The sequence below is a fragment of the Paenibacillus sp. strain BS8-2 genome (assembly GCF_054483835.1).
The window spans coordinates 6,093,257-6,192,500 of the sequence record NZ_CM137010.1 but is presented as its reverse complement, the minus strand read 5'-3'; the positions used below and the strand labels follow the sequence as shown (position 1 = coordinate 6,192,500).

At 49.7% G+C, this 99,244-nt stretch carries 87 protein-coding genes, 16 tRNA genes, 1 rRNA gene and 1 pseudogene (2 of these 105 cut by a window edge); 84 read left to right on the top strand and 21 right to left on the bottom strand.

Annotation, left to right across the window (positions count from 1 at the left end; all coding sequences use genetic code 11):
• The 17 genes from ACX1C1_RS26880 to ACX1C1_RS26800 form a co-directional block, all read left to right on the top strand.
• Nucleotides 1-1,925: ribosomal RNA gene (locus ACX1C1_RS26880) — 23S ribosomal RNA — on the top strand (it extends 1,006 nt beyond the left edge of the window).
• 101 nt (nucleotides 1,926-2,026) lie between these two features.
• Nucleotides 2,027-2,102: transfer RNA gene (locus tag ACX1C1_RS26875), tRNA-Asn, on the top strand.
• Between the two features lie 3 nt (nucleotides 2,103-2,105).
• Nucleotides 2,106-2,193 (top strand) — tRNA-Ser (locus ACX1C1_RS26870).
• 4 nt (nucleotides 2,194-2,197) lie between these two features.
• A tRNA-Glu gene (locus ACX1C1_RS26865) sits at nucleotides 2,198-2,272 on the top strand.
• 66 nt (nucleotides 2,273-2,338) lie between these two features.
• A tRNA-Val gene (locus tag ACX1C1_RS26860) sits at nucleotides 2,339-2,414 on the top strand.
• A 17-nt stretch (nucleotides 2,415-2,431) separates the two neighbouring features.
• Nucleotides 2,432-2,508 (top strand) — tRNA-Met (locus tag ACX1C1_RS26855).
• Nucleotides 2,509-2,540: 32 nt separating this feature from the next.
• Nucleotides 2,541-2,617 (top strand) — tRNA-Asp (locus ACX1C1_RS26850).
• Nucleotides 2,618-2,631: 14 nt separating this feature from the next.
• Nucleotides 2,632-2,707, top strand: a tRNA-Phe gene (locus ACX1C1_RS26845).
• Nucleotides 2,708-2,719: 12 nt separating this feature from the next.
• Nucleotides 2,720-2,795, top strand: a tRNA-Thr gene (locus tag ACX1C1_RS26840).
• Between the two features lie 8 nt (nucleotides 2,796-2,803).
• Nucleotides 2,804-2,887: transfer RNA gene (locus ACX1C1_RS26835), tRNA-Tyr, on the top strand.
• A 6-nt stretch (nucleotides 2,888-2,893) separates the two neighbouring features.
• A tRNA-Trp gene (locus ACX1C1_RS26830) sits at nucleotides 2,894-2,967 on the top strand.
• Between the two features lie 24 nt (nucleotides 2,968-2,991).
• Nucleotides 2,992-3,067 (top strand) — tRNA-His (locus ACX1C1_RS26825).
• A gap of 24 nt (nucleotides 3,068-3,091) precedes the next feature.
• Nucleotides 3,092-3,166: transfer RNA gene (locus tag ACX1C1_RS26820), tRNA-Gln, on the top strand.
• A 6-nt stretch (nucleotides 3,167-3,172) separates the two neighbouring features.
• Nucleotides 3,173-3,247, top strand: a tRNA-Gly gene (locus ACX1C1_RS26815).
• 10 nt (nucleotides 3,248-3,257) lie between these two features.
• A tRNA-Cys gene (locus ACX1C1_RS26810) sits at nucleotides 3,258-3,331 on the top strand.
• 14 nt (nucleotides 3,332-3,345) lie between these two features.
• Nucleotides 3,346-3,422: transfer RNA gene (locus tag ACX1C1_RS26805), tRNA-Arg, on the top strand.
• A gap of 28 nt (nucleotides 3,423-3,450) precedes the next feature.
• Nucleotides 3,451-3,532: transfer RNA gene (locus ACX1C1_RS26800), tRNA-Leu, on the top strand.
• 46 nt (nucleotides 3,533-3,578) lie between these two features.
• Here the strand turns inward: ACX1C1_RS26800 and ACX1C1_RS26795 are convergent.
• On the bottom strand, nucleotides 3,579-4,424 hold the full coding sequence (locus tag ACX1C1_RS26795; RefSeq protein WP_458955158.1) for a helix-turn-helix domain-containing protein: 846 nt from the start codon (nucleotides 4,422-4,424) through the stop codon (nucleotides 3,579-3,581).
• 225 nt (nucleotides 4,425-4,649) lie between these two features.
• On the opposite strand from ACX1C1_RS26795, the gene ACX1C1_RS26790 reads away from it, so the two are divergent.
• The 9 genes from ACX1C1_RS26790 (at nucleotide 4,650) to ACX1C1_RS26750 (ending at nucleotide 17,037) form a co-directional block, all read left to right on the top strand.
• A complete protein-coding gene (locus ACX1C1_RS26790; RefSeq protein WP_458955157.1) occupies nucleotides 4,650-5,360 on the top strand; it encodes a PIG-L deacetylase family protein in 711 nt (236 codons plus the stop codon).
• 61 nt (nucleotides 5,361-5,421) lie between these two features.
• Nucleotides 5,422-6,372: a 6-phosphogluconolactonase gene (locus tag ACX1C1_RS26785; protein ID WP_458955156.1), complete on the top strand. Its 951-nt coding sequence runs from the start codon at nucleotides 5,422-5,424 to the stop codon at nucleotides 6,370-6,372.
• A gap of 295 nt (nucleotides 6,373-6,667) precedes the next feature.
• Nucleotides 6,668-8,434 carry a sensor histidine kinase gene (locus ACX1C1_RS26780; protein WP_458955155.1) on the top strand — a complete coding sequence of 589 codons (1,767 nt, stop codon included), beginning with the start codon at nucleotides 6,668-6,670 and terminating at the stop codon, nucleotides 8,432-8,434.
• Complete coding sequence (locus ACX1C1_RS26775) at nucleotides 8,427-10,037, top strand: response regulator (RefSeq protein ID WP_458955154.1); 1,611 nt, start codon at nucleotides 8,427-8,429, stop codon at nucleotides 10,035-10,037. Before ACX1C1_RS26780 ends, ACX1C1_RS26775 begins: the two co-directional genes overlap by 8 nt.
• Nucleotides 10,038-10,156: 119 nt before the next feature.
• Nucleotides 10,157-11,062, top strand: a complete 906-nt coding sequence (locus ACX1C1_RS26770; protein WP_458955153.1) for an ABC transporter permease — start codon at nucleotides 10,157-10,159, stop codon at nucleotides 11,060-11,062.
• A gap of 12 nt (nucleotides 11,063-11,074) precedes the next feature.
• The gene (locus ACX1C1_RS26765) at nucleotides 11,075-12,013 is read left to right on the top strand and encodes a carbohydrate ABC transporter permease (protein WP_458955152.1); all 939 of its coding nucleotides are present in this window, start codon (nucleotides 11,075-11,077) and stop codon (nucleotides 12,011-12,013) included.
• A 78-nt stretch (nucleotides 12,014-12,091) separates the two neighbouring features.
• Nucleotides 12,092-13,636 carry an ABC transporter substrate-binding protein gene (locus tag ACX1C1_RS26760; RefSeq protein WP_458955151.1) on the top strand — a complete coding sequence of 515 codons (1,545 nt, stop codon included), beginning with the start codon at nucleotides 12,092-12,094 and terminating at the stop codon, nucleotides 13,634-13,636.
• A gap of 190 nt (nucleotides 13,637-13,826) precedes the next feature.
• A complete protein-coding gene (locus tag ACX1C1_RS26755; protein ID WP_458955150.1) occupies nucleotides 13,827-15,407 on the top strand; it encodes an NHL repeat-containing protein in 1,581 nt (526 codons plus the stop codon).
• Between the two features lie 73 nt (nucleotides 15,408-15,480).
• The gene (locus ACX1C1_RS26750; RefSeq protein ID WP_458955149.1) at nucleotides 15,481-17,037 is read left to right on the top strand and encodes an ABC transporter substrate-binding protein; all 1,557 of its coding nucleotides are present in this window, start codon (nucleotides 15,481-15,483) and stop codon (nucleotides 17,035-17,037) included.
• Between the two features lie 91 nt (nucleotides 17,038-17,128).
• Here ACX1C1_RS26750 and ACX1C1_RS26745 read toward each other — a convergent pair whose 3' ends face one another.
• Entirely contained in the window at nucleotides 17,129-17,704 is a 576-nt protein-coding gene (locus ACX1C1_RS26745; protein WP_458955148.1) for a C40 family peptidase, read from the bottom strand.
• A gap of 272 nt (nucleotides 17,705-17,976) precedes the next feature.
• Between ACX1C1_RS26745 and ACX1C1_RS26740 the strand changes: the two genes are divergently transcribed.
• From ACX1C1_RS26740 to ACX1C1_RS26715, 6 genes are all read left to right on the top strand, one after another.
• Nucleotides 17,977-18,273, top strand: coding sequence for a LiaF transmembrane domain-containing protein (locus ACX1C1_RS26740; RefSeq protein ID WP_458955147.1), 297 nt, complete (start codon nucleotides 17,977-17,979; stop codon nucleotides 18,271-18,273).
• A gap of 63 nt (nucleotides 18,274-18,336) precedes the next feature.
• On the top strand, nucleotides 18,337-19,023 hold the full coding sequence (locus tag ACX1C1_RS26735; protein WP_458955146.1) for a PspA/IM30 family protein: 687 nt from the start codon (nucleotides 18,337-18,339) through the stop codon (nucleotides 19,021-19,023).
• Nucleotides 19,011-19,517 (top strand): PspC domain-containing protein, encoded by a 507-nt coding sequence (locus tag ACX1C1_RS26730; RefSeq protein ID WP_458955145.1) that lies wholly within the window; start codon nucleotides 19,011-19,013, stop codon nucleotides 19,515-19,517. The genes ACX1C1_RS26735 and ACX1C1_RS26730 overlap by 13 nt, the downstream gene beginning before the upstream one ends.
• Nucleotides 19,518-19,521: 4 nt before the next feature.
• Nucleotides 19,522-20,235: a PspA/IM30 family protein gene (locus tag ACX1C1_RS26725; protein ID WP_458955144.1), complete on the top strand. Its 714-nt coding sequence runs from the start codon at nucleotides 19,522-19,524 to the stop codon at nucleotides 20,233-20,235.
• Between the two features lie 119 nt (nucleotides 20,236-20,354).
• Nucleotides 20,355-21,350, top strand: a complete 996-nt coding sequence (locus tag ACX1C1_RS26720; RefSeq protein ID WP_458955143.1) for a sensor histidine kinase — start codon at nucleotides 20,355-20,357, stop codon at nucleotides 21,348-21,350.
• Nucleotides 21,351-21,558: 208 nt separating this feature from the next.
• Nucleotides 21,559-22,209 carry a response regulator gene (locus tag ACX1C1_RS26715; protein WP_458955142.1) on the top strand — a complete coding sequence of 217 codons (651 nt, stop codon included), beginning with the start codon at nucleotides 21,559-21,561 and terminating at the stop codon, nucleotides 22,207-22,209.
• A gap of 12 nt (nucleotides 22,210-22,221) precedes the next feature.
• Here the strand turns inward: ACX1C1_RS26715 and mobB are convergent, their stop codons facing one another.
• Nucleotides 22,222-22,782: a molybdopterin-guanine dinucleotide biosynthesis protein B gene (gene mobB, locus ACX1C1_RS26710; RefSeq protein ID WP_458955141.1), complete on the bottom strand. Its 561-nt coding sequence runs from the start codon at nucleotides 22,780-22,782 to the stop codon at nucleotides 22,222-22,224.
• A 92-nt stretch (nucleotides 22,783-22,874) separates the two neighbouring features.
• On the opposite strand from mobB, the gene ACX1C1_RS26705 reads away from it, so the two are divergent.
• Together ACX1C1_RS26705 and ACX1C1_RS26700 are read left to right on the top strand one after the other, a co-directional pair.
• Nucleotides 22,875-23,009 (top strand): hypothetical protein, encoded by a 135-nt coding sequence (locus ACX1C1_RS26705; RefSeq protein WP_458955140.1) that lies wholly within the window; start codon nucleotides 22,875-22,877, stop codon nucleotides 23,007-23,009.
• Between the two features lie 10 nt (nucleotides 23,010-23,019).
• A complete protein-coding gene (locus ACX1C1_RS26700) occupies nucleotides 23,020-24,489 on the top strand; it encodes a molybdopterin molybdotransferase MoeA (protein ID WP_458955139.1) in 1,470 nt (489 codons plus the stop codon).
• Between the two features lie 300 nt (nucleotides 24,490-24,789).
• On the opposite strand, the gene ACX1C1_RS26695 is transcribed toward ACX1C1_RS26700, so the two are convergent.
• Nucleotides 24,790-25,239: an SRPBCC family protein gene (locus tag ACX1C1_RS26695; RefSeq protein ID WP_458955138.1), complete on the bottom strand. Its 450-nt coding sequence runs from the start codon at nucleotides 25,237-25,239 to the stop codon at nucleotides 24,790-24,792.
• A 286-nt stretch (nucleotides 25,240-25,525) separates the two neighbouring features.
• On the opposite strand from ACX1C1_RS26695, the gene ACX1C1_RS26690 reads away from it, so the two are divergent.
• A complete protein-coding gene (locus tag ACX1C1_RS26690; protein ID WP_458955137.1) occupies nucleotides 25,526-26,260 on the top strand; it encodes a copper homeostasis protein CutC in 735 nt (244 codons plus the stop codon).
• On the top strand, nucleotides 26,257-26,409 hold the full coding sequence (locus ACX1C1_RS26685; protein ID WP_458955136.1) for a hypothetical protein: 153 nt from the start codon (nucleotides 26,257-26,259) through the stop codon (nucleotides 26,407-26,409). The genes ACX1C1_RS26690 and ACX1C1_RS26685 overlap by 4 nt, the downstream gene beginning before the upstream one ends.
• A 265-nt stretch (nucleotides 26,410-26,674) precedes the next feature.
• Here the strand turns inward: ACX1C1_RS26685 and ACX1C1_RS26680 are convergent, their stop codons facing one another.
• A complete protein-coding gene (locus ACX1C1_RS26680; RefSeq protein ID WP_458955135.1) occupies nucleotides 26,675-27,382 on the bottom strand; it encodes a hypothetical protein in 708 nt (235 codons plus the stop codon).
• A gap of 454 nt (nucleotides 27,383-27,836) precedes the next feature.
• Here ACX1C1_RS26680 and ACX1C1_RS26675 point away from each other — a divergent pair, with 454 nt between their 5' ends.
• The 9 genes from ACX1C1_RS26675 to ACX1C1_RS26635 all read left to right on the top strand — a co-directional run bounded on the left by ACX1C1_RS26675 (nucleotide 27,837) and on the right by ACX1C1_RS26635 (nucleotide 39,893).
• Nucleotides 27,837-28,712, top strand: a complete 876-nt coding sequence (locus tag ACX1C1_RS26675; protein WP_458955134.1) for a hypothetical protein — start codon at nucleotides 27,837-27,839, stop codon at nucleotides 28,710-28,712.
• A 146-nt stretch (nucleotides 28,713-28,858) separates the two neighbouring features.
• Entirely contained in the window at nucleotides 28,859-30,415 is a 1,557-nt protein-coding gene (gene zwf, locus ACX1C1_RS26670) for a glucose-6-phosphate dehydrogenase (RefSeq protein WP_458955133.1), read from the top strand.
• A gap of 139 nt (nucleotides 30,416-30,554) precedes the next feature.
• On the top strand, nucleotides 30,555-32,141 hold the full coding sequence (locus ACX1C1_RS26665) for a peptide chain release factor 3 (RefSeq protein WP_458955132.1): 1,587 nt from the start codon (nucleotides 30,555-30,557) through the stop codon (nucleotides 32,139-32,141).
• A 153-nt stretch (nucleotides 32,142-32,294) separates the two neighbouring features.
• The gene (locus ACX1C1_RS26660) at nucleotides 32,295-34,229 is read left to right on the top strand and encodes an FAD-dependent oxidoreductase (protein WP_458955131.1); all 1,935 of its coding nucleotides are present in this window, start codon (nucleotides 32,295-32,297) and stop codon (nucleotides 34,227-34,229) included.
• A 222-nt stretch (nucleotides 34,230-34,451) separates the two neighbouring features.
• Nucleotides 34,452-35,516, top strand: a complete 1,065-nt coding sequence (locus ACX1C1_RS26655) for an undecaprenyldiphospho-muramoylpentapeptide beta-N-acetylglucosaminyltransferase (protein ID WP_458955130.1) — start codon at nucleotides 34,452-34,454, stop codon at nucleotides 35,514-35,516.
• A gap of 251 nt (nucleotides 35,517-35,767) precedes the next feature.
• Nucleotides 35,768-36,784 (top strand): LacI family DNA-binding transcriptional regulator, encoded by a 1,017-nt coding sequence (locus ACX1C1_RS26650; RefSeq protein ID WP_458955129.1) that lies wholly within the window; start codon nucleotides 35,768-35,770, stop codon nucleotides 36,782-36,784.
• 23 nt (nucleotides 36,785-36,807) lie between these two features.
• Nucleotides 36,808-37,968, top strand: coding sequence for a Gfo/Idh/MocA family protein (locus ACX1C1_RS26645; protein ID WP_458955128.1), 1,161 nt, complete (start codon nucleotides 36,808-36,810; stop codon nucleotides 37,966-37,968).
• 36 nt (nucleotides 37,969-38,004) lie between these two features.
• The gene (locus tag ACX1C1_RS26640) at nucleotides 38,005-38,730 is read left to right on the top strand and encodes a ThuA domain-containing protein (protein ID WP_458955127.1); all 726 of its coding nucleotides are present in this window, start codon (nucleotides 38,005-38,007) and stop codon (nucleotides 38,728-38,730) included.
• Between the two features lie 62 nt (nucleotides 38,731-38,792).
• Nucleotides 38,793-39,893, top strand: coding sequence for a Gfo/Idh/MocA family protein (locus tag ACX1C1_RS26635; RefSeq protein WP_458955126.1), 1,101 nt, complete (start codon nucleotides 38,793-38,795; stop codon nucleotides 39,891-39,893).
• Between the two features lie 214 nt (nucleotides 39,894-40,107).
• Here ACX1C1_RS26635 and ACX1C1_RS26630 read toward each other — a convergent pair whose 3' ends face one another.
• Genes ACX1C1_RS26630 through ACX1C1_RS26620 form a run of 3 tightly spaced genes read right to left on the bottom strand, consistent with a single transcriptional unit; the run spans nucleotide 40,108 to nucleotide 43,075 of the window.
• Nucleotides 40,108-41,004, bottom strand: coding sequence for a glycine betaine ABC transporter substrate-binding protein (locus tag ACX1C1_RS26630; RefSeq protein ID WP_458955125.1), 897 nt, complete (start codon nucleotides 41,002-41,004; stop codon nucleotides 40,108-40,110).
• A 30-nt stretch (nucleotides 41,005-41,034) separates the two neighbouring features.
• The gene (locus ACX1C1_RS26625; RefSeq protein ID WP_458955124.1) at nucleotides 41,035-41,868 is read right to left on the bottom strand and encodes an ABC transporter permease; all 834 of its coding nucleotides are present in this window, start codon (nucleotides 41,866-41,868) and stop codon (nucleotides 41,035-41,037) included.
• Nucleotides 41,855-43,075: a quaternary amine ABC transporter ATP-binding protein gene (locus ACX1C1_RS26620; RefSeq protein WP_458955123.1), complete on the bottom strand. Its 1,221-nt coding sequence runs from the start codon at nucleotides 43,073-43,075 to the stop codon at nucleotides 41,855-41,857. The genes ACX1C1_RS26625 and ACX1C1_RS26620 overlap by 14 nt, the downstream gene beginning before the upstream one ends.
• 264 nt (nucleotides 43,076-43,339) lie before the next feature.
• Between ACX1C1_RS26620 and ACX1C1_RS26615 the strand changes: the two genes are divergently transcribed.
• Both ACX1C1_RS26615 and ACX1C1_RS26610 read left to right on the top strand, forming a co-directional pair.
• On the top strand, nucleotides 43,340-43,897 hold the full coding sequence (locus ACX1C1_RS26615; protein ID WP_458955122.1) for a GbsR/MarR family transcriptional regulator: 558 nt from the start codon (nucleotides 43,340-43,342) through the stop codon (nucleotides 43,895-43,897).
• A gap of 996 nt (nucleotides 43,898-44,893) precedes the next feature.
• The gene (locus tag ACX1C1_RS26610) at nucleotides 44,894-46,207 is read left to right on the top strand and encodes an alpha-D-ribose 1-methylphosphonate 5-triphosphate diphosphatase (RefSeq protein WP_458955121.1); all 1,314 of its coding nucleotides are present in this window, start codon (nucleotides 44,894-44,896) and stop codon (nucleotides 46,205-46,207) included.
• 19 nt (nucleotides 46,208-46,226) lie between these two features.
• Here ACX1C1_RS26610 and sspI read toward each other — a convergent pair whose 3' ends face one another.
• Nucleotides 46,227-46,478, bottom strand: coding sequence for a small acid-soluble spore protein SspI (sspI, locus tag ACX1C1_RS26605; RefSeq protein ID WP_458955120.1), 252 nt, complete (start codon nucleotides 46,476-46,478; stop codon nucleotides 46,227-46,229).
• A 169-nt stretch (nucleotides 46,479-46,647) separates the two neighbouring features.
• Here sspI and ACX1C1_RS26600 point away from each other — a divergent pair, with 169 nt between their 5' ends.
• The 9 genes from ACX1C1_RS26600 to ACX1C1_RS26560 all read left to right on the top strand — a co-directional run bounded on the left by ACX1C1_RS26600 (nucleotide 46,648) and on the right by ACX1C1_RS26560 (nucleotide 57,375).
• A complete protein-coding gene (locus tag ACX1C1_RS26600) occupies nucleotides 46,648-47,466 on the top strand; it encodes a TrmH family RNA methyltransferase (protein ID WP_458955119.1) in 819 nt (272 codons plus the stop codon).
• A gap of 101 nt (nucleotides 47,467-47,567) precedes the next feature.
• Nucleotides 47,568-48,341 (top strand): IclR family transcriptional regulator, encoded by a 774-nt coding sequence (locus tag ACX1C1_RS26595; protein ID WP_458955118.1) that lies wholly within the window; start codon nucleotides 47,568-47,570, stop codon nucleotides 48,339-48,341.
• A 129-nt stretch (nucleotides 48,342-48,470) separates the two neighbouring features.
• A complete protein-coding gene (locus ACX1C1_RS26590; protein WP_458955117.1) occupies nucleotides 48,471-49,169 on the top strand; it encodes a type 1 glutamine amidotransferase in 699 nt (232 codons plus the stop codon).
• A gap of 78 nt (nucleotides 49,170-49,247) precedes the next feature.
• Nucleotides 49,248-51,050 (top strand): cache domain-containing sensor histidine kinase, encoded by a 1,803-nt coding sequence (locus tag ACX1C1_RS26585; RefSeq protein ID WP_458955116.1) that lies wholly within the window; start codon nucleotides 49,248-49,250, stop codon nucleotides 51,048-51,050.
• Nucleotides 51,050-51,820 carry a response regulator transcription factor gene (locus ACX1C1_RS26580; RefSeq protein WP_458955115.1) on the top strand — a complete coding sequence of 257 codons (771 nt, stop codon included), beginning with the start codon at nucleotides 51,050-51,052 and terminating at the stop codon, nucleotides 51,818-51,820. Before ACX1C1_RS26585 ends, ACX1C1_RS26580 begins: the two co-directional genes overlap by 1 nt.
• A gap of 95 nt (nucleotides 51,821-51,915) precedes the next feature.
• Entirely contained in the window at nucleotides 51,916-53,235 is a 1,320-nt protein-coding gene (locus tag ACX1C1_RS26575) for an ABC transporter substrate-binding protein (RefSeq protein ID WP_458955114.1), read from the top strand.
• A gap of 140 nt (nucleotides 53,236-53,375) precedes the next feature.
• On the top strand, nucleotides 53,376-54,260 hold the full coding sequence (locus ACX1C1_RS26570) for a carbohydrate ABC transporter permease (protein ID WP_458955113.1): 885 nt from the start codon (nucleotides 53,376-53,378) through the stop codon (nucleotides 54,258-54,260).
• Nucleotides 54,261-54,276: 16 nt separating this feature from the next.
• On the top strand, nucleotides 54,277-55,104 hold the full coding sequence (locus ACX1C1_RS26565) for a carbohydrate ABC transporter permease (RefSeq protein WP_458955112.1): 828 nt from the start codon (nucleotides 54,277-54,279) through the stop codon (nucleotides 55,102-55,104).
• Nucleotides 55,105-55,119: 15 nt separating this feature from the next.
• Nucleotides 55,120-57,375 (top strand): FAD-dependent oxidoreductase, encoded by a 2,256-nt coding sequence (locus tag ACX1C1_RS26560; protein WP_458955111.1) that lies wholly within the window; start codon nucleotides 55,120-55,122, stop codon nucleotides 57,373-57,375.
• A gap of 76 nt (nucleotides 57,376-57,451) precedes the next feature.
• On the opposite strand, the gene ACX1C1_RS26555 is transcribed toward ACX1C1_RS26560, so the two are convergent.
• Nucleotides 57,452-58,294 carry a helix-turn-helix domain-containing protein gene (locus ACX1C1_RS26555; RefSeq protein ID WP_458955110.1) on the bottom strand — a complete coding sequence of 281 codons (843 nt, stop codon included), beginning with the start codon at nucleotides 58,292-58,294 and terminating at the stop codon, nucleotides 57,452-57,454.
• Nucleotides 58,295-58,402: 108 nt separating this feature from the next.
• Between ACX1C1_RS26555 and ACX1C1_RS26550 the strand changes: the two genes are divergently transcribed.
• The 8 genes from ACX1C1_RS26550 to ACX1C1_RS26515 all read left to right on the top strand — a co-directional run bounded on the left by ACX1C1_RS26550 (nucleotide 58,403) and on the right by ACX1C1_RS26515 (nucleotide 71,847).
• Nucleotides 58,403-61,435 (top strand): glycoside hydrolase family 2 TIM barrel-domain containing protein, encoded by a 3,033-nt coding sequence (locus ACX1C1_RS26550; RefSeq protein WP_458955109.1) that lies wholly within the window; start codon nucleotides 58,403-58,405, stop codon nucleotides 61,433-61,435.
• A 255-nt stretch (nucleotides 61,436-61,690) separates the two neighbouring features.
• A complete protein-coding gene (locus tag ACX1C1_RS26545) occupies nucleotides 61,691-63,502 on the top strand; it encodes a cache domain-containing sensor histidine kinase (protein ID WP_458955108.1) in 1,812 nt (603 codons plus the stop codon).
• Nucleotides 63,503-63,529: 27 nt separating this feature from the next.
• Nucleotides 63,530-64,858 (top strand): response regulator transcription factor, encoded by a 1,329-nt coding sequence (locus ACX1C1_RS26540; RefSeq protein ID WP_458955107.1) that lies wholly within the window; start codon nucleotides 63,530-63,532, stop codon nucleotides 64,856-64,858.
• A gap of 161 nt (nucleotides 64,859-65,019) precedes the next feature.
• Nucleotides 65,020-65,910, top strand: a complete 891-nt coding sequence (locus ACX1C1_RS26535; RefSeq protein ID WP_458957811.1) for a carbohydrate ABC transporter permease — start codon at nucleotides 65,020-65,022, stop codon at nucleotides 65,908-65,910.
• The gene (locus ACX1C1_RS26530; RefSeq protein ID WP_458955106.1) at nucleotides 65,907-66,776 is read left to right on the top strand and encodes a carbohydrate ABC transporter permease; all 870 of its coding nucleotides are present in this window, start codon (nucleotides 65,907-65,909) and stop codon (nucleotides 66,774-66,776) included. Before ACX1C1_RS26535 ends, ACX1C1_RS26530 begins: the two co-directional genes overlap by 4 nt.
• Nucleotides 66,777-66,921: 145 nt before the next feature.
• Nucleotides 66,922-68,361 carry an ABC transporter substrate-binding protein gene (locus tag ACX1C1_RS26525; RefSeq protein ID WP_458955105.1) on the top strand — a complete coding sequence of 480 codons (1,440 nt, stop codon included), beginning with the start codon at nucleotides 66,922-66,924 and terminating at the stop codon, nucleotides 68,359-68,361.
• A 9-nt stretch (nucleotides 68,362-68,370) separates the two neighbouring features.
• Complete coding sequence (locus ACX1C1_RS26520) at nucleotides 68,371-71,133, top strand: discoidin domain-containing protein (RefSeq protein ID WP_458955104.1); 2,763 nt, start codon at nucleotides 68,371-68,373, stop codon at nucleotides 71,131-71,133.
• Between the two features lie 204 nt (nucleotides 71,134-71,337).
• Nucleotides 71,338-71,847: a hypothetical protein gene (locus ACX1C1_RS26515; protein ID WP_458955103.1), complete on the top strand. Its 510-nt coding sequence runs from the start codon at nucleotides 71,338-71,340 to the stop codon at nucleotides 71,845-71,847.
• 8 nt (nucleotides 71,848-71,855) lie between these two features.
• Here ACX1C1_RS26515 and ACX1C1_RS26510 read toward each other — a convergent pair whose 3' ends face one another.
• Nucleotides 71,856-72,071, bottom strand: a complete 216-nt coding sequence (locus ACX1C1_RS26510) for a hypothetical protein (RefSeq protein ID WP_458955102.1) — start codon at nucleotides 72,069-72,071, stop codon at nucleotides 71,856-71,858.
• A gap of 244 nt (nucleotides 72,072-72,315) precedes the next feature.
• Here ACX1C1_RS26510 and yunB point away from each other — a divergent pair, with 244 nt between their 5' ends.
• Nucleotides 72,316-73,437, top strand: coding sequence for a sporulation protein YunB (gene yunB / locus ACX1C1_RS26505; RefSeq protein ID WP_458955101.1), 1,122 nt, complete (start codon nucleotides 72,316-72,318; stop codon nucleotides 73,435-73,437).
• Nucleotides 73,438-73,528: 91 nt separating this feature from the next.
• Here yunB and ACX1C1_RS26500 read toward each other — a convergent pair whose 3' ends face one another.
• Nucleotides 73,529-74,644: a M23 family metallopeptidase gene (locus ACX1C1_RS26500; protein ID WP_458957810.1), complete on the bottom strand. Its 1,116-nt coding sequence runs from the start codon at nucleotides 74,642-74,644 to the stop codon at nucleotides 73,529-73,531.
• Nucleotides 74,645-74,856: 212 nt separating this feature from the next.
• Between ACX1C1_RS26500 and lipA the strand changes: the two genes are divergently transcribed.
• Both lipA and ACX1C1_RS26490 read left to right on the top strand, forming a co-directional pair.
• On the top strand, nucleotides 74,857-75,849 hold the full coding sequence (gene lipA, locus ACX1C1_RS26495; RefSeq protein WP_458955100.1) for a lipoyl synthase: 993 nt from the start codon (nucleotides 74,857-74,859) through the stop codon (nucleotides 75,847-75,849).
• A gap of 25 nt (nucleotides 75,850-75,874) precedes the next feature.
• On the top strand, nucleotides 75,875-76,585 hold the full coding sequence (locus tag ACX1C1_RS26490; protein ID WP_458955099.1) for a YutD family protein: 711 nt from the start codon (nucleotides 75,875-75,877) through the stop codon (nucleotides 76,583-76,585).
• A 94-nt stretch (nucleotides 76,586-76,679) separates the two neighbouring features.
• Here ACX1C1_RS26490 and ACX1C1_RS26485 read toward each other — a convergent pair whose 3' ends face one another.
• Both ACX1C1_RS26485 and ylbJ read right to left on the bottom strand, forming a co-directional pair.
• The gene (locus ACX1C1_RS26485) at nucleotides 76,680-77,471 is read right to left on the bottom strand and encodes an NAD kinase (RefSeq protein ID WP_458955098.1); all 792 of its coding nucleotides are present in this window, start codon (nucleotides 77,469-77,471) and stop codon (nucleotides 76,680-76,682) included.
• Between the two features lie 72 nt (nucleotides 77,472-77,543).
• Entirely contained in the window at nucleotides 77,544-78,650 is a 1,107-nt protein-coding gene (ylbJ, locus tag ACX1C1_RS26480; protein WP_458955097.1) for a sporulation integral membrane protein YlbJ, read from the bottom strand.
• Between the two features lie 403 nt (nucleotides 78,651-79,053).
• Here ylbJ and ACX1C1_RS26475 point away from each other — a divergent pair, with 403 nt between their 5' ends.
• Both ACX1C1_RS26475 and ACX1C1_RS26470 read left to right on the top strand, forming a co-directional pair.
• Nucleotides 79,054-79,434: a globin domain-containing protein gene (locus tag ACX1C1_RS26475; RefSeq protein WP_458955096.1), complete on the top strand. Its 381-nt coding sequence runs from the start codon at nucleotides 79,054-79,056 to the stop codon at nucleotides 79,432-79,434.
• A 14-nt stretch (nucleotides 79,435-79,448) separates the two neighbouring features.
• Nucleotides 79,449-80,162 (top strand): DUF2225 domain-containing protein, encoded by a 714-nt coding sequence (locus ACX1C1_RS26470; RefSeq protein WP_458955095.1) that lies wholly within the window; start codon nucleotides 79,449-79,451, stop codon nucleotides 80,160-80,162.
• Between the two features lie 73 nt (nucleotides 80,163-80,235).
• Here ACX1C1_RS26470 and ACX1C1_RS26465 read toward each other — a convergent pair whose 3' ends face one another.
• Together ACX1C1_RS26465 and ACX1C1_RS26460 are read right to left on the bottom strand one after the other, a co-directional pair.
• Nucleotides 80,236-80,472, bottom strand: coding sequence for a hypothetical protein (locus ACX1C1_RS26465; protein ID WP_458957809.1), 237 nt, complete (start codon nucleotides 80,470-80,472; stop codon nucleotides 80,236-80,238).
• The gene (locus ACX1C1_RS26460; protein ID WP_458955094.1) at nucleotides 80,472-80,645 is read right to left on the bottom strand and encodes a YycC family protein; all 174 of its coding nucleotides are present in this window, start codon (nucleotides 80,643-80,645) and stop codon (nucleotides 80,472-80,474) included. The genes ACX1C1_RS26465 and ACX1C1_RS26460 overlap by 1 nt, the downstream gene beginning before the upstream one ends.
• A 125-nt stretch (nucleotides 80,646-80,770) precedes the next feature.
• On the opposite strand from ACX1C1_RS26460, the pseudogene ACX1C1_RS26455 reads away from it, so the two are divergent.
• Nucleotides 80,771-82,552, top strand: a pseudogene (locus ACX1C1_RS26455) (M3 family oligoendopeptidase).
• A 234-nt stretch (nucleotides 82,553-82,786) separates the two neighbouring features.
• Here ACX1C1_RS26455 and ACX1C1_RS26450 read toward each other — a convergent pair.
• Nucleotides 82,787-82,999 carry a hypothetical protein gene (locus tag ACX1C1_RS26450; protein ID WP_458955093.1) on the bottom strand — a complete coding sequence of 71 codons (213 nt, stop codon included), beginning with the start codon at nucleotides 82,997-82,999 and terminating at the stop codon, nucleotides 82,787-82,789.
• Nucleotides 83,000-83,065: 66 nt separating this feature from the next.
• On the bottom strand, nucleotides 83,066-83,290 hold the full coding sequence (locus ACX1C1_RS26445; protein WP_458955092.1) for a hypothetical protein: 225 nt from the start codon (nucleotides 83,288-83,290) through the stop codon (nucleotides 83,066-83,068).
• Nucleotides 83,291-83,668: 378 nt separating this feature from the next.
• On the opposite strand from ACX1C1_RS26445, the gene ACX1C1_RS26440 reads away from it, so the two are divergent.
• The 13 genes from ACX1C1_RS26440 (at nucleotide 83,669) to ACX1C1_RS26380 (ending at nucleotide 96,329) form a co-directional block, all read left to right on the top strand.
• Nucleotides 83,669-84,355: a helix-turn-helix transcriptional regulator gene (locus ACX1C1_RS26440; RefSeq protein WP_458955091.1), complete on the top strand. Its 687-nt coding sequence runs from the start codon at nucleotides 83,669-83,671 to the stop codon at nucleotides 84,353-84,355.
• Entirely contained in the window at nucleotides 84,352-85,152 is an 801-nt protein-coding gene (locus tag ACX1C1_RS26435) for a pyruvate, water dikinase regulatory protein (protein ID WP_458955090.1), read from the top strand. Before ACX1C1_RS26440 ends, ACX1C1_RS26435 begins: the two co-directional genes overlap by 4 nt.
• A 36-nt stretch (nucleotides 85,153-85,188) precedes the next feature.
• Nucleotides 85,189-85,587: a nucleoside-diphosphate kinase gene (gene ndk / locus ACX1C1_RS26430; RefSeq protein WP_458955089.1), complete on the top strand. Its 399-nt coding sequence runs from the start codon at nucleotides 85,189-85,191 to the stop codon at nucleotides 85,585-85,587.
• A 183-nt stretch (nucleotides 85,588-85,770) separates the two neighbouring features.
• On the top strand, nucleotides 85,771-86,940 hold the full coding sequence (locus ACX1C1_RS26425) for a P-loop NTPase family protein (RefSeq protein WP_458955088.1): 1,170 nt from the start codon (nucleotides 85,771-85,773) through the stop codon (nucleotides 86,938-86,940).
• Nucleotides 86,927-88,171 carry a CpaF family protein gene (locus ACX1C1_RS26420; protein WP_458955087.1) on the top strand — a complete coding sequence of 415 codons (1,245 nt, stop codon included), beginning with the start codon at nucleotides 86,927-86,929 and terminating at the stop codon, nucleotides 88,169-88,171. Before ACX1C1_RS26425 ends, ACX1C1_RS26420 begins: the two co-directional genes overlap by 14 nt.
• Complete coding sequence (locus ACX1C1_RS26415) at nucleotides 88,149-89,012, top strand: type II secretion system F family protein (protein WP_458955086.1); 864 nt, start codon at nucleotides 88,149-88,151, stop codon at nucleotides 89,010-89,012. The genes ACX1C1_RS26420 and ACX1C1_RS26415 overlap by 23 nt, the downstream gene beginning before the upstream one ends.
• 10 nt (nucleotides 89,013-89,022) lie before the next feature.
• A complete protein-coding gene (locus ACX1C1_RS26410) occupies nucleotides 89,023-89,901 on the top strand; it encodes a hypothetical protein (RefSeq protein ID WP_458955085.1) in 879 nt (292 codons plus the stop codon).
• A gap of 39 nt (nucleotides 89,902-89,940) precedes the next feature.
• On the top strand, nucleotides 89,941-90,129 hold the full coding sequence (locus ACX1C1_RS26405; protein WP_458955084.1) for a Flp1 family type IVb pilin: 189 nt from the start codon (nucleotides 89,941-89,943) through the stop codon (nucleotides 90,127-90,129).
• A 45-nt stretch (nucleotides 90,130-90,174) separates the two neighbouring features.
• Nucleotides 90,175-90,882, top strand: a complete 708-nt coding sequence (locus tag ACX1C1_RS26400; RefSeq protein WP_458955083.1) for a TadE/TadG family type IV pilus assembly protein — start codon at nucleotides 90,175-90,177, stop codon at nucleotides 90,880-90,882.
• Between the two features lie 37 nt (nucleotides 90,883-90,919).
• Nucleotides 90,920-93,142: a TadE/TadG family type IV pilus assembly protein gene (locus ACX1C1_RS26395; RefSeq protein WP_458955082.1), complete on the top strand. Its 2,223-nt coding sequence runs from the start codon at nucleotides 90,920-90,922 to the stop codon at nucleotides 93,140-93,142.
• The gene (locus ACX1C1_RS26390) at nucleotides 93,099-94,136 is read left to right on the top strand and encodes a TadE/TadG family type IV pilus assembly protein (protein ID WP_458955081.1); all 1,038 of its coding nucleotides are present in this window, start codon (nucleotides 93,099-93,101) and stop codon (nucleotides 94,134-94,136) included. The genes ACX1C1_RS26395 and ACX1C1_RS26390 overlap by 44 nt, the downstream gene beginning before the upstream one ends.
• Nucleotides 94,137-94,169: 33 nt before the next feature.
• Nucleotides 94,170-94,706, top strand: a complete 537-nt coding sequence (locus ACX1C1_RS26385; protein WP_458955080.1) for an A24 family peptidase — start codon at nucleotides 94,170-94,172, stop codon at nucleotides 94,704-94,706.
• Between the two features lie 48 nt (nucleotides 94,707-94,754).
• On the top strand, nucleotides 94,755-96,329 hold the full coding sequence (locus ACX1C1_RS26380) for a DUF6382 domain-containing protein (protein ID WP_458955079.1): 1,575 nt from the start codon (nucleotides 94,755-94,757) through the stop codon (nucleotides 96,327-96,329).
• Between the two features lie 35 nt (nucleotides 96,330-96,364).
• On the opposite strand, the gene ACX1C1_RS26375 is transcribed toward ACX1C1_RS26380, so the two are convergent.
• The 3 genes from ACX1C1_RS26375 to ACX1C1_RS26365 form a co-directional block, all read right to left on the bottom strand.
• Nucleotides 96,365-97,267, bottom strand: coding sequence for a TIGR01777 family oxidoreductase (locus ACX1C1_RS26375; RefSeq protein WP_458955078.1), 903 nt, complete (start codon nucleotides 97,265-97,267; stop codon nucleotides 96,365-96,367).
• A 23-nt stretch (nucleotides 97,268-97,290) separates the two neighbouring features.
• Nucleotides 97,291-97,782, bottom strand: a complete 492-nt coding sequence (locus ACX1C1_RS26370) for a hypothetical protein (RefSeq protein WP_458955077.1) — start codon at nucleotides 97,780-97,782, stop codon at nucleotides 97,291-97,293.
• A 119-nt stretch (nucleotides 97,783-97,901) separates the two neighbouring features.
• A complete protein-coding gene (locus ACX1C1_RS26365; protein WP_458955076.1) occupies nucleotides 97,902-98,339 on the bottom strand; it encodes a DUF2621 domain-containing protein in 438 nt (145 codons plus the stop codon).
• Nucleotides 98,340-98,439: 100 nt separating this feature from the next.
• Between ACX1C1_RS26365 and ACX1C1_RS26360 the strand changes: the two genes are divergently transcribed.
• Nucleotides 98,440-99,244: the 5' portion of a deoxyribonuclease IV gene (locus tag ACX1C1_RS26360; RefSeq protein WP_458955075.1), read on the top strand. Its footprint extends 326 nt past the window's final position; the window shows 805 of its 1,131 coding nt (coding positions 1-805); its start codon is at nucleotides 98,440-98,442; its stop codon lies beyond the right edge, outside the window.

Here is a 99,244-nt window from a genome sequence, read left to right as displayed (position 1 = left end):
CTAAGATCCATTGTCAAGAGGGAAACAGCCCAGATCATCAGCTAAGGTCCCCAAGTGTGTGTTAAGTGGGAAAGGATGTGGAGTTGCACAGACAACCAGGATGTTGGCTTAGAAGCAGCCACCATTTAAAGAGTGCGTAATAGCTCACTGGTCGAGTGACTCTGCGCCGAAAATGTAACGGGGCTAAACACACCACCGAAGCTATGACATTGCAGCTTGCTGCATTGGGTAGGGGAGCGTCGAATATGGGTTGAAGTCAGACCGTAAGGACTGGTGGACTGTATTCGAGTGAGAATGCCGGTATGAGTAACGAAAAGACAAGTGAGAATCTTGTCCGCCGAAAGCCTAAGGGTTCCTGAGGAAGGCTCGTCCGCTCAGGGTAAGTCGGGACCTAACGCGAGGCCGAAAGGCGTAGTGGAAGGACAACAGGTTGATATTCCTGTACCACCGAAGATTGTTTGAGCAATGGGGTGACACAGAAGGGCAGTGACGCCGGCTGATGGAATAGCCGGTCCAAGCAGTGAGGCTAGTTGGTAGGCAAATCCGCCAACTATAAGGCTGGGCTGTGATGGGGAGCGAAAATTGCAGTAGCGAAGGTCATGTACTCCGGCTGTCGAGAAAAGCCTCTAGTTAGATCTAGGTGCCCGTACCGCAAACCGACACAGGTAGGCGAGCAGAGCATGCTAAGGCGCGCGGAAGAACTCTCGTTAAGGAACTCGGCAAAATGACCCCGTAACTTCGGGAGAAGGGGTGCCTCGGTAGGGTGAATAGCCCGAGGGGGCCGCAGTGAAAAGGCCCAAGCGACTGTTTAGCAAAAACACAGGTCTGTGCGAAGCCGTAAGGCGAAGTATACGGGCTGACGCCTGCCCGGTGCTGGAAGGTTAAGGGGAGCGGTTAGGGGTAACCCGAAGCTGTGAACCGAAGCCCCAGTAAACGGCGGCCGTAACTATAACGGTCCTAAGGTAGCGAAATTCCTTGTCAGGTAAATTCTGACCCGCACGAATGGCGTAACGACTTGGGCGCTGTCTCAACGAGAGATCCGGTGAAATTTTAATACCTGTGAAGATGCAGGTTACCCGCGACAAGACGGAAAGACCCCATGGAGCTTTACTGCAGCTTGATATTGGACTTTGGTACGATCTGTACAGGATAGGTGGGAGCCTTTGAAGCCTGAGCGCCAGCTTAGGTGGAGGCGCCGTTGGGATACCACCCTGATCGTATCGGAGTTCTAACCTAGTACCGTGAAACCGGTACGGGGACCGTGTCAGGCGGGCAGTTTGACTGGGGCGGTCGCCTCCTAAAATGTAACGGAGGCGCCCAAAGGTTCCCTCAGAATGGTTGGAAATCATTCGAAGAGTGCAAAGGCATAAGGGAGCTTGACTGCGAGACCTACAAGTCGAGCAGGGACGAAAGTCGGGCTTAGTGATCCGGTGGTACCGAATGGAAGGGCCATCGCTCAACGGATAAAAGCTACCCTGGGGATAACAGGCTTATCTCCCCCAAGAGTCCACATCGACGGGGAGGTTTGGCACCTCGATGTCGGCTCATCGCATCCTGGGGCTGAAGTAGGTCCCAAGGGTTGGGCTGTTCGCCCATTAAAGCGGTACGCGAGCTGGGTTCAGAACGTCGTGAGACAGTTCGGTCCCTATCTGTCGCGGGCGCAGGAAATTTGAGAGGAGCTGTCCTTAGTACGAGAGGACCGGGATGGACGTACCGCTGGTGTACCAGTTGTTCCGCCAGGAGCACCGCTGGGTAGCCAAGTACGGACGGGATAAGCGCTGAAAGCATCTAAGCGTGAAGCCCCCCTCAAGATGAGATTTCCCAGTATGTAAGACCCCTTGAAGACGACGAGGTTGATAGGTTCGGGGTGGAAGCACAGCAATGTGTGGAGCTGACGAATACTAATCGGTCGAGGGCTTATCCTACACGCTTATCTGTTCATACAAACGATAAGCAACAGCTTTAAGGTTCAGCAAACCTTTCGTATCCAGTTTTCAAGGTACAACAACCTTGAAAGTAACCATATTCCCTGATAGCTCAGTTGGTAGAGCACTCGACTGTTAATCGAGTTGTCACAGGTTCGAGTCCTGTTCGGGGAGCCATACAGAGAGGTGTCCGAGTGGTCGAAGGAGCACGATTGGAAATCGTGTATACGGCAACGTATCGAGGGTTCGAATCCCTTCCTCTCTGCCAGTAAGGCCCGTTGGTCAAGGGGTTAAGACACCTCCCTTTCACGGAGGTAACAGGGGTTCGAATCCCCTACGGGTCACCAACTTCTCAAAAAAAAGACTTGCAATCATATAAGAAAACATGATATGATATGAAAGTCGCTCAACATGGAGGATTAGCTCAGCTGGGAGAGCATCTGCCTTACAAGCAGAGGGTCGGCGGTTCGATCCCGTCATCCTCCACCATAATTTTTACTTAACGACGCGGGGTGGAGCAGCTCGGTAGCTCGTCGGGCTCATAACCCGAAGGCCGCAGGTTCAAATCCTGCCCCCGCAACCAATTACCTTCGGAGATATCCGAGAAAATGATGTGGAGCTGTGGTGTAGAGGCCTAACATGCCTGCCTGTCACGCAGGAGACCGCGGGTTCGAATCCCGTCAGCTCCGCCATTATAACATCATCAGGCTCGGTAGCTCAGTTGGTAGAGCAAAGGACTGAAAATCCTTGTGTCGGCGGTTCGATTCCGTCCCGAGCCACCATATTTCAATTATGCCGTTGTAGCTCAACTGGTAGAGCAACTGACTTGTAATCAGTAGGTTGGGGGTTCAAGTCCTCTCGACGGCACCATGTTTTTTGGAGGATTAGCGAAGTGGCCAAACGCGGGAGACTGTAAATCTCTTCCTTCGGGTTCGGTGGTTCGAATCCATCATCCTCCACCAGTTTTTAGGGGCATAGTTTAAAGGTAGAACAAAGGTCTCCAAAACCTTTGGTGTGGGTTCAATTCCTGCTGCCCCTGCCAGATTTACTTAATGTGTGTTTCATGGCGGTCGTGGCGAAGGGGTTAACGCACCAGTCTGTGGCTCTGGCATTCGCGGGTTCGATTCCCGTCGATCGCCCCATATTCACACAATTGAAAAAAATGTTGGGGATTAGCCAAGCGGTAAGGCAACGGACTTTGACTCCGTCATTCTCAGGTTCGATCCCTGAATCCCCAGCCATTCTTTGCGGAAGTGGCTCAGCGGTAGAGCATCGCCTTGCCAAGGCGAGGGTCGCGGGTTCGATTCCCGTCTTCCGCTCCAATATTTATCTGGCGCCATAGCCAAGTGGTAAGGCAGAGCTCTGCAAAAGCTCTACCCCCAGTTCGAGTCTGGGTGGCGCCTCCACAACCCCATAATGTGCGGCCTTAGCTCAGCTGGATAGAGCGTTTGACTACGAATCAAAAGGTCAGGAGTTCGAATCTCTTAGGCCGCGCCATAATTACTCTTTACCAAATGTTTAACTTGCCGGTGTGGCGGAATGGCAGACGCGCGCGACTCAAAATCGTGAGGGAAACCGTGGAGGTTCGAGTCCTCTCACCGGCACCAACCATGAAACAAAGCTCTTGGGATAATAATCCTAAGAGCTTTTTTGTTACATTTTAGCGATCACGGTTCTCGCATATTCCGACGGAGACATACCCGTGAAGGACTTGAAATGTCTCGAAAAAGTATGAACGCTGCTGTAATGAAGAAGATCGGCGATTTCGGTGAAATTATGCCGCTGCTCGCGGATCATTTTTTTGGCTTGTTCGATTTTCAGCTTGCGATAATACTTCATGATTCCTTCTCCGGTTTGCGCTTTGAAGATCGTTAGAGCATGGCTCTTGCTTAAGTTAAAGGTTTTGTACACTTGTTCAAGCCGGATCTCACCGTATAGATGCTGCTCCATATAGACGAGCATCCGGTTAACCAGCTCGGCTTCGCTTCGCTGCTTGGTCGGCGCGGACAGCCGTTGCTCTCGCTTGGTTAGATCATTGGTCTCCCTTAATCGGATGAGAAACATCTCCAGATAGAGTTTGATCAATTGTTCCGAACCGATAGATGCATCGGCGCGTCTCGTAAGTGTATGATTTCGTGGATCGTCGAAGGGAGGATGAAAGGCGGCAAAGCCGTTCTTCATCAATTGAGCCAGCATCTCGCACTCAGAATTATTTAATGTGAATATTTTATTTTCAAAGAAAGCCATTTCCTTGGAGTGGCAAACAAACGATATAATGATGACGTTTGGCGCAATTCTCCTATTGGCCCACACGCCATGAAATTCGTTCGGTTTATGGAAGATGACATCACCCTGATGCAGGCAATAACCTTCCGTATCCGCAAACACTTCAATTTCCCCTTTGTCTACATACACAAACTCCCAGAAGTCATGTTTCTCCCCTTCGAATGCGAAATCCTTGGAAAATTCAAAATAATGAAGGGATATGATGTCCTTCACTGAAAAAGTCTCTTGAAGTCTTGTTCGAACGAACGGATCATCTGCCACTTTATTTGCAACCTCCGTTGATGCTTCATCTATCTTCTATTATATCATGTTCAAGTGTGGACTTATTGCAACTTTTAATGGACTTTTTGCTAAAGAACAATACGATTGCAGAGAGTAAACTGGAGAGGAACAGGCAGGTGCTAGGCGAAACTTGAATCGTAAAATGGGGGAATAGATATGAACATCTTGGCGGTAGGATGTCATCCGGATGATTTGGAGATTGGCTGTGGAGGGACATTGGCAAAGTTGTCTTCTTGTGGTCACAAGGTAACGATGGTTCATGTAGCCAATGGGGATAAGGGGCATAAGATCATTCCTCCAGAAGAGCTTATTCAGATTAGGCGGCTGGAAGCTAAAAAGGCAGGCTCCTTGATCGGAGCCGAGGTGATTAGCTTGAATATACCTGATCTGTTGGTCAAGTCGGACCAGGACGAGCTGATTGCGAAACTAGTTAAATTAATTAGAGAGACGAGGCCGGATTATATCATTACACATCCGCCTGAGGATTATATGAAGGATCACATGGAGGTTTCCAAAGCGGTGTTCGATGCCAGCTTCTCGGCTACGATACCCCATTATAACCTTGATGATGGAATAGATACTCATGACAAAGTAGCACCAATCTATTATATGGACACGTTGGCAGGCGTGGGATTCCATCCGACCGAATATGTGGACATCTCCGATCATATCGGCGTGAAGATCGAGATGAATAACAGCCATCAGAGCCAGATCAAGTGGTTACACGAACATGACGGAATCGACTTTCTGGATTTCGTGCGCACGGTATCCAAGTTTCGCGGGCTTCAGTGCGGCAAGGCTTATGCGGAAGGTTTCACGCAGTGTCAAGCATGGCCAAGGTTGACTACAGCGAGACTGCTTCCCTAGCAGAATCGATCCATTCGATGGGCATATTGGATCAATAAATCAAAGAGGAGTGTGAATGTGCATGAATTTTGCGCTAACGGTCAAAGGATCAATGTTGGAAGGTTTCTACCCTGCGGGATGGGATATGGAGAAAATCGATCGTTGCTGCGATAATTCGCCTGAATCGATCGGGGAGTGCCAGCCATTCTGGAATGATCAATTTCAGCCGATTCCTTGTGAAGAGGTAGCCGAGTTCGATGTGAAGATGGGGCATGAGATCGCATGGCAAATCCGCAAGAGCAAAGAAGAAGGACGCAAGGTTGCTTTTATACTTCCGGCGGGTCCAATGGGCATGTACAAATGGGCGGTTTATTTCCTGAAGGAATGGCAAGTGGATTGCAAACATGTATATGGCTTTAATATGGACGAGTGGAGCGATGAAGCGGGCTGGACGTTGCCGTCCGACAACCCTGGCTCCTTTCAATATGCAATGGAGCATGCCTTTTACGGACCATTGGGAGAATATTCCGTGCCCGTAGAACAACGACACTTTGCAACCGCCAAGACGCTTCCGACTTATGCGGAGAAAATCGCGGCCTTGAAAGCGGAGGGAGCGGAGCTCATCACCGTATTTGGAATTGGGCGCATGATGCATATTGCATTCTGGGAGCCGCACTTTGGCGGCGAATACGCAAGCGATGCGGAATGGAGCAAAGTAACACATCGGATCGGAGCGCAGCTTCATCCGCTTACAATTGAACAAAATGCGATTACTAGCTTTAAGAGTCGGACGACGCTCGTGCCTTGCCGGGCCAACACGATTGGACCAGGCTTGTTCCTACAGTCGGATTACATCATAGGCGGCTGCGACGGGGCACTTGGGAGAGGCATGCAGTGGCAAGGTCTCTCTCTGTGGACGACATTGCGACACGGTCCGGATCGGTGGCTCCCCTCGACGTTTATGCCGACCTTGCCGGGCAAGTTGTTTTTCCTGAAGGAGCTTGCGGGTCCGCTCGGTGCGGATTTGAACTAAGCGGCGTCTATTAGATCTAGTGCCAATATGTGACAAAGTCAGGAATGGCGATGCAGGAGAGAATCTCCATCAGCATCGTCATTTTTCTATTTTTTCTGTTGTTAAATCGTACTGGTGAATCAGCATATTCGTTTCCACTGCATGACGCTTGTCGTTGAGTGCGATACATGATTGAGAACAAAGCTTGGCGTGCCGAGGCAGTCGTATAGCTTCAGCGATCCATTTCATCACACGTAAGGAAGGAATACGCTCTCTCGCGTAGAATGGTATGGTATCGGAGAAGGAGGCTGTCGCATTGAAATTTGTCTATTCGATCCGCACGATCCTGATTGCAGGATTCTTGGCGGTTATGCTGCCGACTCTCTTATTTATGATGATCAATCATTTCTACGCCAGGGATATCGTACGGGACAAAGTCACGGAGACATACCGCAATACGCTAGACATATTTGTAGGGCAGACGGATGATAATCTGGACGAGATTACCAATTATTTGCTTAAGATGTCCATCTTAGATGTGGATGTTGGCATGCTGATGTCGTTTCCGATGAGCGACGATTTGTATACGCTTACAAAGATTCGGATTGATACGAAGTTGAAACGAGACGTTGATATCTATAATGTGATCGACAGTGTGTTCTTATATCACGACAATGATATCATTTTGGGTACAAATAGCGATTACAACAATATGCAAGAAATTATTGAAACACATATGAAGGAACGAGTCGCAGGTATGGCAACTCAATCGGCAGATATGAGCCGAAGCTGGGCAGTGCGTTATGATCAACGAATGCCGGGTGAGTTCTTCTTGATCAATAGTATTGAGGTTACAACGGGGCTGCATATCGGGGCGTTGATCCGGGTGAAGGATATCAACGAGCGGCTGCTCAAACAATGGAGCGATGGCGTTATAGGTAATACGGGCATCTGGCTGCGCGAGGATGAGCAGCTTAAGAAGCTGCTAACGGAGGATGAACCACCGGTAGACACGGCATCGACTCACATCACGGATGCAGCCTATCAGACGCTTAGTAACCAAGACAATAAGAAATCTTATCTCGTGATGAATCGTCCAAGCCGGGTAGTGCCTGTCGCTTATCAGGTAATCGTACCGGAGGCCACGCTTCTCAAGGAGCTTTTTTTCTTCCGAAATGTTTCGTTGTTTGCTCCGATCGGTCTGCTGCTCATGCTGACTTTATACCTTATCTTTATTCGACGTATGCTGTTCAAGCCGATGCAGGAATTGATTTTCGGGATGAGAAAGATTGCGCTCGGGATACTCGATGTACGACTTAAGCGGGGCAAAACAATTGAGTTCGAATTTCTAGGCGATACCTTCAACAAGATGGCGGAGCAGATCAAGACGCTAAAGATCGATGTATACGAGGAGCAGCTTCGCGTCAAACAAGGCGAGTTAAGACAGCTGCAGGGGCAGATTAACCCGCATTTCTATATGAACAGCTTGAATATTATCTATAACTTAGCGGCCCTTAAGGATACGGAATCAGTTAAGAAAATGTCGCTGCACCTGGCGGACTACTTCCGATTCATCATGCGTACGAATTCGGACATGATCACTCTCGGTGAGGAGTTGTCGCATATCGGCAACTATATCACGATTCAACAGATGAGATTTCCCGATAAGCTGGTCTGTACGATGGAAGTCGATGAGCAATCTAAGCAGGCACCGATTGCGGCATTGACGCTCCAGCCCTTTGTGGAGAATGCTATTATTCACGGATTCAAGAACAGGCGCAAGTTATTCGATATTCGGATCACCGCCAAACGCAGTGGTATAGAATCGGAAACGAGCTTCTTGACCCTCACAGTATCGGACAACGGCGCAGGCTTCGGAGAAGATGTGCTTGAGCAGTTGCAGCAAAAAAAGGTTGTGCGACATGATAGCACCGGTGGACTAGGCATCATGAACGTCATAGACCGAATGAACCTCTTATATAGTGAGAAGGCGACCATTACGTTCTCGAACCGTGAAGATGGCGGTGCGCATATTGCGATTACGATTCCATTAGGCAAGCAAAGGGGAGCTGCCGATGTTTAATTTGTTGATTGTCGACGATGAGGATATCGCGATACGGGGTATTAGGCTCGGCATCGATTGGTCCGAGACTGAGATTGCGGAGATACATACTGCTTACGATGCCGAGGAAGCTAAGGAACTGATGCAGCAGCATCGCATCGATATCTTATTGTCCGACATCGATATGCCAGGTGATAACGGCATTGAGCTGCTTCGTTGGGTTAAGGAACATAAGCCGGATACGGTGACCTTGTTCCTGACGGGTCATGCGGATTTCGTTTACGCGCAGCAGGCCGTTCATCTCGATTGTTTTGATTATTTGCTTAAACCGATTGATCACGGACAATTAAAAACATGTATCGAAGCAGCGGCGCAGAAGGTCAAGGAGCAACGGCAACTCGACGTGATCAAGGAGACCTATGCGAACGTAAAGGATCAGTGGCGCAGGCAGCGCCCCGCATTGGTTGAGCGGTTCTGGCAAGACTATCTCCATTACCGTATTTCGGCGAGTGCTAGCCAACTGAATCCGGCGCTCGCGACGTATGAGATCCCTTTGCAATCAGTTAGTCATGTTCGAATGATTGTGTTAAGCATCGAGGAGTGGAGGGAAGAGTGGTCGGCGAGAGATGAAGAAATTATGACATATGCAGTAAAGAAGGCAGCCGAAGAGATTATATTAGAGGATCGGACCGGAACCGTTGTACAGGAGCCCAATGGTATGCTCTATGTAATTGTCTATCATTCAGAATCGGACGATGAAATCAAGCTGGAAGCGCGTTGCCGCCATTTGATCGTACAATGCCGGGAGCTGCTTCATTGTCAGTTATCTTGTTATCCAGGGGATGTTATCACACTGCAGGATGCACGGTCGGAGCTGCAACGGCTGCTGGAGCAGGAGAAACATAATGTTAGTCAGGGCGGCTCCGTGTGGTTCCGAGCTGAACGATCAAATCTTAGACGAGTTGGCTCGGGCGGTCCTTTGGAGTTCCCATTCTCCGATTGGAGCTCGTTACTGTCATTAGGTAAAGCGACGGAGCTGTCTTATCGGATCGATGAGTGCTTCGATCGATTACTGGAGAGGAACGCGGATTACACGGTTCTGTCATCGTTCTACTATGGTTTCATGAATATGTTGTTCAGTTGGCTGAATGAGAGGACGATTCAAGTGTCCGACATATTCCCTGGGAACGAGTGGGAGGATGGTGCGGCATCGCTTAAGTCTATTGCAAAGCTGCGTGCTTGGACACATCGGATCTGCACGATGGCTGCTTCCTATTCGTCAGAACAAGGAAAGTCGGTGTCCATTGCAGTCGAGAAGGTACAGCAGTACATGAAGGAGCATCTCCATGAGGACTTCAGCAGGGAGAAAGCGGCGGAGCTCGTTTATTTGAATGCCGCTTATCTATCGAGGTTGTTCCGCAAGGAAACAGGCTCAACGCTGACCGATTATCTTGTTGAACTCAGGATGGCTAGAGCCAAGACTGAGCTTGCGAATACCAATCATCGGATTAGCGATATTGCCGTTGCGGTGGGTTATACGAACTTCTCGCATTTCTCGCAGGTATACAAGCGAGCCACTGGTTTGACGCCCCAGGAATACAGGAAAAAATATCAGCGCCTTTAGCAAAATCGGATACAGCTGAATAGAAGAAGTCACAACGCCGACAATGCGGTCATTACGCCGACAGCTGTCGGTCTTTTTTTTGCTTACAATTACATTAACAAGAGAGAGGAGGAGAGGCGATGGCGAATCTCCGCAAATACTGGATGTTTTATCTGATGATGCTGCCTGCAGTCGCCATCTTGATTATCAATAACTACATCCCGATGTTCGGCATTCTGATCGCATTCAAGAACATCAATTACACAGATGGTATCTTAGGAAGTCCATGGTCGGGTCTTCGGAATTTCGAGTACTTGTTCAAAACAAAGGATGCTTGGATCATTACCAGGAACACGCTCCTATATAATGGGGGATTCATTGTACTTAATATCATCGTACCGCTGGCATTTGCCATCATGCTTAACGAGATGCGAAACCGCTTTCTCGCAAAGCTGCATCAGACGATTATGTTCCTGCCTTATTTCCTATCGATGGTGGTTATGAGTTACCTGGCGTTCGCTTTCATGAGCGATGAACACGGGTTTCTGAATACAACCGTGCTGCCGATATTGGGGCTTGAGGAAGTAAAATGGTATTTCACCAAAGAGGTATGGCCGTACGTGCTTCCGCTCGTCAACACCTGGAAGTGGGTCGGTTATTATACCGTCATCTATATGGCGGCGATTATCGGAATCGATGAAGAATATTACGAGGCAGCCACGATTGACGGAGCGAGCAAGTGGAAGCAAATGACACGAATAACGATCCCGTTAATTATGCCCGTTATCATCATTATGACGCTGCTTCAGATTGGCCGTATCTTTAACGCCGACTTCGGTCTGTTCTTCCAAGTTCCCCGAGAATCGGGTGTATTGTTCCCGGTTACGAACGTAATCGATACGTATGTGTATCGCACGTTCCTGACAGTTGGCGATATCGGATTATCTTCGGCAGCCGGTCTATTGCAATCCGTTGTCGGATTTACGCTCGTTTTCTTATCCAATTGGGTCGTCAGGCGAATTAACAAAGATAACGCATTATTCTAGGAGGCGGAGAGCATGGAAGCACCGATTATGGAGAAAGCGCCTAGCGCCTCCAATCCCAAGAACCGATTGTCGTTGCCGGCCTCGGCAGGTATACAAGTATTCTTTATCCTATACTCGCTGCTTTGTATCATACCGGTCATCCTGATCATTATGGTATCCATCAGCGATGAATCGACGGTCGTACGGGAAGGCTATCAGTTCTTTCCTACCAAATACGACTGGGGTGCGTACGAGTTCCTGTTTGCGGACGCGACGCAGATCATTCGCTCTTATGGCGTTTCGATATTCGTAACGGTCGTTGGCACTTTATCGAGTCTAATCATTATGGCGTTGTACGCCTATCCCATCTCTCGAAGCGACTTTCCACATGCCAAACATTTTACGTTTTTTGTCTTCTTTACCATGTTATTCGGCGGCGGACTAGTACCTTGGTATTTGGTCTATGTACAGATGCTGGATCTTAAGGATAACATCTGGGCGCTTATTATGCCCTTGGTGATCTCGGCTTTCTTTGTCCTCATTATGCGAACATTCTTTATGACGACGATTCCGACGGCTGTACTGGAGTCAGCCAAAATAGACGGAGCAGGAGAGTTAACCATCTTCCTCCGAATTGTTCTCCCATTATCGCTCCCAGTGCTGGCGACGGTTGCACTGTTCCAGACGCTCACGTATTGGAATGACTGGTTTCTCAGTCTGGTGTTCATCACCAAGGACGCCAATATTACGGTTCAATACTTGATGTATAAGACGATGCTAAACATCCAGTTTCTAGCCAATAACAGCACGGCAGCAGCCGCGATTCAAGCTGCTGGCGGCACCTTCCGCTTTCCGAGCGAAACTGTACGGATGGCGATGGTCATCATCGGGATTGGGCCGATCATATTCGCTTATCCATTCTTTCAGAAGTATTTTGTCAAAGGCTTGACGGTAGGAGCAGTTAAAGGTTGAAGTGGTTGGTTGTTGTTGGCTTGAGCTAGCAAAGCTAGTTAAGCATATAATCATTATTCCGATCGGGAGGTCATTGCGATGACAAAGAAGAACAAAAAAAAATGGGTATCGCTGCTCTTGTTCACCATGATAACGGCCCTCATTGTATCCGCTTGTTCGAGTAATAACAAAGGAACGGAAACGGAAGCAACGAAAGAGCCGGATAAGCCGGCTGCTACGAAAGAAGCTGCGGACAATACAACGGAAGAGCTTAAGCCACATACCTTAACGCTGGTATATCCGGGTACACCGCAAAAGGATGAAGCCGTCGTAGAAGAGGCGCTTAACAAACTTCTGACGGAGAAAATCAATGCGAAGATCGACTTGATGCCGATTGACTGGGGCGCATGGGATAACAAAATCAATCTGATGATCGCGGGACGCGACGTCATCGATATTTACTTTACGGCACAATGGAACGGACACGCCAATAACGTCTCCAAAGGAGCGTTTATCCCCCTTAACGATCTAATCGAACAATACGGCCAAGGGATCAAGGAAACACTGGACCCTGCATTCCTCGAGGGAGCCAAGATCAGTGGTAAGAACTATGGCGTACCGACAAACAAGGAGCTTGCATCTGCAGGCGGTATCGTATACCGCAAGGATGTTACGGATGAGCTTGGCATTGACATGAGTCTCGTTAAAGAACCTAAGGATCTGGACGCGGTATACGCTGTCGTGAAGGAAAAAAGACCGGATCTTGTACCGCTGTATACGACAGGCGCAGTGTTTAATGCCCATTACTTCGGTAACTATGATTTCTTAGGAGATTCTACGATCCCTGGAGCGCTGCTCAAGGACGGAACGGCCACTGCAGTTGCCCCGGTAGAAGATTCGGCAAGGTATCTTGAGTATCTGGAGCTGGCACGAGACTTCTATGTGAAAGGTTATATCAATAGTGATGCGGCGACGACTCAGGTTGCTTCCGCAGACGCTTGGAATGCGGGCAAAGTATTCTCGACGATCGAGCCAATGAAACCAGGTAAGGATGCAGAGATTGCTAGCGCTGCAGGTATTCCGGGCAAAACAGCACAAATCATCATGACGGAGAAGACGGTTGCGACTTCCGAGACGGCTGGTTCCATGCTGGGTATCTCCTCGACCTCGACGAATCCGGAGCGGGCGATGATGTTCATCAACCTGCTGCATACGGACAAAGAGATCAACAACCTGTTGAACTTCGGCATTGAAGGTGTTCATTACACACGCAGCGGAGAAATTATAACGCCTACTGACAAAACAGTAGATTATTCTCCCGGATCTGCTTGGATGTTCGGCAACCAATTCCTCAACTATGTGTGGAATACGGAAGCACCTGATAAATGGGAGCAATTCAAAGCCTTTAACGAAGGCGCAATTTCATCTCCGGCACTCGGCTTCGTCTTCGACAGTGAACCGGTCAAATCCGAGGTCGGTGCGCTTGCGAACGTGATTCGCCAGTTCCAGAAGGCGGTAGAAACAGGCTCCGTCGAGACGGAATCAGGTCTGAAGGATTACCGTCAAGCACTTAAAGATGCGGGTATCGATAAAGTGATCGCCGAGAAGCAGAAGCAATTCGATGCTTTCCTTGCTTCGAAGTAATAAACAAGTTGTGAAAAGCAGGGACTATCCCTCGGTCATTGTGCAGATGACTGAAGGGTGGTCTCTTTTCTTATTCTGGGCAGAAGCTGTATACACGATGTAATTTCTAGTTCTGCTAGGTCGATCCGCAACTTCAGTGGTGATTATTGCGTCAATAGAAGTGACTAATTTTGGAATAGAGGGGATAATCATGAAAAGAATGACCGTTCTCTTAGTTGGAGTTTCGTTATTATTGGCAAGCTGCACAAATACTAACGAATCAATCAATCGCAATACGCAGCAAACAGAGATACCTTCCAAGGCAACGGCTACCTCTCAGGTAACGCCTGTATTGCCAAGCCCTACGATGGCAACAACCCCTGTGCCGACATGGATTGCAGAAGAAGATGAGCCGATCAAGCTTCTTTCCATGGAGGGTGGATTCCAGCTACGACTGGGGGACAATGAACGTGCAGATGAATGGTATACAACAACGATGGAAAACGGTACGGCTTATTCTGTTCATATCGTCACAACAGAAGACCCAGGGAACGGCGAAGGTATCTTTGCCCGCACCGCAATCGTGGTCCACCCGGAGAGCGGAACGTTCCGCTCGTATCCGTTGTTTCGGGCTAATACAGATAACAGCTATGCCCTGCATTCGATAGCCAAGGCATACGGCTTCGTTGATGACCGCAGTCTGATGTACATATCCGTCCATAACGATAATGAGCAGCAAGATACTTATTATTATAGCGCCAATAAACTGGATATTTTGACAGGCGAGGTCACGGAGATCATCCCTCGAATCAAGGAATTCGAAGATATTTCGGATTCTGAGCATTTGGCGAAAGGTTGGATAACAGAGACCGGAGAAACACTAATGTTGAATAGTTACTCAGAAGGTAAACTGTGGGCATTAGATTTTTCGAACGAAGAGTTGTCGCTGCTGCCAATCAGTGCGAAACATCATTGGCCATTCTATATGACATCTGTATCACCGGATGGAGAAAGAATCTGGCACTTTGATAGCGAGAATAATCGATTTGTACTGATAGATAACGATGGAGGGACTCTTACTTCATTACCTATCCGTTCTGACGCAGATCGAGAGCAGGTTGGATGGTTCTTCTGGAGCCCGAATGGCAAATACGCGGTAAACTATCCTTCGTCGACAACCAATAAAAATAACGTAATCCATGAGAATTCTGAATTTGTCACCAAAGCGATGGATCGTATAACCTTCTACGACCGAGAAGGGGGTGGCAAATCTGTGATTTATGACAAAAGCTCCAGTCCCTATGTAGAAGTCGCCGGATGGCTGGGCTCAGAAGACGAATATGCGGTGCTTCGATTTTACGATCTAGAAGGGGATCAAGGAGTACGAGATATCGTAAATGAAAGCTACACACTGTTCGAGGTGGAGAGTGGTCAGAGTATCGGACTTAAAGAAGGAAAAGCTGGAGATGAGATGAACCAGTATGAACCGGTCATATCCTTCCAGAGTCGCTCAGGTATTGAGGAGCCCGTATTGTTGGTGGACCGGGAATCCCAGCAAATTGTTATGCTGAGCGAGCGCGGTGATTGGATCGTTGACAAGGAGCAATCAAGCCGCACGATGGCTTGGATCCGGCAGGACGAGACAGGAGAGAGTGTATTCGTATCGTGGACGAAAGACGGTTCGCTCACAGATATACAAGAACAGCGCATTGAACAAAGCTCGAACAATGGGATTTTGGTGGGAGAATCGTGGGTCGCGTTGCAGGATATGACTTATATAAGAGTGGATTGATGTATTGCTTTTTGACACTGAACCTTTAGAATAGAAGTATATGGTATAAAACGGTTAAAGATGGAGGAGTGGCATGGCGCATCAGCGAATGATACCCGCAATCATATGCAGTAGGAAAATGCTTACGCTTGCCCTCCTTTCTTCTATTGTAATAGTGAACGGATGCGTTGCTTCATCGGAAAATGAAAGCGCTTATCAGGATTCGTCTCTGTCTGAAGCGACTGGCGATACACACGATATATACTCAATTAAGTTTGTATATACGGGAGCAGTCCAGAAGGATGAGCTTGAAGTAGAGGCGGCAATCAACGAATATTTGAGCGGCAGTGGGAAGCTGGATGCTCGAATCGACCTTATGCCAATTGATTGGGGGCAATGGGAGGACCGGGTTAATTTAATGATTGCTTCACGCGAGAAGGTGGATATCATCTTCACGGCGCAGTGGAACAAACATGCGGTCAATGTGGCAAAAGGTGCTTTTATCGAGCTGACGGAGCTGCTGCAGACTTATGGACAAGGCATATTAACTACGCTGGACCCCATTTTCTTGAGCGGCTCCAAGATCAATGGAGGCAATTATGGCGTGCCGACAAACAAAGAGCTGGCTGCGCAAGGCGGCATTATCTACCGCAAGGATATTGCGGAGGAGCTTGGTATCAACATGGATCCCGTTCATACGATTGCGGATTTAGAACCGGTTTTTGCCCAAATTAAGGCGATGAAGCCGGATTTGATTCCTATTTATATGAAGCAGGGAGAGACATTTAACGCTCATTATATCGGCAATTATGATGCGTTAGGCGATACATCGATTCCGGGCATACTGCTCAAGGATGGCGACAGTACGATAGTGAAGCCTAATTTCGAAACGGAACGGTATGTAGAAACGCTGCGAATCACTCGAAATTTTTATCAGAAAGGGTATATTAACAACGACGCTGTTACGAACGGTACGATGAACATGGATGCACTTATGGGAGGCAATGTATTCGCGATTACTTCTTCGCTTAAGCCTGGCAAAGCTGAGGAAATCGCCATTCAGACAGGATTGATCGGCAAGCTTGCACAGAAGGAATTAAACGCCAAGACAATATCGACTTCCGAGACGGCAGGCTCCATGCTGGGCATTTCATCAACTTCGAAGCGACCGGATCTCGCGATGCAATGGATTAATTTGCTTCATACTGACCGCTATCTCAATAATTTGCTCAATTATGGCATCCAAGGTGTGCATTATGAGAACGTTGACGAACATATTATACGGCAGACCGAGCATACGAAGGATTATAATCCATCATCGACCTGGATGTTCGGCAATCAATTTCTTAATGATGTCTGGGACACGGAGGATCCCGTCAAATGGGAGAAGTTCAAGGCGTTTAATATCGGCGCGCATCTCTCTCCCGGATTAGGATTCGTATTTGACAGCACCCCGGTGAAAGCAGAGGTCGCGGCAGTGGTGAACGTCGATCGTCAATACGTGAATGCGCTGGACACAGGAGCCGTTGATATCGATCATGTTCTCCCGCAATATGAGGATAAACTAAAGGCAGCGGGCATCGAAAGGATTATTGCTGAGAAGCAAAGACAGTTCGACGCTTATTTGGCGAAAAACAATGATCAAAGTTAACATAACAAACGCCGCGGAGCGCGAATATATCGCGAACCACGGCGTTTGTTTGCAGCGAATCATGTTAAAATGATAAAGATGATTGCAACTCCTATAGTACGCTGCCACCGAAGATCATGCGGTGTTCCCACTGCGTGCCTTTAACGGTATCCACACGTACGCCGCCGCTTTTGGCGGAATACGTATGAAGGATTTTGCCATTACCCAGGTATAGCCCGACATGTGTTACCTTTTGAGCGGATTTCTTAATGCTTTTGTAGCTGGAAGCGGAAGAGCCTTTATAAGACATAAAGAACACAAGATCTCCACGTTTCAGACTGGACCAGCTTGTTTTGACTGTTGAATTCTTTTTGACCCATGCTGCTTGCGTAGCGGAGGATCCAGGCAACGTAATGCCTGTTGCTTGCTTATAGATATGCTTTACGAAATCGGAGCAGTCAAAGGTCCGCGTTGTGCTGCGGTTCGATCCGAACTCGTAAGGTGTACCCATGTATTTGCCGCCTAACTTAATTGTTGCTTCGATCTTAGAGGATTTAGAAGAGCTTGCTGTAGCGGCATGTGCTTGTCCATCAATCGGAAGCGGGACAACGCCAGTCGTAAGCAATGCAGTTGCAACTACGCTTGCGATTAAGCTTTTCTTGAATATGTTTTGTTTCGTGTTTGTCATAGTAATATGCACCTCCTGGTTGATAGCTATACCGTAACATAGGTCTGAAAGCGATTATAACCTGCAAAAACTGGTCGCGAACCCAATTGCGGATCTCAGGACGGGCTCGGGACTCGACTTAAGTCTAGTTCGGAAACAGCCGAAAGTCTGTTTTACCAAGGCTTTAAACCATCTATACTAAGTACATAAGCAAGAGCAAGAACATGTAAGACAAAAGCGAATATGAAGAATTTCTAATCGGAATTCCATTAGGAAAGGAGAGGGACTTGGAGATGAATGGAAAGAGTGCACTGGGCGTACTGCTCATTATCGTCGGCGGACTTGCCGCTTTGAACTTCCTTAATATCGACTTTGGCCGAATCATCGGTTTTCTGATTCCGTTTGTTCTTATCGGTTTCGGAGTTGTGGGGTGGCTTAATAACAAGAAGGTGATTGGCGGGATTCTGATCGCGCTTGGGGGTATTATGGTTCTTGGCAAGCTGGGCGGATTGTTGATGCTGATCCTCGCGATCGGACTTGTAGTAGCAGGCATATCGTTATTTAAAGGCGGCAAACGGGGAATGAATTAAGAAACAGGCGGACGGGCGGCAAGGAGAGTTGCCGCTTTCGGACCCTTCGAGGAGGATATAGAGATGAGCATCGTAAGACGAATTCGCGATATCACGGTCGCAACGTTAAACGAAAGATTGGAGAAGGCCGAGGATCCGGTTCGGATGATCGACCAATTCCTCTGGTCCACCAGAGAAGATATCATACAAGCAGAGAAGCTTCACCAACAATATACAAGCCATTCGAACCATCTGAGAGCGCAATGGCTGCAGGCAGAATCGCAGAAGGAGCGCAGGGAGCAGCAAGCAATGACTGCTCTCAAGGCCGGAGAAGAAAACATGGCACGATACGCGCTCCACGAGAAAGCGAGCTGCGAGGAACGGGCTGTCCAGTATAAAGAATTGTTCGAGCAGAGCAGGCAGCATACACTTGAGCTCGAGGAACAGCTTCGCGAAATGCGCAGTGAATATCAGACTGTATATGACAAACGTGAGTATTATGCCGCACGTATGGAATCGGTAAGATTGCAGCAACGTTTGAATAGTCGATTCGGCGGCTATGGCGAAACAGGTCCACAGCCTGGTGCAATGTTCCGTCGGATGGAGGATCGTATTACCGATCTGGAGACGGAAGCAAAGAGTATCCGCGATGTACGCCGGATGGGGCACGGAATGGATAATGGGAGTCTCGGCAGTACGATCAAATCGGTGGTTGAACGCGAGCTTGATGAACTCAAACGCAAACTTGAGAAGGAAGGATGGTCTTCTTGAAGAAACTATACCGCTCTAGACGCGACAAGAAGCTGCTCGGATTGTGCGGCGGACTTAGTGAAATGTTGAATGTTGACGCCACCTTAATCAGGATTTTGCTGATTGTCGTTACACTTATCTCGGGTGGAGCTGTAATATTCATTTATCTACTGGCTTTCCTAGTTATTCCGAAGGAACCGCCTATCCACGGCGGATACGGACATGGCGGTTATGGTCCAGGCGGATACGGTGGCGGAAGTTATGGTGGCAGCTTCAATGGCGGCGGATATCAGAACACCAACTATGGTCCTTATAATGGTCAACAAGGACGTCCGTTCCAGACATCGTACGGACAGGCAACACCGCCGCCTCAAGGAAACTGGGACTACAGCAAAGATGAACCAGCCGCTACTCCAGGCTTCGATAGTATGATGGATGATCTCGAGAAAAAGGCGCTAAGACGTGAAATCGAAGAATTAAAATCTAAATTAGCAAAGTACGAGAAGGGAGAATAACAAAATGGGAATCTTCAAAAGAATGAAGGATATGACGAAAGCATCGATGAATGAGGTACTAGATAAAATGGAAGATCCGGTTATCATGCTGAACCAATACCTTCGTGATATGGAATCCGAAATTCATCAAGCGGAAGTAACAGTCGCGAAACAAATGGCGAACGAGCGCCGCATGAAACAACGTCTCGAGGATTCGGTACGTAATGCTGCGGATCGCGAGTCGAAAGCGGAAGCCGCACTTCGTGCAGGTCAAGAGGAACTGACACGTAAGCTGCTGGAAGAGAAGCTGTACTTTGATCAGAAGGTAACGGAATATATTGAGTTGCATGCTCAAGCGAAAGGTCAAGCGGATGAGTTGATGCAGCAGCTGCATGGCATGAAAGAAGAGTTCTACCAGCTTCGCAACAAACGTAATGAGCTTGCATCACGTGCTCAAGTAGCGAAGGCGCAGAAACAAATGGCGCAACTAAGCTCGAACCATTCGATTGACAGCGGCACTGCTTCTCGCGGTTTCTACCGGATGGAAGAAAAAATTATGCAGCTTGAAGCTGAAGCTGATGTATTGCGTACCCCATACGGCTATAGCAGCCAATCCGGCTCCACAAATGTGAGCACGGTTGATCTCGAGAAACGTATGAAGGTTGACGAGCAGCTCGAGGCGCTTAAGAGCAGATTGAACGGGAGCGCCCCGCAATCCGGCAACTCAGCAACTGAATAATAACGGCTAGAGCGAAGCAGCGGACCGGTGACGGTCTGCTCTTTGCTGCTTTGGCGAGATGCTTGGATAGGGCAGGCATATAGGGGGCATTGCGCCAGGCTACATAAGGAGCGTGCAAGATGCAAACAGATCAGGAGCAGCGCGGTCAGGGAACGGAAGGAACAACTGCGGCACGGAAACGTAATGCGGCGGAGACGGTATTATGGCTGCTAATTATCGTAAGTTTGGCGGTTATCGTGTTGCAGGGGCTCGATGTAGTCGAACTGTACACACTAAAAGGGAAATGGGCGGTAATGGGATTGATCGGCGTTGGCTGCGGACTGGCTGCAGCTACCGTTATGAGCTACTTGCAGAACTCCAAGCTTAAAGCAGCAGTTCGCAGGTTGACCGAGCAGCAACGGAAGCGATCGGCTTATGCGGTCACCATCGATTCCGATAATTCCGGAGAGGGTCGTCAGGAAGAAGACGGTGATCCAAGCTGGAAGGAAAAGGTGAGATTCACAGCTGTTATCGAAGAGAGGCAACGCCTCGCGCGAGAGCTTCATGATGCAGTCAGCCAGCAGCTATTCGCGATATCGATGACGGCAACGGCTGTCAGTCGTACAATTGAACGAGACTGGGAGCGGGCTAAGCGGCAGGTTCAGCTTATCGAAGAGATGGCTGCGGTAGCGCAATCCGAGATGCGCGCGTTGCTGCTACATCTTCGTCCTGTGCATCTGGAAGGGAAGAGTCTCGGACAGGCTCTAAAAGCGTTGATTGACGAGCTTCAACAGAAGATCCCAATGGATATTACGCTGGAAGTGGATGAATCAATCACGTTATTGCCAGGAGCGGAGGATCATCTGTTCCGCATTGCGCAAGAAGCGTTATCCAATACGCTTCGACATTCTAAAGCCGACAAGATGCATATTCGGTTGCTTCGATTGGACAACAAAGTGCATATGACGATACAGGACAGCGGCGTCGGATTCGATCTGGAGGCGAAGAAACAAACCTCGTACGGACTGCTTACGATGGAGGAGCGGGTTAACGAGCTAGGCGGCTCGTTGCAGATGATTTCGCAGCCCGGTGAGGGAACTACCATCCATCTGTGGGTACCTGTTGATAACAAATAAGATGAGGCGAAGATGGGATGAAGCTAGAAACTGAGTATCGGAGCATAGCAGAGCTATGTGAGAAACCGCAATGTTTCCAAAGGAAACATACTTCGAAAGCATACGCTTAGGTTCGGCTGAGTTCCATATTCGAAGTCGAATAGGCATCTTGCGGGACATCGTAATGGAAAGCGGATATTTTGAACTACCTATAAGGAGAGATGTGGGGATGGAGGCACCAATTAAAGTATTACTGGTGGACGATCACGAGATGGTGCGGATCGGCTTGGCGGCTGTGCTGGATACAGAGGACGGAATCGAGGTCGTAGGAGAAGCCAGTAATGGATTGGACGGCATTCGTCTGGCAACGTCCTATCGCCCGGATGTTGTTCTTATGGATTTGGTGATGGACGGGATGGATGGCGTGGAGACGACGGCGAAGCTGCTCGAGCAGCATCCAGATTGCAAGGTCATCGTGCTGACCAGCTTCATCGATGATAGCAAGATTTATCCTGTAATCGAAGCGGGGGCGTTCAGTTATTTGCTCAAGACATCCCGTGCTAACGAAATTGCAGAGGCTATTCGGGCTGCTGCGCGAGGACAATCGGTACTGGAATCGCAAGTAGCAGCCAAAATGATGAACCGGTTCAGGCAACCCAAGCAACTGGAAAAAGCACCGCTGCATGACGATTTGACCGAACGCGAGATGGATGTTCTCAAGCTGCTCGCACAAGGAAAGTCCAATCAAGAGATCGCGGATGGATTGTTTATCGGTATCAAGACGGTGAAATTCCATATTACGAATATTTTCAACAAGCTGCATGTGGACGATCGGACGCAGGCGGCGATCTATGCGCACAAACAGGGAATTGCGGAATAACAAACTAAGCTGCTATACATTTAGCGAGTAAATGAAGTCGAGCATTGCCTTGGCATCGTCGATCGGGAAATCGGGGATGTTACCTGTGGCAGCTCGGCGCAACCGCATGGTTTCGGCATAGCTGTCATAAGCTTCCGGCCATAGGGCTACCGCAGCAACTTGACTTAAAGATTCCACTAGCTCCAGATCAGCTTCGGCTTTGATTAATACAATTTTGGGATAGCGCTCATGCTTGTACCCTTCCACCAGAATAAAATCCATGTCCGCCATTAGTCGGATCATCTGGTCCAGTGAAGCTGGATGCCGTGATACCAAGGCTGATCCAGTGGATGAAACAATGGCGGTTATGTCCGCACCGGACTGCTGATGTTTCCAAGTATCGGTACCGGAATGATCCATCTGGAATTCGTGGGCATCATGTTTAATTGTACCGACTCTATATTCGGCTTCTTTGAGAAGCGACGCCAGCCGGCAGACCAACGTGGTTTTGCCGGTATTTTTGTATCCTACAATCTGAAACACGAATGGACGGCGAACGTCTATGTCGGTTCTGTAATCATCTGCTGTGAGCACAATTCTACCTCCTTCTAATATTTCATTCTAACAAAGCAGGGATCAGGCGTCACTTATCGGAGATGGAAAAATGTGCAGGGAGTTACTGTACCATGTTGACGTATGGGAACATCGGCGTTAGTTATGCAGCTTGCGCTGCGTCATCGACCAAATTATTAGTCGTGATACGCTGGTCGGCCGTGGTACAATACATGCAACGAGAGATGGGCTCGGATGGAATAAGGTAGGTGAACGCTTATGTCAAACCATAGGTTGCCATACGAACAGGTCAAGCAGGCAGGGAGCGACGGAAGGTTCAACCGGCGAGCAATCCTGCCGGTAGAAGCGCAGCGGCGAGTCGTCGAAGCCGCCGCCGCAAGACCTGTCGGCAGCGAGCTAACGCCGCTGGCCGAGGGCGGCGGCCGCCGCCTCGCTCAGTCGCTGAGCGCGACGAGCGATTGGCCGCCGTTCCCGCGCGCGGGGCTCGACGGCTACGCCGTGCGCGCGGCGGATACCGCGGGAGCGGCGCCGGAATCCCCGGCGCTGCTCCGCGTGGTTGCTTCGGTCGCGGCGGGAGAGCTCTCCTCCGCGACCCTGATGCCGGGGACGGCCGCGCGAGTCATGACCGGCGCGGCTGTCCCCGAAGGCGCCGACGCGGTCGTCATGCTGGAGCAGACCGCGGAGGCGTCCCTGGCCGGGGGCGCTGCGGCGGTGCTCGTGCGAGCGGCCGCCTTGCCCGGCCAGAACGTGGCGCCACGAGGCGAGGAACTTCGCCTCGGGAGCCTGTTGGCGGAGCCCGGCACGCTGCTGCGGCCGGGCCACGCTGCACTTCTTGGCACGTTCGGCTATGCCAACGTGCCGGTGTACCGGCGCCCCCGCGTGGCGATCTTCGCCACCGGCAGCGAGCTGTTGCCCGTGGCGGCCGAGGCGGCGCCGGGGCGGATCCGCGACAGCAACAGCGCGATGATCGCGTGGATGGTGGAGCAAAGCGGCGCGGAGCCGTGGCTATGCGGGACGCTGCCGGACGAGCTGGAAGCGGTGGAGAGGGCGCTTCGGCATGCGGCAAGCGAGGCGGATCTGATCATCACGACGGGCGGGGTGTCTGTAGGCGATTACGACGTAATGGCTAGTCTGCTGCGGGGGCTGGGAGCAGCTGCTGGAACCAGCGTCAGTGCTAATCCAACTGCAGAACATAACAGGACGAATACCACCGAAGGTGAAGAGCCGTTGCAGTATTCTTGCGAGACGAATATGGATCGGGCAACAGTAGAGGAAGCTAGGCTAGAGGGAGCAGACCAAAGGGAAAGACGCGAGAGTCTGCTGTTGTTCAACAAAGTAGCCATGCGTCCCGGAAGTCCAACCTCGGCTGCGCTCTACGAGGGCAAGCTGCTGCTGTGCCTATCCGGCAACCCGGGGGCTTGCTTCGTTGGCTTCGAGCTGTTCGCGCGTCCGGCGCTTGCCGCCATGCAGGGCTGTACGTCGCCACTGCCTCAATTGATTGCTGCTAAGCTGGCGCTCCCCGTCACCAAAGGCAGCCCGCATGTACGCTTCGTTCGTTCCCGGCTCCGTTACGGTGATGACGGTATGATGTACGCCGAGCCTCTTGCGTTCTCCAAGTCCAGCATGCTGGTATCCATTCCATATGCGGAGGGGCTTGTTATCGTCCCGGCGGGACCGCAAGGATTGGAAGCAGGCGAGCAAGCGCAAGTCATGCTGCTGCCGACGTGAATGGTTTGACATGGAAGCATGGAAGCATAAGCGCCGTGTGCGGCTAGTCCAAGCAACTGCTCGAAGCCGAGCTTATTCCCAGCTTTTTGGCTCTGTGGCTGCGCAGTTGCCTGGCAGGTATTCCGGTAAAAATAAAGCTTTCGATTGAACCAGTCCTATAAAGCAGCGGCAGACGAAGACTTGCTAACGTCTTCGTCTGCCGCTGCTTTTATACATCTATTCCGTGAGCGCCATGATAACTTGTTTTGACTTTCAATGTCATCTTCTCAAATTACACATTGAGGGCATAAACGAGGGATACTATTTTTCTAGATAATTTTTTAACCCTTCCAAATCCTTGTCACAAATTTTGCGATAGGAGGAAGTCATTAGTTTACTGACCAGTTTCGCAATGCCAGTCATCCCTTTAACTTCACCGTGCATCGTAACCTCAGTAGTATGTTCTAATTCTTTTAGTGTATAAGTATAAAAATGTTCCCCTTTGCCGCTTGATCCTTTAGAACCGTCTACATAGATTTCAATTTTATTGGGCTCCAGATTCGTAACTTTTAATACTTCCGCGCCTTCTATCCCCATCATTGTCCTTGTTTCTCTCCACTCGCTTCCGACCTTTAGCGGACCTTCATCCGATCGCTCTATTCGTACTAACCCACGCATCCAATGTTTTGCTGAATCCAGGTCGAGCAAACCTTCGTATACTTTTTCTCTTGGAACATTAAAGGTTTTTTTCGTTTCAAATTGAACGCTCATGTCATATCCTCCTCTTCCAAAAGTATATGAGATTTTCCGCTGTCCCTAATGAAATTCAACTAAACATCGATAGTATCCTGCCGATTAATGAAGCATCAGCAATCTGCTTGAAGCTGCACATTCTTATTCTCGGAAAAATGCCCCTCTATGAGAACAAAACGTCCCCTTGGCAACTGTAAATGCATTCGTTATCGTAATGGGAGTGGGAATTAGATAATTAGCGACAGAGTTCCTGCTGCTTCAAGCATCGATAATAGATGAAATTCTAGCTGAGGGTGATTATAGTATGCATCGCAAATTGGAAATTATAGCGACTTCTTCTGAAGAAGCGGTGGCAGCCGAACGGGCAGGGGCGGATCGTATTGAGCTGATTGCCGCCATGTCGGAAGGCGGCTTGACACCTAGCTACGGTACGATAGCAAGAACTGTACAAGCCGTGCGTATTCCAGTGCGCGTGATGATAAGGCCGCATAGCAGAAGCTTTGTTTATACGCAGGACGAGCTGGAGACGATGGTTGCGGACATTCGAATAACCCGTGAATTAGGTGTTGCCGGGTTTGTGTTCGGCGCATTGACGCCTAACGGCAGAATCGACGTTGCTGCAATCAGGCAGTTGTGTGCGGAAGCATTGGAACTGCCGGTAACATTCCACCGGGCGATTGATGAAGCGCGAGATATCGCGGAAGTGCTCCGTGATCTTGAGCAGATCCCGTCCATAGATCGTGTGCTGACCTCGGGCGGCAACGCCGACGGTGCTTGGCATGCTCGTTATTTGCTCCGTGAACTGCAGGCGTCTACGCGGCTAAAGCTTATCGCAGCCAAAGGTTTGTCGGTTGAGAAGCTCGAAGCTTTTCTGAAGGATGCAGCAGGTGTTAACGAGGTTCACTTCGGGACCGGAGTGAGAGTTGGGGGAAGAGAGGACGCGCCGATCGATCCAGAACGGGTGATGAGCTGCGCGAACCTGCTTCGTGGCGGACAAGAAGGAAAGCTAGCCAGCGAAGAGGAGGGGGAAGGCAGATGACGAAAAAGGCTGGATTGCTCGTGGAGGAGCATAGGGGGCCGTTAGTTGAATGCGAATATATCGGTCACCTTGTTGCGGTCGACTCGCACGGTGAGATTGTAAGAGAGATCGGCAATCCGCCCTCTTATGTCGAAGATCGGCGTGGATGAGCGACAACTGGTTTGCGGCGCGACCTACCTGCTGCACGTGCCGAGTAGAGTCGAGCTCCTGAAGTTATATAACCAACTGCAAGCCCTTCATGTGAGGGGCTTGCAGTTGGTTATGAAAGCATGGAAAGGATTGAATGACGGACTGTCTGTCTGTCTGTCTGTCTGTCTGTCTGTCTGTCTGTCTGTCTGTCTGTCTGTCTGTCTGTCTAGCACAACCTCTGCAGCATGGTCAAACTTTGCGTTGCCAAAGGACGGCGATACCGAGTTATATATATTTGTTGACGACAGAGCCCCTGCTTGGGAGCGGCCAGTACAATTGGGCTGCGCCATAATACATCGCGTATGGATATGCGGCTGTGAATGGGAGCTTCAGCCACTCTGCAGGCTGATGCTTCTCGGCGTATGTGACCGCGGTCTTCAATCCCGTCAGCAATCCATCTGCTCCGAGCAGCAGACGCCGCACCTTGTCCGGGTCGCCAATAGCTGAAGGGGGAGAGAAGGTTGCATGAGAATGCTCCTTATACAAGCCAGATCCTTTACTGCTCGACGATATCTCCCTTACTAGATTAAGGTGTGTAGTAGCCGGATGTCGAAGAGCAAGCTCAATGACCTCCCAAACCTCAGGCATCAAGTATTGCTTGTTTCCCATAAATACGACATCAAGCTCGTTAATAATGTTCTCCAGCTCATGGAGCTTGTCCTTCGTTACTTCGGCATTCCGCCAGCCTTCCTGCCTGCCCAGCTCGATCATGAGACGATTCAGCTTTTGTTCGGCGGTCTTCGCCGCACGCAGCCAGGCCGCGGCCCCTTTAGCCGACAGTGCTTCCCACTCGCCTAGTCCATCGGCGGGTTCAGCGCGCGATGGCTCAATAAGCTCCCGGTTCCGATAGGAGGCATAAGGATTTATGGCGCTGATTGGCGCATAAGCGTGCGAACGTTCAATTCCTCTTATGGATCGTATATAGTCGGCCATACTGCATGGCTCCTTCCTCATGCTAATCATGACACTCCACTAGCGCCACGATGAGAATATTACAATGATCATACTATATAACGAACGAGAAAAAACGCGAAACAGAGAGTCGAATACTTAAGAATTGTTCGTTATAAAGAAATTTATTGTCGATATCAAGCCTTCTCTGTCGATTTGGATGATAAAAGAAAGAAGATGAAAGTCTTCTGATCTTAGAGGGATGATACCTTGTATGTTGCTTTATTCCAATGAATGGGCAGGAATTTTTTCATTTATGCGGAATTAGTAGGAGGAGCATCCTTCATGGCCGCATTAGATTTTAACGCTGGATGTATTTGTCGTTTATAAAGAACGGATTTGATCTTTTTCTATATGTTAGTGTTCGTTGTGATGATGTATTTGTTCGTTGTGCTGTGTATGCTGGATTGCCAATATGAGAAATGGAGGTAATAACATGTATGTACCCCGGAATTCTTTATTGAATCTGGACGGAACTTCACCTAAGACCCGTGGAAGACGTCGAAGCCTGCGCAACAAATATAGTGTGGTATTCGTGAGTGCAGCACTTGTTCTTCTACTCTTAACGGCATTGCTGATACAAAGGACGGGATCGCCGGACACGAGCGAGGCACTGACTACTCGTTATGCTCATGATCTGGGACAACTGTGGAGCTGGAGCGATTCCGTAATGTCTGGAGGGGCGACCAATGCTGAATGGACGCTCCGATATGATGCAGTCTTAAGCGATAAGGTGGGATTAGGTGACTTGTCCGATGCCGTATTTGCCAGTACGGGAGGCAAAATCGAGACGGAGAGAATGGTAACGAACAATGGCAATAGCATCTCTGGTCAATTTCCAGGCAATCTTGGGACAGGAGAGACCAAGGCAATGCTCTCTTTGCATATGACGGAGGAGCAGGGGGCTGAGCATGCAGTCATTCTTCTGCTGGAATCAGGTATTGAAGGGGCGACGGAGCAAGGTCTTCAGACTGCCTTAACGCGACTCGGCGCGATTCTTAGTGACACGACGCAGAAGTGGACGCTGACCATGAAGACGCATGGTTATTCGGATACACAGGGAGCAGCGGATAAGCTGGAGCGAATGGCCTTAGGAAAAGTCCAGGAGCAGTATGAGGATGGAGGCACGCGGAGTATTACGATGTTAAGTGATGGATTGTTAACGACCAAGGCGCTGGATCAGCGCCGCCGCGCGAATCTCCAGGTTGCCGTACATCATAGCACGGAAGCAGCAAGGGATGAACTAACGATCGGCGTACCGCTTATCTCTGGAGATTTCTCCTCGGTTACAGCAGTGGAAAATGTCGAATAATGAAATATATCCGATTATAAGGTACTGGCTGTTTTCTTTAGAATGGCAGTATTTTTTGTAAGTCGTTCAATGGCTAATTAAGGATGAATATGCTACACTACATAACATGTAATTCCATAAAAATTCAGGTAGAAAGAATGAGGCGTATGACTTACAATCCTGTTAACGACGCGGTATCCCCTGAAGGTGCAGTCTACTATCTGTTCGGGGCAACAGGCGACCTTGCTAGACGCAAGCTGTTCCCGGCATTGTTCAGTTTATATAAAGAAGGGAAGCTCTCCGAGCGGTTTGCAGTTGTGGGCCTGGCTCGCAGAGCGCGCACGAATGAGCAGTTCCGAGCCGATCTATACGAATCCATCAACGAATTCTGTCGATATAAGGCGGACGACATCGAGCTGTGGACCCGCTTTGCGGAGCACTTCGTCTATATGTCGCTCGATATTAACGATGTCGATGGGTTCCGTCAGTTGTCCTCGTTGTCGGCGGAGCTGGACGAGAAATTCGATATCGCTGGCAACCGCTTGTTCTATCTGGCGCTTGCGCCTTCGCTGTTCGGTCCCGTATCCTTTAATCTGCGCGACGGAGGTTTGCTGGAGTCCAAGGGCTGGCATAGGCTCGTTATCGAGAAGCCGTTCGGCTATGATCTGCCCTCCGCGCAGAAACTGAACGAGCAATTGGGCCAAGTGTTTAAGGAAGAAGAGATCTTCCGGATCGATCATTATTTGGGCAAAGAGATGGTCCAGAACATCCAAGTCATCCGGTTCGCTAACGCGTTCTTCGAACCGCTGTGGAACAATAACCACATCGCCAACGTGCAGATAACGTTGTCCGAGACGGTTGGTGTAGAAGAACGCGGCGGATATTACGACAAGTCCGGCGCACTGCGCGACATGGGACAGAACCATATGCTTCAGATGCTGACGATGATCGCGATGGAGCCGCCAAGCCGTCTGCATGGCGAGGATATCCGCGACGAGAAGGTCAAGGTACTCAGATCTCTACGCGGCTACCAATCAAGCGATGAGGTCCGGAGTCATGTCGTCCGAGGTCAATATTCGGCAGGAAAGCTGGGCGGCAAGGAGCTTCCTGGTTATCGCGAGGAAGATTCGGTTGGTACGGACTCGGTGACGGAAACGTATTTTGCAGCGAAGGTATTCGTGGATAATTTCCGCTGGGCCGGCGTGCCGTTCTATATTCGTACGGGCAAACGTCTGCCGGTCAAGACGACAGAAGTTGTCGTGGAATTTAAGGCGATGCCGCAGAACGTGCTGTTCGCGCAGAAGCATGAGCTATCGCCCAATTTGCTCGTCATTCGGGTTAATCCCATGGAGGGCATCTACATCAAGATCAACGCCAAGAAGCCTGGCGCGGACAATGATGTTCAGCCCGTGTCGATGGAATTTTGCCAGAGCTGCATGATTGGCATCAATACGCCAGAAGCGTATGAACGTCTCATTCATGATGCGGCGCGCGGCGACTCCACATACTTCACGCGTTGGGATGAAGTGTCTCATGCCTGGGAGTTCGTCGATCGTATCGCAAAGGCTTGGCGAGAAGACGCCTCCGATCTGGAGCATTACCCGGCAGGTTCCTGGGGGCCTGACAAGTCCAATAAGCTGCTCGCTGAGCATGATCACCATTGGTGGCCTGTAAACGGGCAAGATGAGGACAATGTCATCTGGATCACGAACAAAGAGAAATAGGCATATGAATGAGTGTTAAGTACGTTCGCTTATAGACCGATAATATTAGTCATTCCGATTGTCGACGCTTCTACGTCCCGGAATGACTAATCATATGTAGAACGATAAACGGCGATACGATCGTGAAGGGAAGGCAAGCATGAATCCATCATTAACGAACGAAATTAAACAGGAAGTGGACAAAAGGCGGACATTCGCGATTATTTCTCACCCGGATGCCGGCAAAACGACCCTGACAGAGAAGCTGCTTCTATTCGGGGGAGCTATCAGGGAAGCGGGTTCCGTCAAGGCGCGCAAGGCAAGCCGCCACGCCACCTCTGACTGGATGGAGATCGAGAAGCAGCGGGGGATCTCCGTTACTTCTTCCGTGATGCAATTCGACTACTTGGGGCATCGCGTCAACATTCTGGATACACCAGGTCACCAAGATTTCTCCGAGGATACGTACCGGACGCTGACGGCGGCGGATTGCGCAGTCATGTTGATCGACGTCGCAAAGGGTGTAGAAGCACAGACAGTGAAGCTGTTCCAGGTATGTCGCAAACGCGGGATCCCTATCTTCACGTTCATCAATAAGCTTGACCGCGAGGGCAAGAGCCCATTCGATCTGATGGAGGAGCTGGAGCAGGTGCTCGGGATCCGCTCCGTGCCAATGAACTGGCCAATCGGCATGGGCCGCGAGCTGTGTGGTGTCTACGACCGAATGAAAACGCAGGTAGAGTTGTTCCAGGGCAATGACCACTCTACGATCGAGGTTCGTAAAGTAGACGACTACAATGATGCGATTATTCGCGAGATGGCAGGCGACTACTTGACAGATCAGCTTATCGCGGATCTAGAGCTATTGGACGTTGCCGGCGACCCATTCGATTACGAGAAAGTGAGAGCCGGCGAATTAACACCGATTTTCTTCGGGAGCGCGGTTAATAATTTCGGCGTGCAGACCTTCCTCGAGAACTTCCTGCAGCTTGCGCCAAAACCGACTCCGCGCAACACGACGACAGGTTTGGTCGAGCCGACGGACGAGAAGTTCAGCGGCTACGTATTCAAGATTCAGGCAAACATGAATCCGGCGCATCGGGATCGTATCGCGTTCCTGCGGATCTGTTCGGGACGGTTCGAGCGCGGGATGGCGGTCAAGCATGTCCGCAATAAGAAAGAGATCAAGCTGTCCCAGCCTCAGCAATTTCTCGCCCAAGACCGCGATATCGTCCAGATGGCATATCCCGGCGACATTGTCGGGTTGTTCGATCCAGGTATCTTCCGAATCGGCGATTCGTTGTCGCAAGGGATGGAGATCGAGTTCGATGAGCTGCCAACGTTCTCTCCAGAGATTTTTGCCAAGGTAACGGTCAAGAATGCCCTTAAACACAAGCAATACCAGAAGGGTCTGGACCAGTTGACCGAAGAAGGCACGATTCAAGTGTTCTATTCGACAGGCAACTTCGACGAAACGATACTCGGCGTCGTCGGCCATCTGCAATTCGAAGTATTCGAGCACCGTATGAAGGCGGAGTACGGCGTCGACATCCAGCTTCACCGGATGACCTTCCAGTTCGCGAGGTGGATCGTGGACGATAAGATCGATCCTTCCAAATTCCGGATCAACTCGACGCTCGTCAAGGACAAGAAGGGGAATTACGTGGCCTTGTTCGAGAACGAATATGCCATGCGTACGGCCATCGACAAAAACCCGACCTCCAAGTTTCTGGAGACGGCTCCATAAGTGTAAGAAGCGCCAGAAACCTCCGAGCAGACGTCATTGTCTGTTGGAGGTTTTTTGATGATAATCTTCCAACTCTATGAAACTCCTTCGTATTCGTTGAACCTGATAGTTAGATAGACTATAATAGTTGGGATAGATAGAAGAAGGGTGTGTATGAGAGAAAATATGAAGAATCGTAAGCCATTCATTTTGCTCACTTTCGGACTTTTATTGATTATTATTGCGGGATTGTTTTATGTAGGAAGACTGCAGGATAATGAGCAGGAGAAGGCGCCTTCAACGGAAGTCATAGATATTCCGCAGGTTACCGTTGAGGAAATAAAGGAGCATTATGACGTAGTTGTTGTCGGTACGGATCCAGAGGGCGTAGCTGCGGCGATTTCATCGGCGCGCAACGGACTTAAGACGTTGCTCGTTGACGGGAGAAACCGTGAAATTTTGGGCGGTCTATTCACTTTAGGCTGGATTAACAGTCTGGATATGAACAGGGCGCAGGACGGTGTCGATTATTATAACAAGGGCATATTCAAAGAATGGTTCGACCGGGTCGAAGGTGATTCTTTCGCTATAGTAACGGCAACGAATGCCTTTCATGAATTGGTAGAGGCAGAAGAGAACATCGAAGTTCGATTAGGTATGAAAAAGATGGAGCCTGTTGTGACTTCCAAGGATGGAGCGTCAACCGTAACAGGCGTCAAGCTGACGGCAGGGGATGACACCGTGCTGGAAGTGACGGCTGGTGCAGTCATTGACGCCACGCAGGATGGCGATATTGCAGCAGCCGCAGGCGCACCGTTCACGTATGGCCGCGAGGATATCGGCGACGATAAACTTCTGATGGCTGTAACGCCGGTGTATGAACTGCTGAATGTAACACAGGATGTATGGGATGCCATCAGCAAACGTCAGAATAATGATAGTGATAAAGATACAGGCGCAAATAATGAAAGTGTGTGGGGATTCAAGGAAATGTGGGAGTATCCTTCCACCAATCCAGAGCGTATTCGTTCCCGCGGTCTTAATATCGGCCGTTCGGTCAATGATACTGCATTCATCAACGCTGTACAGATTTTCGATATCGATCCATTCGATCCGGCTTCTGTCGAAGAAGCTTACGAAATCGCACGCAAAGAAATTCCGTTAATGCTCGACTATCTGAAGTCGCTGTATCCAGAGCTTGAGCCAATTGAGCTAGGCAGACTAGCTCCGGAGCTGTACGTTCGAGAAACCCGCCACTTTATCGGTGAGTATAGGCTGACGATGGTGGATCTGCTGGAGCAAATGACACATCCGGATGATATTGCATTCGGCTCGTATCCGGTCGACATCCAAAGCACATCTTCCGCACCTACGGACCGCGGAGCCGTGTTAATGAGGCCAGAATTCTATGGCGTACCGTTCCGTACACTCGTGCCGAAGGAAATCGACGGTTTGCTGGTGGTAGGACGCGCCGCAAGCTTTGACTCCTTGCCGCATGGCAGTGCGCGTGTTGTGCCGCTTGGTATGGCGACGGGCCAGGCAGCCGGCGCGGCGGTCAAGCTGGCGCAGGAGGAAGGTATTACACTGCGCGAGTTATCGTCTGATCAATCGCTGATCGTTACGCTGAAGGAACGATTGACGGAACAAGGCATGGACTTGACGCCGCCAAAGCTTACGCCATATCCATTTATGAGCCATCCGGCATATGAAGGGATGAAGCTGGCGGTTATGATGGGCATCTCTCAAGCGGGTTACGATGTCGACTTCGATCTGGACTTGGAGTCCAATCCGCAGCGTCTTGTCTATAATTTGGCCGGTGCATCCAAGAAGTATCCGGACATATTCGCACATTCGGCAACACCGTCCATTAAGGACATTGCGCCTGATCAAGTCAGCAAGCAGCCGCTGGCGCTAGAACAAGCTGCTTATTCGATCCTCACCGCCATTGAAGGCGAAGCGGTGCCGGCTAAGGCGCTTGATGTCATGATGGCTCAAGGCTACGTGAAAGCCGAGACGCTTGACATCATCGAGAAGAATCGTTCGGCACTGACGAATGGAGACGTTTATATGCTGATCAAGGATGTCGTGGATGCCCTGTCAGTGAAGTAATGAAATAATGAAATAATGAAATAATGAAATAATGAAATAATGAAATAATGAAATAATGAAATAATGTTTGACTAAGCTTACAGCCATTATCTAAGTTCTTTACCTCCCGAGCGTAATCGGGAGGTTTTGTTTTGAAAGGAAGGCGTAGCTGTTTCACCTTAGTCGTGCTATTTTGGGGTCATGAAAGTATAATGAAAAGAGGGTGAATGGAGGTTAACGGTGATGACAAAAATTATGTTTACGGGCGGCGGTTCGGCGGGGCATGTGACTGCGAATCTTGCGCTGATCCCGTATTTCCGCAAGGAAGGCTGGGAGATCGAATATATCGGGTCGGTCTCTGGCATCGAACGCAAATTAATCGAAGAGCTGCCCGAAGTGAAGTATTGGCCTATTGCAACAGGCAAGCTGCGCAGATATTTGGATTGGAACAACGTCAAAGACCCCTTCAAGGTTGTCGGCGGATTGCTGCAAGCTTATCGCATTATTCGTAAGCAGAAGCCGAATGTCGTGTTCTCCAAAGGCGGCTTTGTATCCGTCCCTGTAGTCATTGGGGCGTGGCTCAACCGGGTACCTGTGCTGATTCATGAGTCCGATCTGACACCGGGGCTTGCTAATCGTATTGCAACTCCGTTTGCATCGGGCGTCTGTACCACGTTCCCGGAGACGACCCAACATATTACACCAAACAAAGGTCGTTATATCGGACCCGTCATTCGTACTGAGCTGTTGCAAGGCAAGGCGGAGCGAGGTCGCGAAATATGCGGATTCCGTCGAGATAAGCCGGTACTGCTGATCATGGGCGGAAGTTTGGGAGCGCGTCGCATTAATGAGGCGGTGCGTAAACAGCTCTCGCCGCTTACAAGTCGATTCCAGATTATACATTTGTGCGGCAAAGGTGGAGTAGAGCCCAAGCTGGAATCGGGTAATTATCGACAATTCGAATATGTGAGCGACGAGCTCCCGCATCTACTGGCTTCGGCTGATATGGTTGTTTCACGTGCAGGCTCGAACTCGATTTTCGAGTTCTTGGCACTGCGCAAGCCGATGCTGCTGATCCCGCTTACGAAGGGGCAGAGCCGGGGAGACCAGATTCTGAATGCGGAGTCCTTCCGCGCGATGGGATATGCAGAGGTGCTGCAGGAAGAGGCGCTGACGCCGGATTCTTTGCTGGAGCGGACCATGGAGCTCTATGCCAATCGCAACCTCTATACGGAGAAGATGAAGTCGTTTGATCCGGGCAATGGCATCAAACAAATTCGCGACTGGCTGACATCGATCAAAAAATAAGGTTTGTACCTTTGTGTACCTGTACCCTGCCACATCGCTGGAGCTTTGGAGCTTCCAGCGTGTGCGCGGGGTATCATTATTTTTATAACAATCTCGAGAAATGATTGACGCTAAAACGGTTTCATGACATAATGTACGCGTGTACATTATTTGTTATTCGAGCATTCAACATGCAACTAGAGATACAAAATTCTTAAGGCGGACATAGCCGCACATCGAGCTGGGAGGCCAATATCATTAGCAGGAAAGACGTGGCGAAGCTTGCTGGCGTATCGGAGGCGACCGTCTCCAGAGTATTAAATAACGTAGGACCAATCAAAGAGGAGACGAAGCAGCGAGTCTTGCAAGCGGCAGCCCAGATCGGCTATGTGCCGAGCGCGCTTGCACAGCAATTCGCGAGACGCAAGAGCGGCAACATTGGTGTTATTCTTCCGTTCGTGCCCAAGGTTCATTTGTTCTCAACCTACTACTTCTCAGAGATCTTGAGTGGGATCGGGGAAGCGGCCAAGCGGTTCGGATATGATTTGCTCCTTATCTTCCAGGAACCGGATGATCCGCGCGATTACGCGTCGTTATTTCGCAAGCAGAAGGTGGACGGTTGCATTATGCTGGGATCGCTGGACGTGCCAGAGGAACGGCAGGCGTTGACAGAGCTGGCGGATGCGGGATACCCGTTTTGTCTCGTCAACCAACGATTTGACGATTGTCCATTTCCTTATGTCGATGCCGATCATGTGACGGGCAGCATGCTGGCAGTTACGCATCTGCTTCAACAGGGACGCCGCCGTATCGCTTTTGTGAACGGACCGGATTATTATTCGAGCAGTATCGATCGGCTGCAGGGCTACCGAGCAGCGCTGACCGATAACGGAATCGGGTATGTAGAAAGTCTCGTATATCGGGGCAATTACAGCCGTAAGAGCGGATACCTGCTGGCACAAGATATTGGCAGCCACATACGAGACGGTTCGATTGATGCTGTATTTGCGGCCAATGATCGGATGGCGATCGGGCTCATGCAAGGACTTAAGGAGCAAGGGCTCGAGGCGCCTGCGGATTATGTGCTGATTGGTTACGATAATTCCGATGGATCTCGTATTATTAGCCCGAGATTATCCACCGTAGATGTTCCTTTCTACGAGATGGGCAAGCTGGCTGCAGAGATGCTGCTGGATACGGAGCAGCACGCTGAGGCAGTGCTTTCCGTTACAAAAGCGTTGCTGCCTGTGGAGGTTATCGAACGGGAAACTTCGGAAAATCCATTCTAATTTAGGAGAGGCGGTTGTTACTCATGGCAAAAGTTAGAGTAGGTATGGTCGGATATAAATTTATGGGGAAAGCGCATAGCAATGCATATCGCGCTTTGCCGATGTTTTTCCCGAAGGCCGTTCAACCTGAGATGAAGGTCATTTGTGGAAGGGATCCAGAAGGGCTCGAAGCAGCACGGGCGCAGTTCGGCTGGGAGCAGGCAGAAACAGATTGGAAAAAGCTTGTTAACCGCACAGATATCGATCTTATCGACATCAATGCGCCGAGCGATGCGCATAAAGCCATCGCGCTGGCGGCTGCCGAAGCGGGCAAACATATTTTTTGCGAGAAACCGCTGGCCTTAACGCTTGAGGATTCGCGCGAGATGCTTGCAGCCGCAGAGAAGGCTGGCGTCAAACATATGGTGGGCTTCAACTACCGATTCGCACCGGCGGTGCAGCTCGCTAAGAAAATCATCAGCGATGGCCGACTCGGTCAAATCTATCACTTCCGCGGCGTATTCCTGCAGGATTGGATTCTGGATCCATCCTTCCCGCTTGTATGGAGGCTGCAGAAGGAAATTGCGGGCTCCGGTTCGCACGGAGATCTTGGCGCGCATGTCATCGATATGGCCCGGTTCCTCGTCGGCGAATTCAGCGAAGTCATCGGAATGAGCGATACTTTCGTCAAACAGCGTCCGATCGCATCGGCCATGACCGGACTCAGCGCGAAGGGCGGCGCCAGCGAAGAGATGGGCGATGTGACGGTGGATGATGCAACAGTGTTTATGGCTCGTTTCGACAACGGAGCAATGGGCAGCATCGAAGCTACACGATTCGCGGCAGGGCATCGCTGCACGAATGCTTTCGAAATTAATGGCAGCAAAGGAAGCATCAAGTTCGACTTCGAACGGATGAACGAGCTGCAGGTTTATTTTGCCGATGATGCGGATGATGTGCAAGGATTCCGCCGCGTGCTGGCGACAGACGGCGCACATGCTTATATGGATGCATGGTGGCCGGCCGGTCACACAATCGGTTACGAGCATACCTTTACGCATGAGGTGCTGGAGCTGATGTCGGCGATCGGTGAGGACCGCCAGCCCGTGCCTAACTTCGTAGATGGCGTAAAGTGCCAAGAGGTGCTTGAAGCCGTAGATCGTTCTATAGCAGAACGAAGATGGGTATCGATTAACGAATTGTAAGTTGGACTAGCGAGCAAAGGGAGAGGCGGAGTGCAGATGAAAAAAGCATTGATCGTATGGGGAGGATGGCTCGGCCATCAGCCGGAAGAGGTTGCTGCCATATTCCGTGGCCAGTTGGAAGCGGAAGGGTTCGAAGTCGAGGTGTCGGATACCTTGGATGTTTTCGAGAATGCCGAGAAGCTGATGAGTCTGGATCTGATCGTTCCGCTCTGGACGATGGGGCGAATTGATCAGAAGCTCGTGAATAACATATCGGCGGCTGTTCAAAGCGGCGTAGGGCTCGCGGGCAGCCATGGAGGCATGTGCGACGCGTTCCGCGAGAATGTAGATTGGCAGTTCATGACGGGCGGGCAGTGGGTCGCGCATCCCGGCAATGACGGTGTCCGTTATACGGTGAATATGAGCAACTCCACTAGCTTGCTTACAGAAGGCATCGAGGATTTCGAGGTAAGCTCGGAGCAATATTACCTGCATGTCGATCCTGCCGTCGAGGTGCTGGCGACAACCCGATTCCCTATTACGCCAGGGCCGCATGCCTACAATAAAGCAGTAGATATGCCTGTCATATGGACAAAACGTTGGGGACTTGGTCGTGTTTACTACAATTCACTAGGTCATCAAGCCAACATTATGGAAATTCCAGTCGTGATGGAGCTCATGCGCCGTGGCTTCTTATGGTGCGCGGACGGCAAGGAAGCGGCTCAGCAATTAAACAATGGTAATGGTTCGGTATATACCGGTATGCAGGATAATCAACTGTAAATCTGCATGTATCAGCACGTGAAATCAGGTTGCCATATGAGGCTTAGTGAAGGATGGGGAGCATGGACAAAATTAAAGCGGGTATTATAGGAACGGGTAATATTAGCGGCATCTACTTCGAGAATGGCAGTAAATTCGACGCGCTGGAAATCGCCGCATGTGCAGATCTGGATGTCGATCGGGCGATTGCCAAAGGAGAGCAATACGGCGTCAAAGGTTATTCGGTAGACGACATGCTTGCTGATCCCGAGATCGACATGATTATCAACTTGACGATCCCGCAGGCACATGCAGCGGTTAATCTACGCGCTCTTGAAGCGGGCAAACATGCTTATGTAGAGAAACCGTTCGCCGTCACGCGTGAAGAGGCGAAAGAAGTACTGGAGCTGGCAGCACGCAAAGGCTTGTACGTCGGCAGCGCGCCTGACACCTTCTTGGGTGGCGGCATCCAGACTTGTATCAAGCTCATCGAAGACGGATGGATCGGAACGCCTATTGGCGCTACTGCATTTATGGTAGGCGGCGGACACGAGAACTGGCACCCTTCGCCGGAGTTCTATTACCAGAAGGGCGGCGGCCCAATGTTCGATATGGGACCGTATTATTTGACAGCGCTTGTAGCTATGCTAGGGCCTATGACCCGAGTGACGGGCTCCGCGCGCGCTTCTTATCCTGAGCGTACAATTACAAGCCAGCCTAAGTATGGACAAAAGGTACAGGTCGAAGTGCCAACGCATATCGCAGGTGTCATGGACTTCGCATCGGGTGCGATCGGTACGATATTAACGAGCTTCGATGCCAAAGGCGGCTCTACGCTGCCGCGCATCGAGGTATACGGCAGCGGAGGCACGCTTGTTGTACCGGATCCGAACAACTTCGGCGGCGAGATCCGAATATGCCGTGCCGGAAGCCGGGAGTGGTCAACGATTCCGCTTACGCACGGCTATGCCGAAAACGCGCGTGGCGTTGGGGCCGCCGATATGGCGAAGGCAATTCAGAACGGACGAGCTCATAGGGCTAATGGTGAACTGGCTTATCATGTGCTCGAAGCGATGCACGGATTCCATGACGCTTCCGAGCAAGGCAAACATTATAACATGAAGAGCAGCTGTGAACGCCCTAAGCCGCTGCCGCTTGGCTTGGCATCTTTTATGCTGGATTAGCTCTAAACAGTATTCGACGGCATGACTCTGTTCCATGCTGTTTACTTATTGGCCACGGTGTGCGCGCGGGTAACGTTGTTCGAATTTGCGGGATGTGAGCGGCATCGATAATACGATATGCTTGGAGCCGATCATGTTCAGAAGGACAAAACAGGCCGCAGCTAGTCATTTTAGGATGACTAGGCTGTGGCCCTTGTCGCATACTTAAGTTATTTTATTCCAGCCAAGCATCGACTTTATCGCCGTTGGCATCAACCCATGCCTTGGCAGCCTCTTCAGGTGATGCGCCTTCAGCAATTGCAATCATTACGGAAGCCATATCTTCAGGCGTCCAGTTAAAGTTATCCAGGAATGCATATGCCTCGGGCTGTGCTTCCTTCAATCCATTACGCACGACGGTATGAATCTGTTCGTCTTGACCATACACGCCTCTAGGATCTTCGAGATATTTCAGATCCATCTTGGCAAACATCCAATGCGGCGTCCAGCCCGTTATGATGATCGGCTCTTGATTTTTGTATGCATTCTCAAGCGCTTGTGTCATCGCTGCGGAGGAGCTCTCCAGCAAGGTCCACTTGTCCGATAGACCATATTCATCCAGAAGCGCTTCTGTTTTCATCATAATGCCAGCGCCAGGTTCGATTCCTGTAATGGTATAGTCTAAGCTGTCGCCGACAGCATCATTGCCCACGAGATCTTCAATACTGTTTACGTCCATATAGGAAGGCACGACGAGTCCAAGTTTTGTCCCTTCAAGATTCGGGCCAAGATCCTCTAGTTTGCCTTCATTATCGGCTAGATACGACTCATGTGTCGTCGGCAGCCAAGCTGCAACCATAGCGTCTGCGCTACCATCTGCAATACCGGACCACATTGGACCAGCATCGACTTGAAGCATCTCTACTTTATAATCGAGCTTGGTTTCCAGCACTTCCTTCACAACATGTGTGCTAGCGATTTCTGAATCCCACGCTACGTAGGCTAGTTTTATTTCTTTCTTCTCGCTCGCTCCATCGCCTGCACCGTTATTATCTCCGTTGTTCGCACCGCAGCCTGCAAGCAAAGCAACAGACATGGCAACCGCAGCAAATACATTCCACTTTTTCTTCATTCAAAAACACTCCCTTTTCTATATTTTAATTTAAGCCTTAGATCGTTTAATGACTTGTTGGGTTAAACGATCCAAAATAATGGCCAAAATAACAATGGCTAGCCCGGCCTCGAATCCGACACCGGTCTTAACTTGAGTGACTGCACGATAGACAGTTGCGCCGACGCCTTGCGCACCGACCATCGATGCGATGACAACCATGGACAGCGACAGCATGATTGTTTGGTTCACGCCGGCCATAATCGTCGGCAATGCCAGAGGAAGCTGAAGCTTAATCAGCTTTTGAGTCGGTGTTGAGCCAAAAGCGTCGGCAGCTTCTACTAGCTCGCCGGGTACTTGACGGATGCCGAGATTCGTCAAACGAATGGTTGGCGGGATTGCGAATATAATGGAGGAAATAACGCCAGGAACAACGCCAAGACTAAAGAATGTAATGGCTGGCAGCAAATAAACGAATGCGGGCATCGTCTGCATAAAGTCGAGCAGCGGTGTGACGATTCGCTGCAGCCCATTAAAGCGGGCGCTTAAAATGCCGACCGGAATGCCGATCATAATGGATATAAACGCTGCAGCTAGAACAAGCGACAGTGTTTCCATCGTCTCGCTCCATAAACCAAGATTATCGATTAATAACAAACCGATGATGGTGAATAAACCCATCTTCCATTTGCCGATATACCAAGCAACAGCAGTAAATAATAGGATGGTAACAATCGAAGGCATAAAGTCCAGCGCTGTATTGAGTCCTTCAACCGTCCCCCCGATGAGAAGCTTGATCAGATCAAAGAAGGGGCTCAGGTTATTCTCTAGCCACTCCTCCAGCAGCTCGATCCATTCTGCAAGCGGAATTTTAGGCAGATTCATGTTGGGTTCCACCTCCATCCGCTACAGTATTCGTATTGCCAGCCAGAGCTGCAAGCACAGCGCCTTTAATGACAACGCCTTTGAGTCGACCGTTATCATCCGTGACGGCAACGGGGAGTCGAATATTGCCCATTAATTCAAATAATTCATTGAGCACGGCATCTGGCGATACGATCGGAATATCTTCGCGCAGCAAAATATCGTCAAGTTTGAGATTCTCTTTGACAGCGCGAGCAGCCTCATCTGCTGTAACGATGCCAAGCAGCTTCATTGCCTTGTCTACTGCGTAGAGACTGGATACGCCTCGATCTCTCATAAATTGAAGGGCGACGCGTGGTCCTCTGTCGAGTGTAATTGTCTCCGCTTTCTCCATGACATGTGCGGCGGTCAACACCTTGGATAGATCGACGTCCTCGACGAATCGTTCGACGTATTCGTTGGCGGGCTGCATGAGGATATCCTCCGGCGTGCCGATCTGCACAATACGGCCGTCCTTCATCAGTGCGATCCGATCACCGATCCGCAAAGCTTCATCGAGATCATGGGTAATAAAGATGATTGTTTTTTTCATCTCGCTTTGCAGCTCCAGCAATTCATCCTGCATATCCTTACGTATAAGGGGATCGAGCGCGCTGAAGGCTTCGTCCATCAGCAAGATATCCGGATCATTGGCAAGCCCGCGTGCAAGTCCGACGCGCTGCTGCATGCCGCCGCTTAACTGTTCAGGGTAACTATTCTCCCAGCCCTTCAGGCCGACGAGTTCCAGTGCTTTCATTGCCATTTCCTTACGTTCCTTTTTCCCGATACCTTGCACCTCTAAGCCGTATTCGGCGTTTCGAAGCACGGTGCGATGCGGAAACAACGCAAACTTCTGGAATACCATGCCGATGTTTTTGCGCCGAAACTCGCGCAGTTGCTCCGCATTCATCTCCATGACGTCCTGACCGGAGAATAGCAATTGACCCGAAGTGGGTTCGATAAGCCGATTGAGCAGCCGGACAAGCGTTGATTTGCCGCTTCCCGACAGCCCCATGATGACGAAGATCTCGCCTTCCTCGATTGTAAAATCAGCTTGATTGACACCTACGGTCAGCTTCGTTTCAGCTAATATCTTTTCTTTTGACCACCCTTTGGCAAGCAAAGGAATAGCTTTTTTGGCATCATGGCCAAATACTTTTGTTAGTTGTTTGGCTTCTATGATTGACATGTGTGTACGCCCCCTTTCTTGCAATTCCGGTGAAAAATCGACTCCCCAAGTGTATCTGGATACGAATGGAATGGTCAAAGAGGCTGAGGCTCCATAAATTACGTACAGTTTTAACTTTACGAACTTTACGTACTGAATACTCTGTATAACGCCAAATTACTCACGGATAGGATTCTTTACATATACAACCCAATATGCTTACAATAACGTATGGTACTAGGGCACGAGCACGAACAGCAGTCGCTCCTTGGGAGGGAACTATAGATGAATGAATTAGCAGCGTTATCGGAGGAACAACGGACGAAGCTGCTTGCAACACGCAGGCGGGTCGTAGAATCGATCGGCAAAAACATGGATTTGTACGGTATTACCTTGTCCATTGGACATCTATACGGCAATATGTATTTTAATCAGGAGCCGGTTACGTTGGACGAAATGAGCGAGACGATGGGTATGAGCAAAACCTCGATGAGTACAGGTATGCGAACACTTCATGATCTCAAGATGATCAATAAGGTGTGGGGCAAAGGCTCACGTAAGGATTTGTATGAAGCTGAGCCCGACTGGCATCAGAACTTCGCTGATTTTTTCTCGATTAAGTGGAGAAAAGCCGTCGAACAAAATATGAATGTCATGAACCGATCTCTGAGAGATATTGTGAATTTGATGGAACAATCTCAATCGGACGAGTCTTTTTTGTCGATTCTTCGCAGTGACAAGAGTAAGATCGAGGATGCTTTGAACTATTATCAGTGGCTGGATCGGTTAATTGATACATTTGAGTCGGGAGAGATTTATACATTTATACCGAAAGAACCATAAGCAGCATTGCCACGGCCGCGGGAGATTCCCGCGGTTTTTTTTGATGAATACGTACCTAGCCAGTCCAGAGAGAGAGCTCACTTCACTGGTGAAAGTCCGGTTGAAAAAAGAGCTAAATTACGTCATAGCTGATAGGCAACTGGTGAAGTGTTCCCATGGTTGGGTTGAAGCCTTGTGACAAAGTAACTCCTAGGTCGATTGACAGGTTAAGGAGACCAAGCGTTTTACCATCACGAGGATGATGTAATGATGTAATACATACAGTAATATTTTTTGCTCTTGTAGCAAATCAGAACGATTGATGTATTCGATACAGCAATAATTAGCATGGGATGAGTACTTACGGAGATATTGCGGAGGAATGATGCACAAAGTGCAGGAAAATTCGTTTTTTAAGCGATTTGCAGGGTGAAATGATGTATAAAATGCAGGATTGCGTGCATCCAGGACGGCTCAAGCCCAGAACGGCAGATGCTGCTGAGAACTTTGTTTTAAACGGTAGCATCTGTGCGTATTAAAATAAGCCTGCAGACGGTAAGCGACTGTATGGGCAAGCGATATGGGTAAGCGTATGGATAAGCGATATTCGTAAGCGACGATATGGGCAAGCGAAATGGATAAGCGTATGGATAAGCGAAATGGATAAGCGATACGGGTAAGCGATATGCCACGGTAGGCGTGCTGGATTATTTTGTTTGGAGTTATTTCTAATTGGAGCCCGGATATGGTACTCTACATCTGGAACATCTGGTATTTCAAATTTGAGCTTATCTACTCCAATCAAGCAAGTGAAAGTGGAGTAAAATAATGTTAGCGGCAAAAGTTGCTTCACTTGGTGCAACTGCAGTCTTTTGCCTTAGGATATGATTTCAAGGTGCCTCGAGATGGTGAGAGGGCCCACAACCCGACATTGACAAGGGTTTGGAGATGGACACGGAGTCGAGGTGCTGATTTGTTGTTGAAGATATATGTGATCAGAGGGGACGAGCTGACGTCGTGAATAAAAAAAATCGGTTGCCAATTTCGTTGTCAGATCATCAGACAACACCAATGCTTATCCATAATGGATGGATAGTGTTAAAAGAACGTGTTGTCCATGGGGCTATCACGATTCTTAATGGATGTATTCATGACATTATTGAATCTGACATTATTGAATCAAGTTCAAGTCATACCAGACCCGATGCCACATCGAGCGAAGCAATTGCATCTTTAGAAGCAAATGCTGATAACGGCACAATAACGGAGCGTTTCTTGAAGGAGAATCCGGGAGCAATAGTGATTGATGCCAATGATCGATATGTATTGCCCGGACTTATCGATATCCATTGCGATGCGATTGAGAAGGAAGTGCAACCGCGCCCTAATACAATGTTCCCGTTACCGCTCGCGTTGCTCGAATTTGAGCGTAAGCTTCCGGTCCATGGCATTACTACGATGTATCATTCGTTGTCGCTCGGGGTAGGACTAAGTTTGCGCGGCGATCATTATTTGACGGGCATGGTGGATCAGATAGGTATTTACAACAAACAGAGAGCCATGATCCGAAATTTGATTCATCTGCGATATGAGGTATCTCATCATGTGGGTTTGCCTATTGTAGAACGATATGTACAAGAAGGAGCTATTCATTATTTATCCTTTATGGATCATTCGCCAGGCATGGGACAATACCGCAAGCCCGGTTCCTTCGAGCGATATGTTATGAAAAATCAAGGAGTGACGATAGACGAAGTAGGGACAATCGTACAAGAGCTTGCAGAACGAAGGCAAGCGATTGATCGAGGTCGATTACAGGGGCTTGGCGAGATGGCAAAGGAGCGGGGCATTGCAGTGGCTTCTCATGACGATGATACGCCTCAGCAAGTCGAGCTGTCGATTGCAGCGGGAGCGAGTGTTAGTGAGTTTCCTATCACGATGGAAACCGCAAGTTATGCATCGCGGAGAGGCATGCGTGTATGCGTAGGCGCACCTAATATCGTGCGCGGAGTATCACATGACGGCAACCTCAGCGCGATGGAAGCGATTCGAGAGGGAGCTGCCGACATTATTTGTTCGGACTATCATCCCTCTTCCATGCTGTCAGCGATCTTTAAACTGGTCCAAATGGGAGCGGCTGACCTGCCGTCCGCGGTAAGAATGGCTACCCTGCATCCGGCTCAAGCGATGATGATCGATGATCGGATAGGGTCCATAGAGCGGGGCAAATCAGCCGATGTTGTAATCGTTGGTCACTATGAAGACATGCCATGGGTGACGGATACCATCGTTGGCGGAGTACGCGTATATGGAGCCGCCGTCAGATATTAATGCCAGGCAATGCTGGGTCTTAAGAAGGTGACGGGTTGGCGCTGGTGTTGGCGCCTGTATCGGAATGTAAGTGCTCATACAGAGAATCCACCATCTGCGTCTGCTCCGATGGGTTGGATTGTTTCCAGATCATCTCGAACAATACGCCGAGACCAGGCAATGCTTTCTCGTCGTAGTCGACAGATCCATCGATGACTTCGGCCAGTTGTTCTTTGGAATTATCCTGTACACGGTTTACGATGGCTTGACGCAAGTCGATTATCGGATTCAAGTAGGATACCTCCTGCTCATTATCGTGTTGCACGAATTACTATTCCCATGACGGTCAGCCTTCATCCGAGGCAAGATGCGGGATATGGTATACTGGATGAAGAATTTGGAGCGGAGCGTCCCAGCGGCGTTTCGTCCATCAATAAGCAGGAATAGGCAGGGAATCGTTAATGGGGAATCAACCATATTATTCACATGAGCTCATCAGTTCGGCACAGAATGAACGGGTTAAGGGCTGGGCAGCGCTCCTGGACAAAAAAAATCGTGATAAATCCGGTCGCTTCTTAATCGAAGGCGTTCATTTAATTGATGAAGCTTTTCGCTCGGGCGCAGCAGTACGCACTGTTGTCTACGATGATGAGAGAGGATTGCCAAGAGAGCTTGCAGACATTGCAGAGTCTGCGCAAGGACTTGATGTCAATTGGATAAGAGCATCACATGCGATCATGTCCAAGTGCTCGGATACGGACACACCTCCGCCGATCTTTGCTGTCGTCGATAAGCCGGCTGCTCATTCAGATGCACTTTTTGGCGCAAAAAGTCTTGTCATCGTATTGGATGGCGTGCGTGATCCCGGCAATGTCGGCACCATCATTCGCAGCGCGGACGCTGTTGGGGCTAACGCTGTACTGCTGGGCAAAGGCAGCGTCGATATCTATAATCCCAAGGTCGTACGTTCCACAATGGGATCATTATTCCATTTGCCGGTAATCGAAGGCGATCTGGCGGAGCTGTTGCCACATGCAGGAGAACATGGTATTAGGCTTGTGGGTACGAGCCTGCAGGCTGATCAAAGCTGCTACGACTATGATTGGAAACAGCCTACATGGCTTCTTATGGGCAACGAGTCGAACGGGCTTTCGGAAGAAGTCCGCGCGAAGGTCGATGAGACCATTATTATCCCGATGGCAGGCAAGGCGGAATCGCTAAACGTCGCAATGGCGACAACGGTGCTGTTGTTCGAAGCGGCTAGGCAGCGGGGCGTTTAGTTCAATGATTAAAGCGGCGCAGAGACCCGATCTCTGTGCCGTTTTCTATGTTTATCGGATAAAGATTCGTGTACAATCGGGGGAATAAGGGGGATTCGCCAATGTCAGGAGTCATCAGTAAGGCGATACAAATCTTGGATGTGCTGCTTCCTCACGGCACGGAAAAGGAAATGAGCGTGACAGAAATCAGCAAGGAGCTCGGTATGCCGATACAAAGCGTACATCGCCTTCTTTCGTCGCTGGCTGAGCATGGATTTGTAAGTCAGAATGCAGCAACCAAGCGTTACAAACTCGGTTTGTCTATTATGAAATATGGTTTTCTGATGTGGGACAGTCTCATGCTTCGTACAGTTGCTCGCCCCTTTATGGAGGAGCTGTCGAGACGAACCAAGGAGACGGTGTACTTGTCCGTACGCGAAAATGCGGAGGGCGTATATATTGATTCTGTAGATTCGCCTCAGGTGCTGAAAATATCAGAGCCGATCGGGCTGCGGTTGCCGATGTTTATCGGAGCATCCAATCGGGTAATTCTGGCTTACCTCAAGCCAGGGCTTCGCCAGACTTTGATGGACAGCTTCGATTGGGACAATGTACCGTCGCTTAAGCCGCTAACGCGGGCGGCTATCGAGGAGGAGCTTGAAGGGATCCGAAGCAAGGGTTATGCCGTTACAAGCGGCGAAGCGACAGAGGGGACAACAGGCATTGGCACTCCGATCTTTTCCTATGAGAATACGGTCATCGGATCACTTAATGTCGCGGGTCCGTCCATTCGTTTGGCAGGAGATCAGATCGAGAAATACGCAGGTTTGGTCAAACGATTCGCAGGACAGATATCGGAAGAGCTTGGTTTTCGAGGACGCGGCCGGGAGATGTGATCGTGAGAAGGATGGAATGAGGAGGATGGAATGAAATATTCTAATATCATCCCACTATTCGGGATAATGATCTATTCTCGAATCGAATAGCGAGATAATATGTAGCTATTCAGGGGAAGAGGTGATGATATGAACGTAATCGTTTTTCGACATTTTGACTTCGACGATCCAGCAGCACTCGAGTTGTGGGCGCAAGAAGGTGGCCATAAGCTCGATATCTGCCATCCATCCAACGGTATTCTAGAGAAATGGCTAGAGACGATGGAGTTGCTCATTATTCTTGGAGGGCCGATGAGCGTCTATCAAGAGAGCGATCATCCATGGCTTGTGGAGGAAAAAGAATTTGTAAGAAAAGCGATCGAACGTGGAACGAAGGTGCTTGGGATCTGTCTCGGCGCACAGATGATCGCGGATGTATTAGGCGGAGCTGTATCCCGCAACCGGGAGAAGGAAATCGGATGGCATCTCATGCAACGAACCGATGAGCGGCATCCGTGGCTGGATGGTTTGCCAGAATCATTTGTTTCTTATTCATGGCATGGGGATACCTATACGCTGCCAGCCGGTGCGCGGCGTCTCGCTTATTCTGAGGCTTGCGGCGAGCAAGCTTTCGCGTATGGCGATCATGTGCTGGCGTTGCAATTTCACCTCGAGACAACACCGGATTGTATCGAGCAGATGTTAATAAGGTGGTCGGATGAGCTTCAGGACAAACCCTATATCCAACACGAAACCGTTATTCGAGCAGGGATGGAGAATAGTGTGCAAGCACAGTTGATGTTGAATCGGATATTGAACCGTATTTCTTTCGTTTCGGCCAAACAATGAAATAGTTGTAACTTTGAATGATAATGCCGTAATGCCTTGCTGAAAAAGTTTGACTACGTAGGAGTGGAGGTCGCTCGCATGCTCGCGCAATGGTTCAAGAAGTTGATGCCTGCTACATTCAAAAATCGGATCCTGCTCGCGTTTCTGCTCTTACTGCTGACGCCGATCGCGGTGTTATATTTGTATAACTTCCAGGAAACCGAACAGTTGCTTGAACGAAACGCCTCGGATGCCAATATTGAACAGCTGGAGCGGATGAAAACCGACCTCGTTGATCTAATGAGGCTTGTCATGAAGACAGGGATGCTGCTGGAGCAAGACACGGTTCTAAGGCAAGCGATGCAGGAACCGGAAAGATATGATGATATTCAGCGCATGAAGCTTGTGGAGAACAAGTTCGCGAGTATCGAGAACAGCTTCTTCCTGACGGGGGCGACGGTGTTCTATACGTTAATCGATTTGAACGGGAACGCCTATACGTCCTTTTCGCCTGAGGATCTATTGAGCTATAGCGAGATAAGCTCTGAGGAGTGGGTGAAGGAGCTGCAAGAAGGCGGAGGGCAGCAATACATCTGGCGTCCCAATGATCAATCGCTCGCGGTCCGGGATCGCAAAGGGAATACAATGCTGAGCCTGAACGCCGTCTTGCGTGACGACGGTCTGAATCCATTTGCCTATGGGAGATTCAGTATCGATTATCAGCAATGGTTCGAAATAAATACGTGGGATCAACGTGCGCATGGCGCCTACTACATGCTGGATGAGAATGGTGACATCCTATTGAAATCGCCAACTGCCCAGTCCTTGCCGGCTGCTGTAGCTGCAAGCATACTCAATGCTGAATCGAACAATAACCAGTCATTGGCAACCATGAAGCCCATTATCGACGAATCAACTCGAACCTTATATACCTTTACACGGATTCAGGAGATCAACAGCTATCTGGTGAAAGAGGTGCCGCTTGCGCTGCTGTATCAGGAGATCGATAAGCAAAAACAAAGATTTTATGTGCTGTTCGCAGGGTTGCTTCTGCTGTTCGTCATGCTGACGTATCTGATCTCTTCGACCATCACGGTGCCGCTTAAGCTATTCCAGCGCAAGATGGAGACGACAGCGAAATCACATCTGAAGGTGAAGCTGCCTGAGCCCATACAAGGCCGAGGTGAAATTTTCGCTTTGACACGAAGCTTTAACATCATGATCGACGACATTAACGAGCTGTTAACGAAATTGAAGCTGGAGGAGCGGCAGAAGCAATTCGTAAGATTCCAGGTGCTGCTGGGCCAGATGAATCCGCATTTCCTGCTCAATACGTTGAACACGATCAAAAGCATTGCATTAGATGAGGACAATGACGATATCTACGAAATTTGTGTAGGGCTCGGCAAAATATTGGAAACAACGCTCAATACGGAAGTGGACTTGATCCTGCTGAAGGAAGAACAGATCCTCATCGAATCGTATATGGATATTCAGAAACGCAGATTCGGGCATGGAATCGTTCTGCGATACGAGTTCGAGGAAGACTTGGAATATGCGTTATTGCCGAAATTCAGCCTGCAGCCGCTTATCGAGAATGCATTGCTGCACGGGTTTGGGCAATCGGTTACGGAGGGGGAAATTACGATAAGAGCCTATTCACGCGATAAACTTCTTTATGTGGAGGTAGTCGATAACGGGATCGGGATTAGGCGGGCGCAAGAGAAACAAGTGTCTCGGAAACGTAAGAGCATAGGTGTGCAGATCATAAGAGAAAGTCTGGAACTTATCTTTAAATTCCAGCCGACTGGTCTAAATATTAACTCCACCGATGAAGGCACCACTGTTGTTATGTACATGCCGCTATTATTATCCAAGCCGTTCTTGAAGGAGGGAAGCTGATGATGTGGAGAACGATAATTGTTGAAGATGAATTGCCTGCAAGGACGAGCCTGCGCAAGCTGCTGGCCAAGACGGAGTTATCTATCGAGATTGTCGGAGAAGCTTGCGATGGCGAAGAAGGACTTGCATTAATCCGCGAGCTGGAGCCGGACATTGTCTTCTCGGATATACATATGCCGGTCATGGACGGTGTGAAGCTGTTGCAGACGGTACGGGAAGAGGGGTTAGAATGTCGTTTCCTGATGCTTACAGCCTTTAGTGAATTCGAATATGCGCGGCAGGCTGTGGAATATGGAGCTTCGGGTTATTTGCTCAAGCTGTCCCTGGACCTCAAGAGCCTGAGGCAAGCGCTGGAGAAAGTAATAGCGGAGCTAGGCAAACAGGAGAAGCTGCGTAAGGCGGACAAATGGTTTCCGGACAAGTCCGAGGAAAGTCCGACAGATCATCCGGAGATGAACCGGATTATCGTTTTCCTGGAAGAACATTACGCCGAGGATATTTCGCTCAAACGTATGGCAGAACTTATCTCCATGGATGCCAGCTATGTAAGCGATCTATTCAAGCGCAAGACGGGGATGACGCTTACCCATTACATTCAGCAGCGCAGAATCCAAGCAGCCAAAATGTTATTGTCCGAGACAGAGCGTACAGTGAGCGATATCGGGCAGCAAGTTGGCTTTGAGAACGACAACTATTTCATCAAGATCTTTAAGCGATGGTGTAATGTTACACCAAATGAATATCGCAAAAACCAAAAATCCGTTCTATGAACTGCCAAATGCCGTTCATCCCCCACCCGCATATCCAGTGTTAAAGTTATAGATGTAGAGCACGACACACAACCATCATTCAAGGGGGAAGATGAATGAAGAAGAGAAAATGGTTTACGACTGCGATTGCACTGACGCTGACAACATCTTTGCTTGCTGCATGCGGCAACGCCAATAATGGCGGCGAGACAACACCAAGCAATGGAGCAACGGAAACGAATAAGCCGGCAGAAACGGTTAAGCTGAAAATGTGGGGAGCAGTACCTGCTGAAGCGGGTCCACAAGCTGTCATCGACAATTGGAACCAAGCGAACCCTGATATTCAAGTGGAGTATATTCGTTACGTAAATGATGATCCGGGCAACCTGAAGCTGGATACGGCACTCATGACGGGACAAGATGCGGATCTGTATATCAATTATACGCTCACACGTCTTCAGAAGCGGGTAGATGCGGGAGTTGCGCTTGATCTCAGCACGAAATCGGATTACGACGTGGATGCCCAGATGGGAACGGACGCGGCGCAATGGAAAATAAACGACAAATATTATGGTATCCCTACGAAAAAGAATATGGCCTTCATCTGGCTCAATAAACAAATGCTGGACGATGCCGGGTTGCCTGTCCCGCCTGTCGATTGGACGTGGTCGGATCTGAAGGAGTATGCAGCCAAGCTGACGAAGGACGGCGTATACGGACTATTGCAGCATGACGCCTCCTTTACAGCAACGATCGATGGAACGATTGCAGGTCTTGGCGTAACGAACGCGGAAGGCAAGTCCAACTTCAACAACGATCTGTGGAAGCAGCAGCTCCAGATGCTTCACGACATGATGTTTGTTGACAAGTCTACTCCACCGTATGGCGAGCAAGTCACGAGCAAGATGCCTGTCGATACGATGTTCCTGAAGGGCGAAGCGGCAATGCTGAGCGCTGGCGAGTTTATTTTCCGCAATGCGAACAACTTGAAAGACTTCCCGCATGACTTCCAGATCGCTTTCGCGACGATTCCGCAAGTGACGAAGGATCAGCAGGACTACAAATATTCCGGCGGTGTTGGCGATGTATTGTCCGTTAATGCCAAGTCCAAGCATCAAGATGCGGCATGGAAGTTCACCAAGTGGTACGCGGACGGCGGCATGCTGCCGATGGCGAGCGGCGGACGGATTCCTTCCTCCAAGAGCGTTGATAATCAAGAAGCGATGAGCTTGCTCATGAAGGGCGTAGAGGACAAATACGATACGGAATCGATGAACAATGTTGTATTTGGCCAATTCCCATCGTACCAGCTTAGTGTTCCGCAGCAGGCTCTAGACGCCCGCAAAGAGGAATACGAGAAGTATTTCCTCAATGAACAGGATCTCGACACGACGCTGGCTAATATGGCGAAGCGGCACCAAAGCTATATTAAGTAACAGGCTCGCTCGAATCTCATAGGTTAACCAACACAAAGAGAGGAGAAGGATACATGTCTGCCTTCTTCTCTCTTTGTTGCATTCAAAAACCGGAATGATTGTACATTCTGAACTACCTCTTATAAGAAAGGAGCCTATTCATGAACAAAAAAAGCTGGATCAAACGCAAAGGCTGGGTAGGTTTCGCATTTGTTTTGCCCAACATGCTGGGCATTCTCGCATTCTTTATCATTCCCGCCCTGTATTCGTTTGTCATGATGTTCACAGACTATCAATTCGGCAATCCCAACTGGTCGTTTACTGGAATGGACAACATCAATCGATTATTCGGAGACGATCAATTCTACGCAGCGGTCAAACATACGGCGATCTTCTTGCTGTCGGTTCCGGTATCGCTTGCGTTAGCTTTCCTGGTAGCTCTAATCCTGAATCGCAGCGTCTATTTGCGAGGGTTGCTCCGGGGTATGTTTTTTCTCCCGTACATTTCGAGCGGCGTAGCCGTAGCCTTTGTCTGGATGCTGTTGTTCCAACCCTCCCAAGGTCCCATTAACGAAGTATTGCGATGGATCGGCATAGTATCGCCGCCGGGCTGGTTCGCATCGACGGACTCCGCAATGTATGCGATCGATATTATTCAAATTTGGTTTATGCTCGGCTACAACATGATCATCTATCTTGCGGCGCTGCAAGAGATTTCGACGGAACAACTGGAGGCCGCAAGAATCGACGGAGCCGGAACCGGCACCATCACGTGGAAGATTGTTTGGCCGCTCGTTAGTCCTACGACGTTCTTGCTTCTTATTACAGGCTTGATTATGACGGTCAAATCGTTCTCCTTGATCCAAGCCATTACCGGAGGCGGACCAAGCGGAAGCACGACGATCCTGTCGCTGTTCGTGTACAAGACAGCTTTCAGCTATTACGAGATGGGTTACGCATCGGCAATCTCTTGGTTTTTGTTCGCGGTCATTCTACTCATTACTATCATCCAATGGATCGGGCAGAAGCGTTGGGTCCATTACTAGAAAGGAGCGGCAAACGATGAACCAATCGGCAGATAATATCCGCGTCAAGCTTCCCGTCACCATCCTGATGTTGCTCGCGGGGACATTTATGATCCTTCCTTTCCTGTGGATGCTCAGCACTTCGTTCCAGACGCCAAGCGAAGTATTCCGGCAATGGCTTCCGTCCAAGCTGGATTTCAGCAACCACGAGCGGATATGGACGGGCAGCTATAACTTTATGCCATATTACTTGAATTCTCTCAAAATTGCCGTTATCGGAACAATCGGTGCCGTGTTCCTGTCCGCACTGGCAGCATACGGATTCGCACGGACAGAGTTCAAAGGCCGCGACACCTTGTTCATCGTGTATCTATCTATGATGATGATTCCTCCACAAGTTGTTTTTGTTCCTAAGTTCATCATGTTCAACTGGGTTGGTATCTACAACACGCATTGGGCGTTAATTCTACCTGCCATGTTCTCGATCTTCGGCGTGTTTATGTTCCGTCAATTTTTCTTGAGCATTCCTAAGGAAATTACCGAGTCGGCCTTCTTGGATGGCGCGGGACATTTCCGAATTTTTCTAAAGCTTGTGCTGCCGCTGGCTAAACCGGCAATCGCTACCTTTGCCATTATCGATTTCTCTTGGCAATGGAATGATTACGAGAATGCGCTTGTGTTTCTGACGAGTCCGGATTTGTACACCATTCCACTCGGCTTACAAAATTTCGTACTGGAGAATAACGTCGACTATAACGGGATGATGGCGGCTGCTTCGGCTGCAATTATACCGATGATTGTCATATTCCTGATTGGTCAGAAGTATATCATTCAAGGCATATCGAGCTCGGCAGTTAAAGGTTAACGGAGGGATCGACACATGAAACAAGAAACCGTGTATTCGGATGTAACAGTAATTGGCGGAGGACTTGCTGGGATCAGCGCAGCAATCGCTGCGGCGAGAGAAGGGCTTAAAGTGGCGCTGGTCCACAATCGTCCCGTGCTTGGCGGTAATTCCAGCTCGGAGGTGCGCGTATGGGTATGCGGTGCGACCGGGCACGGCGTCAACCGTTATGCGCGTGAGACGGGTATTATGGGAGAGCTGTTTATTCAGAATCAATATCGCAATCCGGAAGGCAATCCCTATCTATGGGATTTGACCTTGCTCGAGGCAGTTCGTGCAGAGCGCAATTTATCACTGTTCCTCAATACAGACGTCAGGGAAGTATCGGCGAGCGGCGAGCTTGAGGATCGTGTGATTCATACCGTTACGGGCTGGATGATGGGCTCCGAGCGGGAGATTACGTTTGAGAGTAAAATATTCTTGGATTGTACCGGCGATGGTTTGGTTGGTTTTCTCGCAGGCGCTGCCTATCGACTTGGACGAGAAGCGCGCCACGAATACGGAGAAGATTGGGCGCCCGAGGAAGCGGATAATATTACGCTCGGAAGCACGCTGCTATTTTATACCAAGGATGTTGGGAAACCGGTTCGTTTCGTCGCGCCCTCCTTTGCTAAGGACATCACCAAAACTTCGATACCGATCAAACGGGTGATTCGCAGCGGCGATTCCGGATGCCACTACTGGTGGATCGAGTGGGGCGGCGAGCTTGATACCGTCCATGAGAACGAAACGATCCGTGATGAGCTATGGGCAGTTATCTATGGCATTTGGGATTATATCAAAAATTCGGGCAAGTTTGACTCCGAGACCATGACACTGGAGTGGGTGGGGTCGATCCCTGGCAAGAGGGAATATCGCCGATTCATCGGTGACTCGGTGCTAACGCAAAATGATGTACTCGCCCAGCGCGAATTCGAGGATCGTATAGCGTTCGGCGGTTGGTCGATCGATCTGCATCCGCCGCAAGGGATGTACGCAGAGCAAAGCGGCTCCAAGCATCTCCATGCGGACGGCATCTATCATATTCCATTTGGATCGTTGTATTCGAAGAACGTCCGCAATCTATTGTTCGCCGGTCGCAATATTAGCGCGACTCATGTCGCGTTCGGCACGACGCGTGTCATGGCGACATGCGCTGTCATCGGCGAAGCAGCGGGATTCGGAGCGGCATTGGCCGTGAAGAAGGGGATTACGCCGCGCGAAGTGCGCGAGGAACATTTGACCGAGCTTCAGCAGATGATGCTGCGTCACGATGCATCAATTATTGGGCTCCGTAATGAGGACCCGCTCGACTTGGCGCGTTCGGCTGTGATCAGCGCTTCCAGCACAATGCGCACAGTGTTGCTGGACTGCCCAGTGGCGGATGGCGAGTATGTATTGAGTGGCGATGTGGGCCTACTCTTCCCCGTCGATGGTGAATTAGCAGGCTTACGATTGCTTATCACTGTAAAGGAGCGGACTACGCTGCGAGTCGAGCTTTGGGATACCGGGCGAGCAGAAAATTATGTGCCAGCCAGGAATCGCCAGACGATCGATATTACGGTGGAAAGAGGCGATAAGCAGTGGGTTCACATTCCTGCTGATCATGGCGTGTACGGCACTGACCCTTGTAACGCTTTCCTTATCGTACGGACTAATGAATCCGTCAGTCTGCATCGGTCAGAGAACCCGGTTAGCGGGGTGCTGGCATTCGAGCGGGGCATTACGTCCGCCGTCAGCTCCGATCTGGAGGATCATCAACCAGATCAGCCCATTGTCGAATGGTCGATGAAACGAATGGTGCGTCAGCCATTCTGTTTCGCAGTCGAAACGGCGGCCTACGGTCCGGAGAAAATCGTTGACGGATATGTGCGTCCTTACGGCGGTCCTCATCTATGGGTATCGGAACCGCTTCAGTCGGCACGTCCGGAGTGGATTGAGGCGCAACTCGTTCAACCGGGAGCTGTGCGAGAGGTTCATCTGACCTTTAATGATGATGTAAACGAGGATCTTATTAATCTTCATCATCATGAAACCCCGTTTTTAGTTATTCCTGAGCTTGTGAAGTCATATATGTTGCAAGCCTGGGTAGCTGGCGAATGGAAAACAATTGCGGAAGAGAACGAGAATCGTGTTCGCAAGGTTGTTCATACATTTGACGGGCCGTTCCATACGGACCGGTTGCGACTGGTTATGAAGGAGACGAATGGCGGCGAGCGAGCAGAGCTTTGCGAGATTCGGATTTACGAATAACGAAATATTGACATGAGCGCAACCCCGATGGTCGTCCTTCGATGACCATCGGGGTTGCTAGTTGTTGCCTGAGGTATTACCTCCGTTGCGTACTTGATGGCGTGTCCTGAAACGTTCTTTTGTATAGCCTTGTGAAATAAACGGGCTCCATTCCGACGTAGGAGGCAACTTGGCGTACAGTCAAATCAGGATGTTCATTAAGCAGCATTCGGGCGGCGTGCATACGCAGATTGTGCAAATATTGGAGCGGTGTAGTGCCGAAGGCTGTCAGGAACAGACGCGTCAGCTGCTTCTGAGAGTAACCGACATGCTCGGCTAACGACGCGATCGTGATCGGACGATTCAAATGGTCACGTAGAAACTGAACAGCGATATCCACAGCGGATTCTCTGTAGTTGACCGGTACTACGGGATGGGAGGATGGTCTCGACTCATGATTCGTACGGAGGATGTGGAGCAGCAGCGAGATGAGTGCTTCTGTTGTATGCCAAGGGTTGTGGTTACCACCGGAGTGAGTCCAGATGCCGCGAATACGGCTTGTGAAGGCCGGGATATCCGAGATTGCGAATAGGCGAGGAGCTTCCCGGAAGCCCCAGCCGGCAATCGTCCCGCCGAAGTTCTCGACAAACGTGACATAAGCGACATGCCAAGGCTCTTCGGAAACTTGCATATACTCATGCGGGTAGTTCGCCGGGATAAACAGCAAGTCGCCGCTTGAGAGGGTGTCCCTTTTGTCCTTATCTGAACCTAGCCTGCGAAATTTGCCTGCCCCGGACACGGTAAGGAAGAGTTGATGAGCCGAAAACCCTTTCATTCGTGTAATTGGATGCTGATTTTCTGTTCCTACCGTATAAACAGTGAGCGGCAGTACATCGCCGAGCGTGTGGTTTAGGTTGCTTCTCAGCGTGAGTAATTCCATGGGAATGGCTCCTTGTCCATAATGTACTATTGATTGTCCCTTTTGGTTATTCCATCCGATCATAGCTCAACTCTATAATGAAAGCAAACAGAATGGAGGAATGCGGACATGATCGGCATCAAGCGGTACTGGGAGAAACTAGATATTTTACATGTCAATAGAGAGCCGGCTAGAGCATCTTTTTTGCCATATGCAAGCAAAGCAGCAGCCAAAGCAGGGAAGAGGGGACGATCTCCCTATTATCAGACGCTTAACGGTTCTTGGAAATTCCAATATCACAGCAGCGTTCATGAGGTAAAGGATGCGTTCTATGAGAACACATACACGGCGCATGAATCCTGGAACAGCTTAATCGTACCTTCCTGCTGGCAGACGAACGGTTATGACCAGCTTCATTATACGAATGTTAATTATCCGATTCCTTACGATCCGCCGTTTGTACCGGATGATAATCCTGCTGGTGCATATGTTCGCGATTTTAATTTGTCCTCCGACTGGCAGAGCAAGCAGACGCATATCGTATTCGAGGGTGTTAACGCATGCTTCTACCTATGGGTGAATGGGGAGTTTGTCGGTTACAGCCAAGGAAGCCGCGTGCCTGCTGAATTTGATTTATCCGAGTATGTCAAGACAGGACGCAATCGCCTTGCCGTGCTCGTGCTCAAGTGGTGCGACGGTACATATCTGGAGGATCAGGATTTGTGGCGTTATTCGGGGATCTACCGCGACGTGTATTTGGTTTCTCGTGAGAAATCCCATGTACGCGACGCATTCGTCAAGCCGGAGCTGAACGACGGCTTCTCGCAAGGGACTGTCAGCGTGGAGCTTGATACAACGGGGGAATTGAGCGTTCGCACCGAACTGTATAATTCTGATGGAAGCTTGGTCGGCAAGAACGACGCAGTTCTATCGGGTCAAGGAACGATTGTACTTAACGTGGAGCAGCCGCAGCTATGGAACGCGGAGCAGCCTAGATTATATGATCTATACGTATTTGCGGGTGCAGAGGTGCTCTTGTTCCGAATCGGCTTCCGTAAGGTAGAGGTGCAAGATGGAGTATTCCGGGTCAATGGCCGGGCCGTTAAGCTGAAGGGCGTTAACCGTCATGATTCCCATCCGACGCTTGGACAGACGATACCGCTCAACCATATGATTCAGGACTTAAATCTGATGAAGCAGCACAATGTCAACACAATTCGTACGTCACATTATCCTAACGATCCGAGATTCCTTGATCTGTGCGATGAATATGGCTTCTATGTCATCGATGAAGCGGATCTCGAATGCCATGGCGTCAACAATACCGAAGGTGAAGGCTCGTTCCACAAACTGACGATCGAACCATCCTGGAAGGAAGCGTTCGTGGATCGCGCGGTACGTATGGTCGAACGCGACAAAAATCATGCCTCCATCCTGCTCTGGTCGCTCGGCAACGAATCTGGATATGGACCGAACCATATCGCCATGGCGGAGTGGATTCAAGAACGCGATGATTCGCGTCTGGTGCACTACGAAGGAGCGGCGCCGCATTACAAAGGTGATACGAATGTCGAGGCGTTGGATGTAGAGAGCCGTATGTATTCATCTACGGATTACATTGAGGCTTATGCGCTGGATGTCAATAACACCAAGCCATTGTTCCTTTGCGAATACAGCCATGCCATGGGCAACGGACCGGGCGACCTTCAAGATTATTGGAACGTCATCTATGCCCAGCCTAAGCTAATGGGAGGCTGCGTGTGGGAGTGGTGCGATCACGGTATTGAAGTGAAAACATCCGCGGGAGAACGTTATTATGCATATGGCGGAGACTTCGGCGACAAGCCGAACGACGGCAACTTCTGTATCGATGGTCTCGTCTCGCCTGATCGTAAGCCGCATGTCGGTCTGATGGAGCTTAAGCAAGTGATTGCTCCGGTAACAATGGCATGCGAGGATGTTCGTTCGGGTATCGTGTCCATCAGCAATAAGTACGACTTTATTGACCTATCGCATCTAAGCCTGCGCTGGAAGCTGGAGTCCGGCAGCGTGCTTATTGATCAAGGTGTAACTGGACCGCTCGAAGCATCGGCGGGAGAAGCTCAGACGCTTCAGCTTGTGTATCGAGATACGCTTCATGCAGGCGATAGCTGCATCCTGACGCTCTCGATTTGCCAGAATCTCGAAACTAGTTATGCGGCTCCGGGACATGAGATCGCATTTGCGCAGTTTGAGGCAATTGGCGCGGCTGCTTTCGGAACTGTGGAAACGAATGCGGATCCGAAGTACGCAACATTTGTGGATGTTGCTGATCACAATGGCATCCTGCGTATCAACGGATTCGACTTTGCTTACGAATTCGATCTCGGCAAAGGAACCGTTACAAGTATTGAGCGTCATGGCGTGGGGATGATCGACGAGCCGGTTCGCTACAATGTGTGGCGGGCGCCGACTGACAATGACATGTATATTCGCAAGGAATGGGAGTCCGAAGGTTACAATCGTGCAGTCATGAAGGTGTATGACACAGTGTGGGAAACACTCTCCGACGCTTCCATACAGGTAACGGTCAACTTCTCGTTAGGTAGTTATATCCGCAGCCCGATTCTGCGCGGTCAATCGGTCTGGATCTTCTTGCCTAGCGGCGAAGCCAAGCTGAAGACGGCTGTCGATATTCGCGAGGATGTACCTTATCTGCCTCGTTTCGGTATTACGATTGTTATGCCGAAGGGAGCGGAAGAGGTCGAATATTATGGCTATGGCCCTCACGAAAGCTACGTCGACAAGCGGGCGAGCGTCCGCAAGGGCAGGTACCTGCTTGGCGTAGACGAAATGGCGCGGACGTACGTCATGCCGCAGGAGACAGGTTCCAGGTATGGCACGGAATGGGCGATGGTCACAAGCGAACTCGGTATGGGGCTGCGCTTTGATGCACCACAGCCGTTCTCGTTCCAAGCGCTGCATGCGTCCGCTGCCGATTTGACAGTGGCCAAGCATACGCCTGAGCTTGTGCGCAGAGACCAGACTTTCGTTAACATCGATTACAAGATGAGTGGCGTAGGCTCGGGCTCTTGTGGTCCTCAACTAAGCGAGAAGTACCGTTTGTCCCAAAAACACGTGGAGTTCGAGCTGTCGCTTCAGGCAGTGTTTAAGGAAGAATAGTACCCTTAACCATGTTCAGAACTTATAGCAGATAATAAAAAGGAACCCTCAATTTCACGTTCATTGTGATGTTGAAGGTTCCTTTTTTGGTCCCAACTGAGCAGGTCAAGTGCACCTCCAAGAAGAGGGGCAAATGCACTATGTGCATTTCTACGATTTCGATACATGCATCATCCCCAAGCACATAGAATCAACCACTACTTGAAAGCGCTGTATCCGTGCTATAGTACAAATATAGTGGAGGTGCCGGCCAATATGGGCAGATCGATCATGAATCCGTTAACGAAATTAAATATGAAGCGGCAGCTGATCCTCTTATTTCTGGTGATGGTTAGCCCTGTTTTCCTCCTTCATTGGTACGGGAACATACAAGCCGAGAAGCTGCTGAAGGACCATGTAACAAGCGCGTATGTGGAGTTGATCAAACAAAATCATGCGTTGATCGGTCGGGATATCGATACGATCGATAAGGTGACAGCGACGATTATCCAGCATCCTGCGACTCAGCGGATTATTCCCAATGGAGCGGAGGCGGTGATCGAACGTGTGCGCAAATACGATGCCGCCGACAAGCTGCTGGCTAGTCTCTCCATACCGGTCAATGGCGGAGAGGCCGTCTATTATTCGTTATACATCTACGATCCGCAAGACCACTATTTCTTTGCGCCTAAGAAGCAGGTGATACAGACCGGCGTCTACTTCTTCAACGATAAGACAAAGCCGGCTTGGTTTGACGAAGCGCTGGAGCATAAGGGAAGCGGTTACATGGATTTGATCGAAGTGAACAAAAATTTATCCCGTACCCAGACCCTCGCCTTCATCCGTGCTGTCAACAACACGGGGGATGGAGATCGGATCATTGGTGTACTTGTCGCGACCAACATGGAGAAGAAGGTGCAGGAAGCATTCGACTCCGTCTCGCTTCCCGAAGGGCATCTGATGATGTTTACCGACTGGTCGGGCCGAATATTAACGGCTACGCAGTCTGGTATGTCTGGCAGTAACGCCGAGCTCCCGTCTGAAGTAAGCGGCAAAATGGATCAGCAGAGCTCCGGTACGCTAGAGGCGATGACGGAGGATTATATCTATATTATCAATTACAGCCGGGTGCTGAATCAGCGCTTGATCTATCAAATTCCGATCGACTCGCTGCTCAAGCAGCAGAATGAGTTGAAACGGGTCATCCAGTTTATTACCGTCGCTTATATGATGTTAGGATGTGTTGTCCTGCTGTACTTCTGGCGTTCGCTCATGACGCCGCTTCAGAAGCTTGCTCAATTCGTCCGAACATACGAGCCCGGCAAGCTGGTTCCGGAGACGCCTGGCAAACGCAGGCATGATGAGATCGGCGTGCTGATGGCGGCCATGTATGATATGGCTCGCAGGCTGAATGCACTTATTCATTACAAGTACTACATGGATATTAAACAGAAGGAGTCGCAGCTGCAGCTTCTCTACCAGCAGATTAACCCGCATTTGCTATACAACACGCTCGAGAGCATCTATTGGAAAAGCACGCTTGAAGGCAATACGGAATCGTCGGAGATGATCAAGGAGCTGTCGAAGCTCATGAAGATCGGCCTTAGCAGAGGGCGCGAATTAATCCGTCTCGAAGAAGAAATGGAGCATGCGGGGGCATATGTGAACTTGCAGCAAAAACGTTATTCGTACGAATTCAAGGTGATTTGGAATGTTCAAGAATCCGCGAAGGCGATTAGGATTCCTAAGATTACGCTTCAGCCGCTGATCGAGAATGCGATCATCCATGGCGTTAAGCTGATGGGGGATGATGGGGAGATTACGATTACTGCATCCATCGAAGGTGAACGTGCGACGATTAAAGTGGAGGACAATGGCTACAAGCACGCGGATATCGCGGCAATCGAACGATTGTTATACGAAGAAAAAGCAGACCATACGCTTGGTTATGGGATCCGGAATATTCATCAACGCATTCAACTGCACTTTGGCAATGTGTTCGGACTTAGTTATCGCAGGCGCGAAGAAGGCGGGACGGCAGCCGTTATTTTGTTGCCCGCGACATACGAGGAAGATGTGTCGAACTGAGCGTAAGCTATCGAAAGGATGATGTAGATGTACAATATATTGATCGTGGATGACGAGCCGCTTATTTGTGAAGGTTTGACTCAATTGATATCTGCCTCCGGCATTGCAGTCAACGCATTATTTAATGCGAACAGCGGCTACGAGGCATTGGATTATTTGCGCATGGAGGATATCGATCTGCTTGTTACCGACATTCAGATGGGCTCGATGAACGGAATTGAACTGATGCAGCAGGCCAAAATTATTAAACCATGGGTGCAAGTCATCATTATATCCGCACACGAGACGTTCCAGTATGCCCAGCTGGCCATCCGATTCGGGGCCAAGGACTACTTGATCAAACCGCTGAATAGCGAGCAGTTTCTTAGCTCCGTACGCCATGTATTGCTGCATATGGATAAGTCGGCAAGAGATTCGGAGCAGCTGTTGTCGGAACTAAGTGAGAGTTTTCATATGAGAGAGCCGCTTCCTGTCCGGATGGCTTTACTGAAGTCGTTGCTGGAGCCCAAGAGTGCTGATCGCACCTCTATCCTAACGGAGCTGTCCAGACAACATGGCGTTGAACTAAGCGGACCTTATTATGCAATGATTAAGGTGAGGCTGGACCTCGAATCAGGAGATCGCGCGTTCACGCGCAATGACGTGGAGCTATTACAATATGCGGCGCTTAACATAGCTGGCGAGCTCCTTGGACATGAATGGGATTACCAATCCCTATACGACCCGGATGGCTCCGTCTGTATCCTCATCCAGTGGGACGAGGTGAAGTACGGGGACTCCAGCGTGGATAAAGTGAATCAACTCGAGATGATCGGGCGCAGTCTGCACTTTAATATCGGCAAGTTTCTGGAGCTCGGCTCCGTGGTTGGAATCAGTCAAATTCTAATGGGTGCCAGCTTCCTGGGCGCGATAAACGAGCAAGCGAGCAAAGCGATGTTATGGAGCCGACAGTTTAAGGACCACCATGTATTCTATTACGGTGACTTTAAGTGGGGCGTCTATTCCGATGCGGAGCCGACAGAGGATGAGGTCGTAGCCCAGAATAATCTAATTGTGGAGCGATCGACCCAATATATTCATCAGAATTACAGTCAGAAGGGTCTGACGCTTAACGAAGTTGCGCTCAAGAACCATGTCAGCCCCAATTATCTCAGTTATCTCTTTAAGAAAAAGACGGGCTGCAACTTGTGGGAGTATGTCATTAAGCTACGGATGGAAGAGAGCAAGCGGCTCATCCTTCATACCGATTTGCGCCGTTACGAAATTTCCGAGCTTGTCGGCTACGAATCGCCTGAGCATTTTAGCAAAATTTTCAAAAAGTATTTCGGCATGAGCCCGAGTGAAATGAAAAAATAAACGGATAACAATTGAAGTAATATCGCCTATCATCTCCATAGATACGCACATGTTCACTGGTTTCTCGTTTCTCTACAATAAATGTAGATGACAAATGAGGAATGAGGGACCACTGCATGGAGCAAACAAGGGCTGTACCTATTGGCAAGGAAAACATTCAAATGCAGACAGAGTCGCAGCGTACGGGTAAATTCAAACGGTATCTATGGGGGTATGTATTTCTCCTTCCTGCCGTTATTACATTTACCCTATTTCTGTGGCTGCCGATCTTTAAAGGGGTGCTTAACAGCTTCTATCATGTCGATTTCGTCAAAGGAAACACTTTTGCCGGCTTTGACAATTACGCCACGATTTTCGCTGACCCGACCGTCATGATTTCCGTTAAGAATACGTTGTATTACATGGGACTTGCGTTAGTTATCGGGTTTTGGGTGCCGATCGTTATCGCATTCGCCATCTCCGAGATGCGAAGATTCCAAGGTTTTGCCAGAGTTGCGGCTTACTTGCCTTATGTCGTCCCTTTCGTAGTCTTGTACGGCGTTTGGAGATGGCTGTACGATCCCGTCGGTCCGATTAACGCGGCGCTTAAGGTTATCGGTATCGGGCAGATCAACTTTATGGTCGATCGCAGCTGGTCGATGATCTCTATCGTCATGATGGAGACATGGCAGAGCTTCGGTTCCGCGATGCTGATCTATCTTGCTGCGATTCTAAGCGTCCCTAGGGACTGGTATGAGGCGGCCGAAATTGACGGCGCTGGTATCTGGAGCCGCATCAGGCATATTACGCTTCCGGCGATTCGGGGGCAGATTCTGCTACTTCTTATGCTGCAGTTGATCGCCACATCGCAAGGGTTCCAGACGCAATTCGCGATGCTGGACGGCGGCCCTAACAACGCAACGCTTACGTACGCCTTGCTGATCGTCAAATATGCTTTTGTCAGATTGGACTATGGTGTCGCCTCCGCCCTTGGCGTCTTAATGTTCCTTGCGCTCAGCATGCTTGCCATCGCGCAATATCGCTTGAACAACAAGGGGGGAGTAGGCCAATGAAGACGTTTGATCGCGGCATCTTGTCCTCGTATGACCTGAAGAAAGGAAGGGTCAGGGCTGTCTATGTCCTGATGAATCTGCTGATCCTCATCATGATGATCTGTATGGTATATCCGATCCTTATATCGTTGTTCAATGGACTTAAACGGAATAAGGAAGTCAATTCGTTCCCGCCGACCTTCTTGCCGCAGGAGTGGCACTTCGAGAACTATTCGAAGGCGTGGAGCTATATCGACCTTCCGATGTATTTCAAAAACACGATGCTCTTATTCGCCGGCAACATGGTCGTTACGATACTCGTGCTGGGACTTGCTTCGTATTCGCTTTCGAAGATGCATGTGCCGTTTAAGTCCGGCATTCAATATTACTTCTTAATGACACTCTTCATCCCGGCGACGACCTATATGATTCCGAATTTCATCAATCTGAAGGATTTGGGGCTAATGGGGACGTTTGCCGCGGTTTGGCTGCCTGCCGGCGCCAACGCCTTTTTCTTGCTCTTACTCAAAACCTTTATGGACGGCATTCATGTAGAAATATTCGAGTCGGCCCGAATGGACGGGGCTTCGGAGCTGAGATGTTTTTTTCAGATTGCGTTCCCGCTGTCGATTCCGATATTCGCGACCTTGTCCATCTTCGTATTTGCAACAGCATGGAATGACTGGTTCTGGCCGAGCTTTATTCTGAGTCAAGAGAACAAACCGCTGTCCGTAGCGATCAGGGATTTCGTTCTGAATGCACGTCGCTTGGACTTAAATATTAAATTCGCGATTCTATCCATTGTAATGATACCTCCGATTATTCTTTTCTTATTTTTCCAGAAATTCATTTTAAGAGGATTATATCTTGGTGGGGTGAAGGGTTGAATGGATCTAATATGGAAAATAGGCGGATAACGACATTCGTAAATATACACATCATCACAATAGGAATACACATCGCCGTAAAGAAACACCTCCATTATGATGAGCATGTAGCCACCAAATTCTAATCGAAAAGGGGTTTAACAACATGCGTAAGTTTCCAATGACACTTGCAGCTATTCTGACTCTCAGCTTCCTCCTTGCCGCATGCAGCGGCAACAACAATGGCACGAATTCACCAGGGACAGAACCGACAGAGAAACCGTCCGACAAGCCGACAAAGACAGAAGCGCCGGCTGAGGATATCAAGTCCAAAAAAGTATCCATCAGCATCTATTATCCGACGCCTGACCGAGTGGAGGATCGGGCGCTCGAGGATGACAAAATCAGACGTTTCAATGAAGTGTATCCGAACGTCGAGGTCATTAAGAGCGACTGGCAATACAATCCGAACGAGATCGGCATCAAGATGGGCGCCAATGAAGCGCCGACGTTGTTCAATACCTATGCTTCCGAAGGGAAGTTCCTTGCGGAGAAGGGCTGGGCGGCAGACATTACAGAGCTGTTCAACAATTACCAGTACAAGGATCAGATGAATCCGGTACTGCAAGATCTCTTCACGGTAAACGGCAAAGTGTACGGAATCGCTCAGCGCGGATATCCAACCGGTGTAGCCGTAAACAAAAAGATGCTGGAAGCAAGCGGCGTAACGATTCCGGCATTCGATTGGACATGGGACGAAATGCTTAACGCGGCCAAAGCTGTATCGGATCCGGCAGCGGGCATCTCTGGCATTGCACCGATGGGCAAAGGCAATGAAGCAGGCTGGAACTGGACCAACTTCCTGTTCACGGCTGGCGGCGACATTCAATCCGTACAGGATGGCAAAGTAACGGCGATCTTTAACTCCGAAGCGGGCGTAAAAGCACTCGATTATTACAATAAGCTCAAGTGGGAAGCGAATGCGATCCCGCAGGACTGGGCGCTTGGCTGGGGAGATGCGGTAGGCGCCTTCGCGCAAGGTCGTACAGCGATGGTTATTGCAGGACCAGATGGCCCGGTGGATCAAGGATTGAACCAAGGCGGCATGATGCCGGAAGATATTCTGGTGTATCCAATCCCGGCTTACGAGAAGGGCGGCAAGCATTACGGCGTTCTGGGTGGCGACTTCCTCGTCATCAATCCCAACGCATCGAAGGATGAGCAAGAGATTGCGTTCTATTATGCAACGTTCGACTACTTCTCCGACAAAGGTTTAGAGTCGCTGGAGAAAAATATCGGGGATCGCAAAACGGATAACAAATATTATGTGCCAGCTGTGCTTCAATACTTCAAGTCGGATTCCGAATATGGTCAGAAGGTCATTGATCTGTTCAATAAGTACGACAATGTCTACCAATACGGACAAGAAACGCTTGGTCTAATCGATGGAAAACCGGAATCGCAATACAATACCCAGGACTACTACGCTCAGATGACCAATGTTATTCAAGAAGTATTCTCCAAGCAGGGTGTTGATATGAAAGCGCAATTGGATCTGACAGCGAAGTACGTGCAAGAGAAATTCTACGATACGATCCAGCCGTAACCGTGCGCAATGGGAGAACGGAGCGCTTGGAACGCGAGGATTAGGAGTAAAGGAGTCATTGCTGCGCTTGCCGTCTGCCTTATGGCGGTAAGCGCGGGAGTGATCCTTTTCTCAGGGATGTGGCAGAACGGCGAGCTAAAGGTGAAGTTCACGGAACGGAAGGCTCAGAATCTGCTAGTTGTCACTAATAATCGTTATGAAGTTGCTTTCGACGCATTGGGCGGGGGAATCGCATACATCAAGGCAGACGGCGAAGATGAGCCGATTTCCGTTGGCAACGATACTTTATGGTGGGCCATATTAGATGATGATTCTTCGATCCAAAGCGGACAGAACGACTCCTTCGTCTACGAATGGAATAAGAAGAAGCAGGAGCTGTTATTTCAATATGAAGGGTCGCTAGCTGTCCAGGTGACATTCCGATTTGGAAACGACGGTCGAATATATACGGCAGCAGCCTTGTCCAATGGAACCGGGCAGACGATCACCTCGTTCCGATTCCCGTATGAGCTCAAGCTGGAGAAGACAGGCATTCGGGATGCCATGCTGCCGATGCTGCCTGGCGCCAAACTCAAGTCCGCATTTTTTGAGGAAAGCAACTCGTTCTCCGATCAGTACCCCGGCGTTATGTTCGCACCTTACTTGGCCTTGAATACAGAATCGGGACATCTCGCCGTATTCGATCTTGGCGGTGACGTAACGCCGCTCACGGAGATAGGTTACAAGAATCAGATCAACGATGCGGATAGGACGGCGCTGGTTCACAATTATAAATTATGGACGCAGCCGGACGAGAAGTGGAGGAGCCCGGAGGTCGTGCTGGAGGTCGGAGGCGGTTACGGGGAGACGATATCGAGTTACCGCCAGCTAAGCGGCATTGAACAATACAAGCCGTTGGCCGACAAGCTTGCAGACGATGCAGAGAAGTTCTATGCATTGCCGCTATACAAGATGGATATATCCGCGATCAAGGATGCGAATTGGACCCGCCTCACGAGTGATTACATCGAACGGATGAATGATAGCGGCATGATTCATTTGGTGGGATTCCAGACCGGCGGACATGACGAAAATTATCCCGACTTTTATCCGCCAGACCTCAAGTGGGGGGGCGAGACCCCGTTTCAGCAATTTATGGAGTCGGCAAGGGAACGAGGCAATATCGTTGTGCCGTACACGAACATGAGCTGGTGGGGGACGTCCTCTCCAACGTTTGATCGTTTGCCTGCAGGCACGGAGCTAGCGGATATCGTGGTTGAAAAGGAAAACGGGACGATGATGCAGGAGGATTACGGCGCGCATAGCGGCTATGTGGCGAATACGGGGCATCCCTTTTTCCTAGAACGTGTTGCGGAAGAACATCGTAAGCTCACGGAAACCGCCGGGTTCGACGGAATCTTTGAGGACCAATGGGGCATTCGCAACTCGCCATATGTTTATAATGAAGCGATTCCTGAAGGAACGGATCCCTCCACTGCTTATTTCCAAGGGGTGCGGAACTATTTTGCCCAATCGAATCATCGTATGTATATCGAGGACGGCACGGATGTGCTGGCGAACGATTCTGTCGGATTTATGGGCTCGACCTACTTATGGGATCTTCTCGGTTATCGCAATAAGACGGCTAGCTACACCGACTATTATCCATTATCAGGCATGCTCATGCGAGACAAAGTGATGTTCTTCCAACATAATCTGGCGGGCGAGACGATGACCGACGATCCGGATATGCTCCGCTGGAATCTTGCGATGGGATACAACTTAAGCACGGACCTCTATCATGGCGTCATGAGTCCCTGGGTAGATGCAATTGGTATTATTCAGCGATACGTTCTTGCCGATTATGTCGATCAGTTGGTACTGAGCTTCGAGGAGGTGGTTCCCGGAGTGACGCGCACCGATTTCGGCACGCATCAGGTTTATGCTAATTGGGATAAAGGATCACACTACGTACTGAATCATGATGTTACGTTATCGCCAGGTGGATACCATGTGGAATCGGAAGACGGACGTGTAGCCGCTGGCAGCTATTCGCGTTACGAAGCGCTGGATCTGGACCCCGGCGAACATCATATTGTGGAGGTTAGAGAACGTGATGCCATTCGACTTTATCAGCCTATCGGTTCAGATACGACTCTGCGGGTAAAGAAGGAGAGTGGCTGGGAACACACACATGCGGCGGTTTTCGGAGCGGATGGGACTCGGATAACGGATCTTGTCGTACAGGAGGACGACGAATTTGTAACCTTCGACTACATTGGGATGATCAAGGATCGAAAGGTCGGCTACGTGGAATTGACAGGAGCGGGCGAGCCAAGCAAGGCAACGGAGCTGTTCGATAAAGTAAAGCTTGAAGAGAATGTGGCGATTGGCTCGGCGGTGACAGGGACATCTCATACAGCCGAAGCATTTGAACCTAAACTGGCGGTAGATGGCGATCCGTTCACGTATTGGGAGAGTACGGCCAAGAAATTCCCGCAATCGCTCACGGCGGCTCTCCGCGAACCGAAGGCTGTGAGCAAGGTTATTCTGCGCTTGCCGCCACAAGATGAATGGGAAACAAGAACGCAAGAGATTGAGGTACTGGGTAGCGCGGACGGGCAGGCTTTCGAGACGCTGCTCGAGCCCGAATTGTATACCTATGATCCCGCGACGGATAACAAAGTAGAGCTTATACTTGAAGACGCGGTGGATATTCGTTATGTTAGAGTGACGATTACATCGAACAGCGCATGGCCGGCGGCACAGGTTTCGGAGTTTGAAGTATATTGAGGTTGTTATAGCAGAGCCCTCCCCAGCGTGTCGCTTGGGAGGGCTTATTGCTTTGTGCTTATTGCGTATGGCGATAACGAAGTTACCAAGGGTGATAGCGTCTATCATGAGTTACAAGCGATGAGGCATCTGTACAAGCCAAGTTTGTGAAGGGAGCATCTACTAGAGTGATACAGCTTTCAACGAAAGGTGGCCTAACTTGGTATGTCGACATTATACATCAAGGAGAATCCGTTTCTAGATGGTTTCTCTGCTTATTTAGGCACGCAGTCAACATCTACAAGTGTTCAGCTTGCAAACTGGACGGTAACGGCTCCTCTATTTGGCAGCCCGGACTTTAATACGACGACTGGTAATTATACGGTGCCCGAATCGGGCCGGTACTGGCTTGCGGCGACGGTGAACTATTCGTTAACCAGCCCTGTATCGATCGGAATCGGGGGATCCATTTTCCCTTATTTTCAAGTCAGACGTTCTGCGCCTACATCGACCGTGCTGGTCAGCAGCCTGCTTCCCGTGCTTAATCTTAATGTCACTCTACTTAATATTCGGGCGGTGCTGGGCAACGCTGCCGTTACACTGGCTGGCGAAGCCGATCTTGATGCCGGGGACGTCATCGGTTTGTATTACGTAGCCAATGGATTGACGCTCACCATTAATATCGGGCTCGGGGCTGTTAACGGCGTAACATGGGTCGTTCAGCGATTAACCTAACCATGAAGTCAGGATTTTCGATGATCAAAAAATTCGCAATCAGCGCGGTTATGATACATCAGATCGCTGACGCCGGATTGTGTGACGACGGTTCTGTCGTCAAAACGAACGATGACGGAACGATCGTCGACAATCAAGTTATCCCGGAATACCCGAATCCGGGTCCCGTTCTGCAGCGCTTCTTCCAAGTCGGCATCTGTCCATAATTTGCGATTAAGCGACATCGTCTTACCTCCTTCATATGTAAATTAGGGCTATAGAGCTGGTGAATGGCAGTCGAGTCAATTGATGTTCATCTCTAGTCTCTAAGTGTACTGGAATCGACTAGGAGAGACAACTACAGTTGAAATCCATACAGAGTAACCGTGATTTCGGTTAAAAGAACCGTTGATCGGCCGCTCTGTTTCTTTTTTGTTCAAGCCCAGCATAAGCTTGGGTATAGAGCAGGACAGGATCGGAGGGATAACATTGGCGAAGTGGGGAAGGCGAGGATTGTGGCATCGGATTGGCGATGCTTTGACGCGCGGAGGCTTTGGAGGGTCATTCCGGAAACCGAAGACGGTGAGCTGGGGAAACGGAAGAAGCAGCTCTTCGAGGTCAAGCTCTGCTAGCGGAAGCGGCATCAAGTGGGGCGCGAGACCGGCTGCTCCCAAACCAGCTGCAAGCTGGGGCAGCAATAGGCGAAGGCTTCCAACGATGTCGTTAGGCGGAGGTGCGAAACGTACAGCGCCGGTCACTTGGGGAGCAGGGCCAAGAGAGCCTAGAAGCAGCAGACCACGTTTGCGCAAGAGGACGATACTGTTATGGATGCTCATCATAATGATGGTCATGACCATTCCCTCTTTTATTTTTATCGAACGGAATTTGCGTCCGCCACTTATGAATATCGCCAAAGTTAGGGTCAAACAAGTGGCCACGCAAGCGATCAACAAAGCGATAACGGATCAAGTCGCACATACATCCGAGGCCGACAAGCTTATCGATTGGAAGATGAATGCCAACGGGAAAATATCCGGGTTTATGCTGAACTATGCCGAACATATTAGCATCACGTCAGAAACGGTACAGACTGTGCAGGCTGCCCTAAGCGAGATCAAGGATATTCCGGAGCACATTCCGATCGGCCATGCGCTGAACAGCGCCATTATTTCCTCGTTCGGCCCTACGGTACCCGTCAAATTCGAGCCGGTTGGAGCAACGAAGGTTGAGCTCAATACGCGCGAACGAAACGCGGGCATCAATATGGTGCTTGTCGAGGTCTATATCCGAGTAGTAGCTGAGGTGTCGATCATTATTCCGTTTGACACAGAGCCAGAGTTGGTCGAGACGGAAATCCCGATTTCCTATTTGCTCGTTGTAGGTGATGTCCCTATGTATTACTACGACAGCACAGGCAAGCCTGTTGGCGAATCAGCTCAGCAAGCTCCCAATATTTCCGTGCCGCTGCAGCCGGGGACAGATGGCGTAACGTCCAAGCCGGGAGCGGGAGAGGGCGGCACGGAGTCTACCGGTGAGGAATCTACCGAACAGAATATACATAACGGTGCCGATACGGAAGGCGACACGACGCTACAGATAGAATCTCAGTAGGATAACAAAAAAATGCAAGCCACATCAGGTGGGCAGGCGTTGAGGATAAGTGCCTGATACAAATGATGTGGCCCGCGGTCCATTGTTTCAACTATTTGCTGCGAAGACGTTTCCGTTCCGCTGTTTCCCAGCGGCGCAGGCTTGGATAGGGATCAAATGCCCATTCCAGCATGCCGCGGTCACTATATACACCGTAATGCAGATGGGGAGGGAATTTGCCTGATGTCCCCGGCTTCCCATAACCGGAGCTTCCGACCCAGCCCACAATCTGACCGGCGGTCACAATATCTCCGACACCTAGCGACTTGTCGAAGCCGGACAGATGCGCATAGTAGTGGTAATGGTTATTCAAATCACGAATGCCGATCCGCCAGCCGCCGAATTTGTTCCAGCCTTTGATCTCGATAATTCCATAACAAGTGCTGCGTACGGGGGTGCCATGACCTGCGAACAGATCGGTCCCCTCATGGCTTCTTCTGCCACCCCAGCCGCGACGATCGCCCCAGGTGTCCTTGTACGAATACGTGGTTCCGAGAGGGAGCGGGAAGGCATGCTCGAACAAATCGAGTTTCCCGTAATGCTTATAGATAGCGGCGAATTGCTGCACACGCTGAACGGAACGGCTATTGCGGTAATAGTTCCACACACCTGAAGGGAATCGCTCCTCCGTCGTTCCGCTTGTTCCCATAAAGCTTATGAGCGAATAAAGCAAATCGAGGTCGCTATCGCGCTCTGCAACGCCGTTGCCGTCACCGTCCTTGCCGATTCCTTTGAAGAAAGAGATCGAAACAGGGGAGCTGTCGTCGAGGTCGGGATTAAGCGCCCCTGCCCAGCGTTCCGGCTCCACATAAACACCGGCAATCTGCCCTAACGAAGGATGGACTTTCGGCTTGGCTTTGGACATGGAGCGTTCATATTGATCGACCGCCGCGATCCAATACCAATCAACCCCCGTTACGGTGCTTAATTTATCGTACAATTCCCTGCGCTGATCAAAGGGGTTCGCAGCAGCTTTTTCTTCGGCCATGACAACTGCGCGAACGAGCTGGTTATCGGTGACGTTAGAGGCGCTGACCGCATAACGATCGGGAGGATCCGCCGCTGCTCCGGCAATCGGCGAGGCTAATAGCGACGCCGTCGCAAGTAGCGCGGCGAACGGAATGATGGCTTTCAAGTACGTCTCACCCTTTCGCGAGCATGGGATCATAAAGATATGGTTTGCAGAACGGCATTTTTTATCCATGAGCGCCAGTATCATTGAAGATACGATTGATACCAAATCGAGATGGATAACATTCCTATAAACTATGGATTGTGATGGATTCTTGTCCGGCTTGTCATTACTTTTTGCTTGCAAGGCGTGTTATAATGGTGGCAATGCCGTAAACTTACAAGATTACGCGAAAGCAGGGAATATACATGAGTGAACGCAACAAACGCGAGAAGCTGCCCAAGCCGGATTGGCTTCGCATTAAACTGACTACCGACGGCAACTATGCCGAAATTAAAGAAATGATGCGCGGCAAGACGCTGCATACCGTATGCGAGGAAGCGCGTTGCCCGAATATATATGAATGCTGGTCCAACCGTACGGCAACCTTCATGATTCTGGGCGACATTTGTACACGAGCTTGCCGGTTCTGCGCTGTCAAGACAGGCATGCCGACAGAGCTCGACTTAGAAGAGCCTGAGCGCGTAGCCGAGGCTGCCGAGCAGATGGGGTTGATGCACTGCGTGGTCACCTCCGTGGCGCGCGACGATTTGGCTGATGGGGGTGCTTCGATCTTTGCGGCGACGATCGCGGCGATCCGCAAGCGGCTTCCATTCTGTCGCGTCGAAGTGCTTATCCCGGACTTTATGGGGAATTGGGATGCGCTTCAGGTTGTCATGGATGCGAATCCGGATATTCTGAATCATAATATTGAGACGGTAGAGCGGATGTCCGATCGGGTCCGTGCGAAAGCGAAGTACAAACGTTCGCTGGAGCTTCTGAAGCGGGCCAAAGAGATGAAGCCCAAAATCCCTACCAAATCCAGCATTATGCTTGGCGTTGGCGAACAATACGATGAAATCATCCAGGCGATGGATGATCTGCGCGCTGTGGATTGCAATATTCTAACGCTTGGCCAATATTTGCAGCCGACACCTAAACATTTACCAATCGAACGTTATGTGCATCCAGACGAATTCGCTCAGCTTAAGATTGCTGGCAAAGAACGCGGCTTCCGCCACGTAGAATCGGGACCACTCGTACGCAGCTCGTATCATGCGCACGAGCAAACAGATTCCGCGCATGCGGCAATGGCCGAAGAACAATCTGGAATCGTCCAAGCCGAAGAAGCCGGACTTGGTCTTGCGTCCTCTGGATCATGCGCAAGCGCAGCGGCAGGCGCACTTGCAGGAGCTAATTAATCGACGCTGAAGCGGGGTGGAACCAATGGCATTGATTCATATCGGAGGCAAGTCGTACGAGCTTATGCACGAGAACCGCAACGGGTGGAATCCCGAAGCGTTCCGCAATCGCTATAGCGAGGTACTGGAGCGTTACGATTATATAATCGGAGACTGGGGCTATAACCAGTTAAGACTTAAAGGTTTCTACCAAGACGGCCACCAAAAGGCGAACAAAGACAGCTTTTTCTCTGGCATCTCGGATTATATTAACGAATATTGTAATTTCGGCTGTGCTTACTTCATCTTAGAAAGAAAGCAAACGACAGACCGGGAACCTGATGCTGATGATCTGGATCTGAGCTATGAGCCGGATGCGCCTCGCCTGCAGGGCTATGATCTTCGAGCGGCTGTGGAATCTGCGGCAGCATCTACCGCTTCGGAGAACGAGCAAGCAGCGATGATGGCAAGAGCAGTTGCCCCTAGGAAAGAATCGCATGGCGGCGCTCGCCACCGCAGCAATCAAAGCCATAACCAGCAGGGTCATGGAGGAAGCAACAAACATCAGCACGCTTCATCCAAGCAGCAAGATTCCAATGCAACAGGTGATGGCGTGGAGGGCAAACGCCGCGACCAGCCGTTCCGCAAAAATAATCGCAATCGGCATCACGATCATCGGAGTAAGAAGCCGGTCAAGATTGCCTCATCGGAAGCGGCTGCCGGTTCGGAGAATAATCAAAATAAGCCAAATCATTAATAAAAACGCCGAGCGGCTCCTTATGGGGTAGCCCGGCGTTTTTGTTTGTGATCATTTATTTACTCAGGGAAACCTAGGCTGAGTTGTGCTCCGCCTAAGTCATGTCAATAAAGGCTTCACGCACCCGATTCCAGAATGTAAACGCTCTGTAGCGAGGGAAGGTCACCTTGCGCGTAGAGACGCTGCAGCGGATCGATCGGATGTCGCTGTACATCATATTCACATGATCTACGCTAAGCTGGATGCGTTGATCCTTCTTGGATATGATATCGCAATGATGATGTTTGGGCAGCAGGACGGACGAACCCAGCGTACGGAATACCCGATTGTTGATTGACGCAATCTCTGCGATCTGCAACGATTCGATGGATGGATGTACGATTGCGCCGCCGAGACTTTTGTTATATGCCGTACTTCCGGAAGGGGTTGAAATGACAATGCCGTCTCCACGGAACATCTCGAACAACTCATCATTAATATTAATTTGTGCGACTAAAGTACCGTCGACGCCCTTCAGCGTAAATTCATTAAGCGCTAGATAATGCAGTGTCTCCGTACTTGTCTCAACCTCGATCTGCGCGAGGGGATAACGAACGAGTCGCGGCGTTTCTTCCGCCATCAAACGGACAAGCTCCTCAATCTCATCTGCGTTCCAATCCGCGTAAAAGCCCAGATGTCCTGTATGTATGCCGATAAAAGCGACGTCCGCAATATGATCTACGTGTTTGTGGAATGCCTGAAGAAGCGTGCCGTCTCCGCCGATGGAGATGACAAACTCGGGTTTCTCTTCATCCAGGACAAACCCCCTTTGCGAAGCTAGATCATGAAATTGTTCCACCAGTGATTTGGACACTGGGTCTCCTCTATCGATTACGGCGTATTTCAAGTCGCTTTCTCCTTCCGATCAGTCAGTCGTAATTTGATGATAGCCCAATTCGTCTTTCTTTTCAACGAAATGTCATGGAGATAACCAAGGCCATAGGAGATATACCATGCCCGCTGCAAGGAAACCATGCAGCAATCTCGCAATAACAAACGGTTGATACCGCATCGTTGTCCGGCTGATCAGACTTGCGACTTGCGCATGTACGGATAACCCGGCCCAAGATAGTACCCAAGCGGCAATGGCAGCTTGATGCAGGAGACCGGTGCCAGCCAAGCCAGCTGCGCGGGAGCCGAGCGTAACCTCGAATAAGCCGTAGACGGAAGCGTCTGCTAGCTCTGGCGGCAGTCCCGCCAATCCCATTAGGATTCGGAGTCCCTCTGCAAGCGCGGATACAAGACCAGCATGCGTAAGCATTTCCATTGCAACGGAGAAAAATACGACAAGACCGCCTACGACAATCATTAGCTTAATGGATGCTTGTACAGAATCCTGGAACAGCTTGCCTAGGCTCCGACCATCAAGCAGTCTCGCATCATGCATAGCGCGGACAGCAGTGTAGAGACGGCTCCTGGTGCGAAGCTTCTGCGCAGGGACAGGCTGATTTGCGATCCGTGATTGGTTTTCGATTGCGTTTGTGTCTGGGCTTTCGATCTTATCTTCCCTCTTGCCGTGGAATCGCATAAGCAAACCGATTAGAAAGCCGCTTCCATAATGGGCTGCCGCCAGCAGAGGCGCAAGGGCTACATTATGAAAAAAACCTACGGAAACAGCACCGATCAGGAAGATGGGGTCGGATGTAGTCGTGAAAGCGATGAGCCGCTCCCCTTCGTTCCGCGTGATCAGCCTTTGTTCCCATAGCTGGGAGGTAAGCCTGGCTCCAACCGGATATCCTGACATATACCCCATTGCGACTACAAATCCGCCAATCCCGGGAATACGGAACAAAGGGCGCATCAGGGGATCCAGCAGTTTTCCTAGAAAATGAACAATGCCGAGTCCGAGCATCAATTCCGATATGACAAAAAACGGGAATAATGCTGGGAAAAGCACTTGCCACCAAATGGATAACCCGCGTAGGGAGGAGTATAAGGTTTCATTGGGAAAGACGGCCATCAGCAGTGCGATGAACATAGCGGACATGGCTGTCAGGGACAGGGGATGAATTATTGTGCGAAGCATCAAGCACCACCTCTGTTCGATAGGAGGCCTGTACGGACTCATTACCTACATATATGTTGAGGATGGGACATCCATAACTATTGCAGAATGTTACAGGAATATTACGTTTTGTAAACGCTTGCGAAACGGGTTTTAAACGACGCTTTTTATGGTACAATAGTATCATCCTTACAACGCTTGGAGTGATGATCATGAGTATTATCGCCGGCATCCTAGTCTGCGCTTTTGTCTACGTCATCAGGGAGTCCATCGCGGCGCCAACCGAAGAGGAGTACGAAACGTAATCTGGAGATGCTTCAGTTATATGTCTTTAGTCCCGCGTTAGCGGGCTTTTTTTTGTCCCCATATTATTTGATCGTATGATATAATACAAATTACCTAATGTTTGGAGTTGTTTAAGTCGATGAATAGGTATACAAGCCTTTATGAAGCAATTGGAGAAGCGGAAGGACTTAGGACTATAGTTGAGGCTTTTTATCCAAAAGTGCAAAGACATCCCTTATTAGGACCGCTGTTCCCGCAAGACATTGATCCGGTCATGGACAAGCAGTTCATGTTCTTGTCGCAATTTCTCGGAGGTCCAAATTTGTACTCTGACGCATATGGGCATCCCATGATGCGGGCGAGACATCTGCCATTCCCGATCACCCGTCTGCATGCCGATGCATGGCTTGGCTGCATGCGTGAAGCGCTGAGCGAGAGCGGTCTTCAGCAAGAACTGCAGGACATTATGATCGAAAGGCTCTCTGGACCTGCGTACCACTTTGTGAACACATCTGAATAGGAGACGTGATTCTTATGGAACCGCTATATGAGTCCAAAGTAATTTGCATTTGCTGTGAAACGTCATTTACAACATCTAAGGTCAGACCCAGTTTCAAGAGAGCATCGCGAATGGATATGGATTTTTGCGGTTACTATGAGAAGGGCGTCAATCCCGATTATTATGTTGTTCGTGTATGCCCGCACTGCGGGTATGCTTCGACGGAGAATGGCTTTGACCATCTGAATGAGAAGCAGAAACGAGGGTATTACGAACGAATCGGTGCCAATTGGCAAGGTCTTGACTATAACGGGGAAAGAACGGCCGAGCAAGCGATGGAGACCTATAAGCTTGCCTTGCTAACAGCACAATCGACAGGCGCTCCTGATCGGATTATATCAGGATTGCTGCATCATATTGCTTGGTTATATCGTTATAAGGACAACAAAATAGAAGAAAAGAAGTTTTTGACGTTTGCACTCGAATCATATGTTCGTGTATATGAGTTGGAAGATAACAATTTGAGCAAAGCCAGGCTAATGTTTCTGATTGGTGAGCTTAACCGTCGGATTGGAGATTTGCATGAAGCTGTGAAGTGGTTCTCGCGAGTCGTGTCCGACAAATCCATTATGGATGCGGCTATGATCCGGGCAAGCCGCGAGCAATGGCAGCTGATTCGCGAAGAAATGGGAAGCGGAGCGGCACTTGCCGGCGCTAGCGGAGGTAACGAGAAGGCGAGCACGGCGTAAGCGAAGGGGATAACCGCTGCGCCATGCACGACATGAAGAGAACGCCTTCTATTGAGGCAGGCGAGATTGAAGATCAGGATCTTCGAACGGGATGATCTGCGAGAAGGTAATCCTGATCTGCATCTATGAGCGTCATTCTGCCATGACAGCAAGGCAAGATCATAAGTCTTTTCTTGCCGTCACGGATGTCGGACAGCTCACGTGGTTTGAGCAGTAGAAGCACATTCTCCGCTTGGCAGAACGGGCATTCGGCGACATAGAGATCGCCCATAATGTGTTCATAAGGCCATGTGTTCTCGAAAGGGATCATCATGGTTGCTCGGAATCTCCCTTACGGGAAGCCTCTGCTTCGGCCTTGGCCAGCTCGGCGATCTTCTGAAGCAGGATATGTCTAGGCATATGCATCAGGTTTTCAATTGGGACTTGTAATTGTTTCGATAATTTGATTGCCGTATCGGGCGAAATTTGCAATGGTTTGGACATAATTAGGTTATCCTCCAGTATGATATACTACTGTTATACACCGCCAGGTGAGTTTACGCAAATAAATGCGGAACTGCCTGGTTTTTTGTTTTTGACGATACGAGCCGGAAGGGGACTCGAAAATGATGGACAAACAATACCCGCAAATCTGGGATCTCGATACGATTTATTCCGGAGGTTCTGCTTCGGCTGCTTTCGCGGCGGAATTAACCGGTATGGAGAGCGAGATTAAAGAGCTTCTAGTTACATTAAAAGCAACAGAAACAAATCTGGAGGAAAAGCTGAAAGACGCAACAGCTAGGTCGCAACAGATATTGTTGTCTCTCCGGCAATCCGAATCCTTTGTGGCTTGTCTGGCCGCTGAGAATACGAAGGACAGCGCAGCGGGCGTGCTGAACGACAGGGTTAAGACGATCGCTGCCCAGTTTACGTCCGCTATGACGAGATACGATACTTTTTTGCGCGGAATTGAAGAAGTAGCTTGGTCGGAGATGTTAAACCTTCCCGAGTTTGAGGAAATCGGGTTCAATCTTCAAGAACGGCGAGAGCTCGCGAGGCGTAAGATGGCGCCTGAGCTTGAAGCGCTCGCAAGCGAGCTAGCCATTAATGGCTATCACGGCTGGAGTGATTTCTACGATACGCTGGTATCTCACATGCAGTTCCAAGTGAAAGGGCCAAATGGAGAGATTAAGTAACTTTCCGCAGGTCAAATGTATAACCGTTTATCGGACGGCGATCGAACGGTGCGGCAAACATCATTAGCTGAGTGGGAACGCGAGTGGACCACCTACGAACAATTAGGTGCCGAGAAGTTGAATCGATTGGCAGGCTTCAGGCTGAAGCTGTATGAGAATCGTGGTTGGATAGATGTGTTGCAAGAGCCGCTGCAGATCAATCGTATGAGCGAGAAGACGCTTAATGCCATGTGGGGAGCCATTGAGGAAGGAAAGACGGCACTCGTCGCCTACTTGCAGCGCAAAGCTCGGTTGCTTGGTCTCGAGCGATTGGACTGGCATGATGTGGAAGCCCCGCTTGGGTCAACCGAAACTAATATGACTTTTGATGAAGCGGCTGCATTCATTACTTCACAGTTCCGTACCTTTGATCCAAGGCTTGCTGATTTTGCAGAGATGACCTTCAAAGATGGTTGGATCGAAGCTGAGGATCGTGCTGGCAAGCGGCCGGGAGGTTTCTGCACATCGTTCCCTAAGAACGGCCAGACGCGGATCTTTATGACGTTCTCCGGCTCTCCATCGACGGTGATGACACTTGCGCATGAGCTGGGCCATGCCTATCATCAGCATGTCATGAATGACAAGCCGGCATTCGCGCAGGAATACGCAATGAATGTTGCCGAGACGGCCTCCACCTTCGCTGAGATGATTGTGTCCGATCGGGCAGTGTCTGCAGCCAAGGATAACGAGGAGAAGCTGGGACTGCTGGAGGTTAAGATTCAGAATGCCGTTGCATTCTTCATGAATATACATGCCAGGCTGTTATTCGAGACACGTTTTTATGAGAAACGTAAGCAAGGCCTTGTGACGGCAGACGAGTTAAATACGCTGATGGAAGCTGCTCAGCGAGAGGCATATTGCGATATTTTGGGAGAGGTACATCCGCATTTTTGGCTTTCCAAGCTTCACTTCTATGCAACGGACGTACCTTTCTACAATTTCCCGTATACATTCGGCTACCTGTTCAGCGCAGGGCTGTATGCGCGTTCGCTGGAGCAAGGTGCAGCTTTCGCGGATCAATACGTAGCGTTGCTGCGCGATACGGGGAGTATGACCGTCGAACAGCTTGCAATAAAACATTTGGGCGTAGATTTGGAGCAGCCGGAGTTCTGGCAAGCTGCAGTCGCCCTGACAGAGCGGGATGTCGAGCAGTTCATCAGCATGACGGAATAGCGAGACTAACTCCAGGAGACTTGGAGATAAAGAGATAATCTACCACGTTTATTGGATATGATTGAGAGTAATAGGCTGTTTCCCGAGCATGGGGAGACAGCCTTGTTTAATATGTATCAGACGCGTTTGGATTCGAATGAAGCCCAAATGCCAAATGTTCAATGACAGTCGCGAGAAGCAAGAAGTGAGAAGCTCAAATGTCTGTTGTATGCTACAAAAAACGAATGTTCGATATCAAACGCCGAACGCCGAACGCCGAACGCCGAACGCCGAACGCCGAACGCCGAACGCCGAACGCCGAACGCCGAACGCCGAACGCCGAACGCCGAACGCCGAACGCCGAACGCCGAACGCCGAACGCCGAACGCCAGGGATCTTCTCCAAATAATGCTGCAGTTCGTACATCAATTTTCGAAGAAAGTTGCCGGCATCAATAGATTGATGCATTTGGTACAGGATTATTGTGTAGATAATGAGTGAAAGATGGATACCTGCTCTAAAATCCTGTATGGATTACAGGAATGACGTCAAATTCGAATTGTAGATGTAATTTTCATGTACAGAATACAGGAATATCGTCTGCAACTTTCGATTAGTCCCAGTGCTTCCCCACACCCAGCATACCGAAAGCCGCCCACCGCCCACCGCAACAGAACCGATCACATACATCGCCCACTGCAGACCGCCCATTACATACATCACCCATCGCCACCGCACACCGCAGATCGCACGCTGCACACACCGCATCCCCCAGGCGAGAACAGCAACACCTATGGAAATTTTCTAATTACAGCTGTGTGTAGGTGCGGCATTTTGTCATCAACGCTTGCGATGCCCTACCAAAGGGGGAAGGCAGTAAGAGAGTTACACAACAGATAAGATAGATGTAAGAAGTTAGCGTTAAGCAGTTTGTTTAAGGGGGATACATGCAGAGTAGGACTACTACGGATAAGTGTTCTGGTGAATGTGTGTTGATGAATTTTTCTCATATATGTTATTTTATCGCTTCGATTTCGACGTCTTCTAGCAATCTGAACGAATTCGGATCAAATATTGTGTGCATTAAGAGGTTGTGATATATTAATGTGAGTAATATATCATTTAATATCTTCCATTGTGACTCATATTGAGAAAGAGGGGAGTCCGATTCAACTTACATCCAGACAATTGGAGCTTCTAGAGTTAGTCAAAAAGCATTCACCGGTTACTGGCGAACAGCTTGCAGAATATTTGGGTGTGAGCCGTCCGACACTCCGATCTGATTTGTCGCTACTTGTCATGCTGGGAATGCTAGATGCTAAGCCTAAAGTTGGTTATTTCCTCGGAAATACATATCGCACGGCAAGTGAGCCTATGCATCGTTTCAACACGATGAAGGTCAAAGAAGTGCAAGGCGTCCCAGTCAACATTCCGGACACGCTTTCTGTACACGACGCTGTAATTACTTTGTTCACGGAAAATGCGGATACGCTGCTAGTTGTCACTGAGAATAAGAGGTTCGCGGGTATTATTACCCCCAAGGATCTGCTCAAAATCACACTAGGAAACGCAAGCGCTGCTTCAATCCCGGTGAGTATGGTCATGACGAGATATCCCAATATCGTGACATTGTCCCCTGATGATTCTGTGCTCGACGCTATTCGCAAGATGTCCATGCATCAAGTGGATTGCTTGCCGGTAACCGTTGTGTCAGAGGAGAGTGGGCAGCAGCCGATCGTTACAGGTTGGGTGTCCAAGTCTAATATCATACGTTTGATGGCGGACATCACGACCGCACAGGAACTGGGGGAGCACGGGTTATGAGGCAGCCTTATATTTATGTCTGCTCCGATGCGGTAGGTGAGACGGCGGAAGCAGTCGCCAAGGCGACGCTTAGACAATTCTCATCTGACCACGTCAAGATAAAGAGATACGGGCACATCAGTAAGGAAGACGAAATATTACGCATACTTGCCGAGGTTTCGCTTACGGGCGGATTTATCAGTTATACGCTCGTGCAACCGGAGCTTCGCGAATTTATGCGAGAAGAAGCAGTCAAGCAAGGCGTTCGAGCCGTCGATGTGATGGGGCCCATGATGCAAGCATATGTGGACACCTTTAATGATCATCCGCGCAGACAGCCTGGTCTCCTTCATTCGATTGATGAGGAATACCACAAACGAATGGAAGCGATTGAATTCGCTGTTACCTATGATGATGGTAAGGATGTGAACGGTCTCCTGCAAGCGCAGGTCATTTTGATTGGCGTATCGCGTACATCCAAAACACCTTTAAGCGTGTTTCTGTCACATAAAGGAATTAAAGTTGCGAATCTGCCGCTCATGCCAGAGGTCACCCCACCTGAGGAGCTGAAGCAGGGACCCGGCAGACTTATAGTAGGCTTGACGATGCAGCCGGATCATTTGCTTAAGATACGAACGGAGCGGCTGAATGCACTTGGATTGCCCTCTACAGCGCAATACGCGTCTGCAGATCGAATCCAAGAGGAGCTTCATTATGCGGCCTCCGTCATGGAATCATTATCATGTCCTGTCATTGATGTGACGAACAGAGCGATTGAAGAAACAGCAGGTATTATTTATGAATGGATTACCAAATAATTGTCTATAACTACTAATAATAATGGAGGGGTTATAATGGATCGAACATTTGTAATGGTGAAACCAGATGGGGTGGCACGTGGATTGACGGGCGATATCGTTGCCAGATTTGAAGCAAAAGGTTTTAAGCTAGCCGATGCTAAGCTGATGAAGTTGGATCGTGAGGTTGCCGAAGAACATTATGATCATTTGCGTTCGAAAAACTTTTTTGGCGAATTGGTTGATTTCATCACGTCAGGTCCGGTATTTGCTATGGTATTGGAAGGTAAGGACGCTGTGAAAAACGCAAGATCTATTATCGGCGCCACTGATCCTTCTGATGCAACACCGGGTACCATTCGCGGCGATTTTGCTATAGATGTAGCCAGTAATGTCGTGCATGGCTCCGATTCTGACGAAAATGCGCAAAGAGAGATTAATCTCTATTTCCATTAATCAGTTGACGGAATGACCATCTTATGGTAAATTTTAAACCAAAGTTCAATACAAGCGGAAGCACCGCAATGTAGCAGCGATTAGCTGTTGGCATTGCGGTGCTTTTTTTGTTTTTTGATGCTGCGGTGGAGATCTAAGCGTGAGGTTTGAAACGAGATAAACAAGTAGGGAGGCGAACCAAGTATGCATAAGCGGCAACTCGCCGTTGTGGCTAGAGATAAGGAATATGTTAAGCGGCTTGCTGGGTACATCAGAGAAAGTGTATTTGCAGAAAGCTGGCAATTGACAGCCTTCACGAGCGCAAATTCATGCAAACACTATTTGAAGCAGGGGTATGAGCTCGATATCTTGGTAGCGGAGCACGATCTAGCCACAGAACTACGTGATTACTTGCCACATACACCAGTCGCAGTGCTCACTGAACGACCTGGATCAGGAGCGGAGCTGGAGTTGCTGCGGTATCAGTCTCTTCCGTTGTTTATGGGGGCGCTCGAAGCTATTTGTCGCTCTGGCACCAGTTTGACCAATAGAGATGCTGAGGGAGTGATTCGATCAAACTTGCAAGGACGGATACAACAACTAGAAGGATCAACCGTATTAGCCGTTCATTCGGCAGCTGGAGGAATCGGGAAGACGACGCTAGCGCTTCATGTGGCTGCCGCGGCATCCGTTGTCGGACTGCGTACCTGTTACGTTAATGTAGAAAGATGGGTCGAGGCTGGAGAATGGGAAGTGGATGCTGATCGAGAGAGCTCGGTGTCCGGTCTGTCTGATCTTTTGTATCGGATCAAGGCAGAGATACCTTGGAATAGCGAGCAACTGACTAATTGCCGCCGATACAGCCCACTTCTCAAATGCGACTATATCCCCGGATTCGTTAATCCGGATGATCGACTGAAGCTTAGCGGGGAGGATGCGGTTGCACTCGTGGATCAAGTGATCAATATAGGGCGTTATGACTTAGTTGTAATGGATATGGATAGCGATTGGTCAGCGATGGAGCTTGCTTTGCTCCAAAGAGCCGAGCTTGTATACGAGCTCGTAAGGAATGAGAAGTCTGTTATTCATAAACAGCGGCAAGCCATGCAATATGCGTTGCAAAATCATCAAGTGTTATACAAGCGTGTACTTGAGCGAACGCATATTATCTGCAACGGAGGATACTCAGGAATAGACGGGAGCATCTTCGCCGATGAAAGGGGCTGTCATGATACTCCGCTGATGCTGCCGGAAGTGTCAGAGTGGCGATCTTTCGGCTGCAAGCCCTTAACTTCTTCGACTTATTGGGCGGCGGTATGCGAGCTTCTTAAAGAGTCCATGAAGCGGAGGGGGATAGAGCGTGCTGCAGGATGATATTATCACGGAGCTACGGTCCAGAATTCATGCTTCGATCGACCTTGGCGGATCGCTTCCGGATGAGGAGTTGATGCGCAAGTCGGAGGCGGTTGTTTTCGACTGGTGTCAGAGCCGTCCGATGTCTGCGTCGGACAAAGCGAAGCTTGTCAAACGTTTGTTCCATTCGTTCCGCGGTCTCGATTTGTTGCAGCCTCTTATGGATGATCCGCTTGTCAATGAGATTATGATCAATGGGTATAAGGAGATTTTTGTTGAACGCGAAGGTCGTATAACTTTGCTTGGGGAAACGTTCGAAAGCGAAGAGCGGCTGCAGGATCTGATACAACGGATCGTGGCTGGCGTCAATCGAATTGTCAACGAGTCCTCTCCGATTGTAGACGCCCGTCTGCCAGATGGTTCTCGCGTACATGTTGTATTGCCGCCAGTCGCACTCAAGGGACCATGTGTGACGATCCGCAAGTTCCCTGAGAAGCCAATGCGTATGGAGGATCTCATAAACAATGATTCATTGTCTGAAGAAGCCGCTCACTTTCTGCAAGAACTAGTAGAAGCGAAATACAATCTGTTCATCAGTGGCGGTACGGGAACGGGGAAAACAACTTTTTTGAATGCATTATCCCAGCATATCCCTTGTGATGAGCGAATTGTCACCATCGAAGATTCTGCAGAGCTGCAGATTCGTTCGGTACCCAATTTGGTAGCGCTCGAAACCAAGAACGCGAATACAGAGGGGAAGGGGAGTATCACTGTCCGCGACCTTATAAGGGCGTCGCTCCGTATGCGGCCGAACCGAATTATAGTCGGCGAGGTGCGTGGTGAGGAGGCTTTGGACATGCTGCAAGCATTAAATACGGGGCATGAAGGTTCGATCTCTACCGGTCATGGCAATAGTGCCATGGATATGATGGGAAGACTTGAAACGATGGTTCTGGGTGCTGCCGAACTTCCCCTTCCTGTTATTAGGGGGCAGATCGCATCTGCAATCGATATCGTAATTCATCTGGCTAGGGGAAAGGATCGAAAGCGGCGAGTAGTGGAAATATGCGAGATGACCGGGGTCGAGGCAGGACAGATTCAATTGCGAGTATTATTTTCTCGTACAGACCCCGAAGACGAAGCACCGGCGGGACGGTTAGTTCGAACGCATTATGCGCTCAGCCGGGTCCATAAGCTTAGGGCTGCAGGGAAGGAGGCTGAGACCTTTGTTGCCTATCCTGCAACTTCATAAAAAATCCCGTTGGTTAATCGTACTTGAGTGGTGCGGGTGGGAGGGGGTACTGTCCGTAAACGAAAGTTATTCGGCTGGAGAGTCCAATCGAATGAAAACTCTGCCTGATTACAACACCTACAGGATGAATGGAAGAGAATTGATAACAGCGGTGGTGATCGGAGCTGCCGTATTATTCGCTGGCAGCTATGTCATCTATCAATCGTTTTTGTTATCTTCAATTGTTTCGGCTGCAGGAGTTGCTGCCCCCAAGATAAGGAGGGGGGCACTGCTGCAGCAAAGGAGGGAACGATTGAAGCATCAATTCAAGGATCTGTTATTTTCTTTATCCTCCTCGCTGGCGGCAGGTCGTTCGGCTGAAAACGCGTTTAGAGCGGCAACCGAGGATTTAAGTCTGCTATACCCTGAGGACAATGCCGACATGTTGAGGGAATTGCGAGTTATAGGTTATTTGTTAGATCAAGCGATGCCACTGGAGGAGGCAGTCAGAGACTTCTCGAGACGAGCGAATCTTGACGAAATAACGATGTTTGCAGATACATTGACAACCTGTAAACGTTCGGGTGGTGATCTGCTTGAAATCATGCGACGGACATCGTCGGTTATTAGTGAGAAGATGAGCGTTGATGGAGAGATTGCCGTCTTGATCGCGCAGAAACGCTTTGAAGCACGAATTATGATGGCAGTTCCGTTTGTTTTTCTCGGGTTTCTTGGTCTCGCCGCACCTGACTACATGAGTCCGTTATATAACGGTTTTGGTTATGTCATGTTGACTGCGGCACTACTTCTACTCGTGGGCTGCTTCTGGTTCATACACAAGATCATGTCCATCGAGATGTGAGGAGATAACAATGATATTCACAGCGATCATAACGGCTACGTTACTATTCCTTTGGATATATTGGATTGGTGTAACAACAGCACGGGAGCTATTGACTGCCTTACGAGGTAAGAAACGACTACACGGAAACCTCCGGTCTAGAATGTTAGCGACGCCGTTTCATCGAGTGCTGCAATTCGCGGAACGAGGGGATCTCTTGAGGCTGCGCATCGATAGATTCCATCGTCAGCTAGTCCTTTTGAAGGGAGCAAGCTGGACGATTGAACAGACAAGAGCAGAATTGTCTCTTGCGATAGGACAAGGTTATGGGGTGATGGTTATGAGCTCAATCCTTGCGATGCTAGCGAAAGAACCTATTCTGACTGGGATGGGAGGAGTCGTAGGAGTAGTTATAATATTACGTCAATTTGTGGATGCCAGCCGAAATGTTGAGCGGCGTCGACGAGCGATCCTTGCCGCTCTTCCGGATCTGATTGCAAAGTTGATGCTGCTTGTAGGGGCAGGTGAAACGGTACAAGGAGCTTTCGCGAAATGCAGATACGAGAAACGGACCAAGAACGATAACCCTCTTCATCAAGAATGGCGGTTCGCTATGGCAGCAATGGATAACGGACAATCATTCGGGACGGCGATCGAACGAATGAACAGAAATTGCAGCGTTCAGGAGATCTCTGTATTCGCGACGGTATTGCTGCTGAATTATCGCAGAGGAGGGGATCAATTTGTGCTTGCGTTAAAGGAGTTTTCTTATTCGATTTGGGAGAAACGTAAGGCAGCTGCTCTAACAAGCGGAGAGGAAGCATCGTCCAAGCTGGTTTTCCCACTAGTAGGTATCTTGTTCATTATGATGGTTATCGTAGCAGCTCCTGCATTTCTGTTGATGTCATAACAATCTAGCAAATGAATGATAGAGAGGATGGATGAAAATATGTTAAAAGCAGCCGCCAAATGGAGATCATTTTGGAAAAATGAGCAAGGACTTGGCACATTGGAGATCATTTTGATTATCGCTGTTGTCATTATCATCGCATTATTGTTCAAGGATTGGATTATCCAATTGATCGAGAACCTGATGGGAAAAGCGGATGATGAAGCAAGTCGAATATTCGACAATTAGCTGGTGAACCTCGTGGAAGTCATCACATTCTGGTCAATGAGGGCAATGAATCGAAGGAGGACATTCTGGAGAGATGAAGCCGGCAGCTATAGCTTGGAATCCGCGTTTGTGTTTCCTATTCTGTTTCTACTCATCTTGATGTTCCTGTTCATGGGAATCTTCACATATCAAAACGTCGTGGTCACTTATGCGGCTGCTATCACATCCGAACGTGCCGCATTTGGCTGGGACAACAGCCACCGAGATCCGAAAAGCGGCATACTCACAGTGGTGACTCATGATGGGTTATATACCAATATGGGATCGGATGGTGCGATTGGACATCTATTCGATTTAGTTACGGGGAACGAAGAAGCTGCCGTTCAGCTTCCAATTGCTTCTGGAACGTCTGTAGGGGAGAAGGAATCGACATTGACGGAGCGTAAGCTCTCACAAGCTTCAGATTGGCTGACCCAATCGGGATTGATGTATAACGGAACGACTTCGCTCGCCAACGAAGGCCTGCTCCGATTCGTACAAACAAAGCTGAATAAGCCGATTGGCTCATCGATGATGCAGCCATGGGGTGCTGGTGGGTTTGTTGATCCTACTGGTAATGGAAAGTCGCTTATTACAGAGCCTGTTTCATTTATAAGACATGTGGATTTGGCGCGTTATTATGCCCACAAGTTCGCCAGCGCAGCATCGGGAGGATCAACTGCAAAGAAACAGGCAGGAGACGTGTTGTCTTCTTACGGCGGTAAGCAGCCATAAATTCATATGTATTTGCCGCTCGGAAGGAGATGATGAGATGTCTTGTAAACGATGGAGAAGACTTGCGATAAGAGAAGACGGTACGATCGCGTTATTCGCAGTTGTAGTTCTTTCTTCATTGTTGTTATTTTTTGGCACATTGATTGATTATGCGAGAATCATGACTACGGGATTGATGTCCGAGGATGCGACAAGAAGCGGTGTACGTTCGGTAATGTCCGCTTACGATTATTGGTTATACGAACGTTATGGTTTATTCGGACGCGGCGGTACAGATGGAGGAGCGATCTTCAATGAAGTTGTTGAAGGGAATCTAGGTGAGAGCACTGGAACTGCTGGTTTTGGTATCGTAGGTACGACGGTTATAGATGCACGGCTGAACACGTCCAACGTGCTCGGGGAACACGAGGTGTTCGCACGACAGGTGCTGGAGGAAATGAAATATAAGGCTCCCATCGACATGACACTCGAAGTCGCTGCCAAGCTGATCCCGCTAGCAGATTCGCTGAAACAAAGCGGACAGGCCATAGACTCACTTAGCCAACTGCGAAAACTATACGAGAGACGTGAAGCGCTCTTAATGGAAGTGCTATTGCTTCAGGAGCAAGCGGCAGAGCTTGTTGCAACAGACGAGTCGCTGCCTCTGGTTCCGGCAGGAACGGAAGCGCTACGGGTTGGAGCCGATTCAGGAACATTGCTCTCGCTGCTGGTACGATTCGAAGAATATGCAGAGCAGCAGGAACTGGATAAGGATGCCCAAAAACCGAAATATGAAGAGCAGACGAGCGCTTACGAGGATGAAGTGTCCTCCTTAACTGGACAACTGCGTGCCGCAAGCACGAGGCTTGAGCGCAAACATGCGGAGAAACTGTCGGCAGCCAAAAGTAAGTTAGAGCAGGCGGAAGCAGTCAATGAGGAGATGAACCGTGTTGCGAGCAGGAGTCAAGCATCTAGCGGGTATGATGGCGTTCAAGGTAAGAAGATAGCAGGCACGGAGTCGTTTCCGCTTGAGAATATTGAGGGAACGGAGCTGAACGAGGTTCGGAAAAGCGGCGAACAATTGCTGCGAGCTTCCGCCTGGTGGACGACGTATCGGAATGAACTACTTGAGCAAGGAGTTGGAGGAACCGGGATCGTCAGCGAGATCGAGCAGTTGTTATCGCGTTTGACACAAGCGATGGCTGTGCCGTATTCGGTTTCGAACACGCAGCCACTTTCATTAGGCGTTTCTGAGATACAGCTTGCCGTTCAGCACTATGAGACACAGTATAGCGGTCAATCCTCGTTGCTTACCAAACGTAGGACGGAGCTTGCGAACGCTGACTTCAATAAGCAACTAAGGGAGCAAGAAGCTAGAACGGAAACGGCATGGCAAGATGCTGGCAAATTGCTTAATGGTCTTGCCAGTATGAGAGACCTGCCGGAACATAGGGAGCTGTTCCAAGAAGTAGAGGAACGGTATGAGGAGAATCGGTTGTTTAATCAAATGAGCGGCATCGAAGAAGGATCGGGGGATGCCTTGCAACAGGCAAAGGATGCGGATGAAGGGGCACGACAAGCTTCCGATCGGATGGAAGGACTGTTCGCTGGTATGTCCGAGATGTTGGAGGGCAGCCGGAACATGTTCTATTACGGAGAATATGCCGCGGCTAGATTCAGTCATTTTGCACCTCAGCAATTATTGGATCTGATCGAATACGGCGATGTGGAGGGGGTTGCAGATGCGGCTTCTTTCCATAATCAAGAGATGGAATATTGGCTGTATGGATTTCATGATCCGATGGGTAATTTGATCGCGGCGTATGGCGAATTGTTTGGGGCGAGGTTAGCGATTCGCACGATGGAGGGATTAATTGCAAGCAGATCGTTAGGACATCCACTTCTTATTTTGTCGGCGGCACTGCTTTACGGAGTGGAGAAGGCTACGGAGGATATGCTTTCCTTCGCCCGCAAAGGAACGGCGCCGTTGTCCAAATATTCAAAGGTCGAATTGTCCTATTTGGACTATTTGCGATTATTTGCTTTGTTACACGGCGGCAAAGAAGAAGCGCGGCTAGCACGTATGATAGCCGTCATCGAGCAGAACAGTGATCTTGTTCTTTCACAAGTACCGACAGGAGTGACAGGTGATGTGACGTTTTCTGTAAAGTTATGGTTTCTGCCAGCCGCGACGAAGCTGATTGGCAAGTTCGGCATGTTGAAAGGTAGGGTGTCGAATGGACGATATGAAGCAGTGGAGACAGCAGGCTGGTCGTATTGAAACCAACGCATTAATACTGCGCCTCCGCGAAACAGGGAAAAGGGCCGAAGGCTCCATTGTTATCGAAGCAGCAATTGTCCTCCCACTTATCCTTTTCACGCTTGCCGCATTTGTGATGCTTATCATGTTATGCACAGCACAGATGACATTACACCAGACAACTTTGCAAACAGCACGCAGCCTAGCGGCACACATGTATCCGGCTGAGCTGGCAACCACCGGCGTTGCAAACAGCGTATCCGGTATGTTGCCGGCATTGCCGTCAACAGTACCTTCTATTCCATTGCCGGAATGGAAGGAAATAGCCTCTGAAGCTGCGGAGTGGCTGCCGTCTCCAGCAGGGGAACTCGCTAGCTCCGCTCTGCAAGGCGACTGGGGGCCAATGGTCGACCTTGCCGCTACGGAGCTTGGGCGTGTCGTTATGGAACCGATGGCTCGCAGCTTTGCCGAAGATTCAACTTTGAAGCCGGAGCGTATCAGTCTAGCCAAATTAACGTTGCCAAGCTTGAGCAATAAAGAAGATGCCTATCTCAGCGTGACCCTCCAATATGAATTCCCAATGAAGGTGCCGCTGCTAGGTCGACCGATTCTACTAAAGAAACAAGTGTTGGAGCGTGTCTGGGTAAGCGACTCCGCTACGGCTTCTTACGGCTCAAAGAAAGGGCAAGAAGGAAGTGAGCTCCCTCCGCTTCAGATCGTTTCGATTACACCGACTCCGCTGAGGCCTGGTCACAAGGCGGCTGTTATTGTGCGAAGCAATCCGAATCAAACCGTCAATCTAGGGGTGATGTACAAAAGCGGCGCAAGCAAAGCAAGACATTTGGGAGAGGCTTCCACGGACGGAGATGGGTATGTATCTTGGACATGGCATGTCTCTGGCAATACAACACCTGGGATATGGCAGTTAACTGTAACAGCGGCGGGAGATGGGGGGGAGGCTTCCGTTTCCAAACATTTTATCGTTGCCAAAAGCAGTACACGCAATGCGGATTAATGGTTACTTGCTTTAAAAGAAAGGAGAGATAGTGTGACGATTAGTTTCGCAGCGGCGGCAGCCGCAATACTGCTGCTTGTCATCGCATTGGCAACCGATTTGCACTCACGTACTATACCGAATCGACTAACTTTACCGTTTTTGGCAGGGGGACTGCTGTTTCATCTCATAGTTGGCGGATGGTCGGGAGCAGGGGAAGCCGCTTTAGGAGGGGCGGCGGGATTTCTTCCATTGTTCCTCTTGCACATGTTGGGAGGCATCGGCGGCGGGGATGTGAAATTATTTGGTGCAGTTGGTGCTTGGCTTGGCGTTTCGGCAGTTCTGCAACTGATGATGGCATCGATTGTATACGGAGGCATAATCGGATTCATTCTCTTAGCATCCAGGCGAATTCGTTCTGATGTCGTTAGTAAGACCATATCTCATATCATCACAGTTGATGATTCGTATAAAGTCGATCCCACAGCAGGCGTGGAAACGGCTCCGAACCGAAGGCGTGAGCGCATGCGCATGCCCTTTATGCTTGCCGTATTGCCGGCTGTAGTTACAGTCTGGCCATCATTCACGTAAATATCAATTCTGAAATTATCATAGATAAGGCGAAGGAGAATGTGTGATATGCCGTATCGAATTGATTTCATCAATGGCCGGGGCCACGAGATGACACTGGATAAGGATGGCGGAATTCGGCGGAGCGATCTCGACGAACTGGAAATTAACATGCTGAGATCTCAGCGGATTCCTTGTTTATTGCCGTTGGAGTGGGATGAGCTGGATGGGAATGTAACATTCCGTTATGCTTTAGGCGGCAAGAAGATGCTCCTACATAGGCTGCAACAGGAAACCTTTACGATGGAACAGTTTTACGGCTTGCTGCTTCGGGTTGTGTCAGCACTTATAGAGTGCAGGGAATATATGTTAAGACCGGAAGGCTGTCTCCTTGGGGATTCCTTCTTGTTTGTAGGAGACAATCTTGAAGACCTGTTAATGGTATACGTTCCGCTAAAGAGTCGACAGGAGGAGAGTATAAACGGAGACGATCTTCTTGCTTTGGTAGCCAGGTGGACGGCGTATGTCGATGGAATCGACGGCGATGGACTCCGGAATGTGCTGCAACTCTTTAGCAACAATCGCTGGCCGCTTGCAGAGCTTAGAAAGATGTTGCTGGAGACAATAGGAAGGCGGTATATTAAGCCTGCTGCCAAAGGAGACGAAGTTGGACCGGCGATTGATAACCTAGAGGAGGCTGCTGCTTTCGGATCAATAGAATACACAAGGGGTAGACAGTCGGAGCTAGAGTTACACGCTCGGAGGCTGCCGCAATCTTCGAATGAGAGCCGCTTTAATACGCATAACAGCGAGCTTGAAAGAATTTCATTAGAAGAGGATGATGCCAGCACCAGCAATATCCGAAGAGTTGTCAGCCGCAGGTGGATGGTAGGCCTTGGCTTAGTTCTAGGTTCTGCATGTATATGGCGCTTCATCTATCTCAGCGAGCCAACTTCACAGTCGATGCTGATCAGTGCGGGATTATCATTGCTGCTGATCGTAGGTGCTGTGTTGCTTTGGGGGAAAGGGGCAAGTATGCTGATCGCGCCACCTCAATCTGAGCAAGATGAGTTAGCCTCTGCAGACTCGTTCGAGCTGCAATCCGGACCGTTGTTGCCGATGAAGCAGCGCTGGCAGATGCTTTCCGGTTATCGAGAGCCCGAGAGTGCGCAGAGGAGCGGCGGTCATACAACTAGCTCGATGGGCAGTTATGCGCTGCCGCCGCAAGTAGAAGGAGAAAATGGAGGAGATTTTCCCTATTCAACTACACCACGAGCGGTGTTGGAGCCAACAACGATTTTGGGCTCTGCGGCTGAAGGTCCAGTTAATGGAGTAGAAAAGACGACGCTAAGAAGAGAGTGGAATGGTGCAGCGGAGGAAATTCCACTGTTGTCAGACGTGTTCCAAATAGGCCGTGTATTGGCAGGAAACGGATATGAGGAAAAAGCTGATGGCGTTTCACGGATGCATCTAGAAATTCTGAAGGAGCAGGGATGTCATGTTGCCAAGGATCTTGGCTCGAGAAATGGAAGTTTGCTTAATGGAACGTTAATGATTCCCTATAAGTCATATCCGCTCGCTGCAGGTGACATGATTCAATTAGCGGGCAGCAAAGGACCATCATTTCGATTCAAAAAAAACTAAAAGCCAGACCTCGTGGGCTGGCTTTGTACACATATTTAGGAATTCACCAGAAGCTGCTTCAACGCGGGTTCAAGCTTGGGATGTTTGAAGCGGTAGCCTAGCTTCATGGCTTTGTCTGGAAGTGCGCGTTGACCATCCAACAGAAGAGTCGACATTTCTCCAAGCAAGGCACGCATGATGAAAGACGGAAGTGGGAACCAATGCGGTCTTCCTAGCATCCGCCCGACGGCTCTGCCGAATTCGTCGTTGCCGACGGGATCGGGCGCGGAAGCGTTGACTGGGCCATGAATGGTTTTATTGTCGAGACAGAAGAGGATCAGACCTACCATGTCGTCGATGTGAATCCAAGACAAACCTTGTCTTCCGGATCCGATTCGTCCACCGACGAATAATCGGTACGGAAGCGCCATGAGCGGGAACGCGCCGCCTTTGCGGGCAAGAACGAGACCAATACGCAGCTTCACGAGACGTTCGACGGCAATCTTGTCTGACGCTTGTTCCCACGCTTGCACTACCTCTGACAAGTAATCCGTTACAGCTGTGGGGCTGTTCTCGTCAAATATCATGGTTTCCGAGCTGCCATAAGCAGAGATGCCGGAGGCGTTGACAACGACAGATGGACCATCCTCAAGCGCTTCCACTAGCTTGGCGATCCGTGCAGCGGCCAGCTGGCGCGAAACAAGGATTTGCTTTTTGGCGGATGCGGTCCAGCGTTGATTAATGCTCTCGCCCGCCAGATTAACAATGGCATGTATGCCTTCAAGTGGGGAAGGATCGTGAATAAGCATGTCCCAGCTAATGAAGCGCAGCCGTGCATCTTTATGTTCCAAAGCCTGCGTTGATCGTGTGATGATCCATACCGTGTCTCCGCGATCCAATAAAGCTTGTATCAGCTCCTTGCCGATAAACCCCGTTCCGCCAGCCACCGCTACTTGCATCTCTCGACACACCGCTTCCTAGGTTATTTGGTTTCGATCTTCGTCAGCCACAATTGTTTAATGCCTTGTTCGCTGTCAATGACTTTCTCCGTATATTCGAAAGTGACGGCTGCATCCGAAGGCAGCGATTCGATTACAGGTGCAAGCTCTTCCGTTACACGGTAAGCTGCAGCGCCTTCGGCAGTCTTAATTTCGATGGAATTGGAATCGATCTGTCCGGTGTAGGTACCCTCATTGCTAAGAATAACAGCGGCCGGTTCGTCAGTGTCAGTTGTGATGTCGCCGCCTGTTGCAGCAGATTCTTCGGGCTTATTGGATTCGTCGTCAGAGCCGAGGGAACCTGGATCCTGAATGCCGCTGCCCTCTGGCAGCTGTTCATTCACTCCTGCTTGCGCCGAGTCATTACCGTTCTGGGGCGAGTTGTTTTCGTTAACTCCGCATGCCGACGCGGTGAGCATGATAGCTAGCATTAATGCTGCAGCGCTTGCGGTTTTCGTTTTCTTGAAGTTTTTCATGGATGAAGCACCTCCTGCTAGTTACAACGGATGAAAGGGGGGCGAGGTTGCATAAAGGTTTTTGAATGATTCCTCGCAGCGCGCCAGAAGGCGGATTGTTAACATCCCCCCGCTAGCTTCTATTTGTTGAGCAAATGCTCGTATGGTCCGTAGTCGATTCCTCTGCGCTCTAGGAAAGATACCAAGCTGCGGTAGTCTCGTTTGGGCGTGGCGCGTATGTATCCTTCGACGCAATGATCCCGCGTAACGGTAGTGGCTCCGTGCTCGATAGCAACTTGACCAATCTTAGCCGCGATAGAATGTTTGGCGATGTCTCGGAAGGCGGGAGGCACGGGCGAGACCAGCTCGTCCAAAAATTGTTTGGACTCGTCGCCCCACATGCTGCGGCTGCGTTCGACCCAATAATTTTGCCAATCGAGCTTTGATTTCCCGTCTCTCATCGGCAGTACTTTAAGAAACTTGCGGAACATAAAGAATCCACCGATAGACATAGCAACGACCATCACGATAGCCCAGAATACAATGAAATACATGAACCAATTTGGTGTTCCGTTCATACCTTCCTTCACCTCAATAATGAATTATATCGTATTCCTAGATTTATTTCGACATTCCTTGTAAAATAAGGTTTGATCAACCGAAAGGGGCGTTCAAGCCATGTTGAAAATAGGTTCTCACGTTTCATTCTCGGACAAGGGTCTGATAACAGCGACAGAAGAAGCACTTTCGTACGGTTCCAGCTCGTTTATGATTTATACGGGCGCGCCGCAGAACACGCGTCGCAAACCGCTCGATACGTTATATATCGAAGAAGGCAAAGCAATGATGGAGAAAGCCGGCATCGGCGAAATCGTCGTGCATGCTCCATACATTATTAATCTTGGCTCATATAAGGACGATACGTTCGAGCTTGCCGTCAACTTCCTGCAAGAAGAAATCCGCCGTACAGATTACATCGGCGTGCGCAATATTGTGTTGCATCCCGGCGCATATACGGACAAAGACGCAGAATTCGGGATCAACCGTATTGCGGAAGGTCTTAATGAAGTACTCGCTGGAACGAGCGAAACAAAAGTCAATATCGCGCTCGAGACAATGGCGGGCAAAGGTACAGAGATCGGCCGGAGCTTCGAAGAAATCGCGGCGATTATCGATAAAGTGAAGGACAACGGTCGTTTGACTGTTTGTATGGACACATGCCACATGCATGATGCTGGTTATGATCTTGTTCACGATCTCGATGGCGTGCTCGAAACGTTCGACCGTATCGTCGGTCTTGACCGTGTTGCAGTTGTTCACGTCAATGATAGCAAGAATCCGCGAGGCGCCTCTAAGGACCGCCATGCTCCGATAGGCGCAGGCTGGCTCGGTCACGAAGCGATTGCTCGCATCGTCCGCCATGAAGGATTGAAGGGACGCCCGTTCATCTTGGAGACGCCTTGGATCGGTAAAGTCGATAAGA

What these genes read in the sequence shown, in the direction of transcription:
- ACX1C1_RS26790 (WP_458955157.1), top strand. Translation starts at nt 4,650, where the DNA reads ATGAACATCTTGGCGGTAGGATGTCATCCGGATGATTTGGAGATTGGC.
- ACX1C1_RS26785 (WP_458955156.1), top strand. Translation starts at nt 5,422, where the DNA reads ATGAATTTTGCGCTAACGGTCAAAGGATCAATGTTGGAAGGTTTCTAC.
- ACX1C1_RS26775 (WP_458955154.1), top strand. Translation starts at nt 8,427, where the DNA reads ATGTTTAATTTGTTGATTGTCGACGATGAGGATATCGCGATACGGGGT.
- ACX1C1_RS26770 (WP_458955153.1), top strand. Translation starts at nt 10,157, where the DNA reads ATGGCGAATCTCCGCAAATACTGGATGTTTTATCTGATGATGCTGCCT.
- ACX1C1_RS26765 (WP_458955152.1), top strand. Translation starts at nt 11,075, where the DNA reads ATGGAAGCACCGATTATGGAGAAAGCGCCTAGCGCCTCCAATCCCAAG.
- ACX1C1_RS26760 (WP_458955151.1), top strand. Translation starts at nt 12,092, where the DNA reads ATGACAAAGAAGAACAAAAAAAAATGGGTATCGCTGCTCTTGTTCACC.
- ACX1C1_RS26755 (WP_458955150.1), top strand. Translation starts at nt 13,827, where the DNA reads ATGAAAAGAATGACCGTTCTCTTAGTTGGAGTTTCGTTATTATTGGCA.
- ACX1C1_RS26750 (WP_458955149.1), top strand. Translation starts at nt 15,481, where the DNA reads ATGGCGCATCAGCGAATGATACCCGCAATCATATGCAGTAGGAAAATG.
- ACX1C1_RS26745 (WP_458955148.1), bottom strand. Translation starts at nt 17,704, where the DNA reads ATGACAAACACGAAACAAAACATATTCAAGAAAAGCTTAATCGCAAGC.
- ACX1C1_RS26740 (WP_458955147.1), top strand. Translation starts at nt 17,977, where the DNA reads ATGAATGGAAAGAGTGCACTGGGCGTACTGCTCATTATCGTCGGCGGA.
- ACX1C1_RS26735 (WP_458955146.1), top strand. Translation starts at nt 18,337, where the DNA reads ATGAGCATCGTAAGACGAATTCGCGATATCACGGTCGCAACGTTAAAC.
- ACX1C1_RS26730 (WP_458955145.1), top strand. Translation starts at nt 19,011, where the DNA reads ATGGTCTTCTTGAAGAAACTATACCGCTCTAGACGCGACAAGAAGCTG.
- ACX1C1_RS26725 (WP_458955144.1), top strand. Translation starts at nt 19,522, where the DNA reads ATGGGAATCTTCAAAAGAATGAAGGATATGACGAAAGCATCGATGAAT.
- ACX1C1_RS26720 (WP_458955143.1), top strand. Translation starts at nt 20,355, where the DNA reads ATGCAAACAGATCAGGAGCAGCGCGGTCAGGGAACGGAAGGAACAACT.
- ACX1C1_RS26715 (WP_458955142.1), top strand. Translation starts at nt 21,559, where the DNA reads ATGGAGGCACCAATTAAAGTATTACTGGTGGACGATCACGAGATGGTG.
- ACX1C1_RS26705 (WP_458955140.1), top strand. Translation starts at nt 22,875, where the DNA reads ATGTTGACGTATGGGAACATCGGCGTTAGTTATGCAGCTTGCGCTGCG.
- ACX1C1_RS26700 (WP_458955139.1), top strand. Translation starts at nt 23,020, where the DNA reads ATGTCAAACCATAGGTTGCCATACGAACAGGTCAAGCAGGCAGGGAGC.
- ACX1C1_RS26695 (WP_458955138.1), bottom strand. Translation starts at nt 25,239, where the DNA reads ATGAGCGTTCAATTTGAAACGAAAAAAACCTTTAATGTTCCAAGAGAA.
- ACX1C1_RS26690 (WP_458955137.1), top strand. Translation starts at nt 25,526, where the DNA reads ATGCATCGCAAATTGGAAATTATAGCGACTTCTTCTGAAGAAGCGGTG.
- ACX1C1_RS26685 (WP_458955136.1), top strand. Translation starts at nt 26,257, where the DNA reads ATGACGAAAAAGGCTGGATTGCTCGTGGAGGAGCATAGGGGGCCGTTA.
- ACX1C1_RS26680 (WP_458955135.1), bottom strand. Translation starts at nt 27,382, where the DNA reads ATGGCCGACTATATACGATCCATAAGAGGAATTGAACGTTCGCACGCT.
- ACX1C1_RS26675 (WP_458955134.1), top strand. Translation starts at nt 27,837, where the DNA reads ATGTATGTACCCCGGAATTCTTTATTGAATCTGGACGGAACTTCACCT.
- zwf (WP_458955133.1), top strand. Translation starts at nt 28,859, where the DNA reads ATGACTTACAATCCTGTTAACGACGCGGTATCCCCTGAAGGTGCAGTC.
- ACX1C1_RS26665 (WP_458955132.1), top strand. Translation starts at nt 30,555, where the DNA reads ATGAATCCATCATTAACGAACGAAATTAAACAGGAAGTGGACAAAAGG.
- ACX1C1_RS26660 (WP_458955131.1), top strand. Translation starts at nt 32,295, where the DNA reads ATGAGAGAAAATATGAAGAATCGTAAGCCATTCATTTTGCTCACTTTC.
- ACX1C1_RS26655 (WP_458955130.1), top strand. Translation starts at nt 34,452, where the DNA reads ATGACAAAAATTATGTTTACGGGCGGCGGTTCGGCGGGGCATGTGACT.
- ACX1C1_RS26645 (WP_458955128.1), top strand. Translation starts at nt 36,808, where the DNA reads ATGGCAAAAGTTAGAGTAGGTATGGTCGGATATAAATTTATGGGGAAA.
- ACX1C1_RS26640 (WP_458955127.1), top strand. Translation starts at nt 38,005, where the DNA reads ATGAAAAAAGCATTGATCGTATGGGGAGGATGGCTCGGCCATCAGCCG.
- ACX1C1_RS26635 (WP_458955126.1), top strand. Translation starts at nt 38,793, where the DNA reads ATGGACAAAATTAAAGCGGGTATTATAGGAACGGGTAATATTAGCGGC.
- ACX1C1_RS26630 (WP_458955125.1), bottom strand. Translation starts at nt 41,004, where the DNA reads ATGAAGAAAAAGTGGAATGTATTTGCTGCGGTTGCCATGTCTGTTGCT.
- ACX1C1_RS26625 (WP_458955124.1), bottom strand. Translation starts at nt 41,868, where the DNA reads ATGAATCTGCCTAAAATTCCGCTTGCAGAATGGATCGAGCTGCTGGAG.
- ACX1C1_RS26620 (WP_458955123.1), bottom strand. Translation starts at nt 43,075, where the DNA reads ATGTCAATCATAGAAGCCAAACAACTAACAAAAGTATTTGGCCATGAT.
- ACX1C1_RS26615 (WP_458955122.1), top strand. Translation starts at nt 43,340, where the DNA reads ATGAATGAATTAGCAGCGTTATCGGAGGAACAACGGACGAAGCTGCTT.
- ACX1C1_RS26600 (WP_458955119.1), top strand. Translation starts at nt 46,648, where the DNA reads ATGGGGAATCAACCATATTATTCACATGAGCTCATCAGTTCGGCACAG.
- ACX1C1_RS26595 (WP_458955118.1), top strand. Translation starts at nt 47,568, where the DNA reads ATGTCAGGAGTCATCAGTAAGGCGATACAAATCTTGGATGTGCTGCTT.
- ACX1C1_RS26590 (WP_458955117.1), top strand. Translation starts at nt 48,471, where the DNA reads ATGAACGTAATCGTTTTTCGACATTTTGACTTCGACGATCCAGCAGCA.
- ACX1C1_RS26585 (WP_458955116.1), top strand. Translation starts at nt 49,248, where the DNA reads ATGCTCGCGCAATGGTTCAAGAAGTTGATGCCTGCTACATTCAAAAAT.
- ACX1C1_RS26580 (WP_458955115.1), top strand. Translation starts at nt 51,050, where the DNA reads ATGATGTGGAGAACGATAATTGTTGAAGATGAATTGCCTGCAAGGACG.
- ACX1C1_RS26575 (WP_458955114.1), top strand. Translation starts at nt 51,916, where the DNA reads ATGAAGAAGAGAAAATGGTTTACGACTGCGATTGCACTGACGCTGACA.
- ACX1C1_RS26570 (WP_458955113.1), top strand. Translation starts at nt 53,376, where the DNA reads ATGAACAAAAAAAGCTGGATCAAACGCAAAGGCTGGGTAGGTTTCGCA.
- ACX1C1_RS26565 (WP_458955112.1), top strand. Translation starts at nt 54,277, where the DNA reads ATGAACCAATCGGCAGATAATATCCGCGTCAAGCTTCCCGTCACCATC.
- ACX1C1_RS26560 (WP_458955111.1), top strand. Translation starts at nt 55,120, where the DNA reads ATGAAACAAGAAACCGTGTATTCGGATGTAACAGTAATTGGCGGAGGA.
- ACX1C1_RS26555 (WP_458955110.1), bottom strand. Translation starts at nt 58,294, where the DNA reads ATGGAATTACTCACGCTGAGAAGCAACCTAAACCACACGCTCGGCGAT.
- ACX1C1_RS26550 (WP_458955109.1), top strand. Translation starts at nt 58,403, where the DNA reads ATGATCGGCATCAAGCGGTACTGGGAGAAACTAGATATTTTACATGTC.
- ACX1C1_RS26545 (WP_458955108.1), top strand. Translation starts at nt 61,691, where the DNA reads ATGGGCAGATCGATCATGAATCCGTTAACGAAATTAAATATGAAGCGG.
- ACX1C1_RS26540 (WP_458955107.1), top strand. Translation starts at nt 63,530, where the DNA reads ATGTACAATATATTGATCGTGGATGACGAGCCGCTTATTTGTGAAGGT.
- ACX1C1_RS26535 (WP_458957811.1), top strand. Translation starts at nt 65,020, where the DNA reads ATGCAGACAGAGTCGCAGCGTACGGGTAAATTCAAACGGTATCTATGG.
- ACX1C1_RS26530 (WP_458955106.1), top strand. Translation starts at nt 65,907, where the DNA reads ATGAAGACGTTTGATCGCGGCATCTTGTCCTCGTATGACCTGAAGAAA.
- ACX1C1_RS26525 (WP_458955105.1), top strand. Translation starts at nt 66,922, where the DNA reads ATGCGTAAGTTTCCAATGACACTTGCAGCTATTCTGACTCTCAGCTTC.
- ACX1C1_RS26520 (WP_458955104.1), top strand. Translation starts at nt 68,371, where the DNA reads ATGGGAGAACGGAGCGCTTGGAACGCGAGGATTAGGAGTAAAGGAGTC.
- ACX1C1_RS26515 (WP_458955103.1), top strand. Translation starts at nt 71,338, where the DNA reads ATGTCGACATTATACATCAAGGAGAATCCGTTTCTAGATGGTTTCTCT.
- ACX1C1_RS26510 (WP_458955102.1), bottom strand. Translation starts at nt 72,071, where the DNA reads ATGTCGCTTAATCGCAAATTATGGACAGATGCCGACTTGGAAGAAGCG.
- ACX1C1_RS26500 (WP_458957810.1), bottom strand. Translation starts at nt 74,644, where the DNA reads ATGATCCCATGCTCGCGAAAGGGTGAGACGTACTTGAAAGCCATCATT.
- lipA (WP_458955100.1), top strand. Translation starts at nt 74,857, where the DNA reads ATGAGTGAACGCAACAAACGCGAGAAGCTGCCCAAGCCGGATTGGCTT.
- ACX1C1_RS26490 (WP_458955099.1), top strand. Translation starts at nt 75,875, where the DNA reads ATGGCATTGATTCATATCGGAGGCAAGTCGTACGAGCTTATGCACGAG.
- ylbJ (WP_458955097.1), bottom strand. Translation starts at nt 78,650, where the DNA reads ATGCTTCGCACAATAATTCATCCCCTGTCCCTGACAGCCATGTCCGCT.
- ACX1C1_RS26475 (WP_458955096.1), top strand. Translation starts at nt 79,054, where the DNA reads ATGAATAGGTATACAAGCCTTTATGAAGCAATTGGAGAAGCGGAAGGA.
- ACX1C1_RS26470 (WP_458955095.1), top strand. Translation starts at nt 79,449, where the DNA reads ATGGAACCGCTATATGAGTCCAAAGTAATTTGCATTTGCTGTGAAACG.
- ACX1C1_RS26465 (WP_458957809.1), bottom strand. Translation starts at nt 80,472, where the DNA reads ATGATCCCTTTCGAGAACACATGGCCTTATGAACACATTATGGGCGAT.
- ACX1C1_RS26460 (WP_458955094.1), bottom strand. Translation starts at nt 80,645, where the DNA reads ATGTCCAAACCATTGCAAATTTCGCCCGATACGGCAATCAAATTATCG.
- ACX1C1_RS26450 (WP_458955093.1), bottom strand. Translation starts at nt 82,999, where the DNA reads ATGCATCAATCTATTGATGCCGGCAACTTTCTTCGAAAATTGATGTAC.
- ACX1C1_RS26435 (WP_458955090.1), top strand. Translation starts at nt 84,352, where the DNA reads ATGAGGCAGCCTTATATTTATGTCTGCTCCGATGCGGTAGGTGAGACG.
- ndk (WP_458955089.1), top strand. Translation starts at nt 85,189, where the DNA reads ATGGATCGAACATTTGTAATGGTGAAACCAGATGGGGTGGCACGTGGA.
- ACX1C1_RS26425 (WP_458955088.1), top strand. Translation starts at nt 85,771, where the DNA reads ATGCATAAGCGGCAACTCGCCGTTGTGGCTAGAGATAAGGAATATGTT.
- ACX1C1_RS26410 (WP_458955085.1), top strand. Translation starts at nt 89,023, where the DNA reads ATGATATTCACAGCGATCATAACGGCTACGTTACTATTCCTTTGGATA.
- ACX1C1_RS26405 (WP_458955084.1), top strand. Translation starts at nt 89,941, where the DNA reads ATGTTAAAAGCAGCCGCCAAATGGAGATCATTTTGGAAAAATGAGCAA.
- ACX1C1_RS26400 (WP_458955083.1), top strand. Translation starts at nt 90,175, where the DNA reads ATGAATCGAAGGAGGACATTCTGGAGAGATGAAGCCGGCAGCTATAGC.
- ACX1C1_RS26395 (WP_458955082.1), top strand. Translation starts at nt 90,920, where the DNA reads ATGTCTTGTAAACGATGGAGAAGACTTGCGATAAGAGAAGACGGTACG.
- ACX1C1_RS26390 (WP_458955081.1), top strand. Translation starts at nt 93,099, where the DNA reads ATGGACGATATGAAGCAGTGGAGACAGCAGGCTGGTCGTATTGAAACC.
- ACX1C1_RS26380 (WP_458955079.1), top strand. Translation starts at nt 94,755, where the DNA reads ATGCCGTATCGAATTGATTTCATCAATGGCCGGGGCCACGAGATGACA.
- ACX1C1_RS26375 (WP_458955078.1), bottom strand. Translation starts at nt 97,267, where the DNA reads ATGCAAGTAGCGGTGGCTGGCGGAACGGGGTTTATCGGCAAGGAGCTG.
- ACX1C1_RS26370 (WP_458955077.1), bottom strand. Translation starts at nt 97,782, where the DNA reads ATGAAAAACTTCAAGAAAACGAAAACCGCAAGCGCTGCAGCATTAATG.
- ACX1C1_RS26365 (WP_458955076.1), bottom strand. Translation starts at nt 98,339, where the DNA reads ATGAACGGAACACCAAATTGGTTCATGTATTTCATTGTATTCTGGGCT.